General features: G+C 43.6%; 77 protein-coding genes, 6 tRNA genes and 2 pseudogenes (1 of these 85 only partly in view). 56 read left to right on the top strand and 29 right to left on the bottom strand.

What is annotated here, in order from left to right; genetic code table 11:
- Both rtxC and rtxH read right to left on the bottom strand, forming a co-directional pair.
- Positions 1 to 7: the start of an RTX toxin-activating lysine-acyltransferase RtxC gene (gene rtxC / locus NXS07_RS00205; protein ID WP_038183015.1), read on the bottom strand. It extends 455 nt beyond the left edge of the window; 7 of the gene's 462 nt are visible here — the first part of the coding sequence; the start codon lies at positions 5 to 7; its stop codon lies off the left edge, out of view.
- Positions 8 to 48: 41 nt separating this feature from the next.
- Positions 49 to 414 (bottom strand): protein RtxH, encoded by a 366-nt coding sequence (gene rtxH, locus NXS07_RS00210; RefSeq protein ID WP_038191864.1) that lies wholly within the window; start codon positions 412 to 414, stop codon positions 49 to 51.
- A 515-nt stretch (positions 415 to 929) separates the two neighbouring features.
- On the opposite strand from rtxH, the gene NXS07_RS00215 reads away from it, so the two are divergent.
- The 4 genes from NXS07_RS00215 (at position 930) to NXS07_RS00230 (ending at position 7,650) form a co-directional block, all read left to right on the top strand.
- Positions 930 to 3,035 (top strand): peptidase domain-containing ABC transporter, encoded by a 2,106-nt coding sequence (locus NXS07_RS00215; protein WP_308686583.1) that lies wholly within the window; start codon positions 930 to 932, stop codon positions 3,033 to 3,035.
- A complete protein-coding gene (locus NXS07_RS00220; RefSeq protein WP_258085958.1) occupies positions 3,028 to 4,383 on the top strand; it encodes an HlyD family type I secretion periplasmic adaptor subunit in 1,356 nt (451 codons plus the stop codon). Before NXS07_RS00215 ends, NXS07_RS00220 begins: the two co-directional genes overlap by 8 nt.
- Before the next feature lie 2 nt (positions 4,384 to 4,385).
- Complete coding sequence (locus NXS07_RS00225) at positions 4,386 to 6,548, top strand: type I secretion system permease/ATPase (RefSeq protein WP_038206349.1); 2,163 nt, start codon at positions 4,386 to 4,388, stop codon at positions 6,546 to 6,548.
- Positions 6,549 to 6,660: 112 nt separating this feature from the next.
- Positions 6,661 to 7,650 carry a GlxA family transcriptional regulator gene (locus NXS07_RS00230; protein ID WP_038214637.1) on the top strand — a complete coding sequence of 330 codons (990 nt, stop codon included), beginning with the start codon at positions 6,661 to 6,663 and terminating at the stop codon, positions 7,648 to 7,650.
- Positions 7,651 to 7,721: 71 nt separating this feature from the next.
- Here the strand turns inward: NXS07_RS00230 and NXS07_RS00235 are convergent.
- Positions 7,722 to 8,145: pseudogene (locus NXS07_RS00235) on the bottom strand (IS6 family transposase); the annotation flags it as partial.
- A gap of 239 nt (positions 8,146 to 8,384) precedes the next feature.
- Between NXS07_RS00235 and NXS07_RS00240 the strand changes: the two are divergent.
- The 3 genes from NXS07_RS00240 (at position 8,385) to NXS07_RS00250 (ending at position 13,374) form a co-directional block, all read left to right on the top strand.
- The gene (locus NXS07_RS00240) at positions 8,385 to 9,491 is read left to right on the top strand and encodes an efflux RND transporter periplasmic adaptor subunit (RefSeq protein ID WP_238125463.1); all 1,107 of its coding nucleotides are present in this window, start codon (positions 8,385 to 8,387) and stop codon (positions 9,489 to 9,491) included.
- A 1-nt stretch (position 9,492) separates the two neighbouring features.
- Entirely contained in the window at positions 9,493 to 12,576 is a 3,084-nt protein-coding gene (locus NXS07_RS00245; RefSeq protein ID WP_258085959.1) for an efflux RND transporter permease subunit, read from the top strand.
- Between the two features lie 207 nt (positions 12,577 to 12,783).
- A complete protein-coding gene (locus NXS07_RS00250) occupies positions 12,784 to 13,374 on the top strand; it encodes a TetR/AcrR family transcriptional regulator (RefSeq protein WP_038193089.1) in 591 nt (196 codons plus the stop codon).
- A 775-nt stretch (positions 13,375 to 14,149) separates the two neighbouring features.
- On the opposite strand, the gene NXS07_RS00255 is transcribed toward NXS07_RS00250, so the two are convergent.
- Positions 14,150 to 15,349, bottom strand: coding sequence for an RNA-guided endonuclease TnpB family protein (locus NXS07_RS00255; protein ID WP_038222340.1), 1,200 nt, complete (start codon positions 15,347 to 15,349; stop codon positions 14,150 to 14,152).
- Between the two features lie 56 nt (positions 15,350 to 15,405).
- Between NXS07_RS00255 and tnpA the strand changes: the two are divergent.
- The 4 genes and pseudogenes from tnpA to fur form a co-directional block, all read left to right on the top strand.
- Positions 15,406 to 15,654, top strand: a pseudogene (tnpA, locus tag NXS07_RS00260) (IS200/IS605 family transposase); the annotation flags it as partial.
- A gap of 102 nt (positions 15,655 to 15,756) precedes the next feature.
- Positions 15,757 to 16,044 (top strand): LexA regulated protein, encoded by a 288-nt coding sequence (ybfE, locus tag NXS07_RS00265; protein WP_038209193.1) that lies wholly within the window; start codon positions 15,757 to 15,759, stop codon positions 16,042 to 16,044.
- Between the two features lie 173 nt (positions 16,045 to 16,217).
- Positions 16,218 to 16,751, top strand: a complete 534-nt coding sequence (gene fldA, locus NXS07_RS00270) for a flavodoxin FldA (RefSeq protein ID WP_012987661.1) — start codon at positions 16,218 to 16,220, stop codon at positions 16,749 to 16,751.
- Between the two features lie 180 nt (positions 16,752 to 16,931).
- Positions 16,932 to 17,381 (top strand): ferric iron uptake transcriptional regulator, encoded by a 450-nt coding sequence (gene fur, locus NXS07_RS00275; RefSeq protein WP_012987662.1) that lies wholly within the window; start codon positions 16,932 to 16,934, stop codon positions 17,379 to 17,381.
- A 120-nt stretch (positions 17,382 to 17,501) separates the two neighbouring features.
- Here fur and NXS07_RS00280 read toward each other — a convergent pair whose 3' ends face one another.
- The 8 genes from NXS07_RS00280 to nagE all read right to left on the bottom strand — a co-directional run bounded on the left by NXS07_RS00280 (position 17,502) and on the right by nagE (position 30,115).
- Positions 17,502 to 20,183 (bottom strand): beta-N-acetylhexosaminidase, encoded by a 2,682-nt coding sequence (locus NXS07_RS00280; protein WP_038222339.1) that lies wholly within the window; start codon positions 20,181 to 20,183, stop codon positions 17,502 to 17,504.
- Positions 20,184 to 20,552: 369 nt separating this feature from the next.
- Positions 20,553 to 22,220 carry a glutamine--tRNA ligase gene (gene glnS, locus NXS07_RS00285; protein ID WP_038214625.1) on the bottom strand — a complete coding sequence of 556 codons (1,668 nt, stop codon included), beginning with the start codon at positions 22,218 to 22,220 and terminating at the stop codon, positions 20,553 to 20,555.
- Positions 22,221 to 22,457: 237 nt separating this feature from the next.
- Positions 22,458 to 23,687, bottom strand: coding sequence for a DegT/DnrJ/EryC1/StrS family aminotransferase (locus NXS07_RS00290; RefSeq protein WP_038214623.1), 1,230 nt, complete (start codon positions 23,685 to 23,687; stop codon positions 22,458 to 22,460).
- Positions 23,688 to 23,766: 79 nt separating this feature from the next.
- A complete protein-coding gene (locus NXS07_RS00295; protein WP_051862922.1) occupies positions 23,767 to 24,891 on the bottom strand; it encodes an MFS transporter in 1,125 nt (374 codons plus the stop codon).
- Positions 24,892 to 24,979: 88 nt separating this feature from the next.
- Positions 24,980 to 25,627 carry an HAD-IA family hydrolase gene (locus NXS07_RS00300; RefSeq protein WP_038209199.1) on the bottom strand — a complete coding sequence of 216 codons (648 nt, stop codon included), beginning with the start codon at positions 25,625 to 25,627 and terminating at the stop codon, positions 24,980 to 24,982.
- Between the two features lie 159 nt (positions 25,628 to 25,786).
- Positions 25,787 to 26,545, bottom strand: coding sequence for a glycosyltransferase (locus NXS07_RS00305; RefSeq protein ID WP_038209201.1), 759 nt, complete (start codon positions 26,543 to 26,545; stop codon positions 25,787 to 25,789).
- A gap of 23 nt (positions 26,546 to 26,568) precedes the next feature.
- Positions 26,569 to 27,420 (bottom strand): phytanoyl-CoA dioxygenase family protein, encoded by an 852-nt coding sequence (locus NXS07_RS00310; RefSeq protein WP_051862920.1) that lies wholly within the window; start codon positions 27,418 to 27,420, stop codon positions 26,569 to 26,571.
- 667 nt (positions 27,421 to 28,087) lie between these two features.
- Positions 28,088 to 30,115 carry an N-acetylglucosamine-specific PTS transporter subunit IIBC gene (gene nagE, locus NXS07_RS00315; protein ID WP_038214620.1) on the bottom strand — a complete coding sequence of 676 codons (2,028 nt, stop codon included), beginning with the start codon at positions 30,113 to 30,115 and terminating at the stop codon, positions 28,088 to 28,090.
- Positions 30,116 to 30,447: 332 nt separating this feature from the next.
- Here nagE and nagB point away from each other — a divergent pair, with 332 nt between their 5' ends.
- The 10 genes from nagB (at position 30,448) to NXS07_RS00365 (ending at position 36,195) form a co-directional block, all read left to right on the top strand.
- On the top strand, positions 30,448 to 31,254 hold the full coding sequence (nagB, locus tag NXS07_RS00320; protein WP_038214617.1) for a glucosamine-6-phosphate deaminase: 807 nt from the start codon (positions 30,448 to 30,450) through the stop codon (positions 31,252 to 31,254).
- Positions 31,255 to 31,274: 20 nt separating this feature from the next.
- Positions 31,275 to 32,438, top strand: a complete 1,164-nt coding sequence (nagA, locus tag NXS07_RS00325; RefSeq protein WP_258085960.1) for an N-acetylglucosamine-6-phosphate deacetylase — start codon at positions 31,275 to 31,277, stop codon at positions 32,436 to 32,438.
- Positions 32,439 to 32,450: 12 nt separating this feature from the next.
- Entirely contained in the window at positions 32,451 to 33,674 is a 1,224-nt protein-coding gene (nagC, locus tag NXS07_RS00330; RefSeq protein WP_038209213.1) for a DNA-binding transcriptional regulator NagC, read from the top strand.
- Between the two features lie 155 nt (positions 33,675 to 33,829).
- A tRNA-Met gene (locus tag NXS07_RS00335) sits at positions 33,830 to 33,906 on the top strand.
- 5 nt (positions 33,907 to 33,911) lie between these two features.
- Positions 33,912 to 33,996: transfer RNA gene (locus NXS07_RS00340), tRNA-Leu, on the top strand.
- Positions 33,997 to 34,067: 71 nt separating this feature from the next.
- Positions 34,068 to 34,142, top strand: a tRNA-Gln gene (locus NXS07_RS00345).
- Between the two features lie 30 nt (positions 34,143 to 34,172).
- Positions 34,173 to 34,247, top strand: a tRNA-Gln gene (locus NXS07_RS00350).
- 53 nt (positions 34,248 to 34,300) lie between these two features.
- Positions 34,301 to 34,377 (top strand) — tRNA-Met (locus tag NXS07_RS00355).
- 13 nt (positions 34,378 to 34,390) lie between these two features.
- Positions 34,391 to 34,465, top strand: a tRNA-Gln gene (locus tag NXS07_RS00360).
- Positions 34,466 to 34,986: 521 nt separating this feature from the next.
- Complete coding sequence (locus tag NXS07_RS00365) at positions 34,987 to 36,195, top strand: MFS transporter (RefSeq protein ID WP_258085961.1); 1,209 nt, start codon at positions 34,987 to 34,989, stop codon at positions 36,193 to 36,195.
- Positions 36,196 to 36,662: 467 nt separating this feature from the next.
- On the opposite strand, the gene NXS07_RS00370 is transcribed toward NXS07_RS00365, so the two are convergent.
- On the bottom strand, positions 36,663 to 37,028 hold the full coding sequence (locus tag NXS07_RS00370) for a MerR family transcriptional regulator (protein ID WP_038222336.1): 366 nt from the start codon (positions 37,026 to 37,028) through the stop codon (positions 36,663 to 36,665).
- 349 nt (positions 37,029 to 37,377) lie between these two features.
- On the bottom strand, positions 37,378 to 38,565 hold the full coding sequence (ubiF, locus tag NXS07_RS00375) for a 3-demethoxyubiquinol 3-hydroxylase (protein WP_038222417.1): 1,188 nt from the start codon (positions 38,563 to 38,565) through the stop codon (positions 37,378 to 37,380).
- Between the two features lie 203 nt (positions 38,566 to 38,768).
- Between ubiF and miaB the strand changes: the two genes are divergently transcribed.
- The 20 genes from miaB (at position 38,769) to ybeD (ending at position 59,680) form a co-directional block, all read left to right on the top strand.
- Positions 38,769 to 40,199 (top strand): tRNA (N6-isopentenyl adenosine(37)-C2)-methylthiotransferase MiaB, encoded by a 1,431-nt coding sequence (miaB, locus tag NXS07_RS00380; protein WP_038196068.1) that lies wholly within the window; start codon positions 38,769 to 38,771, stop codon positions 40,197 to 40,199.
- A 24-nt stretch (positions 40,200 to 40,223) separates the two neighbouring features.
- On the top strand, positions 40,224 to 41,270 hold the full coding sequence (locus tag NXS07_RS00385; protein ID WP_258085962.1) for a PhoH family protein: 1,047 nt from the start codon (positions 40,224 to 40,226) through the stop codon (positions 41,268 to 41,270).
- A complete protein-coding gene (ybeY, locus tag NXS07_RS00390; protein WP_258085963.1) occupies positions 41,267 to 41,734 on the top strand; it encodes an rRNA maturation RNase YbeY in 468 nt (155 codons plus the stop codon). Before NXS07_RS00385 ends, ybeY begins: the two co-directional genes overlap by 4 nt.
- Positions 41,735 to 41,807: 73 nt before the next feature.
- Positions 41,808 to 42,686, top strand: a complete 879-nt coding sequence (corC, locus tag NXS07_RS00395; RefSeq protein WP_038196074.1) for a CNNM family magnesium/cobalt transport protein CorC — start codon at positions 41,808 to 41,810, stop codon at positions 42,684 to 42,686.
- A 10-nt stretch (positions 42,687 to 42,696) separates the two neighbouring features.
- Entirely contained in the window at positions 42,697 to 44,229 is a 1,533-nt protein-coding gene (gene lnt, locus NXS07_RS00400) for an apolipoprotein N-acyltransferase (protein ID WP_038217531.1), read from the top strand.
- 430 nt (positions 44,230 to 44,659) lie between these two features.
- Positions 44,660 to 45,553, top strand: a complete 894-nt coding sequence (locus tag NXS07_RS00405) for an amino acid ABC transporter substrate-binding protein (protein WP_258085971.1) — start codon at positions 44,660 to 44,662, stop codon at positions 45,551 to 45,553.
- Positions 45,554 to 45,707: 154 nt separating this feature from the next.
- Positions 45,708 to 46,448, top strand: coding sequence for an amino acid ABC transporter permease (locus NXS07_RS00410; RefSeq protein WP_038201223.1), 741 nt, complete (start codon positions 45,708 to 45,710; stop codon positions 46,446 to 46,448).
- Positions 46,449 to 46,452: 4 nt separating this feature from the next.
- Positions 46,453 to 47,127: a glutamate/aspartate ABC transporter permease GltK gene (gene gltK, locus NXS07_RS00415; protein WP_038180119.1), complete on the top strand. Its 675-nt coding sequence runs from the start codon at positions 46,453 to 46,455 to the stop codon at positions 47,125 to 47,127.
- Positions 47,127 to 47,852 (top strand): amino acid ABC transporter ATP-binding protein, encoded by a 726-nt coding sequence (locus NXS07_RS00420; protein ID WP_038196079.1) that lies wholly within the window; start codon positions 47,127 to 47,129, stop codon positions 47,850 to 47,852. The genes gltK and NXS07_RS00420 overlap by 1 nt, the downstream gene beginning before the upstream one ends.
- Positions 47,853 to 48,050: 198 nt before the next feature.
- Positions 48,051 to 50,633, top strand: a complete 2,583-nt coding sequence (gene leuS, locus NXS07_RS00425) for a leucine--tRNA ligase (RefSeq protein WP_038201229.1) — start codon at positions 48,051 to 48,053, stop codon at positions 50,631 to 50,633.
- A gap of 32 nt (positions 50,634 to 50,665) precedes the next feature.
- On the top strand, positions 50,666 to 51,211 hold the full coding sequence (gene lptE / locus NXS07_RS00430) for an LPS assembly lipoprotein LptE (RefSeq protein WP_038180207.1): 546 nt from the start codon (positions 50,666 to 50,668) through the stop codon (positions 51,209 to 51,211).
- Positions 51,208 to 52,248, top strand: a complete 1,041-nt coding sequence (gene holA, locus NXS07_RS00435; protein WP_038222334.1) for a DNA polymerase III subunit delta — start codon at positions 51,208 to 51,210, stop codon at positions 52,246 to 52,248. The genes lptE and holA overlap by 4 nt, the downstream gene beginning before the upstream one ends.
- The gene (nadD, locus tag NXS07_RS00440) at positions 52,232 to 52,912 is read left to right on the top strand and encodes a nicotinate-nucleotide adenylyltransferase (protein ID WP_046337303.1); all 681 of its coding nucleotides are present in this window, start codon (positions 52,232 to 52,234) and stop codon (positions 52,910 to 52,912) included. The genes holA and nadD overlap by 17 nt, the downstream gene beginning before the upstream one ends.
- Before the next feature lie 95 nt (positions 52,913 to 53,007).
- Positions 53,008 to 53,334 (top strand): ribosome silencing factor, encoded by a 327-nt coding sequence (gene rsfS, locus NXS07_RS00445; protein WP_080717446.1) that lies wholly within the window; start codon positions 53,008 to 53,010, stop codon positions 53,332 to 53,334.
- Between the two features lie 2 nt (positions 53,335 to 53,336).
- Entirely contained in the window at positions 53,337 to 53,807 is a 471-nt protein-coding gene (rlmH, locus tag NXS07_RS00450) for a 23S rRNA (pseudouridine(1915)-N(3))-methyltransferase RlmH (RefSeq protein ID WP_038180140.1), read from the top strand.
- 36 nt (positions 53,808 to 53,843) lie between these two features.
- Positions 53,844 to 55,739, top strand: coding sequence for a peptidoglycan DD-transpeptidase MrdA (gene mrdA / locus NXS07_RS00455; protein ID WP_038201235.1), 1,896 nt, complete (start codon positions 53,844 to 53,846; stop codon positions 55,737 to 55,739).
- Between the two features lie 8 nt (positions 55,740 to 55,747).
- On the top strand, positions 55,748 to 56,860 hold the full coding sequence (mrdB, locus tag NXS07_RS00460; protein ID WP_038180146.1) for a peptidoglycan glycosyltransferase MrdB: 1,113 nt from the start codon (positions 55,748 to 55,750) through the stop codon (positions 56,858 to 56,860).
- A gap of 12 nt (positions 56,861 to 56,872) precedes the next feature.
- Complete coding sequence (gene rlpA / locus NXS07_RS00465) at positions 56,873 to 57,916, top strand: endolytic peptidoglycan transglycosylase RlpA (RefSeq protein WP_258085964.1); 1,044 nt, start codon at positions 56,873 to 56,875, stop codon at positions 57,914 to 57,916.
- A 182-nt stretch (positions 57,917 to 58,098) separates the two neighbouring features.
- A complete protein-coding gene (gene dacA / locus NXS07_RS00470) occupies positions 58,099 to 59,307 on the top strand; it encodes a D-alanyl-D-alanine carboxypeptidase DacA (protein WP_038222330.1) in 1,209 nt (402 codons plus the stop codon).
- A 109-nt stretch (positions 59,308 to 59,416) separates the two neighbouring features.
- Positions 59,417 to 59,680 (top strand): DUF493 family protein YbeD, encoded by a 264-nt coding sequence (ybeD, locus tag NXS07_RS00475; protein ID WP_038180156.1) that lies wholly within the window; start codon positions 59,417 to 59,419, stop codon positions 59,678 to 59,680.
- An 87-nt stretch (positions 59,681 to 59,767) separates the two neighbouring features.
- On the opposite strand, the gene NXS07_RS00480 is transcribed toward ybeD, so the two are convergent.
- Together NXS07_RS00480 and NXS07_RS00485 are read right to left on the bottom strand one after the other, a co-directional pair.
- Positions 59,768 to 60,694, bottom strand: coding sequence for a siderophore-interacting protein (locus NXS07_RS00480; RefSeq protein WP_258085965.1), 927 nt, complete (start codon positions 60,692 to 60,694; stop codon positions 59,768 to 59,770).
- 130 nt (positions 60,695 to 60,824) lie between these two features.
- On the bottom strand, positions 60,825 to 62,285 hold the full coding sequence (locus NXS07_RS00485) for a TrkH family potassium uptake protein (RefSeq protein ID WP_038217515.1): 1,461 nt from the start codon (positions 62,283 to 62,285) through the stop codon (positions 60,825 to 60,827).
- A 170-nt stretch (positions 62,286 to 62,455) separates the two neighbouring features.
- On the opposite strand from NXS07_RS00485, the gene lipB reads away from it, so the two are divergent.
- The 3 genes from lipB to crcB all read left to right on the top strand — a co-directional run bounded on the left by lipB (position 62,456) and on the right by crcB (position 64,576).
- Positions 62,456 to 63,103 carry a lipoyl(octanoyl) transferase LipB gene (gene lipB / locus NXS07_RS00490; RefSeq protein ID WP_038192353.1) on the top strand — a complete coding sequence of 216 codons (648 nt, stop codon included), beginning with the start codon at positions 62,456 to 62,458 and terminating at the stop codon, positions 63,101 to 63,103.
- A gap of 117 nt (positions 63,104 to 63,220) precedes the next feature.
- The gene (gene lipA / locus NXS07_RS00495; RefSeq protein ID WP_038201249.1) at positions 63,221 to 64,186 is read left to right on the top strand and encodes a lipoyl synthase; all 966 of its coding nucleotides are present in this window, start codon (positions 63,221 to 63,223) and stop codon (positions 64,184 to 64,186) included.
- A 15-nt stretch (positions 64,187 to 64,201) separates the two neighbouring features.
- On the top strand, positions 64,202 to 64,576 hold the full coding sequence (crcB, locus tag NXS07_RS00500) for a fluoride efflux transporter CrcB (RefSeq protein ID WP_038217513.1): 375 nt from the start codon (positions 64,202 to 64,204) through the stop codon (positions 64,574 to 64,576).
- A gap of 69 nt (positions 64,577 to 64,645) precedes the next feature.
- Here the strand turns inward: crcB and cspE are convergent, their stop codons facing one another.
- Together cspE and NXS07_RS00510 are read right to left on the bottom strand one after the other, a co-directional pair.
- On the bottom strand, positions 64,646 to 64,855 hold the full coding sequence (gene cspE, locus NXS07_RS00505) for a transcription antiterminator/RNA stability regulator CspE (RefSeq protein WP_012989594.1): 210 nt from the start codon (positions 64,853 to 64,855) through the stop codon (positions 64,646 to 64,648).
- 185 nt (positions 64,856 to 65,040) lie between these two features.
- Positions 65,041 to 65,526, bottom strand: coding sequence for a methylated-DNA--[protein]-cysteine S-methyltransferase (locus tag NXS07_RS00510; protein WP_038192339.1), 486 nt, complete (start codon positions 65,524 to 65,526; stop codon positions 65,041 to 65,043).
- A 1,014-nt stretch (positions 65,527 to 66,540) separates the two neighbouring features.
- Here NXS07_RS00510 and proV point away from each other — a divergent pair.
- The 8 genes from proV (at position 66,541) to emrB (ending at position 74,823) form a co-directional block, all read left to right on the top strand.
- Positions 66,541 to 67,743 carry a glycine betaine/L-proline ABC transporter ATP-binding protein ProV gene (gene proV, locus NXS07_RS00515; protein ID WP_038192342.1) on the top strand — a complete coding sequence of 401 codons (1,203 nt, stop codon included), beginning with the start codon at positions 66,541 to 66,543 and terminating at the stop codon, positions 67,741 to 67,743.
- The gene (proW, locus tag NXS07_RS00520; RefSeq protein ID WP_258085966.1) at positions 67,733 to 68,827 is read left to right on the top strand and encodes a glycine betaine/L-proline ABC transporter permease ProW; all 1,095 of its coding nucleotides are present in this window, start codon (positions 67,733 to 67,735) and stop codon (positions 68,825 to 68,827) included. The genes proV and proW overlap by 11 nt, the downstream gene beginning before the upstream one ends.
- A gap of 44 nt (positions 68,828 to 68,871) precedes the next feature.
- Complete coding sequence (gene proX, locus NXS07_RS00525) at positions 68,872 to 69,876, top strand: glycine betaine/L-proline ABC transporter substrate-binding protein ProX (RefSeq protein WP_046338060.1); 1,005 nt, start codon at positions 68,872 to 68,874, stop codon at positions 69,874 to 69,876.
- 191 nt (positions 69,877 to 70,067) lie between these two features.
- Complete coding sequence (locus NXS07_RS00530; RefSeq protein WP_242425213.1) at positions 70,068 to 70,859, top strand: AzlC family ABC transporter permease; 792 nt, start codon at positions 70,068 to 70,070, stop codon at positions 70,857 to 70,859.
- Positions 70,855 to 71,187: an L-valine transporter subunit YgaH gene (ygaH, locus tag NXS07_RS00535; RefSeq protein WP_172664730.1), complete on the top strand. Its 333-nt coding sequence runs from the start codon at positions 70,855 to 70,857 to the stop codon at positions 71,185 to 71,187. Before NXS07_RS00530 ends, ygaH begins: the two co-directional genes overlap by 5 nt.
- 129 nt (positions 71,188 to 71,316) lie before the next feature.
- Positions 71,317 to 71,844 (top strand): transcriptional repressor MprA, encoded by a 528-nt coding sequence (gene mprA / locus NXS07_RS00540; protein ID WP_038201261.1) that lies wholly within the window; start codon positions 71,317 to 71,319, stop codon positions 71,842 to 71,844.
- Between the two features lie 243 nt (positions 71,845 to 72,087).
- Complete coding sequence (emrA, locus tag NXS07_RS00545) at positions 72,088 to 73,266, top strand: multidrug efflux MFS transporter periplasmic adaptor subunit EmrA (protein WP_038201264.1); 1,179 nt, start codon at positions 72,088 to 72,090, stop codon at positions 73,264 to 73,266.
- 15 nt (positions 73,267 to 73,281) lie between these two features.
- Positions 73,282 to 74,823 carry a multidrug efflux MFS transporter permease subunit EmrB gene (emrB, locus tag NXS07_RS00550; RefSeq protein WP_038217508.1) on the top strand — a complete coding sequence of 514 codons (1,542 nt, stop codon included), beginning with the start codon at positions 73,282 to 73,284 and terminating at the stop codon, positions 74,821 to 74,823.
- 110 nt (positions 74,824 to 74,933) lie between these two features.
- Here the strand turns inward: emrB and NXS07_RS00555 are convergent, their stop codons facing one another.
- The 11 genes from NXS07_RS00555 to NXS07_RS00605 form a co-directional block, all read right to left on the bottom strand.
- The gene (locus NXS07_RS00555) at positions 74,934 to 75,581 is read right to left on the bottom strand and encodes a Qnr family pentapeptide repeat protein (protein ID WP_238125488.1); all 648 of its coding nucleotides are present in this window, start codon (positions 75,579 to 75,581) and stop codon (positions 74,934 to 74,936) included.
- A 399-nt stretch (positions 75,582 to 75,980) separates the two neighbouring features.
- Positions 75,981 to 78,389 (bottom strand): GNAT family N-acetyltransferase, encoded by a 2,409-nt coding sequence (locus NXS07_RS00560; protein WP_258085967.1) that lies wholly within the window; start codon positions 78,387 to 78,389, stop codon positions 75,981 to 75,983.
- A complete protein-coding gene (locus tag NXS07_RS00565; RefSeq protein WP_258085968.1) occupies positions 78,389 to 79,708 on the bottom strand; it encodes a lysine N(6)-hydroxylase/L-ornithine N(5)-oxygenase family protein in 1,320 nt (439 codons plus the stop codon). Before NXS07_RS00565 ends, NXS07_RS00560 begins: the two co-directional genes overlap by 1 nt.
- Before the next feature lie 426 nt (positions 79,709 to 80,134).
- Positions 80,135 to 80,902 (bottom strand): siderophore-iron reductase FhuF, encoded by a 768-nt coding sequence (gene fhuF, locus NXS07_RS00570; RefSeq protein WP_038201277.1) that lies wholly within the window; start codon positions 80,900 to 80,902, stop codon positions 80,135 to 80,137.
- Between the two features lie 68 nt (positions 80,903 to 80,970).
- On the bottom strand, positions 80,971 to 81,786 hold the full coding sequence (locus NXS07_RS00575; RefSeq protein WP_258085969.1) for an ABC transporter ATP-binding protein: 816 nt from the start codon (positions 81,784 to 81,786) through the stop codon (positions 80,971 to 80,973).
- Positions 81,786 to 82,832, bottom strand: coding sequence for a FecCD family ABC transporter permease (locus NXS07_RS00580; protein ID WP_038201283.1), 1,047 nt, complete (start codon positions 82,830 to 82,832; stop codon positions 81,786 to 81,788). The genes NXS07_RS00575 and NXS07_RS00580 overlap by 1 nt, the downstream gene beginning before the upstream one ends.
- 3 nt (positions 82,833 to 82,835) lie before the next feature.
- Positions 82,836 to 83,843, bottom strand: a complete 1,008-nt coding sequence (locus NXS07_RS00585) for a FecCD family ABC transporter permease (RefSeq protein WP_172664687.1) — start codon at positions 83,841 to 83,843, stop codon at positions 82,836 to 82,838.
- Positions 83,833 to 84,861, bottom strand: coding sequence for an iron-siderophore ABC transporter substrate-binding protein (locus tag NXS07_RS00590; RefSeq protein ID WP_038222309.1), 1,029 nt, complete (start codon positions 84,859 to 84,861; stop codon positions 83,833 to 83,835). The genes NXS07_RS00585 and NXS07_RS00590 overlap by 11 nt, the downstream gene beginning before the upstream one ends.
- 70 nt (positions 84,862 to 84,931) lie before the next feature.
- Complete coding sequence (locus tag NXS07_RS00595; RefSeq protein ID WP_413743151.1) at positions 84,932 to 87,115, bottom strand: TonB-dependent siderophore receptor; 2,184 nt, start codon at positions 87,113 to 87,115, stop codon at positions 84,932 to 84,934.
- A gap of 112 nt (positions 87,116 to 87,227) precedes the next feature.
- Positions 87,228 to 89,048, bottom strand: coding sequence for an IucA/IucC family protein (locus NXS07_RS00600; protein WP_238098359.1), 1,821 nt, complete (start codon positions 89,046 to 89,048; stop codon positions 87,228 to 87,230).
- Between the two features lie 489 nt (positions 89,049 to 89,537).
- Positions 89,538 to 90,560, bottom strand: a complete 1,023-nt coding sequence (locus NXS07_RS00605; RefSeq protein WP_038201299.1) for a tRNA/rRNA methyltransferase — start codon at positions 90,558 to 90,560, stop codon at positions 89,538 to 89,540.
- Between the two features lie 134 nt (positions 90,561 to 90,694).
- Here NXS07_RS00605 and NXS07_RS00610 point away from each other — a divergent pair, with 134 nt between their 5' ends.
- From NXS07_RS00610 to NXS07_RS00625, 4 genes are all read left to right on the top strand, one after another.
- Positions 90,695 to 91,402: a tRNA-uridine aminocarboxypropyltransferase gene (locus NXS07_RS00610; protein ID WP_038225786.1), complete on the top strand. Its 708-nt coding sequence runs from the start codon at positions 90,695 to 90,697 to the stop codon at positions 91,400 to 91,402.
- A gap of 90 nt (positions 91,403 to 91,492) precedes the next feature.
- Positions 91,493 to 94,135, top strand: a complete 2,643-nt coding sequence (locus NXS07_RS00615) for a bifunctional acetate--CoA ligase family protein/GNAT family N-acetyltransferase (RefSeq protein ID WP_038201302.1) — start codon at positions 91,493 to 91,495, stop codon at positions 94,133 to 94,135.
- A 162-nt stretch (positions 94,136 to 94,297) separates the two neighbouring features.
- The gene (gene pssA / locus NXS07_RS00620; RefSeq protein ID WP_258085970.1) at positions 94,298 to 95,656 is read left to right on the top strand and encodes a CDP-diacylglycerol--serine O-phosphatidyltransferase; all 1,359 of its coding nucleotides are present in this window, start codon (positions 94,298 to 94,300) and stop codon (positions 95,654 to 95,656) included.
- Between the two features lie 119 nt (positions 95,657 to 95,775).
- Positions 95,776 to 96,129 (top strand): YfiM family lipoprotein, encoded by a 354-nt coding sequence (locus NXS07_RS00625; RefSeq protein ID WP_172664688.1) that lies wholly within the window; start codon positions 95,776 to 95,778, stop codon positions 96,127 to 96,129.
- Positions 96,130 to 96,257 lie beyond the last annotated feature (128 nt).

Raw genomic sequence — 96,257 nt, forward strand, 5'->3', positions numbered from 1 at the left:
TCATCATAAGCTAGCAACCATCTGATATGATTTTACTGATACCTGATATTATTTTGATTTTTCCGCGTCGCGGGCTGGGCGTTTTTTAGGCTCAACGGTCTCTGCAACAGCCGTTTCCGGCTCGGCTGGCATTTCACCTTCACTCATTTCAGGTACAGGCAAGAACCCTGCTGCGATCAGCTTATTCATTTCGGCTTCCATCCGAGGGTCTTCAAGCATACTTTTCACCATGGAAACCATATACATAAAGCCGGATGCAGGCATGTGAATCACTTGCTTTAATTGTAATTCCTGATCGTTTTCAGCCAGTATGCCATTTGCCATTCGGTTGGGCTCTTGTCCAACAAAATAAAGAGAGAACACGCCTTTATTATAATTAACACTTGAAATGGTTTGAACGAATTTTTCAGACATATCATTATCCATTAAATAAGTTTAAATTTAATGTTGCAAATATATTAAATTTAAACTTAATGTTACAATTATATTAAATTAAATGATTAAAACCCTATGTCGTTATGGTTTTATTTATCATTAAATCTCATTGTTGCGATCAACTTGAATAGGAAATACCAGACAAAAATAACATGAACACAACATTTGTTAAAAAATTAAGAATGAGTACACGCAGATTTTGAACGCTGCCCAAACTCAAAATGGCAAATAAAATAGGCTATTAGAAACCAAATAATTTATCGACTGCGTGAATAAAAATATATCTATTTACTTTTTAAAATCAACATATAAAAATAAAAATGTCTGTTTAACCACCACATTTTGTCCTAATTACCAACCCTGATATCCTCATTGATAACAGATAATACCTTTTATCGTATTTATTAAGATTATCTTATAAAGAAATACCATACTCTTCTTCTGGTTCTTTCCTTAATTTGGGTTTTGGTTTTTATTAAAATAAATTTACCCCTATGAATGAAATAGAAAAAACAACAATATCATTAATTAAATTAATAATAATGATATCTAATGGCAAGCCCATCGTTATACCCGATAAAAACATAAATAATAATGATGATTATCTTTTTACTTTAAATAAATTAAAGAAAGAACATCATATTTCTATTAAAAATAAACGTTCAATAAATAAGAAATTAAACACGTTATCTTTACCCGCTATTCTGTTCGATGGTAATGGGCATCCCTTTATTTTAGCAAAACATGATGAACAGCGAGTGTTGATTCAAAAACCTAATCAGGAAGCGCCTGAGATATTGGATAAAGAAAACTTTATCCGTTTATGGAGCGGACGCTGGATAAAAATAAAACAAAAAAGTAACCAATTTAATATCCGCTGGTTTATTCCCGAATTTATCCGACAAAGGAAAAATCTGACTGAAATTCTGCTGTTTTCGTTCATTTTGCAGATTTTAGCGTTGATTTCTCCTCTGGTCGTGCAGGTTGTCATGGACAAGGTACTCGTTCATCAGGCGTTATCTACCTTAGATGTGTTGATTTTTGGTCTGGTGGTTGCGAGCCTGATTGAAGTGGTTCTGCGTGGGCTACGCGAATATCAGTATGCCCATACAGCCAATCGCATTGATATCAAACTGGGGTTAAAGCTGGTTCGGCACCTACTTGGTCTGCCTTTGCTGTTTTTCAAATCCCGCCAAGTGGGAGCCATTGTGACGCGGGTACGTGAACTCGAAACCGTACGGGAGTTTTTAACCGGTTCCATGTTCACCCTGTGTATTGATGTCCTGTTCATGTTCGTATTTATTTACGTGATGAGCCTGCTATCCGGCACTCTGACTTTGCTGTTTTTGGCTACCATCCCTTTCTATGGCCTGCTGGCATGGTGGGTCACGCCCAAAATCGAGAAAGCCGTCGAAAAGCAATTCACTCATGCTGCGATCAATACCTCTTTCCTGACCGAAACCGTCGCCGGTGCCGAGACACTGAAAAGCCTTGCAGCGGAACCCCGCTTTATCCGGCGCTGGGATAGCCAGACCGAGAATATGGTGAGTACCAGTTATGATGTGCAGCAATGGGATAACCGCTCCAGCCATCTTGTGATGCTGTTACAAAAAGTCACCAGTGCGGTCATTATCTGGCTTGGTGCCTCCGAAGTACTCTCCCTGCACATGACCATCGGCCAGTTGATCGCATTCAATATGATGGTAAGCCATACCCAGCAACCCCTAGCCAAGTTAGTGCAACTCTGGGGGCAATTTATCCGTTCACGCATTGCCATTGATAAACTGGGGGATATGTTGAACCTGCCGACAGAGCAGCAGTCAGGCAAAGAGCGAGTCTCATTGCAGGGTGCTATTTCATTCTCTGATATCGTATTTCGCTATCAGCCTGATCTCTCCCCAACCATCAACCGTTTTACGCTGGATATTCGGGCAGGAGAAACGCTTGGCGTAGTAGGAACATCCGGTTCTGGAAAAAGTACCCTCGCGCGCCTGTTACTTCGGCTTTATACCCCGGAACATGGCACCATCACACTGGATGGCATTCCATTGCAGGAGTTCAATATTGAATCTCTGAGACAGCAAATAGGCATCGTGTTACAAGAAAATTTTCTGTTTAATAAAACCGTACATGAAAACATTGCCCAATCACGACCCGATGCTCCTTTGTCTGATATTATTGAAGCGGCTAGGCTGGCGGGTGCACACGATTTTATTCTCAAGCTGCCGATGGGGTACGACACCATCATCGCAGAAGGCGGCCAATCCCTCTCCGGTGGGCAGCGACAGCGTCTAGCCATTGCCAGAACCCTGCTGTCTGATCCCACCATTCTGATCCTTGATGAAGCCACCAGCGCACTGGATGATGAGTCACAATCGATTATTCAATCCAATATGGCAGACATTGCGCAGGGCAGAACGGTCATTACCATCGCCCATCGACTCTCCACGGTACGCCAATGCGACCGAATCATTGTGCTGCACCAAGGTCAAATTATTGAACAAGGTAGCCATGAACAACTGCTACAGCAGGGCAAGCAGTATCGAAAACTCTGGCAATTGCAACAGGAACTGAAACAGGAGGTGACTTCCCATGTTTAAGGCCATCTTACTCAAAAAGATTAAAAACCTGCGTACTCCTTCGCCCCATTATGATTTTTTACCCACACATCTGGCCTTGTCACAACGTCCTCCTTCCCCGTTCGCCCGTTATACGGCGATCACCTTGAGTATCGGGGTACTGGTGGTACTGCTATGGGCGTATCTGGGAAAATTGGATGTACAGGCAACCGCCACCGGGCGTCTGATAGCTTCCGGCCGTTCCCAAATCATTCAGGCTTATGAACAGAGCCGTCTGCTCTCTATTCATATTCAAAATGGGCAGCACATTGAAAAAAATGCCCCTCTGCTTACGCTGAATACGCTCGGCGTTAATCAGGACGTTACACGCCTGCTTGAACAACGTGAATATCTGATCGAAGAGAAAATCCGCTATCAGGCACTGCTCGGGAAACATGATCCCGAATCACTGCCTCTCTTTCAGCAGCAGACTCTCTCCCAACAAGAAAAAATCCAGGCGCATTACGAGCACGAAAAACATGAATTCGATGCCATTATCACCAATCTTTACGCTGAAATGAACGTCAATCTCTCTTCTCAAAAAGCCAAAAACGGGGATATTCAGGCTCTGACCAACCTGCGTGAAAATATCAATCAGCGCTTGCAGGCACGAAAAATATTGAGCCAGAAGCAGGTGATTAGCCGAGTGGAATATCTGGAACAGGAAAAAGAATTGCTGGAAACAGAACGGGTGATCGCGCAACAAAAAGCAGAACTAGGCATCTTGATGACCCAATACAAGAGCCTGGAAGAGCGGTTAAAGGGGATCAACACGCAAAAAGAGCGGGAATGGTTTGAGAAAAAAAAGCAGGCAGAGATGCAACTGGGCGTGCTGAAACAAGAGCTTTCAAAAATGCAGGAACGAGAAGCCCTTGAGATCGTGCGTTCCCCTGTGGCAGGTACGGTTCAGCAATTGAGCGTCCATACCCTCGGCGCGGTTTTACAGCCTGCACAGAATTTGATGGTGATTGTACCGGATGACCATGTGCAACTCGCGGAAATCCAAATCCTGAATAAAGATGTCGGGTTTGTCCGCCCCGGCCAGCATGTGACGGTTAAAGTGGATGCCTTCCCTTATACCCGCTATGGCACCATCGAAGGCGAACTGCTCAGTATTTCACGGGATTCCACGACCGATGAGCGCCTGGGTCTGGTTTTTCCAGCGCAAATCAGCCTCAGACAGAACAATATCATCGTTGATGGTGAGCCTGTCGAAATCACCGCCGGGATGTCCATCACCGCAGAAATCAAGACCGACCAACGACGGGTGATTGATTACCTGCTCAGTCCGATTCAGGAATATCAGTCTGAAGCGTTGAGGGAAAAATAATCATGGTTGACGCATTTTCCTTTACGAGTGATGCAGGCACGGAAGATCTCACCAATAATCACGCACTGGATTGTGTCGCCTATCTGGGAACACAATTTCATAAGGTCGCCTCCGTCAGACAATTGCATCATGCGCTGGGTCTGGATTCCCTGACGCTGACAGACTGGCAGCTACGCGAGGCTATCGATGCCATCGGCCTGCACAGCAAATTTGATCGTCTGACAGCCGATACCGCAGCCACGTTGCCTTTACCGGCACTGATTGAATTAGATCAGTGCTGGTGGGTGCTGCTCGAAGTCAGCCCAGACCAGTTTACCGTGCTCAATCCCATCACGGAAAAACAAGAAATACGCCCATTGCACGGCACACAGACGACACCTGAAGAAGCTAAACACAGTGAGTATAAAATCCTGCTGGTGGCAGATAAATTTCTGACCAAACAGCAAGTTAAATTCGGTTTGAGCTGGTTTTATCCTTCGATTTTCAGGCAGAAAAATCAGTTGCGGGATATTTTCCTGTTCGCCATTGTGCTGCAACTTTTTGCGCTGGCATCTCCTTTGCTGTTTGAAAATGTCATCGACAAAGTACTGGTCGGACGCAGCTTATCCAGCCTGCATGTTCTTGGTCTGGCGATGCTGGCGCTAGCCGTAGCAGAACCCTTGTACGGTTTTCTGCGCAATACCGTGTTCGGACATATGGCAAGCCAGATCAACGCGGAACTCTCCGGCAGGCTTTACCGCCATCTGGTGGGATTGCCCCTGCCCTATTTCAAGCAACGCCAAACCGGACAAATTATCGCGCGCGTCAGAGAAATGGCACAAATCCGCCAATTCCTGACCGGCTCCACCCTGATGTTGCTGCTCGACCTGATCTTCATCATCCTGTTCCTTGGCGTCATGTTCCATTATTCCACTCTGCTGACCTGGATCGTAATCAGTTCACTGGCACTCTATTTCCTGCTTTGGATCGCCATCGGGCCTCTCATCCGACGCAAGGTAGAAACCGAATATGAAGCCGATGCCCATGCCACCAGTTTCCTGACGGAATCCGTCATGGGCATCGAAACTATCAAGACCACGGCAACGGAAAAACGCTTTCTGTACCAGTGGCAAAAAGTGTTAAGCCAGCAATTGATCCGACGTTTTTCCGCCCAGAAAAGTGGGCTTGCGGCCGGACAGGGGATCGCTTTGATCCAGAAAGTCGTAGCGGCATTACTGCTATGGTGGGGGGTCAGAAGCGTTCTTAACGGCGAATTATCCCCCGGAGAGTTAATTGCCTTCAATATGCTGGCAGGACACGTCACCCAGCCGATCTTACGGCTGGCGCAAGTCTGGCAGGATTTCCAGCATACTTTGATCGCTTTGCGACGGGTCGGCGATATTCTTGATGAGCCAATGGAGAGTAGCAAACAGGGGCTGGCAGCTTCCCCTGAACTTGCCGGCCAGATTGAGTTCAGGAATATTCGCTTCCGCTATCACACAGATACGCCCGAAGTACTGGCAAATCTGTCACTGACCATCAAAGCGGGCGAATTTATCGGCATAACGGGGCCATCGGGTTCAGGTAAAAGTACCCTGACCCGGTTGTTACAGCGTCTGTATGTGCCGCAGCATGGTCAGGTTCTGGTCGATGGTATGGATTTGGCGATTGCCGATCCCGTATCACTCCGACGTAACATGAGCGTGGTATTGCAGGAAAGCATTCTGTTTTCCGGCAGCATTGCGGACAATATCCGTCTGTGCAAACCCAGTGCCAGCGATGAAGAAGTCTACCGAGCGGCGACCTTGGCGGGTGCAACTGACTTCATCAATGAATTTCCGCATAAATTTGCCCATCCTGTCGGGGAGAAAGGGAGCAACCTTTCCGGCGGGCAACGGCAGCGTATCGCATTGGCAAGAGCCTTGTTGAATGATCCCAAAATCCTGATTCTGGATGAAGCGACTTCCGCGCTGGATTATGAATCTGAGGCAGCCATTATGAGCAATCTGGACGAAATCCGCCGCAACCGGACGGTCATCAGCATTGCCCATCGGCTGAATACGATCCGCCATGCGGATAAAATTTTTGTTTTAGATCAAGGAACAATCGTCGAATCGGGCTCCCATGATGACCTATTGCAACAAAACGGCCTGTATGCACAACTTTGGCATCAACAAACGGAGTGACTATCACGATAGAAAATTCATTGAAGACATGAGGCTTGTTTCGGCTTAAAATTAATTTCGTAACGAAATTAACACAACATAACAAAATGTTCTTAAGGAAGAGAATATAACTATGAAACAATTATCTATCACAGCCCTGGTATTTTCTCACACCTCGGTGACATCGGTTGCTATGCCGATTGAAATACTCACCATCGCCGCCAATGCCATTGGCGGCCCCATTCCCCATGTCCGCATTATCTCGCCAGCAAGCCAGGAAATGAACGGAACCAATAGCCTGTTGACTGAACCCGCCCCGACTTCCCATTCCGATCTCTATCATGGCCAACAACCCGATATTATTCTGGTTGGCTCCCTGGGTTTCCCGGTATGGCAGCCGCAATACTGCTCACCGGAAATAATAGAGTGGCTCAAGGCGATGGATGAAAAGCACATTCCTATCGTTTCAGTCTGCTCAGGCACATTCATCCTTGCCAAAGCCGGGTTACTGAAAACCAGCGCAACAATCCACCCTCATTTTTCCCGCGAATTCAAAGATCTATTTCCCCATATTCCCCTGTATGCCGACAAAAAAATCACCCGTGACAATAACCGTTTCTGCATTTCCAGCGCCTATGGGTGCAGCAAAAGTATGATGAGTATTGTTGAGTTGATTTACGGACAATATGCCAGAGAACAATGTTCACAATTCTTGTTTGGCGAAAATGACCCCAAAATTTCGTCTGATTCCGTCAGTTTTGCCCCTTATCGTCAACATTCAGATTCTCTCATCCACAAACTACAAGATTGGATGCACACCTCACCTTCCGAAATTTTATCCGTAGCCGACTTAGCCAACAAAATCCACCTTTGTGAACGACAAATGAAACGGCGCTTCAAAATCGCCACCGGAAAAACCCCCATCCAGTATATCCAGCAGATACGTCTGTCACAGGCCAAGCACTGGCTGGAAAAATCTCAGAAAACCATCGAAGAAATCAGCCATGAAGTCGGTTACGAAGATACCCGTTATTTCAGGGAGTTATTCAAACGCTGCAATGGTCTGACGCCAAAAGAGTATCGCCAAAAATATCACCATAGTGGAAGTTTTTCTGTGGGCTAGCATTGCATTCCGTAAATAATCAACCCGAGATTCGTTTAAGAAGGGAACTAAAGTGCTTAAGGCACGAGCAAAGTTTTTGCTAAAGAAAACAAAATAGTCACCACAGTCGGTCTGCCGTACTGGCGTATCGCTTTACAGAAAAAGCGTAGAGCCGCCTCGGCATCCCGTCTAGCCGTCAGCAGGAAATCAATGGTCTGCCCGTCGGTATCAACCGACCGGTAAAGGTATTTCCACTGGCCTTTGACTTTAATGTACGTTTCATCCATTCGCCATCGGGAGCCAACCGTCTTTTTGCGTTTCCGGAAAGCCTTACTGAGCAGGGGTACCAGACGTAACACCCAGCGATGTGGCGTGGTCGACGAAGATCCCCCGTTCTGCCCTCATTTCCTCCAGATTGCGTAAGCTCAGTGCGTAGGTCAGATACCCACGGACACATTGGGCAATGATATCGACGGGATAATGGCGGCGTTTGAACGCGTTTCGGATCAGGAACATCACTCTGGACTCATTCAAAAACAGGAGAGCTTACCTGATATTACGTTAATGCGACAGAACCGACAGCTTTGCCGCTATGAAAATGTACACAGTTAAACTCGCTGTTCGTGGTGTCAGTCCCATGGTCTGGCGTAGGCTGAGAATTTCTGCTGATACATCACTGTTGCACGAATTTTTTAGATAGACTAATCTATCTAAAACCTCAACACTAACTTAAGTGATCACTGTAAGGACGAGGAATGGCAAGAAATCTTCTATCTCTTCTTGGCGTTTGTTTTTCCATGTTCATTTTCAGTACAAATGCCCAGTCACCCCAAGAGCAGATGCATGTGTCAACCACGACCATGCAGGCTGTACAGTTCACTCCCTCTGTCAAAATATTGGGATCAGTAGTAGCAAAAAATGAGATTGTGATAAGCCCGGCGCTCCCCCAGCATATCATCACAGAGGTGCTGGTCGAAGAAGGCGACTATGTCAAAAAAGGTGATGTGTTAGCTACATTAGAAACACTGGTTCAAGATGAAAAAGTCAAACAAGCCAAAGCGGAATTGGAAAAAGCGCTGGCTTTGATAAAACAGAATGAAGCGACGAGTAATCAGGCACAGTCCGAACTTAATCGTGCAAAACCGCTGGTAAATACAGGGGTCATTTCTGCCAGTGAATTTGACAAATACAAAATGCAGGCAAATTCATCCTTATCCGCCTTAAATGCGGCAAAAGCAGAATATCGGCAGTTACAGGCACAATTAGAAGGGGAAAAAACCCAGCGGGCGAAAACAACCATATTTGCACCCAAAGAAGGCATTATCAGTGAACGAACTGCGATGGCAGGTATGATAACCGATAACAGTCAACTGTTTAAACTGATCGAAAATAACCTGCACGAATTCTCGGCTGAAGCCTATATTTCTGCTTTAAAACAAATAAACACAGGAATACCTGCGGCTATTTCTCTCACTTCCGGCAGCAAAATAACCGGTAAAGTGAGATATATCTCGCCGAAAATTAATCCCGTTACCCAAATAGGAAAAATAAGAATTGCGCTCGAAAATGTCCCCGCCGATGTCAAACTGGGGGATTTCGGCCATGCCTTATTTCAGCTTAAACCAGAAAAAGTCAATGCCATTCCTTATAGCGCTGTCAATATGGGAAATGAAAATAAACCCAGTGTCTATGTTGTCGGTAAAAACAATGCCGTAGAGAAAAAAGAAATTAATACAGGACGTATTTTTGATAACTGGATTGAGATAAAATCCGGCTTATCGCCAAAAGATAAAATCATTGTTTCTGCATCTCCATTCCTACAAGAAATGGATACTGTTGCCATTATGCCACAGGGAAAATAAGATGAAATATCAGTTATCCGAATGGGCTATCAGAAAACCTATTCCCACGATTGTTATTTTTCTGGCACTCACTGTCGCTGGGTTATTTTCCTTTTTGAAATTACCTATCAATGCAAACCCCGTTATTAATTTTCCGGTTGTGACTGTGACTGTCACACAAAATGGCTCATCGCCTTCCGAATTGGAAAATGCAGTTACACAACCCATAGAACGCGCAGTTTCTGGATTGCCGGGCATTCGACATATTAACTCAACGATAACGGATGGCGTATCCATCACGATTATCGAGTTTGATTTGAAAATTGATCCGCATGTTGCCACAAATGATATCAGGGAACAGATTACACAGATTCGTTCGGAATTACCCCAATCAATAGATGAACCGCTAATAAGCCGTATTGATGTAGAGGGTAGTGCTATCCTGAATTACGCGGTTCAGTCAAAAGATAAGAATTTGACTGAATTATCTTGGTTTGTTGATGACAAATTAAGTAAAAAGTTATTAATGGTGCCAGGCGTTCAGAAAATAACAAGGCTGGGTGGAACCAATAAGGAAATTTTGATTGAACCTGATCCGGTAAAGATGGCTGCATTGAAGATCAGTGTTGCGGATATTAACCAGTTATTACTTCAAAATAACGTCAATATTCCTGGCGGAAAAATGGTCGTCGCAGGACAAGATCATACCATTCGTATTTTAGGTGCAAAAAATGAAATAGATTATTTACGCCAATTAAAACTTCCTTTAGCAAACGATAATTGGATAAAACTGGGCGATATTGCCACGGTCAGAGATTCACATAAAGAAACCATCACCATTGCCCGCTTAAATGATGAACCGGTTGTGGGTTTCGCCGTATTCCGCGCTAAAGGTTCAAGTGATACAGAGGTAGAAAAAGGGGTTGTACGGGCATTACAGGAGACTGGAATAGAGTATCCGGATGTCAATATTAAACTTGTTTCATCAAATGTAAAATATACGGTGGCAAGTTATAATGCAACCATGCAGACACTAATAGAAGGCGCAGTATTAACTGTCATTGTGGTATTTTTCTTTCTCAAAAGCTGGCGAGCGACATTGATTGCAGCCATTGCATTGCCATTATCTATACTACCGGCATTTTTTATCCTACATTTATTTGGTTACACTCTGAATAGTATCACTTTATTAGCATTAACATTGGTGATAGGTATTTTAGTTGATGATGCGATCGTCGAAATAGAGAATATAGAAAAATATATTGAAAGAGGTGAAAGACCTTATATTGCCGCTATCAAAGCTTCAGATGCAATAGGGTTTGCAATAGTCGCGATTACTATTACCATTGTCGCTGTTTTTCTGCCCGTCAGTTTTATTGGTGGTTTTATCGGTAAATATTTTGTCCCCTTCGGCATTACCGTATCAGCGGCAGTATTATCATCATTACTGGTCGCCAGATTGGTGACTCCACTGATGTCCGCCTATCTGCTACAGCCTAAAAAACACCAGAAAACGGATAAAACAGAGACACCGAAATGGATAAAGAAATATCTTTCTATCCTGGAAAAAACATTAAAATTCCGCAAAACAGCGTTGCTGCTAGCCATCGTCTTTCTTTTGGGATCATTAGCCCTGGTAGCACTGTTACCATCAGGTTTTATGCCTAAAGCGGATATCAGTATCACCACAATAGAAGTTGAAGCACCACCCGGAACCCAAGCAGCGCAAAGTGATGAAACGTTGCAGAAGATTATTAAAAAACTGCAAGGCCGCCCAGAAATTATCGATATTTTTTCTGTTGCCGGCGTTGATGGTTCCTCTGGTGAGATTAGCCAGAATAAAAGTAACATTATTATAAATTTAGTACCTACGGGTGAACGTGACTGGTCACAAAAAGAATTTGAGCAATCATTGGTTCCTATCTTAAATGAGATTCCAGATATTCGATATAACTTTGGCAATAGTAGTGGCAGCCGAGATATTTCGATTGTTCTGGCCAGTGAAAACCCAAAAATTTTGTCTCAGACAATAAAACAGTTACGTCAAGAGATGATGCAGTTGGAGGGATTGAAGAATATCCAGCTCTTGCAACCCTTGCCAAGACGGGAAATTATCATAACGCCTAATGTTGATACAGCAGCCAAAGCTGGCGTGACAACCGATGCAATTGGCACTGTGATTAGAACGGCAACAATAGGTGAAATCAATTCCAGAGTCGCTAAGTTTAACTTACCAGATAGGCAAGTCCCGATCCGCGTCTTATTATCCAAAGAAGACAGGGATAATCTGACCGTATTAAATGATCTGTACGTAAATAGCACATCGAACGTCAATGTTCCTGTGAAATCGGTGGCAAATATCTCTTTTGCCTCAGGCCCTGACAAAATAGAACGAATTGCCAGACAGCGTAAAGCGAGTATTGATGCAGATCTTAATGGTATTGCGGTTGGCACAGCGTTTATGCAAATTAATGAATTGCCGACAATGAAAAAATTGCCGCCGGAGGTCAAAAGAGTCGAGTATGGTGAAGTTGAATATATGAATGAAATGTTTGATCGTTTCACGACGACCATCATGCTCAGTATCATGATGGTACTGGCTATTCTTATTATTCTGTTCAAAGATTTTTTACAGCCAATGACGATTTTAATTGCGCTGCCATTTGCTATCGGTGGTGCGATTATCGCATTGCTTATTTATGGTGCCGCCATTGATCTGCCCGTTATTATTGGCATATTAATGTTGATGGGCATAGTCTCAAAAAACTCAATCTTATTGGTTGAATTTATTCTCGAAAAATCCCGCACCGGTATGCCACGAAATGAGGCCATTATTCAGGCAGGCAGAGAGCGTGTCAGGCCTATTATAATGACAACGATTGCCATGATTGCCGGCATGATCCCGCTGGTCATTACCAGCGGCGCGGATGCCAGTTTCCGGGCGCCGATGGCAATCTCGGTTATTGGGGGACTACTCAGTTCAACTTTACTCAGTTTACTGTTTGTACCGGTTATTTACAGTTATATGGATGATTTTAAAAACTTTATTACTCCACACCTTAAGAAATTTACCTCAGTAACGAAAGACGATCTCGATTATCACTGACAGATTATTTTATGTCCGGCGTGTTTTTGTGCAAATTAACAGCCGGACATTAATAATATTTAAGAAATTTTATGGGTGTAATACTCATAAAACTATTTCTGACGATTAAATAAGAAGAATAAACATTTAGTCTGTATAATAACATCCGAACATTAGATAGAGTAATTAATCTAATTTTTTATATCCGATCTTTTGGAGGAATATGTTTTGTCAAAACAGACAGAAAAACAGCGCGCTAAACGCAAACAAATCATTGATGCTGCCATCTCCTGTTTTATAGAGAAAGGATTTCATGCAACATCCACAGCAGAAATCTGCAAGGCAGCAGGCATGAGTCCAGGTAATCTGTTTCACTATTACCCAACCAAAAACGCCATTATTGAAGCTATCGCAGAAGAAGACAGCCATGACTATAACGAAATTTTGCATACCGATGATGATGAAAGCTCGGTTATGGCAACAATAGAAAAGATGATGACAAGCCTGATCCACCTGTATAACCAACCCGATTATGCACGACTCAGCATCGAAATTATCGCTGAAGCTAGCCGTAACCCTACGATTAATAAAATATTTATCGAAAATGAAAAAAAAATCAGGGAACGTTTAGCACTATTAATCCGTAAGGGGATTGAAACAGGGGAAATTGATAAACAGATTAATGCGGAACAGACGGCATCCTGGCTAATGATAACCGCCGGGGGGGCGATAGGGAGAGAGTTGGTAGAACCGAATTTTAAGTGGCTTGAGAGCATGGGTTCTTTTACCTACATGATACGAAAAATTTTTGCATCATAATATCCGTACCTGTTTTCTGATTAAGGCCGGCACCTTAATCAGAAGGCTTCGAAAAATATTGTCATCAATAACACTAACATCAAGTACTTATTGTACCTTCTTCTTTTTTTTAATTTTATGTAGGTGTTTTTCATATTAAAACAAAATAGTTATTCCGGGTGAAATAAGCCAAACTAATTAATTATTTAATTTAAAAGGCTATTTTAGAGATAAATCCTAATCCATCAAATGTTAGGATTAAACACCTAACACAAAAGTTTTAGTTATTCTATTTTTACCAAAGGAATGAGAATTCCTTTTCGAATTTACACAAACTGAAATTCTGGATACTATTCTGATAATGAGCGGCGTAGATAATCAGCAAAGAATTCATATAAATCCCCTTGAGCTGCAATATGTAAAACAAGCTTAATTGCTGGAACACTAGGTACGCCATGTTCGGAGGATAATACATACAAATCATTGGTTAGTGCTCTGAGTGGCAATAGGCTAACCCCTAATCCGTGTTCTACTGCACTTTTTATGTTTTCAAATGAGGAGCTTACGTACGCAAGGAAATACGGTTTATCTACATTCTCCAACGTTTTTATAGCACATTCGCGGATAACACAACCTTCAGAAAAAAAACAAGAGGAATTTCTTGAAATTCATTGAAATATATAGCTTTTGATGCAACCCAGTGCAATGAATCAATGAGTAGGATGTTATTATTATTGGTGTTGGTTGGCTGTCCGGCTATTTCCTTAGTAATGACCATATGTGACTGCTCCCCGCCCTATCGGGCGAGGCTTCCCACTTCACAGGCCGCGGCTTGTCCGTGACAAGTCTGACGCTGGCCTCCATGGGCAGAGACGACGAGACCCGCCGCCTGTAATTCAAATAGGCCTTGCTGCTGGATATTCAACGCCGCATTGATATCTCTGTCATGCTCCGTCTGGCACACTGCACATACCCAGTACCGCTGGCTTAAGGGCATTTCCGATTCTTGGTGACCGCAACAATGGCAGGTTTTCGAACTCGCATACCACGGGTCAAGCCTGACCAGATGTTTCCCCGCTTCTTTGGCTTTGTATTCTAGCTTCGTCACAAAGCTGTGCCAGCCCGCATCAGCAATATGACGAGCCAGTCTGCGGTTTTTGAGCATATGGGTTGTTTTCAGTGTCTCGACTATCACCGCTTGGTTTTCGTCAATGAGTTGTCGGGACAATTTGTGCTGAAAATCCCCACGGGCATTGGCCACTTTTTCATGGCACCGGGCAACAATTAAACGTGCTTTACCCCGATTTTTACTGCCTTTTCGTTTTCGGGAGAGCGCTTTTTGCTTGCGCCGCAGGTTTTTACTGGCACGGATTAAATAGCGGGGATTGGCCTGTTTCCGACCATCAGAACAGATGAGGAAGTGGGTTAACCCAAGGTCACATCCGGTGCTTTTGTCTGCATCGATCACATCAGGAGGAACGGGAGGTTCTTTGCCATCTTTACAGAGAATTGAGGCAAAGTATTTTCCTGTGGGTGTTCGCGATAGGGTAATGCTTTTAACTTCACCGTTGATTTCACGATGGATACGCGCTTCTATCGGAGTCAACTTGGGAATTTTTATTGCCTCATTCAACACCTTCACGCCAACACAGTGATAACTGGATTGTTTTCCGTGTTTGCGCTTAAAGACAGGGAATTTTGCCCGCAACTTTGGATTGAAGAAGTTATCAAAAGCCGTATTTAAATTGATGACCGCCTGCTGTAACGCGATGGAATCATACGCCTTGAGCCACGAGTATTTGCGGGATTTTTTCGCCGTCGCCAGCAACGGCTTAAGATCTTTACGTGGGCTTAAACTCACCCCATCACGTTTGTAGACATGTTTTTTTATGTGCAGAGCCTTATTGTACGCAAAACGAACCGCACCGAACTGGGCATTAAGATATTCAGCCTGTTCGAGTGTGGGGTAAATGCGTACCTTTGTGGCTCTTAACATAGTCAGCGCTCATTGATAGAGTTCAATGATAGTAACAGGCGACAGGAATATTTCAATTGAGTCAGCATAATGAATGGCTCGACGGTTTTCTCCGAAAACGACACAGTGTCAGCAAGCTAGTTGTCCATTTGATATTCACGACAAAGTATCGCCGGACACTTTTTGATGGATGCATGATTGAACAACTACGGGAGGCTTTCACTTCAGCAGCCACAAAGCTCGAATGTGACATTATTGAGATGGACGGTGAGCAAGATCACGTACACCTATTGATTGCTTACCCAACCCACTCCCCCATATCTCTCTCTTCCTGCCAACCATCTCCCCCATCAACCAGTAGCGGCTCGCGCCCAGCTAAGGTATCATTGCCCGCTATACTATTGGCCACGCCCTTTACAATTGAATTTATGGCAAAAGAACAAACTGATCGTACCACACTGGATTTGTTCGCAGATGAACGCAGGCCAGGGCGACCGAAAACGAATCCGCTGTCTAGGGATGAGCAGCTCAGGATCAATAAACGCAACCAGTTGCGCAGAGATAAAGTCAAAGGACTGCGTCGAGTGGAATTGAAGCTCAATGAAGATGCCGTCGATGCTTTAAACCATCTGGCAAAAGAGCGCAATATCAGCCGCAGCGAGCTGATTGAACAAATGTTATCAGCTCAACTGGCAGAAAATCACCTTACTAATTAACGGCTTTCACTCGACAGTATGAAACGACGTTACCACACAAATCTGACAGACTTGTCATTGATGTTTGGTCAAAATAACGCTTTTAATTTTATTAAAACTGACATTTTTCCTGCTGATTTCAGCGTGATGTGTATAGCTCAATACACAATTAAAATAAGAGGTTAACCCATTTTATGGCAATAATAGGTATATTCTTCGGCAGCGATACAGGCAACACAGAGAACATTGCCAAAATGATCCAAAAAAAATTGGGCGGTGCTGATGTTGCTGAAGTCCACGATATTGCCAAAAGCAGCAAAGAAGATATTGAAGCTTTCGATATCCTGCTGCTCGGCATTCCGACCTGGTATTATGGTGAAGCTCAGTGTGACTGGGATGATTTCTTCCCGACACTGGGAGAGATCAATTTCGATGGCAAACTCATCGCTCTGTTCGGCTGTGGCGATCAGGAAGATTACGCAGAGTACTTCTGTGATGGTATGGGTACGATTCGCGATATCATTGAACCTCTCGGTGCCATTATCGTAGGTCACTGGCCAACCGAGGGATATCACTTTGAAGTCTCCAAAGGCATGGCCGACGATAACCATTTTATTGGCCTTGCTATCGATGAAGATCGCCAACCAGAATTGACGGATGAGCGCGTTGAAACTTGGGTACAGCAGATTAAGGCCGAGATGAGCCTGTCAGAAATTCTTGGCGTATAAGGAGCCAAGCTCCTTTTCACGGGATAATTCCTCAATAATGTGTCATGATATCGGGATAGGTGTGGTTTTCATTTAGAATATCCATGCCTATAATCTATAGCGTGAAACAGAATCATGATTCTCTCACGATACCCCCAAGTATCATAAGTTCACCTTACTAAGTTACAGGACTGAATCCGCATGACCGACAACAATAAAGCATTGAAAAATGCTGGACTTAAAGTAACACTTCCACGCCTGAAAATTCTGGAAGTGCTACAGGATCCAGAATGCCATCATGTCAGTGCGGAAGATCTCTACAAAAAACTGATTGATATCGGTGAAGAGATTGGCCTCGCCACTGTCTATCGCGTGTTGAACCAGTTCGATGATGCCGGCATTGTCACACGCCACAATTTTGAAGGCGGTAAGTCGGTTTTTGAACTCACTCAACAGCATCACCATGACCATCTGATTTGCCTTGACTGCGGTAAAGTCATTGAGTTCAGTGATGAGTTTATTGAAGAGCGCCAGAAAGATATCGCTGAACGTTACGGGATCAAGCTGTCAAACCATAGTCTCTACTTGTATGGTCACTGTACTGCTGGTGATTGCCGCAAAGATAGCACGATGCATGATGAAAACTCATGATGAGAAAGCACGACACGATAAGAAGTTATGACAATTATCCACTTCTGTGTCTCATTTAGTCTGAATAAGCTACTGCCGATTAGCTCAAGCTAATCGGCAGGCTGCTTTTTAAAAGAAATATCAGAGCGTGATTTTTACTTCTTCATCTCGGCTAAAACGCTTGCCATCAGTACTGACAGAGCGCACTTTCACATTACTGCTGACATGTGGGCGCTGCCTGTCATCGTAAATCTCCCATGTTTTACCGCCATCCAGCGAATATTGAATCGCTAGCCCCGGCAAGGCGATATTCGCTTCCAACGTCCCGGATACAATCCTTCCCCCAGGTACTGGCAACCGATACGCAATGTTAGCTTTATCCAATTTCGCCAGTTCATGTTGTCCCATCAAATTGGCAAAATCTATCCAGTCATTGTTGAGCGCATTGGTATCAACATAATGTGTTACGCCGCCCTTATATTCCCTGCCCTGCTGATAATTCTGTTCCCAACTCGCCTGGTGCCATGCACGTTCCGCCAACGGCAACAAGCGCGGGTAAATCATGTATTCCATCTGATCATCAGTGCGCATGGTTTCGCTCCATGATTGCCCTGACAGCCCATAAGCCCCCGGCCAATGTTTGTTGCTCTGGGTATTGAAGTGGTTGCCATCGCGATCCACCGATGTTTCAGCGTTTTGTGGCATATTGTTCGGTGCAAAACTGAAAATTTTTGCTTCATCATTGAAGCGAGTTGCCCAATAGTAGCCGCGCTCTTTCGGACTAACTTCATACGGCATATCAAGGTAGACATAATCAGGGCTGGAAACGACCACTCGATAGCCCTTATTCGCCCAATCATTGGCGGAGTCATAGCCTCCCCAATAGAGTGTATCCCAGAAATTCACTGCCACATGCTTGGTGGCGAAATCTTTTGCCGACTTCACATGTTTCAAGCCATCCTGCCATGCCTGCATTGTATCAATACCATGAGTATTGACGATCTTGCTGACTTCAATAGCAAAATGGCTGTCAAGTTCATTAACATCTTTAACAATGCCCTGCGCTATCATTTTCTGGCAAGCCTGAGATTTTGCCCATGGTTTGTCTTCTATTTTCTTGTTGATAATCCCCTTGCCCGGTTCGATTGGACCATCTTTGTCCTGATACCCCGCCCCCAGACGAATGTTTTTCGCTTCATCACCACCAAAATGCCATGTCTTCAACGGCAATTCCGCTTCTTTGTGCATTAAAGCGATTTCGCTGATAATTTTGTCAACAAACCGCTTGGAGGAATCCATGCACGGATTTAAATAACTGCGGCGATCGTAGAGCTGTACTGATGTCGCATTCGTGGTATCAGTCGGGTCAAGCAGGCGATATTCATTGGCCTCCTGCTCTTTCCCCTGCGCCATCAGATTTTTATAACGAGCTTCCATCGACACGACCGCTGCACGAGCGTGAGCAGGGGTATCAATCTCGGGGATCACTTCTATCTGGCGCGCTTTGGCATATTTCAAGATATCAATGTAATCCTGACGACTAAAATAGCCACTTCCCATATTATTGCTATCAGGCCCTGATCCTAATTGCGGCAACAAACATTGAGTTTCACTCAGATCATGACAGCGTTTGCTCCCGACTTCAGTCAGCTCCGGCAGACCGGGGATTTCCAGACGCCAGCCCTCATCATCGCTCAAGTGGAAATGGAATTTGTTCAGTTTATAACTGGACATTTGATCGAGCAGACGCAGGACAGCTTCCTTACTGTGGAAGTTACGCCCAACATCCAAAAATATGCCTCGATATTCGAACCTAGGCGCGTCTTTTGCCGTTAGTGTGGCAATGGTAGGATCACCATTGGCAGGGAGCAGAGATAACAATGATTGCAGGCCATAAAACACACCGGATTGATCAAAAGCGACGATTTGCGTTCCTTGAGTTGTGATATTCAGCGAATAAGCTCCTTGTACTCGCCAGTTGCCCGTAAATTTGTTTGCGTTGATCTGTGCCGCAATCCGATAACCATTATCCGTTAGCTTGATATTGTGAGAGGCAAAGCGTTCTCGAATAACGTCGATTGATGCGTTACTCAACCCACCCAACTCCAGTTTCACACCACGGGATAGGTTCACATCTTGTGAATGGATAGTCAGCATTTTGGGCGTCGGAATAACCTGTCCACGCAGTTTATCCTCGCTGATTTTTACCATCTGCTGGTTTTTTACAAAACGAGTTTCCGGAGTCATCTGGATATTGTTATCTGACGTAGTACGTTTCCACTGATCACCTGTAAAATCAGATAAAAACGCACTCAGATCTTCCGTATCGGTATTCGCCAGTATTTTAGGCATCGCATCACCGGAAGTGGCATACCAGCGTGGCATAAAATCTGTGCTGTAAATCTGCCAGTATTCTCCAAAGATCGGTAACAAGATTTTTTCATTAGCCTTGATACCTGTGAATTTTTCCGTCGGCTCTAGCTTATGTAAGTCACCCGTAATATGCGTGATTTTGTATTGCTCATGATCGATTTTCAGGATCTGGCGAATACTGTGAAAATAGATCGCCCAGTCAGAAGAGTCGATCGCCTGATTGCCATTAGCTAATGTGATATGAACCCGATTACAGGAAGCCCCGTCCGCGCCTAAAATGGCACAATCAGTTCCATGTGCTCCTGCTTGATTATCCTTAATTTTGAAATTCACTTTTAATTGACTAAGCGAATCCACTATCTGCTGTGACGTCATTTCTGCATGAACACAGCCCATTAATCCAACTGTCGTGATGAGTGCTGCCAAGGTACGCAATTTAACGCTTTTCATGAATGACCTCGTCTGAACTTATTATTCTTTTATACCCTGCAACTTCAGATTTATCGGGTATAGCTGGGTAATGCTGCTTCTGTCAGTCAATACCGCGCTATAACAAACGCAGAAACAGCGACGACAGTCCATAAAAGATGCTAATTGGCATAGTTACAGTAAATGTAATATTTTTTCCGCCCAGAAGAACAGGCTATTTTTTGTACCACCAGTTATCAATAGCGAATAACCCTACATAAAATAAGACTATAAGGCAATTTTTAATCTTTAGTCGGGAGAGTCAATTTTCATTACAAATATTTTAAACATAAAAAAAGCGCGATAATAATCGCGCCTTTTTAATGTTTTGGTTATAAAAATTAGCTCTGGTTATTCCTGAGAGATCTTTGTCCAAGTATCACGCAAGCCAACTGTGCGGTTAAATACCAGATGTTCTGCACTGGAGAGGCCGCTATCAGCACAGAAATAACCTTCACGTTCGAACTGATAAGTTCTTTCTGGCTGTGCATTCACCAGCCCTGGCTCGACAAAACCTTTACGCACGACCAACGATTCTGAATTGATAGTGGATAGGAAATCATCTTCCGCCCCTGGGTTTGGCACACTGAACAAACGGTCATACAGATAGAATTCCGCTGGCACGGCATGTACCGCACTCACCCAGTGAATCACACCTTTGACCTTGCGGCCGTCAGCCGGATCTTTGTTCAGTGTCTGCTCATCATAGTGGCAGTAAATGGTAGTGATATTGCCTTCCGCATCTTTTTCAACACGCTCTGCCTTAATCACATAAGCATTACGCAGGCGCACTTCTTTGCCGAGCACCAGACGTTTGTACTGACGGTTAGCTTCTTCGCGGAAATCGGCACGGTCAATATAAACCTCACGGCTGAATGGGACTTCGCGGCTGCCCATTTCTGGCTTGTTAGGATGGTTCGGCATCGTCAGGATCACTTCACCTTCCGGCATATTCTCAATCACCAGTTTAACCGGATCAAGAACCGCCATCGCCCGTGGTGCATTTTCGTTCAGATCATCCCGGATACAGGATTCCAATGCGGCTATTTCGACGTTGTTATCCTGTTTGGTAACACCAATACGGCGGCAGAATTCACGGATAGCCGCAGCGGTATAACCACGGCGGCGCAGGCCGGAAATGGTTGGCATACGTGGATCATCCCAACCATTGACAATATTTTCGGTCACCAATTGGTTGAGTTTACGCTTGGACATCACCGTGTATTCCAGATTCAGGCGAGAAAACTCGTACTGACGCGGATGACAGGCAATCGTAATGTTATCCAATACCCAGTCATACAGGCGACGGTTATCCTGGAACTCCAATGTACATATTGAATGAGTGATCCCTTCCAGCGCATCGGAAATGCAGTGGGTAAAATCGTACATCGGGTAGATGCACCATTTATTGCCGGACTGGTGATGTTCGGCAAATTTGATGCGATAAATCACCGGATCACGCATCACGATGAATGGAGATGCCATATCAATTTTGGCACGCAGACACGCTTTACCTTCAGCAAATTCACCGGCACGCATCTTTTCAAACAGAGCCAGATTTTCTTCCACACTGCGATCACGGTAAGGACTGTTTTTGCCCGGCTCTTTCAGCGTTCCACGGTATTCGCGGATCTGTTCAGGGCTGAGTTCATCAACATAGGCCAGACCTTTATTAATCAATTCAATGGCGTATTGATACAGCATATCGAAATAGTCAGAAGAGTAGCGAATATTGCCACTCCAGTGGAAACCCAGCCACTGTACGTCCGTTTTAATGGATTCAACATATTCGATATCTTCCTTAACCGGGTTTGTATCGTCAAAACGCAGGTTGCATTGCCCCTGATAGTCTTGCGCGATGCCGAAATTCAGGCAGATCGACTTCGCATGGCCGATATGCAGATAGCCGTTAGGTTCAGGCGGGAAACGGGTATGTACGGATGTATGTTTACCGGTTGCCAGATCTTCGTCAATAATCTGACGAATAAAGTTGGTCGGGCGGGCATCTGCCTCACTCATCGTGTTATTCCTCAATGCAAAAAACGCTTCAATATAACCTTCTATATTCTAATAAGCTGAACCGAGAAACAACTCTTTGTTAGTGGGAAAGGGGAGTTCAGAACAAAGTTAATGCGGAAAAGCGGGAAGACAGACTCCTTCCCGCGACAATTGAGAGAAAATCTTACTTTAGTTCAACATTTGTTACGTATTTTTGAGCAACAAAATAAGCTGTTGGTTTAACGCTCATCAATAAAATCAACTCACACGATGACTGTTCAATACGGCGATCAGTTGATCCGCACAATAAACAATATGCTCTTCATCCCAACTAGGGTGCAGATACAGGCTGATTGTTCTCGGCAATAAAGAACGTGCAGTTTCACAGACAACATCACGGTAATTGACAGATTCCGGTGATGTGTATTCTTTCGAATGAAAAGGGAAATTGGCTGAACCAAACCCACGTAGCTCTCTGAATACTTTTTCGCCATAGGCTTCAGGCCACTGGATTTTAAATGCCGGAATACCTATCTTTTTCAAATCACTCAGGATGATTTCAGCCGTACAATCCAGTTTGGCAAGATCAAAAACAATGGGATATAACCAGTACGCATTGCATCTGTCTTCATTATTCAATGGCAGGCCGTGGATCAAGTCGATATCCGCAAATTTTTCATCGTAGATCTTCGCATATCGCTTGCGATTGTTCATATTCCAATCATCAAATCGTTCTAGTTCATTCAGGCCGATAATCGATTGGATTTCAGTCATACGGTAGTTGTAACCAATTCGATTATGCACATGCCATGAAACTTCTTCTAAAGCGAGAAGGTCAAATTTTCTCCGCACATCAAACCCATGATCACGATAAGCCCGGCATTCCCAACCTATTTCAGTATTGTTGGTCACGACCATGCCGCCCTCTCCCCCCGTAGTAAAATGTTTTGACTGGCAGAAGCTAAACGTACCGATATCCCCGATTGTGCCAGCCGATTTTCCTTTATATTTTCCGCCGAGACATTGTGCGCTATCTTCGATCACTTTGAGGTTATGCTGGCGGGCAATCGCCATGATTGGGTCCATATCAGATACGACACCATAAAGATGCACGACAATAATTGCTTTCGTGCGCGGTGTAATCAGTGCTTCTATCTTAGTGGGATCAATGGTGTGCTCTTCTGTCGTATCACAAAAAACAGGAATGGCACCGCATTGTAAAACAGCAAAGGAAGTTGCAATGAAAGTGTAAGAAGGCACGATAACTTCATCGCCGGGGCCAATATTTAATGCGCCAACAGCAATATTTACGGCAGAAGTCCCGGAATTACATGAAATTGCCATTTCTGCGCCAATCCAATGCGCAAATTTATTTTCAAATTCCATGCCTTTTTTTCCAGTCCAGTAATTTACTTGACCAGATAATAGGGGTTCTTGAATATCTTTCAGTGTTTTTTCTGTAAAACTTGGCCATTGTGGGAAATTCATAATTTTACACCTTAATATTTTTAAAATAGATAAAATTAATCCTATAAAATAAATCACATAACTAATCAATCAGATTATTTCAATGTTTCTTTATCAATTTTGTATTTGCTACCATAATTAATGCACCAATAGCTAATATATAAAATGCTGTCTCCAGACCAGAACTCTGGGCAATAAACCCTATTAAAGCTGGCCCAATCATAATTCCAAAATACCCAAATGTGACAATAGAAGCGACAGCATGGCTAGGCAACATGACTTTTTGAGTTCCAGATATTGAACATAAGATTGGAACAATATTTGATGATCCCAACCCAATAAAGAAAAACCCAATCATAGATAGATTGAGAGTTCCTACATTAACAACGATAAGAAATCCAATGAAGATACTGAGTGTACCAGCAAAAAATACTTTCCCCCTTCCTATTTTTGATATAACCCGATCTCCCATGAATCGTCCTATTGTCATCGCTGCTGCAAAGGCAGCATACCCAAATCCACTGAATGAAATATCAATATTACGCTCACTAACTAAAAATACTCCACTCCAGTCAATTACAGAACCTTCAATAATTCCCATTAAAAAACAAAGCAAACTCGCTACAATAATGATTCCCCGAGGAAAAACAATTTTTTTACTATCGCTATCCCCATGATTTTTATGACGACTAATGAGTCCAGAAAAAGAAAACAAAAATAACACAGACAATATAAAGGATATAATTAAGCATGCTGCAAGCGCTGAGAAATTCAAATAAAGTAATATAGATACACCAGCAGCACCAAAGATCCCCCCTAAACTAAAAAATCCATGAAATCCTGACATTAAATTTCTATTTGTATTTTTTTCGACCTCAACCGCCTGAATATTCATTGCAACATCCACTGTACCAATGGATGCACCAAATATAAAAAGCATAAAACCCAGTTGAGTGACATTAGGCGCCAATATTAAAATCGGTAAAGAAACAATAGCAAAAATTCCTGAAGATATAATAACCTTACGACAACCAAATAAAGTGGTAAGAAATCCTGTAATCGGCATCGAAACAATTGAACCGAAACCAAGAAAAAGTAATAAAAAACCTAACTCTCCTGCATCAATATTTAAATCAGCCTTTACCAAGGGTATAAGAGGAGCCCACGCAGCAATTCCCATACCTGCTGCCAAGAAAACAACTCTAGTAGAAATAACATTATTCATTAAGCATCTCAACTATAATATTTTAAATAAAGTAATTACGTTTCAGTTACTTATAAATATTTAACAGTAAATAGTTTCAAATTTACGCTTATAAGTTCATACTGACTCTGAAAGAATTAATTCCCATCTCAGCAATCTTAATTTCATTCCAGTCATTAATTAGACCTATAACTGAATCAAACATTTTTTCTTTTCCACCAATCTGTATGACCTTACACTCTGCTGCTAATGCGCTTTGCACCCCAGCATGAGCATCTTCAAAAACTAAACAATCTTCAGCCGCAATATTCAAACGTTCTGCTGCCATAAGATAGGGATCAGGATAGGGCTTGCCATTCAGCACATCATCAGAACCAATTATGAAGTCTGGTATCTTAAGACCACAAATCGCCATCCTATGATATGCAACTCGTTGGCTGGCAGAAGTGACGACAGACCACGGACAAGTGCCTAAAGACAGCAGAAATTCTTTTGCCCCCGGTAACGCCTTGGCAGTAGCAGAATATTTAATTTCTAAATCATCTAATAACTTAATTTGTTCTTCCACATTCAAATATGGAGCAATGGATAAAATAACATCCTTGGAGCGAACACCATGGCAAATATCTAATACATCTTTGATAGATATGTTGTGCATTTCGCACCATTTAGACCAAACAACTTCAACTTCTGAAAGTGATTGAACTAAAGTGCCATCCATATCAAATAAAATGGCTTTTATGTTAAAAATCTCCATTACTCCTCCAGACTTCATACCAATTAAGGTAATTTATAATTAAGTAAAGAAATGATAAACCAGCAGTAAAAGCTCAATAACGAACTACTTATTTAAACCCTTCATCTTTCAAGTTGCCGCCGCATTGAAACATGAAATTCATTGGGTATATTAATAGACTCAGATAATTTTAGGATCATTGATAATCCAATAAATTTTAATAGAGAAAATTCCTAAAATCATAATACTATAATTAATAAACGTCCTCATAAAACTCCAGTTCTCTCTTGTATCCTCCCAAATAACAGGGAATTGATATAGTTTCTTAGAGAGTCTATTTGTAAGGTAAATAATTTCAGCATCAAATGCATACCCCTTAATCTTTTGCTTAGAAAATACTTCCTTTGCTACATCAGACCTTAACATCTTAAATGGGCACTGAGAATCAGAAACTTTACAGTTTAATAGTAAATTAACAATTTTCAAAAAAAACTTACTGGTTATTTTTCTATATAAATTCGCTTTTGATTTATTCTTTGAGAATCGCTCCCCAATAATTAAATCAACATTAGAAGTTTCAATTTTTTGATAAGCACTAAAAAAATCACTCTCCTTTATTGGAAAATCAATATCAGTATAAAAAATATATCTTCCTTTTGCTAAATCAACGCCTCGCCTTATACTATATCCTTTTCCATAGTTACCACAGTTAGAGACAACCTCAACATCAGGGTACTGTTTTTTTACCTTGATAATATCTATATCATGGAAATTATTTTTATTTGAATCATTAATTATAATGACCTGTACTTTCAATACCTCTTGAATATTCTTAATGCGCTGTATGGTTTTTTCTATAACTAAATAACTTTCATTATACCTAGGAAGAATAATTGAAACATCAATATTATTCACTCCGTGATGCATTATTTTCTCCATAATAACACCTTAAAGACAATATGCTAACTCCCCAACAATAATTCACCCAGCTCTGTTAAATTTATGCTGGATGTACCTTGTTGATTAACTTTTTTAACCGGGAAAAGTTTACCCGTTATAGATGTAGTCGGTAATCCTTGTTTATAAGCAGCAATTCGTTCTGCGATTTGCTGCTCAGTAAGATCAGTCCGTGGAAAACAACAAAAATATTGAGCTAATCTTGGATTATCCGAAATATTAGGTTTATTTCCATGAGGCAGCGCGCCATGAAAGATAACATAATCCCCGGCTTTCAATGGGATAGATACAATTTTCATTCCTGTCGTATCAGGGAATCGGCTATTATATCCTTCCGGTTGTTTCGACAGCCATTCATAGATTACTTTATGAAACCCCGGTACACATTGAAATCCACCAGAATTGCCATCATCGTCAGTTAGGCTCAATAGGCCTTGTATTTTACTCTCTAACGGGCGTTTTGAAACATCAATATCCCAATGAATAAAACCTTCGTATTTCCAATCATCATTAACAGGGGGATTCATATTGACCCTATCAATACTCACCAATAGTTCTTTTATACCAAAAATTCTTTCATATACAGAGTAAATTATTTGACTTTGCCGATTATCCCACAAGGTCTGATGATGATAAAAAGGAATACGCCCCATTTCATCAATTCCTGAGCGAGAACGGATATCGGTGTTATAAAAATTAACGGGATCATTTTTATCCATTTCCAAAAAATAGAATATAGCATCGACTGTTTTCTGGGTTTGCTCTCTACTAACCGCTGATTCTATAACTATATAACCGTTATCATCCCAGCTTTTTAAATACTGCCCCATTTTTTCTTCAGAAAGAAATTCAGACATAATTCCTCCTACCTAATTATTAGATATAAACTAAATGTAATAATATATACTGAAATAGAATTAAATATAGAAAAATATAAGCAACAAGAATCAAACATAAACGCATTAAAAATAAACTACAGCAAGCAATGTGAAATTCAAATAAAAAAATACTTTTTTTAAAAAAAGTTGATGCAAATCACACATTAATGTTAATCAAATAAATAAATTCCAAAATTATATTTATAATAAATTATTCTTAATAGAAAGAATGACAAAAATAAATTAATGAATAATTAAATAAAAAATAAAACAAACAATCACGATAATATATTTAAACTTTTGTTTATCATTTCTATACTCAATGGATTTCGAGTTGCAGCGCGACGGTAAGAGAACGAATCCCCGGGAGCATAGATAACGGTTTGGCTGGGATGAAGGAATACAGCCAACAAAGCTACAATGCAAAAGATAAAGGGATATATAAACAAGGCTCTCACAATGCCGTAGCGTACAGATGTTGGATGTTCAGGTGAAGCTTTAAAAAAGATAAGCCACCACTGAATACCTCACTTTTGAAAAGGAAGATGTTAGTGACGGCTTAATCCACATTCGCTCACACAAAAAAATATCAAATACAAATCCGAGTGATTCTTGAAACTTAAGCGATATGATTACCCTAAATGCATTAAATCACCTGAAATAAATCTGACTCTTTAGCAACAACAGCATCTTGCGCAATCATTCTAATGCCAAAATAATCATCAATATTGCTGATAATCACAGGGCTGATCATTGATTTAGCATGGGCGTTCAAGTAATCAAGATCCAGCTTCAATAGTGGCTCACCCGCTTTAACTTTCACACCTTCTTCAATCAGACGCTCAAACCCTCTGCCATTAAGAGTAACGGTATCAATACCTATATGAACAATGACTTCAACACCATTATCTGCCGCAATACATACTGCATGATTGGTATCGAAAATTTTCACGACCGTACCGTCAATGGGAGCTAAAACAGTGTCCGACGTCGGCTTAATCGCAATACCATCCCCTACCAACTTGCTGGAAAAGGCTTCATCAGGGACATCTTCCAGTTTGACCAATTCCCCTGTAACAGGAGCGATTAAGGTCAAGATTGGAATGCCTGTTTGATGGCTATCTTCCTTTGTCTGAACATCAGACTCAGAGTATTGAGTTTCTGTGATTGCCGCTACCGGGCCTTTTGCCAATACTTCTTTCATGGCACTGGCAATCAACTCTGCGCGGGTTCCAACTATGATTTGGGCGTTCTGTTTATTCAGACGGATAATTCCCGAGGCACCAAGATGTCTGGTCAGTCTATTATTGACCAATCCTGAGTCTTTGACTGATAAACGCAAACGGCTGATACAGGAATCAATCCCTGTCAAATTATCGGATCCCCCTACTGCGGCAATGTACTGACGTGCTTCTTCCTGAATGTTATTTACTATATTCTTTCCTTGTTTTGCCGTATCAACATCATAACCATCGGTTTCATCCGTGGCTGATAATTCACGCCCCGGTGTCATCAGGTTGAATTTTTTGATGGTGAAACGGAATACAACATAGTAAAGGCAGAAGAATACCAAACCTTGTGGGATCAGCATGTACCACTTAACCGCCAGCGGGTTGCGCGAGGAGAGCAACATATCGACGAATCCGGCACTAAAGCCGAAACCTGCAATCCACTCCATTGTGGCCGCGATATAAACAGAAATTCCCGTTAAAATGGCGTGCAAAACATAAAGCACAGGTGCGACAAACATGAAAGAGAATTCAAGTGGCTCAGTCACCCCCGTGAAGAAAGCCGCAATAGCGCCCGCCATCATGATACCAGCAACTTTAGCTTTGTTTTCAGGACGTGCACAGTGGTAAATCGCCAATGCGGCTCCCGGTAATCCAAACATCATAATGGGGAAGAAACCCGCCTGATAACGCCCGGTGATACCCGTAATGGCCGTACCAGCCTCAATCGATTTCTGACCACCGAGGAAGTTAGGAATATCATTGATGCCGGCAACATCAAACCAGAATACTGAGTTAAGTGCATGATGCAGGCCAACGGGTATCAACAGACGGTTAAAGAATGCATAAAGACCCGCCCCTGATGACCCAAGATTCATGATGCTTTCACCAAATGCCACCAGCCAGTCATAAACTACCGGCCAAATGAACATCAGGATAAAAGATACCAAAATCATCAGGAAAGAATTTAAGATAGGTACTAAACGGCGACCACTAAAGAATGACAGCGCCTGTGGTAACTCGACGCTACTGTAGCGGTTGTACAGTTCAGCAGAAAGTACCCCAACCAAAATCCCGACAAACTGGTTATTGATCTTCCCGAATGCCTTTGGTACTTCATCAATCGGCATACTTTTAATCATTGCGATAGACGCGGGAGCACACAGGTTTATGACGACAATAAACCCGATTAAACCTGCCAGTGCAGCAGCGCCATCTTTATCCTTCGACATGCCATAGGCTAACCCAATTGCGAACAACATCCCCATATTGTTAAGGATGGCATTGCCGGATGTGATAAGCAGTGCTGCCAGCGCATTATCAGCGCCCCAACCCGTCGGATCGATCCAGTACCCTATCCCTACTAATATTGCCGCTGCCGGCAATGTGGCAACGGGCACCATCAATGCCCGACCAATACGTTGTAAGTAGCTTAGAATGTTCACTCTTGCCCCCTTGAAGCTCCGTTAATGGAGTCTTTTTGTTAATTCATGATGTGATGACATCACTTATGTATTTCTTGTTAAAACATTTTTTAGTCTAAAAAGATTATTTTGTATCGCAAATTAAATCCTTCTGATATGTGATAAACGTCACCACATTTGATAAATTTTTAATCAATTATCTAGCTGGCACACAAAACTTATTTTATGATTAAAAATATCTTCGAGGTATTAAATGGGTCAAACCCGTCGACAGAACAGGTATGATAGGTGCTTTTGCCCTACGGCTATCCAGTCGCCCCCATAATTAATAACAAATGATTTAAGAGGTAATCATGAGGCTGATCCCCCTAACTAATGCAAGCGATGTCGGACGATGGTCTGCTCACTACATTATTAGTAAAATCAATGCATTCAATCCAACCGCAGAGCATCCTTTCGTGCTTGGCCTACCCACTGGCAGTACTCCACTGACCACCTATAGAGAACTTATTGCTCTGTATCAGGCGGGAAAAGTCAGTTTCAGGCATGTAGTGACATTTAATATGGATGAGTACGTCGGTATTCCTGAAGATCATCCCCAGAGCTACCATACGTTCATGCAGCAAAATTTCTTTGACCACATTGATATTCCAAAAGAAAATATCAATTTACTCAACGGCAATGCAGCAGAGATTGGCGCTGAATGCCTGCGTTATGAAAATAAGATCAAGACTTATGGGAAAATTCATCTGTTCATGGGAGGAGTTGGGAATGATGGTCATATTGCCTTTAATGAACCCGCGTCTTCCCTCTCTTCACGCACTCGTATCAAAACGTTGACCATTGAAACGCGAACCGCAAACTCCCGTTTTTTCAACAATGATGTGGAACAGGTTCCGAAATATGCATTAACGGTCGGTGTAGGAACTTTGATGGATGCCGAAGAAGTCATGATTCTGGCAACAGGAATGAACAAAGCACTGGCCCTGCAAGCTGCAATAGAAGGCAATATCAACCATATGTGGACAGTAAGCTGCCTACAAATGCATCCTAAATCGATTATTGTCTGTGATGAACCCGCAACAATGGAATTGAAAGTGAAGACAGTGAAATATTTTCGCCAGTTAGAGGCGGATATTCTCAGTGAATTCGCTAGTTAGTATTTATTCAGGAGGCCAGAATGTACGCTTTAACAAACTGCATCATCTATACAGGGTATGAGCGACTCGAAAAACATGCCGTGATCATCGCAGATGGGTTGATTCAGCAAGTTTGTCCAGAAAATGAATTACCGAAATCCATCGAAAAGCATGATTTGCACGGTGCAAACCTCTCTCCAGGGTTTATTGACCTGCAAGTCAATGGCTGTGGGGGAGTTCAATTTAATGAGCGACTGGAAGATCTTACAGAAGATACGCTGAATATCATGCAGAAAACCAATCAGCGCTACGGTTGTACCAATTTCCTGCCGACGTTGATCACCAGTCCCGATGAATTGATGATAACGGCAATCGAAGTGATGCGTTCCTATCTGACAAAGCATCCTAATCAGGCGCTGGGGCTGCATCTGGAAGGACCTTATATTAATCCCATAAAAAAAGGGACTCACAATCCAGCCTATATACGCAAGCCAACCTCCGAAATGGTCAACTATCTGTGTATTAATGCCGATGTGATCACTAAAATCACACTCGCTCCTGAAATAGTGGAAAGTAAGTATATTCATCAGTTGACCGAAGCCGGCATTATTGTTTCTGCTGGCCATTCCAACGCAACCTATGAAGAGGCTCGCCACGGCTTCCAGCAGGGTATCTCTTTTTCCACCCACTTATATAACGCCATGCCCGCCATTTCCGGCCGCCAGCCAGGGCTAATCAGTGCCATCTATGATTCTTCCGAGGTCTATGCCGGCATTATCTGTGACGGAATGCATGTTTCATGGCCGAATATCCGCAACTCCAAGCGATTAAAAACCGACAAATTAATCTTAGTGACGGATGCCATCGTCCCTGCTGGCCTTGACCCGAAAACCAATACACTAGAACAATTTACCTTTGCCAATAAAACAATATACTATCGAAATGGCTTATGTGTTGATGAGAATGGCACACTGAGCGGTTCATCAATCACGATGATTGAGAGCGTCAAGAATAGTGTTGAATATGTTGGTATTGCTTTGGATGAAACATTGCGGATGGTGACGCTTTATCCAGCCCGAGCAATCGGTGTTGATAAACGCCTCGGTACGATTGAACCCGGTAAGGTCGCGAATCTGACTGCATTTACTCATGATTTCAACATCTGCAAAACCATCGTTAATGGAAATGAAATCGAACTATCGTGAGTATATCGCCTGATGAGTAATCATAATGCACAGAAGCAAATCGGTAATATTGATCTGGTCAAACAGCTTAATGGCGCCGTGGTCTATCGGCTGATAGACCAACATGGGCCAATATCCCGCATCCAGATTGCAGAAGAAAGCCAGCTTGCTCCCGCCAGCGTAACCAAGATTACTCGTCAGTTACTGGAACGGGGCTTGATAAAAGAAGTCGAGCAGCAGGCTTCCACTGGAGGGCGGCGCGCGATCTCAATCATCACCGAAACTCACCACTTCCATACCATCGGAGTTAGGCTTGGCCGCCATGACGCCACGGTGGCGCTATTTAATATGAGCGGTAAGACGCTAGTGGAACAGCACTATTCAGTTCCAGAGAATACGCAACAGGAAGTCGAAAACCGGATTATCTCCGCCATTGAAGATTTCATCGAGAAAAATCAGCGGCGGCTCCGTGAACTGATCGCGATTTCAGTCATTCTGCCCGGTCTGGTTGATCCCGATGAAGGTGTCATTCGCTATATGCCTCACATCAAGGTGGATAACTGGCCACTGGTCAAAAGCCTCAACAATCATTTCAATATCTCTTGCTTTGTTGGTCATGATATTCGCAGCCTTGCACTGGCTGAACATTACTTCGGGGCAACCCGCAATTGTGAAGACTCACTTCTGGTACGTATTCATCGTGGCACGGGAGCAGGAGTCATCATCAATAAGAATATTCTGCGCAACAAACGTGGCAATCTGGGTGAAATAGGCCACATCCAGATCGAGCCACTTGGCGAACGCTGCCATTGCGGTAATTTTGGCTGTCTGGAAACGATCGTATCCAATTCAGCGATAGAAACCAGAGTTCAACATCAATTACGACAGGGTTTTCCAAGCCAGCTAGCCTTGAATAATTGCAATATCCATGCGATCTGCCTCGCAGCCAATGAAGGTGATCCACTGGCAGTAGAAGTTATCAGACAAGTAGGGCACTATCTTGGCAAAGGGATCTCGATTGCGATTAATTTATTTAATCCCCAGAAAATCGTCATTGCCGGTGATATTACCGAAGCAGAGCAGGTTTTACTCCCGGCAATTCAAAGTTGCATCAATACGCAGGTGTTAAAAGCATTCCGTGAAGATCTTCCGGTGGTAGTTTCTGAGCTAAATCATTGTTCTGCGATTGGTGCATTCGCCTTGACGAAACGTGCGATGCTTAACGGTGTACTGCTGCAACATCTTCTTGGCGGATAATTTCAACCCGCTTTGCCGATAAAATCGGCAAAGCGATTACAAGCCAAACAAACAAACGTTTTTGTGCATAATTCTTTAAAAAAGCAGTTGACGCATCGGTCTGATATACGCATAATGCGCCCCGCACCGCCGATGAAGGCAAAGCGAAAAAAGATGGCTACGTAGCTCAGCTGGTTAGAGCACAGCACTCATAATGCTGGGGTCACAGGTTCGATTCCCGTCGTAGCCACCATATTTGCGGGAGTGGCGAAATTGGTAGACGCACCAGATTTAGGTTCTGGCGCCGCAAGGTGTGCGAGTTCAAGTCTCGCCTCCCGCACCATTTCTTTCATTGGGTTGTACTTAGAATGTTATTTCGAATAACAGTTTAAGTTTTAGTGTGTTGTTTTCAGGTGGGGTATCGCCAAGCGGTAAGGCACCAGGTTTTGATCCTGGCATGCCCTGGTTCGAATCCAGGTACCCCAGCCATATTATTGAAAACAAGTGATGATATTCAGGTGGGGTATCGCCAAGCGGTAAGGCACCAGGTTTTGATCCTGGCATGCCCTGGTTCGAATCCAGGTACCCCAGCCATCATAATGAAGATTTTCACAAACTTTACGATTTGATAATTTTACATCGTAAATGGCTACGTAGCTCAGCTGGTTAGAGCACAGCACTCATAATGCTGGGGTCACAGGTTCGAATCCCGTCGTAGCCACCATTAACAATTCAATTGGGGTATCGCCAAGCGGTAAGGCACCGGATTCTGATTCCGGCATTCCCAGGTTCGAATCCTGGTACCCCAGCCAGATTAATCAATGTGTTACATGAAATAACGTGTTGAAAAAGAATATACAGTAAGAATATTCTTTGATGCAGAAGGCCACCGAAAGGTGGCTTTTTGCTTTCCTTCCATCAAAATACCAACACCTAAAAATCCATTTTAAAGCTCACCAAGCGATTATCTGTTTAAAGGGTAGTCATCTGGCGTTAACCAATTATCTCCTTCTACCGTTGTTTCTATGGCGAATTTTAGGCTCGCCTCTCTACACGCACCGAAAAGAAAAGCAGGAAATTGTGGAAAGGTAGGAATTATCCTCTTTTGTCGGATTTAAAAAGCCAGTCAACGAGTGAATACACGTCTCCCAAAATAACTCAGATTTCAGATTATTGACAACGGCTATCTCTCCATTGACTATGCCCATGGACTCCAAAATAGTGGTGAAAAAATCATTTTCATCACAAACCCCTTGACTCTGACAGTACTGTCAAGGATTTCATGGTGACTTATGATTCATCTGAATAATCGGCGTAAAGGTTGGGGAATTCTATGTCAATTGAAGAGAATGATTGCCAAGGCGCTGTTACTAAGCCAGTTCGTAAAACAAGCTGGTTTTCAATAATTATATTATCGCTGGCAGCAATAATTTTCGTAACAGCTGAGCTCCTTCCTATTGGAGTACTACATGAAATTGGAAATACTTATAATAAATCCGCAGGTAATATAGGGTTGATTGTTGCCGGATATGCTTGGGTAGTAGCATTATCTGCAATAAGCGCCACTTCTTTTTTTATGAAAGTGGAAAAGAAGAAACTTGTTATAGGTATTCTCTTAGCATTCTCAATATCAAATCTGATAGTTTCTTTTGCACCAAATTTATTCTGGCTATATATAGGAAGAGTGATAGGCGCATTCTTTCATGGTGTATTTTGGTCAATTGTAGGCCCTCTTGCAGTAAGGTTAGTTCCTGACAGTGGAAAAGCTAAAGCGACGTCATTAGTGTTTGGTGGTATTGCGATTGCCTCTGTAGCTGTTGTCCCCATAGCAACGTTTGTTTCGCAAAATATTGGTTGGCGATTGTCTTTTATAAGCCTCGCTATTATGGGATTACTCATTACCATTGCAGCACTCTTTTCGATGCCTAAAGTACATCAAGCTGATGCGAGCAAAAAAATAGCTATAAAAGAAATCATTACTCAGCCTTATCTAAGAAGAACATTTCCAGTTACAGCCCTCGCCCTGAGTGGAAATTACTGTGCTTTTACCTATATAAGTCCACTACTGGAGAATAGAGCTGGAATCAGCCACGAACAATTACCATTCTTTCTACTGCTTTTTGGTATGTTTGGAGTAATAGGAAATATAATTTCAGGATTTATAACAGATTCCAGACTGGTTGCTGCTACAAGAGCAATATTAGCCGTCTTAATTATTTCTGTCATTGGTATTGGTTATTTTTCAGAAGGTAATGTCGCCCTGACCTACTCTTTTATTGCTATGTGGGGTATAGGGATCTGTTTGTTAACAGTTACCCTTCAATCTCTTGTTCTTAATTTAGCGACAGACACTGGAGAACGAGCATCTTCAGTCCATGTCGCGATGTTTAATACAGGTATTGGCTCAGGTGCATTTATAGGCGGAATTTTGATAGATAGATTTAACACCGAAACTACAGCTTTGACAGGAGGAATACTATTAACAATCGCATTCGTTATTTTAATTCCTCAAATAAAACTAAATAACAACAGTTCATCTTAATTAAATGAGATTAGGTAATACATCCAATTTATTGATGTGATAAAAATTTCAGCTGAGAAAGAAGCATGGCAAAAAGTTCACCTAAATAAAATCTAGTTCAGTCTTTGCTATAGATTATTAAAATTAGGCCATAATACATCACGAAATAATATTTATTATTTATTATTTATTATTTATTATTTAAACATTGAAATTCATTCAAGATAATTATATCATGATTACGTAATAAACTCTCTTCAATATTTTATAATATCGCTTTTTCATTGAATACTGTTTTTATTGTCCAGTCAATCTATTTAAAAATTAGCAAGGAATGCCAATATAAGAATAGATTTAGCTAGTAAATCTACTACCGACGAAATTATAAAAACCATGACTGGCATGAGAAACACGCCAGTTTTTTACTAAAAAATATAATGTAACAGACCTTTTTTATTTGAGTTTTAAAAAAAGATACTAACATTATGTTATACATTTGTACTAAAAATTGTGACGTCAGATATAAACTGATCTAGCAACGAAAGAGCTCGTGTATTTTTGTTAAGATCCGCTCTAATTTTATCTCTATGTTGCTTTAGGGTTGCAATAATGAGAGGACAAGGAGAGAGTTTGATTGGTTCACTAACAATACATGGCATCAGGACTCTGACTGCATCTAACGTTAAACCTGCTTCTTGAAGGGACTGTATACTTCTTATGGTGATTAAATCCTTTGATGTGAATCTTCTATAACCAGAATTTGTTCTATCAGGCTTAAGTAAACCTTGTTCTTCGTAATAACGTATCATTCTAGCGCTAACTCCAGTTTTACTAGATAACTCCTTTATTTTCATGCCTCACCTCATATCAATTTGACAATATATACCTGTAAATTAACTTTTCTGCAGATTCTGAAAATAAGACTAAGAGCCTATCCCAATAGATATCCTAAAGATGGAACACTTTTCATACGGCGATAGCGACACTACAAAGTATGATATTAGTATCTCCATCGTCAAATCTGACCAATGCAGAGCCAGTTCAAAGGAATCATAGGCTCTTTTCATTAGACTCAACAATAAATTGTGCAATTCCATCATACTCAATACGACCAGAGCCGGACTTCGTAGCCATCCAAGCCCTGTCTCTTCAAAATCACTTTCTATCTCCCAGCACTGATCCGTTTGAATTACTACAGATTAACTACAATCCCAATGCATATTTCAGCGCCAGCTTCTTCATCGCCCCTGAACGTTGTGCCGCCATCAGTACTAAATTCCGCATGGTTTTCAATCCTGGCAAATCATGGCTGAATGCGGTGTGGAAGAGATCCATACCCGCTTGCATCACTAAATTATCCGGCATTCTGCGACGTTGATAACGCATCAATACCGCTTGAGAATCCCACTCTTCCTGTAATTCTTTGGCGTTTATCAGCACTTTAAGCAAAACCTCAACATCTCGATAACCTAAATTCACGCCCTGCCCGGCCAATGGATTAATGGTATGAGCCGCATCGCCAAGCAAGGCCAATCCCTCACGCACATAGTGGCTGGCATGGTGACGAGTAAGAGGAAACGAACCCACAGCAATTGGAGTCACTTTGCCCAAGCGGGAGGGAAATGCCTGAAAAATTTCTCGCTCAAGCTGTACCATCGTCATCGACTGTAGTTGACGAATTCGGGCAGGAGAATCGTACCAGACCAATGAAGCCCACTGATCAAACAGAGGTAAGAAAGCTCTCGGGCCAGAAGGGAAAAACTGCTGCCATGTGGTGTCCTGCTGAGGTTGCTCGGTTTTGACGGTGATCAACATACATGACTGCTGGTATTGCCACCCATTGCTGCCAATGCCTGCCAGTTGTCGAACCTGAGAGCGGGCACCATCTGCACCAATGATCAGACGTGCATTCATTTCCGTGCCATCAGTCAATGTTATTTGCCACATTTGATGTGCATTCTGCCGTTGCATCGATTTCAGGGCGGCCGGGCAAAACAGCGTCAGATTCGGGTAACGTTCAAACTCCTGCCACAGTGCCAATTGCAGGATGCGGTTCTCTACCATATAGCCCAACTCTGTCAGCCCGAGACTTTGGGCATCGAAAGTCACGTTGGAATCATGCTGTTCCCACGTCTCCAATTTCCGGTAAGGCGCACTGCGCATCCGCAAAACATGGTTCCAAACGCCTAATTGTTTCAATAAATCCACGGAAGCGCAGCTAATTGCAGATACGCGAAGATCCGGTTCATTACCTTCATCATAAGGCTGAGGCGGCTGGTGCTCCAGTAATGCGACACGCCAGCCCTCTTGTACGAGTCCCAAAGCCGTCGCTGCACCAACCATACCCGCACCCACGACGACGATATCGAATTTTTGCTGTGGATTATTCATATTCATCACGCCATTAACTTCCTGATTAAAATAGTGTACCGGAATTTTCCCTTTCCGGCTGTGAATATCCGATGTTACAGTCTGGTCACTGGTGCCTCAAATGACTACAATAGCCTGTAATATTATGCTAAATACATTATGTTCAATACACTGCGCTTTTCAGTGTTGATGCAACATTTCACTGGAAATACCGGATACATAAAATGTCGACGATAAAAAAACTGTATATCAAAACTTGGGGCTGTCAGATGAACGAATATGATTCATCCAAGATGGCCGACCTACTGGAAACCACTCACGGTTATCAGTTAACCGATGTCGCCGAAGAAGCAGATATCTTACTCCTGAACACCTGTTCAATCCGTGAAAAAGCCCAAGAAAAAGTCTTCCATCAACTCGGACGCTGGAAGGGTCTAAAAGACAAAAATCCCGAAATTATTATTGGTGTCGGTGGCTGCGTTGCCTCTCAGGAAGGGGATTTCATCCGCCAGCGCGCTCCTAGCGTTGATATTATCTTCGGGCCTCAAACCCTGCATCGCCTGCCTGAAATGATTAATCATGTGAAAGGCACCCACAGCCCAATAGTTGATATCAGCTTCCCTGAGATCGAAAAATTCGACCGAATGCCAGAACCTCGGGCAGAAGGCCCGAGCGCATTCGTCTCCATCATGGAAGGCTGCAATAAGTACTGTACATTCTGTGTCGTTCCTTACACCCGCGGAGAAGAAGTCAGCCGTCCTTGTGATGATATTCTGTTTGAAATTGCCCAGCTTGCGGCACAAGGCGTACGTGACGTTAACCTGCTCGGTCAGAACGTCAACGCCTACCGAGGCGCAACATTCGACGGGGATATCTGCACATTTGCGGAATTACTGCGTCTGGTCGCGGCCATTGATGGTATCGACCGCATTCGCTTCACAACGAGCCATCCAATTGAATTTACTGATGATATTATCGAGGTCTACGAAGACACACCGGAGTTAGTCAGCTATCTGCACCTACCCGTACAGAGTGGCTCTGACCGTATCCTGACCCAGATGAAACGTGCACATACCGCGCTGGAGTACAAAGGCATCATCCGTCGTCTGCGCAAAGCACGTCCTGACATTCTGATCAGTTCTGACTTCATCATCGGTTTCCCTGGTGAGACACAGGATGACTTCGAAAAAACCATGCAACTGATTGCCGATGTGAATTTCGACATGAGTTTCAGCTTCATCTATTCAGCACGTCCGGGAACCCCTGCGGCCGATTTGCCGGATGACGTGAGTGAAGAAGAGAAAAAACAGCGCCTGTATCTGCTCCAGCAGCGTATCAATCAGCAGGCCATGAGCTTCAGCCGTGCAATGGTTGGCAGTACACAGCGTATTCTGGTTGAAGGCACATCCCGCAAAAATATCATGGAGCTTTCCGGCCGTACTGAAAATAACCGCGTGGTTAACTTTGAGGGAACGCCTGACATGATTGGCAAGTTCGTTGATGCCGAAATTGTTGACGTGTATGCCAACTCCCTGCGCGGTAAAATTATCCGTACTGAAGATGAGATGAATTTACGCATCCATGAGTCACCTGAGTCAGTCATCGCCCGTACCCGCAAGGAAGATGAAATCGGCGTTGGCATTTATCAGCCTTAACAGGCCCTAACTTAGAGATAATCAGTGACACAAATAAACTCACAAGTAGCAACACAAGAGATCTTTCTGGAACCCGCAGATAATCAACGTCTTATGAGTCTGTGTGGCCCACTTGATGACAATCTGAAACAACTTGAGCGTCGTCTTGGAGTCGAGATCAGCCGCCGCGACAATCGTTTCAAACTGGTGGGTAAACCACTGTGTGTCAGTGCAGTAGCCGGTATTCTGCGCCATCTTTATGTCGAAACCGCACCTGTCCGCAGCGTGATCCCAGTTCTTGAACCTGAACAGGTTCATCTGGCCATCACAGAAAGCCACGTGCTGGAACAATCGGCAGAAAGTATTCCTGACTATGGCAAGGCTGTGAATATCAAAACCAAACGGGGTGTTGTGAAGCCCCGTACGCCCAATCAAGCACAGTACATTGCCAATATCCTTGATTATGATATTACATTTGGAATTGGGCCCGCAGGGACAGGGAAAACTTATCTGGCCGTTGCCGCCGCCGTTGATTCACTGGAACGTCAGGAAATTCGCCGTATCCTGCTAACCCGTCCAGCGGTTGAAGCGGGTGAAAAGCTGGGATTTCTGCCGGGCGATCTGAGCCAGAAAGTCGATCCTTACTTGCGTCCGCTTTACGATGCCCTGTTTGAAATGTTGGGATTTGAAAAAGTTGAGAAGTTGATCGAAAGAAATGTTATTGAAGTGGCTCCACTGGCCTATATGCGTGGACGTACCCTCAATGATGCCTTTATTATTCTCGACGAAAGCCAGAATACCACCATCGAACAGATGAAGATGTTCTTAACCCGCATTGGCTTCAATTCCAAAGCGGTGATTACCGGTGACGTGACTCAGATTGACTTGCCAAGAGGCCAGAAATCCGGCCTTAGCCACGCAGTAGAAGTCTTGTCTGAAGTTGATGAATTAAGCTTTAATTTCTTCCATAGCGAAGACGTTGTCCGTCATCCTGTGGTCGCCAAAGTCGTTATCGCCTATGAAGCATGGGAATCTGCGGAACAGAAACGGAAACAAGAGCTTAATGATAAACGCAAGCAGGAAGCACAATGAATTCAGTTATATTAGATTTACAAATTGCATGTGAAAATCCAGAAGGGCTTCCTGATGAAGCCCTTGTCCAACGCTGGCTGGAGAGTGTTCTGCCACAATTCCAGGCAGAAAGTGAAGTAACAATCCGTCTGGTCGATGAGGCAGAAAGCCACGATTTAAACCTCACTTATCGCGGGAAAGATAAACCAACCAATGTGTTATCCTTTCCGTTTGAAGCACCGCCTGAAGTGGAATTACCTTTGCTCGGTGATTTAATCATCTGCCGTCAAGTTGTTGAACAAGAAGCAGAGGAACAACAAAAGACAGTTGAAGAACACTGGGCACACATGGTAATTCACGGTTCTCTCCATCTACTTGGATACGACCATATCGAAGACGATGAAGCAGAAGAAATGGAATCTCTGGAAACAGAAATTCTACAAAAAATGGGTTATGCTGATCCCTATTTAGCGGAAAAAGAATAACCGTTAGCATCATTTTTATGCTAAAAATTACGATTTACAATATTAATTAATGGGGAATTTTCATTCAAACGCCATGAGCGACGACCATCCTTCAAATAACGATAGCCCTGGCCCTAAGAAAGGCTTTCTTGCGCTTCTTAATCAACTTTTTCACGGTGAACCGAAAAACCGTCATGATTTGGTTGAACTGATCCGTGATTCTGAACAGAACGATCTGATCGATCCCGATACTCGAGAGATGCTCGAAGGGGTAATGGATATTGCTGACCAACGCGTGCGTGACATTATGATCCCTCGCTCACAAATCGTTACCTTAAAACGAAATCAACCTTTGGACGAATGTCTGGATGTAATTATCGATTCGGCTCACTCACGCTACCCTGTAATCAGCGAAGACAAAGATCACATCGAAGGCATTTTGATGGCAAAAGATCTTCTGCCATTCATGCGCACGAATGCAGAGCCTTTCAGCATTGATAAAGTGCTACGTCAGGCTATTGTGGTGCCAGAGAGTAAACGTGTTGACCGCCTGCTGAAAGAGTTCCGCTCCCAGCGTTACCATATGGCAATTGTAATCGATGAATTCGGTGGTGTTTCCGGTCTGGTCACGATAGAGGACATTCTTGAACTGATTGTGGGCGAAATAGAAGACGAATACGACGATGATGAAGATAACGATATTCGTGCCTTAAGCCGCCATACTTATTCAGTACGGGCATTGGCTCAAATCGAAGATTTCAACGATGTTTTCGGCACCAATTTCAGCGATGAAGAAGTTGATACCATCGGTGGGCTAGTGATGCAGGCATTTGGTCATCTACCTTCCCGGGGTGAATCTATCGACATAAACGGTTATCTTTTCAAAGTAGCAATGGCAGATAGCCGGAAAATCATTCAGGTTCATGTCAAAATACCGGATGATGCTGACGTTCCTGGCCTTGATAAACAATAATAGGATCTGGATGAACAAAGCCTCATTACTGAGTTGCCAGCGGCTGCGCGCCTTGCTGGCACTTTTCTTAGGAGCCAGTGGAACACTGGCTTTTTCACCTTTTGGTTTCTGGCCTGCTGCATTCCTGTCTCTTTTCGGCCTGCAAATTCTGACACTCAACAGAACCACTCGACAGTCTCTCTTTATTGGTTTCTGCTGGGGATTTGGCTTATTTGGCAGTGGTACAAACTGGGTTTATGTCAGCATCGCGAATTTTGGCGGCATGCCCACTGTCGTCAATATCTTTCTGGTTATCCTGCTATCTGCCTATCTCGCTCTTTATCCCACTCTGTTTGCTGGCCTGCTCAACCGTTTTTTTCCGGCCGCCAACGGGATCAGGCTGGTCGTTGTCAGTCCAGCACTATGGCAATTGACTGAATTTCTGCGTGGTTGGGTATTAACTGGGTTTCCATGGCTGCAATTTGGCTACAGCCAGATCGATGGCCCAATGAAAGCTATTGCCCCTATTCTGGGGGTGGAAGGCATCACCTTCCTGATACTAATGATCAGTGGTCTGCTGGTACTTGCCACTATCCGGAAAAAACTTTCACTGGCTATCGCCGCGGTTATTCTGCTGCTGCTGCCGTGGCCAATGAGGTATTATCAGTGGTATACCCTACTGCCGGATAAGTCTGCCGATATCGCACTGGTTCAGGGCAATATTCCCCAAGTCATAAAATGGAATCCCTCAGAACTGGAAAATACGCTGGACATCTATCTGAATAATAGCCGTCCTTTCATCGGTAAAATACCCATCATCATCTGGCCGGAATCTGCCATTACTGCTTACGAAATCACCCAAGGTAGTTTCCTGACCGAACTGGATTCTTTGCTAAGACAGCGTAATACCAGACTGATTACCGGAATTCCTGATGCTCGTCCCACATTGGAAGGCTATAAATTCTATAACAGTATTATCGTGTTGGGAGATAAAACCCCTTACCGATATCCGGCATCGATCCGCTATGATAAACATCATCTCGTTCCGTTCGGTGAATTTGTTCCGCTGGAATCAATATTGCGCCCATTGGCCCCCTTCTTCAATTTGCCAATGTCTTCCTTCAATCGTGGTGATTATATACAGCCACAGCTTTCTGTAGCAGGGCATAACATAACTGCTGCAATCTGCTATGAAATTATTTTGGGCGAGCAAGTACGTGATAATTTCAAGCCCGATACTGAATTTTTGCTGACAATTTCTAATGATGCCTGGTTTGGGCGTTCTATTGGCCCGTGGCAACATTTCCAAATGGCACGAATGCGCTCTCTTGAATTGGGACGCCCATTGCTTAGAGGAACAAATAACGGTATTACTGCGGTTATCAGGCCAGATGGCTCAATACAAGCCAAGCTTCCACAGTTTACCCGTCAAGTGTTGGAAGCTAAGGTTACTCCAGCTAGTGGCAGCACCCCTTATTTTCGCTTTGGTTATTGGCCGATATGGGGATTAGCACTGCTGTTCATTGGTTTCGGATTGATAAGCAGCAACCGCCGCCGAACTTAATTTCCTATTCAGTAGATCCCTCAATAAAAGATCAGGGTATATTATTTATACCCTGATCTTCTCTATGACTCGTTCGCTCCACAGAAAACTCCAACCAAGTCGCATAATTCATTATTTTTACCATACGATTAACCAAATACACTTTATATTATTCTTAACTAAAATCAAAAATAAATATATTGACCTAAAAAACACAAACTGTGAACAGAGTTCAAAATTATTTTCTCTTTAATCGTACATAAGTAAAATTGTTTATTTATAGTGCGAGGCAGGTCGCGAAATAGAAACATTATGGTTTCAAAAAACTAACATTATGAATTACTTTTTTACAGCATATAAACAAAAAGATTCAGGAAATCGTTTCTACAAAAATGTAAACGCCACTATCTGCAAGCAAACCCAATCTTCAAAGAATAACCCGATAAAGGAGCTGTATATGCGTAAGTTGATGTTAACCATGATGTTGCTTAGCGCGGTAGGAGCTGCCCATGCTGAGGAATTAACTGGAACACTGAAAAAAATCAAAGACAATGGGATTATCGTTGTTGGACACAGAGAATCTTCTGTTCCATTTTCTTATTATGATAATCAACAAAACGTTGTCGGCTATGCTCAAGATTATTCCAACTTGATTGTTGATGCCGTCAAGAAAAAGTTGGATATGCCCAACCTACAAGTCAAACTAATCCCGATTACCTCCCAAAACCGCATTCCGTTGCTGCAAAACGGCACTTATGATTTTGAGTGTGGCTCTACCACCAATAACCTTGAGCGCCAAAAACAAGCTGCATTCTCCAACACTATCTTTGTCGTCGGTACTCGTCTGCTGACCAATAAAGATTCAGGAATAAAAGGGTTTGACGATCTGGCCGGGAAACATGTTGTCGTTACTTCTGGTACAACATCTGAAATTCTGCTGAACAAACTCAATGACGAGAAGCAAATGCAGATGCGCATAATCAGTGCCAAAGACCACGGTGATTCATTCCGTACTCTGGAATCAGGCCGTGCTGTCGCTTTCATGATAGATGATGCATTGCTGGCGGGTGAACGCGCAAAAGCGAAAAAACCTGATCAGTGGATCATTGTTGGTAAACCACAATCAGAAGAAGCTTATGGCTGTATGCTGCGCAAAGATGATCCTCAATTCAAGAAATTGATTGATGGCACGATTGTGAAAGTACAGACCTCCGGTGAAGCAGAAAAACTCTTTGATCTCTGGTTTAAACAACCGATTCCACCTAAAAAACTGAATATGAACTTCTCCATGTCAGATGAGATGAAGACCTTATTTAAATCACCAAATGATAAGGCGTTAAATTAAGGAATTAACTAAAAACACTCGATTTTATTGGCACGATGGGGGTGAGGTAGTCGTTCCCTACCTCATTTTTTTAGCCTGTTCTTTTGAGTCAATGATTTACCACTAATAGAACATCTTAGGCGTGACAGCCAACCCCATTTCAGGGAGCACGATTATGTCTGTTGATTGGAATTGGGGCATCTTTCTACAAGCTGCCCCTTTTGGTAATACCACCTATTTGGGGTGGATTATTTCTGGGTTTCAGGTGACGATTGCACTTTCCGTCTGCGCTTGGGTTATTGCGCTCGTTGTTGGATCGTTGTTCGGTATCCTCCGCACCGTTCCGAACAAATTTCTAGCAACGCTAGGCGCTTGTTATGTTGAGCTATTCCGCAACGTTCCTTTGATCGTCCAGTTTTTTATATGGTATCTGGTGGTACCAGAATTCCTGCCCAAAAATTTGAGTAATTGGTTCAAGATGGAACTGGATCCCAATATTCAATTTTTTATTTCCTCGGTAATCTGTCTGGGGCTATTCACTGCCGCCCGTATCTGCGAGCAGGTTCGAGCTGCCATCCAGTCACTGCCACGGGGGCAAAAAGCCGCAGGACAGGCCATGGGCCTGACTCTGCCACAAACCTACCGTTATGTCCTGCTGCCAAACGCCTATCGTATCATTATTCCTCCGATGACCTCAGAGATGCTCAATCTGGTGAAAAACTCTGCTATTGCCTCCACCATCGGGCTGGTGGACATGGCAGCACAGGCAGGCAAATTACTCGATTATTCAGCACATGCTTATGAATCATTTACGGCGATCACGCTAGCTTACGTTGGCATCAATCTGGTGATCATGCTTGCCATGACTCTGCTTGAGAAAAAAGTGCGCTTGCCAGGCAATCTGGGAGGAAGATAGAAAAATGTATCAGTTTGACTGGAGTTCCATTATTCCCAGCTTGCCATTTCTGCTGAATGGATTGGTGATAACCGCCAAAATTACCGTGATAGCCATTATCATTGGCATTGCTTGGGGAACCTTGCTGGCAATGATGCGCCTATCTTCTATCAAAATACTGAGCTGGTTTGCCACCCTGTATGTCAACCTCTTTCGCTCAGTTCCACTGGTGATGGTATTGCTGTGGTTCTACTTAATTGTGCCGAACTTATTACAAAATGTTCTAGGCATATCACCAAAAACCGATATCCGTTTAATTTCTGCAATGGTAGCGTTCTCGCTATTTGAAGCGGCCTACTACTCCGAAATCATTCGGGCAGGTATTCAGAGTATTTCCCGGGGGCAGTCATCTGCTGCGCTGGCGCTGGGTATGACCCACATGCAAAGTATGCGTCTGATTATCCTGCCACAAGCATTCCGCGCAATGATCCCATTACTGTTAACGCAAGGCATTGTATTATTTCAAGATACATCGCTAGTATATGTACTGAGTCTGGCTGATTTTTTCCGTACAGCAACGAATATAGGTGAGCGTGACGGTACTCAGATTGAAATGATTCTGTTTGCCGGCGTTGTTTATTTTGTGATTAGTTTTGCCGCTTCCATGCTGGTTAACTATTTGAAAAAAAGGACTGTTTGATGATTTCCCTGAAAAATGTATCCAAATGGTATGGCCAATTTCAGGTTCTGGCTGACTGCTCGACTGAAGTCAAAAAAGGCGAAGTAGTCGTGGTCTGTGGCCCCTCGGGTTCCGGTAAATCCACACTAATAAAAACGGTTAATGGCCTTGAACCTGTCCAGCAGGGTGAAATTCGGGTAAACAACACGCCAGTTAATGATAAAAGCACCAACCTGGCTCAATTGCGTTCTAAGGTTGGCATGGTGTTCCAGCACTTTGAGCTGTTTCCCCATCTGTCAATCATTGAGAACCTGACACTGGCTCAGGTTAAAGTTTTGAAACGCGATAAAAAAGCCGCTACCGAAAAAGCGTTGAAACTCTTGGAACGAGTCGGGTTGACCAGTCATGCTGATAAGTTTCCTTCCCAGCTTTCTGGTGGTCAGCAACAGCGTGTCGCCATTGCCCGTGCACTCTGTATGGACCCCATCGCCATGCTGTTTGATGAACCCACATCAGCGCTTGATCCTGAAATGATCAATGAAGTACTGGATGTCATGGTTAAGCTGGCTAATGAAGGCATGACCATGATGGTTGTGACCCATGAAATGGGATTTGCCAAAAAAGTGGCTCATCGCGTCATTTTCATGGATGAAGGAAAAATTGTCGAAGACAGCAAAAAAGAAGATTTCTTTGCCAACCCTAAATCAGAACGCGCCCGTGATTTTCTGGCGAAAATTCTACACTGATTTTCTCCCTGTCGGCGGATAACACGACTTCCGCCGACCTTAATCTGCTTCGAAAATAGGTAAATTTCAGCGATCTCACTTTAACAAGTGTTGTTGCCCCTATCCCTTATCAGCTATGCTATGAGGTCTAAGATTTCATAAACAAACTATGCGCGTTACAGGCGCAGCTTTATTACTCACCATAGGATTATCGGTGCCATGCAAGAACAATATCGTCCAGAAGACATAGAGCGACAAGTACAGCTTCACTGGCAAGAGAAGCAAACTTTTAAAGTGACAGAAGACAGCAACAAAGAAAAATACTATTGTCTGTCCATGCTACCTTATCCTTCTGGCCGACTACATATGGGCCACGTCCGTAACTACACCATTGGTGATGTGATTTCCCGTTATCAGCGTATGCTTGGCAAAAACGTCCTGCAACCTATCGGTTGGGATGCATTCGGTCTGCCAGCAGAGGGCGCTGCGGTCAAAAATAATACCGCACCTGCTCCATGGACCTATTCCAATATTGAATACATGAAAGCCCAGCTGAAAACTCTGGGATTCGGTTATGACTGGGATCGTGAAGTCACAACCTGTACGCCAGAATACTACCGCTGGGAACAATGGTTCTTTACCAAACTGTACGAGAAAGGTCTGGTTTATAAAAAAACCTCTGCCGTCAACTGGTGTCCACATGACCTGACCGTTCTGGCTAACGAACAGGTTATTGACGGCTGCTGCTGGCGCTGTGATAGCCAAGTTGAACGCAAAGAGATCCCTCAGTGGTTCATCAAAATCACTGATTACGCTGAAGAACTGCTGAACGATTTGGATAAGCTGGAAGATTGGCCAGAGCAGGTCAAAACTATGCAGCGTAACTGGATTGGTCGTTCAGAAGGTGTCGAAATCACCTTTAATGTGGCTGACAGTCAGGAAACATTGACGGTTTATACGACTCGCCCAGATACATTCATGGGAACGACCTATGTTGCTGTTGCGGCTGGTCATCCTCTGGCAAAACAGGCAGCGGAAAATAATCCTGAACTGGCTGAGTTCATCAACGAATGCCGTAATACCAAAGTTGCCGAAGCTGATATGGCCACTATGGAGAAAAAAGGTGTGCCAACAGGCATGTTCGCAATTCATCCATTGACCAACGAAAAAATTGCCATCTGGGTCGCTAACTTTGTTCTGATGGAATACGGTACAGGCGCAGTGATGGCAGTCCCAGCCCATGATCAGCGCGACTGGGAATTTGCAACCAAGTACAGCCTGCCAATGAAAACCGTCATTCTGGACAACGACGGCAATGTGCCAACTGTTCAGGAAGGCGCAGCTACTGATAAAAATGCACTGGTTAATTCCGGTGAATTCAGTGGACTGAGCAATGAAGAAGGCTTCAATGCTATCGCAGATAAACTGGTCGAGATGGGTGCTGGCAACCGTAAGGTTAACTATCGTCTGCGTGACTGGGGTGTTTCCCGTCAACGTTATTGGGGGGCGCCAATTCCAATGGCGACACTGGAAGATGGTACTGTCGTTCCTGTTCCAGAAGATCAACTGCCCGTTATCCTGCCAGAAGATGTTGTGATGAATGGCATCACCAGCCCAATCAAAGCAGATCCTGAGTGGGCCAAAACGACCATCAATGGTCAACCAGCGCTGCGTGAAACCGATACTTTCGATACTTTCATGGAATCATCATGGTACTACGCACGCTATACCTGCCCAGATTATGACAAAGGTATGCTCGATCCGGCCGCCGCTAACTATTGGCTGCCAGTGGATCAATACATCGGTGGTATTGAACACGCCATCATGCACTTGATGTACTTCCGTTTCTTCCACAAGCTGATGCGTGATTCTGGGATGGTCAATTCTGACGAACCAGCCAAACGCCTGCTGTGCCAAGGTATGGTTCTGGCAGATGCGTTCTATTACACCGGCAACAGCGGCGAAAAAGTCTGGGTATCCCCAGCTGACGCGATTGTTGAGCGTGATGATAAAGGCCGCATCGTGAAGTCGGTGGATCAAGACGGTCATGAGCTGGTCTATACTGGCATGAGCAAAATGTCTAAATCCAAGAATAACGGTATCGATCCACAAATTATGGTCGATAAATACGGCGCTGATACCGTTCGCTTGTTCATGATGTTCGCTGCACCACCAGAACTAACACTGGAATGGCAGGAATCTGGCGTAGAAGGCGCTAACCGCTTCCTGAAACGTGTCTGGCGCCTGGTGTATGAACACAGCAGCAAAGGTACAACCCAGCCGCTGGATATCGCCAGCCTGACGACTGAACAGAAAGATTTGCGTCGTGACTTACATAAAACCCTTGCGAAAGTCACCGATGATATCGGCCGTCGTCAAGCATTCAATACCGCAGTTGCGGCTATCATGGAACTGATGAACAAACTGACTCGTGTCCCACAGGAAACCGAGCAAGATCGCGCTTTAATGCAGGAAGCACTGACTGCGGTTGTACGTATGCTTTCCCCTATCACGCCACACGCTTGTTTCGTGATGTGGAAAGAACTTGGTAATGAAAGCGACATTGACACAGCTGCATGGCCACAGGCTGATGAGCAGGCAATGGTGGATGATACCAAGCTGGTCATCATCCAGATTAACGGTAAAGTTCGTGGTCGCATTACCGTACCCGCAGATGCGACAAAAGAGTATGTCCAAGAGATGGCGGAAAAAGAGTACAGCGTTGCGAAATACCTTGAAGGCGTCAGTATTCGTAAAGTCATCTATGTTCCAGGCAAATTGCTGAATCTGGTCGTCGGCTGATAACAGGAGTCCATATTTTGGTAGGAAATAGTGTGCGGCATGGTATTTTCACGTTGTTTCTGGGGTTAGCGGTGCTGGTCACCGCTGGCTGTGGTTTTCATCTTCGTGGCACAACACAGGTACCAAAAGAACTTCAAACATTACAATTAAGTTCAGGTGATCCCTACGGGCCTCTGGCCAGAGCAGTACGCCAGCAACTTCGCCTGAACGACGTCAAGATTGTTGAACGTGGCGATGCCTCAGTACCGATCCTGAAACTCTTGGGTTCTAATGAGCACAAAGAAACCGCTTCTGTATTTCAGGATGGTAAAGCGGCGGAACGTCAATTAGTACTGTACGTTGATGCTCAAGTGCTCATGCCGAATGGCGGTATCTATCCATTGCGGGCAAGGGTTGATCGTTCTTTCTTCGATAACCCGCTGGAAGCACTGGCAAAGGATGCGGAAAATGAACTGATTCAGCAGGAAATGCGCGAGCAAGCAGCCCACCAGCTTATGCGCCAGTTGCTGACCGTTCACAGTGCAGAACTCTTGAAAACTGAAGAAAAACAGCAAGCAGCGACTGCACAAAAGCAATGATCCGACTCTATCCTGAACAACTCCTTTCGCAGCTCAATGACGGGCTGCGAAACAATTACCTGCTATGGGGCAACGAGCCGTTGCTGTTGCAGGAAAGTCAGGACAGCATCCGCAGAGTGGCTGAACAGCATGGTTTTCTGGAGCATTTCACCTTTTCTTTGGATAACCATACTGAATGGGAAGAAATATTCAGTCTGTGCCAGTCACTCAGCCTGTTTTCCTCTCGCCAGTCACTTACCCTGCTACTTCCGGAAAATGGCCCAAATGCGGCAATGGTAGAACGGCTAACCAAGCTGTCTGGATTGCTGCACGCAGATATCTTATTGATATTACGTGGGCATAAACTCACCAAGGCGCAGGAAAACAGTCCGTGGTTCAAAACACTTGGGCAAAATGGTGTGTACATCAGTTGTCTGACACCTGAACAAAACCGTCTTCCTCAATGGGTGGCACAACGTGCCAGAAGCATGGGGCTATCACTGGAAGATGAAGCTAACCAACTACTATGCTATTGCTATGAGGGAAATTTATTGGCACTGGCTCAGGCACTGGAACGCCTTTCTCTGCTCCATCCCGATAATCGGCTGACGCTTCCCCGTGTCGAAGAAGCTGTCAACGATGCGGCACATTTTGCCCCCTATCACTGGGTTGATGCCCTGCTGGCAGGCAAAATCAAACGGGCGTGGCATATACTGAAACAACTTCGACAAGAAGATACTGAAGCGATCATCCTGCTTCGCACCATACAACGAGAGCTAATGCTGCTGTTAATCCTCAAACGTCAGGATAAGACGACCCCTTTGAAGACACTGTTTGATCAGCACAAAGTCTGGCAAAACCGTCGATCACTGCTGACAACCGCATTACAGCGCTTGTCACAGCAAGATCTGCAATCAGCCATACATTTGCTGACCCAGATGGAACTGTGCGTCAAACAGGATTATGGCCAATCGATTTGGGCTGACCTGGAAACACTTTCCATGCTGTTATGCGGAAAAACATTACCAGAGAGCTTCTTGAATGCTTCATTCCACTGATTCAACAATAGACCCGAGCTCCCCGATTATTCAAGCACTGTTTGGTGGCACATTCGATCCCATTCATTATGGTCACTTGCGCCCTGTGGAGGCATTAGCGAAACAGGTAGGGCTAAAGCAGGTCATTTTACTGCCAAACCATGTTCCACCACATCGTCCACAACCTGAAGCAACCGCCAGTCAACGGTTGGAGATGGTTCGTCTGGCCGTACAGGACAACCCGCTTTTTACCGTCGATACCCGTGAACTGGAACGTCAGACGCCCTCTTATACGATAGAAACGCTGAAATCCTTTCGTCAAGAAGTCGGCGAGCAACGGCCACTGGCATTCATCATCGGACAGGATTCACTGCAATCTATCCATACATGGTATAAATGGGAAGAATTACTGGGTATCTGCCACCTTCTGGTCTGCTCACGTCCGGGTTATCAAAGCCAACTTTCAACCTCAGATATGCAAAAATGGCTTGAACAGCACAAAATTGACACTCCGATATCATTGAGACAAAAGCCACACGGTTGTATTTATCTGGCCGCTACTCCGTTATTAAACATCTCCGCAACTGATATTCGTCAACGCCATCAGCAAGGGCTGAGCTGTGATGATTTACTGCCTCCAGCGATACAAAATTATGTCGATTCACGGGGGCTATATCGACAATAACGAAAACATACTGTGATTTGCCGCTGAGTCGCTTACTTTTACAGAGATTGGCATGCTATTATTCTGCATTATTCAACCAATTTGATGAAATTAAGGTGATCCTTTTGCAAGGCACAGAACTACAAAAATTTGTTATTGATAAACTTGAAGATTCCAAAGCACAGGATATTGTTTCTATAGATGTTCGTGGAAAATCCAGTATTACCGACTGCATGGTTATCTGCACAGGCACATCAACCCGTCATCTGATGTCAGTGGCAGACAATCTGGTTGATGACTGCCGCAAAGCCGGATTTATGCCGCTGGGTGTCGAAGGGCAGGGCATCTCAGACTGGATAGTCGTTGACCTCGGCGAAATAATGATACATGTCATGCAGGAAGACAGCCGTCGCATGTACGAACTGGAAAAACTCTGGAGTTGAGTTTGAAGTTACAATTGGTCGCTGTAGGAACAAAAATGCCGGACTGGGTTCAGACCGGCTTTATCGATTATTTGCACCGTTTTCCCAAGGATATGCCTTTTGAGCTGATTGAAGTCCCTGCAGGGAAACGAGGTAAAAATGCTGACATCAAACGTATTCTTGAAAAAGAAGGCGAACAAATGCTGTCGGCTGTCGGCAAAGGCAATCGCATTGTGACACTGGATATTCCCGGATCTCGTTGGGATACCCCACAGTTAGCACAACAGCTAGAACGCTGGAAACAGGACGGCAGAAATGTCAGTTTGCTTATTGGTGGCCCAGAAGGTCTGGCTCCGGCCTGCAAAGCTGCCGCAGAACAAAGTTGGTCACTTTCTCCACTGACGCTGCCACACCCTCTGGTACGGGTTCTGGTTGCTGAAAGCCTTTATCGGGCGTGGAGTATCACGACTAATCACCCTTACCATCGGGAATAAATTGGGTAATCTATCACCGTGAATTCTGGCAATGGGATGAAGAATAAACGAACCCCTTTTCGCGATCATACGGCTGAATCAGCCCTTTTTATGCGCCGCGCACTCGTGGCGTTCATTGGCATTATCATTTTAACGGGGATTCTGATTGCCAATCTTTATAATCTCCAGATCATTCGCCACGAAGATTACCAGACCCGCTCAAATGGGAACCGCATTAAGCTCGTTCCCATTGCCCCAAGTCGGGGTATTATTTATGACCGTAATGGAACACCATTAGCGACTAACCGCACTATTTACCAATTAGAAATCATTCCACAGAAAATCGATAATCTTGACAAAACGCTGGATGAGTTGCGCTCCATAGTTGACCTGACCGATGAAGATATAGAAAACTTCAAGAAAGAACGTCAACGCGCACGTCGTTTTACCTCCGTTCCTTTGAAAACATCCCTGAACCAAGTACAGGTTGCTCGGTTTTCCGTCAACCAATATCGTTTTCCAGGGCTGGAAATCAAGGGCTATCAGCGTCGCGAGTATCCTTTTGGTTCCGCTCTCACCCACGTGATTGGTTATGTCGCCAAAATCAATGACAAGGACGTAGAACGGCTTGAGAAAGAGGGTATTCTTGCTGACTATGCAGCTACCCATGATATCGGTAAGCTGGGCATTGAGCGTTATTATGAATCAACTCTGCATGGCAAACCCGGCTATGAAGAAGTTGAAGTCAACAACCGTGGCAGGGTGATCCGCCAGTTACATGAACAACCCCCACAGGCAGGTAAAGATATTTATCTGTCGATAGATTTGAATCTGCAAAACTATATTGAACAAATTCTGACAACCAGCCGTGCTGCTGTCGTGGTCACTGATCCTCGTACTGGTGAAGTGTTGGCAATGGTATCGAACCCAAGCTATGACCCCAACCTGTTTGTGGATGGGATTTCCAGTAAGGATTATAAAAATCTGCTCAACGACCCTAACCGTCCGCTAATTAACCGTGCAACCCAAGGGGCTTACCCACCGGCATCAACGGTTAAACCTTTTATTGCTGCTGCGGCACTGAGTAGCGATATCATCACGAAGAATACCACGATATTCGATCCCGGCTGGTGGCAGCTACCCGGCTCAGAAAAACGTTATCGTGACTGGAAACGCTGGGGACACGGTAAACTGAATGTGCATAAATCTATCGTTGAATCGGCAGATACTTTTTTCTATCAATTGTCCTATGATATGGGGATCGATAGGCTTTCCGAATGGATGTCAAGGTTTGGTTATGGTCAATTTACAGGTATTGATTTGAGGGAGGAAACTCCCGGCAACATGCCAACCCGAGAATGGAAAGTGAAACGCTATAAAAAACCGTGGTATCAAGGTGACACCATTTCTGTCGGCATCGGTCAGGGATACTGGACAGCCACCCCTATGCAGATGGTGAAGGCTCTGATGATATTAATCAATGATGGCGAAGTAAAAACGCCACATTTCTTGCTGGGTACTCGCGTGAATGGCGAAATGCATCCTTACCAACCTCCTGTAAATCATTCGATTGGTGATATCCATTCCGGCTACTGGGAAATTGCCAAAGATGGCATGTACGGTGTCGCCAATGCCCCAAACGGCACCGCACGCAGGTTCTTTGCCGGTGCACCCTACAAAGCAGCCGTAAAATCAGGCACCGCACAGGTATTCAGCTATGAAACCTATAATGCAAGCAAACTGGCAGAACATCTGCGTGATCACAAACTAATGATAGCCTTCGCGCCCTATGACAGCCCAACGGTTGCCATTTCTATTATTCTGGAAAACGGCGGCTCAGGACCCGCGGTTGGGACGATAATTCGTCAAATTCTGGATCATATTTTAATCAAGGATAGCGAGCGCATCACTCCCGTTGCGGCTCAGGCCGTAACCGGAACACAAGCTAATTGAGTAACGCCATGACAGACTCTCAGAAAAAGGTTCCTTTCTGGACCAGAGTACATATCGATATCCCACTGCTACTGTGCATTCTGGCATTGTTAGTCTACAGTCTTTTCATTATGTGGAGCGCCAGTGGACAAGACGTTGACATGATGGAGCGTAAAGCCGGACAGGTTATCATGGGGCTGATAGTCATGATCGTCTTGGCTCAAGTCCCGCCACGCATATACGAGAACTGGGCACCTTATCTTTATATTGGATGCGTGTTCCTGCTAATCCTTGTTGATGTTTTTGGGCAAATAAGTAAGGGTGCGCAACGCTGGCTGGATCTGGGCATTGTGCGCTTCCAGCCATCGGAAATTGCTAAAATTGCCGTTCCTTTGATGGTTGCTCGTTTCATGAACCGTGATCTTTGCCCTCCCTCATTGAAAAATACGGGGATTGCACTGATTCTGACATTCTTGCCTACCCTACTGGTCGCCGCACAGCCAGACTTGGGAACCTCTATCCTGATTGCCGCCTCTGGTGTATTCATTCTGTTTCTGGCAGGAATGAACTGGCGGTTAATCACCATTGCCATTTTACTGATTGCCTGTTTTCTTCCAATATTATGGTTCTTTTTGATGCATGACTACCAACGTGCCAGAGTCATGATGCTGCTGGATCCTGAAAGTGATCCACTGGGTAAAGGCTATCACATCATCCAGTCCAAAATCGCCATTGGCTCAGGAGGGGAATTTGGCAAAGGCTGGTTGCAAGGAACACAGTCGCAATTGGAATTTCTACCTGAACGCCATACGGATTTCATTTTCGCTGTTCTCTCTGAAGAGCTGGGGCTGGTGGGTGTTCTTGTCTTGCTGGCTCTCTATCTGCTGCTCATCATACGTGGTTTGGTTATTGCCGCCAGAGCACAAAATACTTTTGGTCGGGTGATGGTGGGTGGTTTAATACTAATTCTATTTGTCTATGTCTTCGTAAATATCGGCATGGTGAGCGGTATCCTGCCTGTAGTCGGCGTTCCCCTGCCGCTGATTAGCTATGGCGGCTCGGCATTAATTGTCTTAATGGCAGGATTCGGCATTATTATGTCAATACATACGCATCGCAAGTTATTGTCCAAAAGCTTATAAGGAAGAGGTTTCATGCGTCAACAATGGCTTATACTCGGCATCGTGGCTGTACTGATATCAGGCTGTACAACAACAGGTAATAAAAGAGAGGACTCCTCCATTCCTCCTGTTCCAACCCGTGAGGTATTGGGTGCAGAACCTCAATATGAGCCTTATCACCCAAGTGCCAACCAAGACTATCAAAGGGATGGGCAATCCTATCGCATCGTGCAGGACTCAGCTAACTTCACCCAGACGGGTTATGCCAGTGGGTTCGGTGAAGAAGCGAATGGAAAACTGACAGCAATTGGTGAACGAGCCAGTCCTTATGCTTTAGCGGCTGCGCACCCCACATTACCTATTCCAAGCTATGTCCGGGTCACTAATTTGAGCAACGGGCGCATGATGATTGTCAGAATTAATGACCGTGGCCCTTACAATAAGCCGGGCAAAATCATTGAATTATCGCGGGCGGCGGCGGAACGCCTGAATCTGATGCCACAAAGCAGAGTCAAACTGGATGGAATTCAAGTTGCACCTGATGGATCAGTTTCTGGCTTGGGGACAGAAGGCGCGACTATCGTCAAACAAAGCTATGCTTTACCTGACAGGCCCAATATTGGCGCACCAGCCATGATGAGCAGCCCATCTGAACAAAATATCGCAGAGCAAAATACTGTGGGGCAACCTGCTGTTGATCAGAATCTGTCTGGGAATACAGAAAATCCGTTTCTCACTTCACCGCCCGTGGGAACACCATCTGCACCAAAGCAATCAGAGACAAAATGGATATTGCAGCCACAGACTAAACCTGTTGCGACTTCCCCCGTGACACCTGAGCCTGCTGCCACATCAACGGGCGGTTTCATGGTACAAGTTGGTGCCATCAGTTCTGAACAGAAAGCCAAAGAGTGGCAACAATCATTAAGCCAGCGCTTTAATGTACAAGGTCGTATTATGCAATTTGGCAATGTCCATCGCGTTCAACTGGGGCCTCTCAGCCGCCAGCAAGCAACGGAACTGCAAAAGAAATTGACTGACCAGATGCATCAATCCTCCTTTATTGTTGCCCCCTGACTAGCCAATCATCTGCTGATATTCGACAATTCCGTCAATATCAGCAGGTGGGTAAAAAAACAACCGGGTAAAAAAGTGTAAACCTTCAACTCACTCAATTTTGTTTAATGTCAGCTTTTTTGTCATTTGTTATTATGTCGCTTATTATCAATCCCTTTCTCACGGATGCTACCTAATCAATCATGAAATACATAGTTACTTCCCGTTTTATTAAAAATGCCACTTTAAGCATCGCTCTGGCTGCCAGCGCTTCTGCATTCGCCAACACGGATGATAATTTCAAAACCATGATCCCCGGCGTTCCCCAAACCGATGCAGAAGCCTATATTCTGATTGATTACAATTCAGGCAAGATATTGGCAGAAAAAAATTCGGATATCCGACGTGATCCCGCCAGTTTGACGAAGATGATGACCAGCTATGTGATTGGTCAAGCCATCAAATCAGGGAAAATCGGTCCAAATGACACTGTTACCGTCGGTAAGGATGCTTGGGCAACGGGCAATCCGGTGTTTAAAGGCTCCTCACTGATGTTTTTGAAACCCGGCGATCAAGTTTCTGTTGCCATGCTATCCCGTGGTATCAACCTGCAATCCGGTAATGATGCCTGTGTCGCAATGGCTGACTATGTGGCAGGCAGTCAAGATGCGTTCGTCAACCTGATGAATAAGTATGTGCAGAATCTAGGGTTGCAAAACACACACTTTGAGACTGTCCATGGCCTAGATGCAGCAGGTCAGTACAGTTCTGCCCATGATATGGCACTGATTGGTCAGGCTCTGATCCGTGATGTACCGGATGAGTATGCAATCTATAAAGAGAAAGAATTTACTTACAACAATATCCATCAACCCAATCGTAACGGGCTGCTATGGGATAAAAGCCTGAATGTGGATGGCATCAAAACCGGCCACACCAGTGGCGCCGGTTATAACCTTGTTTCTTCCGCCACCGAAAGTAATATGCGCCTAATTTCTGTCGTCATGGGCAGCCCAACATTCAAAGGCCGTGAAACCGACAGCAAAAAACTGCTGACTTGGGGCTTCCGCTTCTTCGAAACGGTCTCACCATTGCAGGTGGGTAAAGAATTTGCCTCAGAACCAGTCTGGTTTGGTGATGCTGATAAGGTACAATTGGGCGTCGATAAAAATGTTTACCTGACTATTCCCCGTGGCCGCCTGAAAGATCTGAAAGCCAGCTACGTATTGAACAATACCGAACTACATGCCCCACTCGCCAAAGATCAAGTCGTCGGTACTATCAACTTCCAGCTTGATGGTAAAACCATTGAACAACGTCCATTGGTCGTGATGCAGGAAATCAAAGAAGGGGGTTTCTTCAGCCGTATGATCGATTACATCAAATTGATGTTCCATCATTGGTTTGGTTGATCCCTTGAAAGGTAAGCATTGAACCTTATATTAGTCACTAATTGTTAGAAAATAATCACGCCACGGCAAAAACTACCACGTTGCCGTGGCAAGTAAACTAGGAGTGCCCATGAAAACAAAATTAAATGAACTGCTTGAGTTCCCCTGCTCATTCACTTACAAAGTGATGGGTTTAGCTCGACCTGAGCTGGTGGATCAAGTTATTGAAGTGGTTCAGCGCCATGCGCCGGGCGATTACTCCCCAGTTGTGAAACCAAGCAGCAAAGGCAATTACCACTCGGTTTCCATCACCATCAATGCCACACATATTGAACAGGTTGAAACGCTGTATGAAGAGTTAGGTAATCTGGAGCTGGTGCGAGTGGTTCTGTGATTAAACAGCCACAACGTGATTGATTAAGTATTTAATGCCCCAGTCGGGGCATTTTAAAAGCCGCGATTCATGGTGAAATTCATCAAATCATGCGTGATCATCCTTGGATGAAGATTTCGACCAATACGCCATGAAATTGATTAATGAACGATCTAAATGACGTTCCTGAAGCAAATACTGGCGCAGTTTCTTTACCACAGAGGATTCTGCTGCAATCCAACCGTAAAAACGAGTCTCATTATTTTCACTTGTCGCCCTTTCCCATAATTCACCCTCTGATGTGGTCTTCTCATCCAGAGCTTGTTCTTTGATAAACGCTGATTCTGGAATAGTGACGTGCTGGGGGACTTCCTCTATCAGCCGTTTACCATACTGATACTTTCCTTCAGTATCTCGGGGCAACCAGAACACATCAGCAAATGTGAAATGCTCTACATTGACACAATCCCCTTGCTCAGGAACTTCAAAGAATGCCTGAACATAAGGTGGGTTATCACGCTGAGCTAATTGTTCGAGGATACCCAAAGCGGCTGGCAAGGCAGTCTCATCGGCGATCAGGAGTGTCTGACACATGTGCTCAGGAGGATTCCATTCACACCCTCCCCCGCTATTTTCCATACAGCCATCCAAACCTGCCATCGGAGCAACAATTTGGAGTGTATCCCCCAAGTTTGCATGGGATAACCAATTGGATACCGGACTATTTTTTCCGTGCAGAACAAACTCAACATCCATTTCGTGCTTTTCAATTCGTAACGCTCTCAATGTGTAAGTTCGCATCAATGGACGCTGCTCTTTAGGTATCGCCATGTAATCACGACGCCATTCTTCCCCACCCTCTAACTTTAGTGCAGGGTTATTTTGAACAGGAAATAGTAACTTAATACGCTGATCAGGTGCATATCTTCGCATCCTGTGTACGTCAGGCCCTTGGAAAACACAGCGTAATATGGATGGTGATACCAAGATTCGTTCTTTTAAGAACAGAGTAAAAATAGAGTAGGTTGAAGACATAATATTATATTAACAAAAAGGCTTGTTATCTCTTTATTGATAAAATATTAGTCAACATACTTCAAGGAATATCTTAAATCAATATCATTAATGATGTAGAGAACACAACCAGCTCGTGTTCACTGCCACCTCAAAAACGCCAGAATGCCTTCGAACAGAGGATCAGGATCGGATAAATTTCAAGACGCCCCAATAACATGGCCGCACACATCATCCATTTCGCGACAGCATCAAGATCACCGAAACCTTGCGCGGTTGCGCCATAACCGACTCCCATATTATTGATACAGGCAGCAACGGTAGCAAACGAGGTCACTAAATCATAACCCAACAGATTCAATGCCCAGATAAAGAAACAACTGAAAAAGACATACAAAAAGAAAAACCCCCAGACAGAGCGCAGTACCCTTTCATGAACCGAAGACTGGCCAACTTTAATCGTTGAAATGGCATTCGGATGAACAAGCTGATTAATTTCGCTGATACTCTGCTTTGCCAGGATCAGGAAACGGAGTGCCTTAATACCGCCACATGTCGATCCCACACAGCCCCCAAAGAAACTGACTGCCAACAGCATCAATATCGTGTGGGAAGGCCATTGGGCATAATCTGAAGTCGCCAAGCCATTATCGGTCATCATGGAACTGGTCATGAAAAAACCATGAACGAAAGCTTCCTTCACACCATACATACCCGAGCGATATAACTCCAACCAGATAATGCAAACTACCGCCGCCAGCACCAGCAGAAAAAATTTCAGTTCGGCATTTTTCAACAGTGGTTTTAGGCTTCTGCGTGTCAGTGCAACAAAATAGAGCGTAAAGTTGACTGCCGCCAATACCGAGAAAATGCCCCCCACCATTTCAATAGCTGCACTGTCATAATAACCAAGGCTTTCATTGCGGGTCGAAAATCCACCTAAAGAAACGGTCGAAATTCCATGGCAAACGGCATCAAACCACGACATTCCCGCTACTTTAAAACTCACCGAACATAGAGCCCCCAACAGCAGATAAACCAGCCATAGACTTTTAGCACTGTCGGCAAGGCGAGGGGTCAAGCGCTCTTCTTTAAAAGGGCCAGGCATTTCTGATTGATAGAGTTTTACCCCACCAATACCGAGCAATGGCAGAATCGCAACAGCCAGCACGATAACTCCCAATCCACCAATAAAATTAAGCTGTGCACGATAATAGAGAATAGACTTGGGTAATTCAGACACATCATTCAGTACCGTTGCTCCTGTCGTTGTGATACCCGACACACCTTCAAACACCGCATCCACAAGGTTGATATTCAGGCTTTTATCAAGAACGAAAGGCAAAGCACTGAGCAGCGAAAAGAGCAGCCAGAACAACACGATGATAAGAAATCCATCTTGGGTACTGGGTTGTGCCTTGGTTTTGCGAGTAAAATACCAACCAACGCTTCCGACACTCAATCCAATGAGCAACGTCTCAAAAAAGGCAAACACACTTTTTTCTTTATAAAATAGTGCAACAAAAATAGGCAGCAACATAGAGAGGCTGTAAAGGAGCACCAGAAAACTACAAAGATGCCCCACAATCAGGAGTTGGTTTTTTCTGACCATCTGTTAGCTCAAACAGAGATTAAAGGAGAAATCATCGAAATATATAACCATCATAATATAAAATTTAAATATATTCGTCTAATTAACAATATTATTGCATTAAAGCATTCTCAAACTGGTGGGAATCCTTTTAGGACGTTATACTGGCGGGTAATTTTTGTTAACGAATGATGAAGTTCCCATTGCAACATAACACCGTTATTTTACGCCAGCTGGGTATCCAGCCTTACGGGCCAGTTTCTGATGCTATGCACCAGTTTACTGAGCAGCGTACTGCGGAAACATCCGATGAAATTTGGCTCGTCCAGCACGAAAAAGTGTTTACGCAAGGTCAGGCAGGTAAAGCCGAGCATGTGCTTACGCCAGGTGAGATTCCCGTCATTCAATCCGACAGGGGCGGTCAAGTAACCTATCATGGCCCTGGGCAACAGGTCATGTATGTCTTAGTCGATTTAAAGCGGGCAAAAATTGGTGTGCGCCAGTTGGTGACCGCAATCGAGAATACCGTAATCGAAACCTTGGCTTATTTTGGTGTAGAAGCGCATGCCCGTCCAGATGCGCCGGGTGTCTATGTCCAGAACAACAAAATATGTTCACTTGGGCTGCGTATCCGTAAAGGATGCTCTTTCCACGGTCTGGCACTGAATATTGCAATGGACTTACAGCCATTTTTACGCATTAATCCATGTGGTTATGCGGGAATGCAGATGACTCAACTCAGTCACCTCGCAGCAGAGGTAACGGTTGAAGATGTACAACCTGTTCTGGTGGAAAAATTCTGCCGGATCTTGGGATTTCAACTAATCAATGAAAGATGATATAATTTTTTAACATTTTTCAAAAAAAATTGAATGGATTTATTGATCTGATGGCTCTGACATAGGGATTAGACAATAAATCAAAATCTGAAGAATATAACTGGAACCGGCACGATTATGAGTAAACCAATTCAGATGGAACGCGGTGTCAAATATCGCGACGCAGATAAAATGGCTCTGATCCCTGTAAAAACAGTGGCCACAGAACGTGAAGCACTCTTGCGTAAACCTGAGTGGATGAAAATCAAACTTCCTGCGGATTCCAGCCGCATTCAGGGCATCAAAGCGGCAATGCGCAAAAATGGTTTGCATTCCGTCTGTGAAGAAGCCTCCTGCCCTAACCTGGCCGAGTGCTTTAACCACGGAACAGCCACCTTTATGATCCTTGGTGCGATTTGTACCCGTCGCTGCCCATTCTGTGACGTGGCACATGGTCGCCCGACTGCACCAGATACCAATGAGCCCACCAAGCTCGCGCAAACCATTCAAGATATGGCTCTGCGTTATGTCGTGATCACCTCTGTTGACCGTGATGATCTGCGTGATGGCGGCGCACAGCATTTTGCCGACTGTATCTCTGCCATTCGCGAAAAAAACCCATCAATTAAGATCGAAACACTAGTACCTGATTTCCGTGGCCGCATGGATCGTGCGCTGGAAATTCTGACAGCGACACCACCTGATGTATTTAACCACAATCTGGAAAACGTACCACGGGTATATCGTCAGGTTCGCCCAGGAGCTAACTACGAGTGGTCGTTGAAGCTACTGGAAAAATTCAAGGAAACTCATCCAAATATCCCAACCAAGTCAGGTTTGATGGTGGGATTGGGCGAGACCAACAAAGAAATTTTAGAAGTGATGCGTGATTTACGTCGTCATGGCGTCACCATGCTGACATTAGGCCAATATTTACAGCCAAGCCGCCATCACCTGCCAGTCCAGCGTTATGTCAGCCCTGCTGAATTTGACGAGATGAAAGAAGCCGCACTGGAGATGGGCTTTACCCACGCTGCCTGTGGTCCATTTGTCCGCTCTTCTTACCATGCTGATATGCAGGCCAAAGGTATGGAAGTCAAATAACCTACCGCCACCATCATGATAAATATTATTTTTGCTGTATTTATAGGTGGTGGCTTGGGCAGTGTATTGCGCTGGTTAATTAGCTTCCGCCTGAATAATGCCTCTACTCCTCTTGCCGTTGGTACGCTGACGGCTAACTGCGTTGGGGCATTTATCATTGGGTTGGGATTGGCTTATTTTAATAAGGCCACACACCTTGATCCAGTTTGGAAATTGATGCTAACCACGGGTTTCTGTGGTGGGTTGACAACCTTTTCCACCTTTTCTGTTGAAGTTGTTTATTTGTTACAGGCTGGAAAAATCGGCTGGGCATTGAGCAGTATTCTGGCAAACCTAGTGGGCTCATTATTGATGACAACGTTTGCTTTTGCTCTGATGAATAGGTTCTAAATCAAGTTGTGTTTAAAAACATAAAAAACCCGTTGTAGTAAACGGGTTTTCAAAATACGGGGATAGAAATTAGATTGGGACAACGTTTGCAGCAGATGGACCTTTCGCACCCTCAGTGATTTCAAACTCGACTCTTTGACCTTCAGCCAAAGTTTTGAAACCGTTAGACTGAATGGCGGAAAAGTGTACAAAAACATCTTTGCTACCATCTTCTGGAGTGATAAAACCGAATCCTTTAGATTCATTAAACCACTTAACGTTACCTTTAATTTTTGACATCAAACTTACCTTTAATAAATAAGACACAAACTCTGTGTCACATACAGTACAACAATAATATAGTCTACTGTCTGTAACGTAGATCACGAAATATATAACAAAATGTGAAAAACGCACGTTTTGTTTTATTTCATAAAGTTATTTTATACTTTAGTAGTAATTTCATAAATAAACTAGTATTTTGTTCAACTCTGTTTAGCTTTAATTTTTTTATTCTTTTCATGTTCCAGCAACCATACTTTGATATCCAGCCCACCAGTATAGCCGACTAACTTACCATCATGCCCAATCACTCGATGGCAGGGTACAATCAGGGAAATGGGATTACGTGAGTTTGCCATTCCTACAGCACGGCAATAATTAACGGACCCCAGAGTCAATGCCAATTGTTTATAACTCCACATGTCGCCAAAAGGGATGTTGCAGAGCTGCTGCCAGACTCGCTTCTGGAATTCTGTTCCCTTCATGCTCAAAGGAACCGTGAATGTATGTCGTTTTCCTTTGAAATATTCCTGTAACTCTTTTACACACTGCTTAGTAATCGTGTTTTTAGATTCTAATTCTTTCTTTTCATTAACAAAGTAGATGCTAGTGACTCCTTCATCATCTGCAGTGATATGTACATAAGGTTTAGGAAAACCTTCTGGAGTATTCAGGTAATGATGATACATAAACTACCTCCATTTAATTTATTGTTAATAATTTCTATACTAGCCTAAATCTCTCCTTCATCAATTTGCAATGATGAATTCAGTTACACATCTGACAATTTGATAAAGAAACCATCCCGCCCTCTGACAATAAAAATCAGAGGATTGCCAATCTGATTGAACACCCTATTTTTAATGGGGTTCATTCAAAAAAGATAAAGCCACTATATATAGTGGCTTTTATAAAAAAACACAACATATATTGTATTTATTTCATAAATAGATTATCCGAATATAATACAAAAATGTTAGTTTTTATTATTAGCTACAGCAGTACTCAGAAAGTAATTTTACCAGAAGCGTTATCATTTATGGCAAACACAGTTGTGTTTGGTACAATTTTGCCAGCCTTCTCTACAACGCAAGATCTGTCTGATGAGATATATAAGTAATTACTATACTGTGTCTAATAAATTTCAAGTTGCAGTACGGTAGCAAGTAAAACGAATTCCCAAAGCATAGATATAGATAACGATGTGGATAGAGTAAGTAAAAGTAGTCAACAAAACAGCGACTTGAAAAATGAAGGGAGTAAGTTGTATTGCTTTCACCAAAATTTAGCTTTTTTTCTACATACCCTGATATAAAACCGTTAAAATAAATTAAAATTTCTTATTGATTGAAATATTTTTATTGCATGTAAAATAAAAATACAGATTAATTCAAATTTTCTGTAACACCTAAAAAAATGACACCTAAAAAAACAAAAAAAATAAATATATAACAGAAAGATGAGTCATCAACACTACCTAAAATACGCTTTTAGGATTACATATTTTCTTTCTTAAAAAAGATTAAAAATCAAATTATAGTCACAAACATTACGCCATAATAAATATCCATTTTGATTAATAATTCTAAACAAGGGGTTGTCAACATATTTCAGTGTGCTAGGGTAGATATGTGAAAAAATGATTCGAATGATTCGGAGTAATAAAGAAAATATATCATTAACAAACGGAAAATATTTATTGCATGACAATTAAACTCGAAGTTAAAAATTTATATAAAATATTCGGCGATCATCCAGAACCCGCATTTAAGTTATTAGAATCCGGTCTCAACAAGGAACAGATTTTTGAAAAAACCGGGCTGGCAATTGGAGTGCAAAACGCCAATCTGGCCATTGAAGAAGGCGAAGTGTTTGTCATCATGGGGTTATCCGGTTCAGGTAAATCCACGCTGGTACGCCTTCTCAATCGTCTGATAGAACCCACCAGAGGTCAGGTTCTCATTGATGGAAAAGATATTGCTGCTATTTCAGACATCCAACTGAGGGAGGTTCGCCGCAGTAAAATGAGTATGGTTTTCCAGTCATTTGCACTCATGCCCCATTTAAATGTTCTGGAAAATACCGCGTTTGGGATGGAACTTGCCGGCATTCCCAAAAAAGAGCGTCACTACAAGGCACTTGAAACCTTGAAACAAGTGAATCTGGAAAACTACGCTCTGTCATATCCCGATGAGCTTTCCGGCGGTATGCAACAGCGTATCGGGTTAGCGAGAGCATTAGCCAATGATCCCGATATTCTATTGATGGATGAAGCCTTCTCTGCTCTCGATCCCCTGATCCGTACCGAAATGCAGGACGAAGTACTACGTCTGCAGGGCGAGCACCAGCGCACGATTATATTTATTTCCCATGACTTGGATGAAGCAATGCGCATCGGTGATCGCATTGCAATCATGCAGGGGGGCATCATTGTACAAGTGGGTACACCTGATGAGATCCTGAATAATCCTGTCAATGATTACGTCAAAACGTTCTTCCGAGGTGTAGATATTAGCCATGTATTCTCAGCAAAAGATGTTGCTCGTCGTCGGCAAGAAGCTCTGCTCCATATAGCCACAGGTTTTGGCCCTCGCTCGGCTCTGAAAGTTCTGGATGATGAAGACAGGAGTTATGGATATCTGATCGAAAAAGGCCAGAAATTTATTGGCGTGGTTTCGGTCTGCTCCTTACAAAAAGCGCTGACAGAAAAGCAATCGATTGAATATGCCATTTTGAAAGAACCCGCCGCCGTCTCGGCTGATATGCCGCTGCATGAATTGATATCTATCGTGGCGCAATCCCCCTGTGCTGTTCCTGTTGTGGGTGATAATGACCGTTATTTAGGTGTCATTTCCAAAGGGATCCTGTTACAGGCTTTAGATAAGGAAACACCTAATGAGCAGTAAAACCCCGCAGACAGCATCTGATCAGGCAACCTTCAGTGATCCTTGGATCAATAGCGCCACAGTCGATCCATCATCAAATAATGATTGGCTGGATACTTCCGCAACTGAGATTTCATCAGAACACTTCAATATCATGGCGCCTTTTCAGCATAAACTGATTCCGTTTGATTCATGGGTAACCCACGCTATTGACTGGCTCGTCCTGCATTTCCGGCCTATTTTTCAAGGTGTACGTGTTCCGGTCGATTTTATCTTAAACGGGTTTGAACAGTTTCTGGTTTCCATGCCTGCTCCCGTGACCATTCTAATTTTCGCACTGCTGGCGTGGCAGCTTGCAGGAGCGGGTATAGGGGTCACTTCCTTCATTTCACTGATCCTGATCGGTGCTATTGGCGCATGGTCTGAAGCCATGATAACACTGGCACTGGTGCTCACGGCTCTGCTGTTCTGCATTCTCATTGGCTTACCGCTCGCTATCTGGCTAGCACACAGTGAACGGGTTGCCCGAATTGTCCGCCCCTTGCTGGATGCAATGCAGACAACACCAGCTTTTGTCTACCTCGTTCCTATCGTGATGTTGTTCGGCATCGGTAATGTGCCTGGGGTCATGGTCACGATCATTTTTGCCTTGCCGCCCATTGTTCGCCTGACAATTTTAGGGATCAAACAAGTTCCGGCAGATCTCATTGAGGCAGCCCGATCCTTTGGTGCAAGTCCACGCCAAATGTTGTTCAAAGTTCAGCTTCCCCTTGCCATGCCTACAATTATGGCAGGCGTGAATCAAACATTAATGCTGGCACTCTCCATGGTCGTCATTGCTTCCATGATAGCCGTTGGTGGTTTGGGACAGATGGTACTGCGCGGGATTGGCCGTCTTGATATAGGGCTGGCAGCCGTTGGGGGCGCAGGAATTGTCATTCTTGCCATTATCCTTGATCGACTGACCCAATCTCTGGGGAAAAACAGCCGTGTCAGAGGCGGACTCTGGTATCACTCGGGGCCGATAGGGCTGTTCATCACACTTTTTGCCCGAAAATGGGCACGAAAATCCTCCTGTGACAATAACGTTCAAACCGACAAATAACGGAGAGAGAAACTATGCGTATCATAACTCGGTGTAAAAAGATCATGAATAAGAATACGATCTTGGGATTAACCCTGTCATCATTAGTGAGCATGCCGCTATTTGCCGTTGAACTGCCCGGCAAAGGCATCAGTGTACAACCGCTGCAAAGCACCATCAGCGAAGAAACTTTTCAGACACTGATTGTCTGCAAGGCGTTGGAAAAACTCGGCTATGACATCAAACCCATCAAAGAAGTCGATTATAATGTCGCTTATGCTTCCATTGCCGCTGGTGATGCCACATTCATGGCCGTTAATTGGGTTCCCCTCCATAACGCGCAATACAAAGCCGCAGGTGGTGATAAAAAATTCTATCGCAAAGGAACATATGTTGAAAATGCTGTTCAAGGTTATTTGATCGATAAAAAAACGGCAGAAAAATATCGCATCACCAATATCGCACAATTACAAGATCCCCAACTTGCTAAGTTGTTTGACAGCAATGGAGACGGTAAGGCAGATTTAACCGGTTGTAACCCCGGTTGGGGATGCGAAAAGGCAATTAACAGCCAACTAAAAGCCTATGGATTGGAGAATACCGTCGAACATAATCAAGGAAACTATGCTGCTATGATGGCTGATACGATCGCTCGCTATCGAGAAGGCAAACCTATTTTCTATTACACGTGGACACCTTACTGGATCAGCGATGTACTGAAACCAGGTACGGATGTGATATGGCTACAGGTTCCCTTCTCTGCGCTCAATGATGACGGTGTGGTTGATACCCAATTGCCAAATGGCCGTAACTATGGTTTTCCTCCCAGTACTATGCATATTGTGGCAAACAAGACCTGGGCAGAGAAAAACCCGGCGGCTGCAACACTTTTTGCTGTCATGAAATTGCCAGTTGCTGATATCAACGCACAGAATTTGCGCATGCACAGTAACAAAGTTTCTGATATTGATATTGAACATCATGCTGAAGGTTGGCTCAGAGCACACCAGACAATCGTTGATGAATGGCTTGAGGCTGCCAGAAAGGCGACTGGACAAAAAACAGGCTAACCTTGTACTTCTCAAAAAAAGTTGTAAATTCATTAACGAAAATTTATGACTTTTATCTCCACACTGCTAAAAACCTATAAAAAACACGGGCCTTAATAATATTAATTAAATAATTTATACATTTCATATTTTCACTTTCACCATATTTTGTTAATGTTGTTTCACCTATTAACAAAAAAACAATCAGCTCCATGCCAATACCTGATAAACCTGCGCCCGATACCCCAAAATCTGGGACATCCATACCTGAGCTCCCCATTCCGAACAAAATTTCTTCGTTCTCAGAAGGCATTATTGATAGCTTACCCATTGCCATTGGCTATATTCCCATCGCCTTCGCATTTGGCCTGAGTGCCGTAAAGCTGGGCTTTACTCCCCTCGAAGCCATATTTTTTTCATGTGTCATCTATGCGGGGGCAAGCCAATTTATCATCACCGCTCTGCTTAGTGCAGGTATGTCTCTGTGGGTTTCTGCTTTGACCGTCCTGGCGATGGATATCCGCCATATTCTATATGGCCCAGCTCTGCGTTATCGCATCAAACAAAAATTATCAGAAAAGAAAACTGCGATCTGGGCTTTTGGTCTGACTGATGAGGTTTTTGCCGCAGCGACCGCTAAATTGATTAAAGACCAGCGTAGCTGGAGTGAAAACTGGATGGTCGCGATCGCTATGTGTTCATGGCTATCCTGGGTACTGGGAACCGTAGCAGGCTCCCTGCTGGGGAATGGTTATCTGGACTCATATCCAGCCGTTGAAGCCGCCATGACCTTTATGCTCCCAGCCCTGTTTTTAAGTTTTTTATTGGCATCTGTCAAAAAACAAAATAGCTACTGCGTTACTGCGTCTCTGGCGGGTGCGTTGATAGGTGTCACATGCTTTTCCATCCCGGTTGCCATTCTTGCGGGAATTTTGGGTGGTTGCCTGACAGCACTTCTTCAGTTTCATACCACACAGTTGAATAAGAATAAAACTGATGATTGATAATAGAATACTTCTAATCGGTATTGTTGTAGGGGTAGCCAATTTTTTATTCCGTTATCTACCCTTGCGCTTTGGTGTCAATCGCTCGCCTATGACCAAAGCGGGAAATACTGGGGTTGTACTGGACAGTATTGGTATTGCATCAATTTGTTCGCTCCTTATTGTTTCAGGTATTCCTGAAGTCATACGCGAACATAATAAATTTTTTCCGACTTTGATCGGCTGCCTGACTATCTGTTTACTGTTCTATAAAACACGAAGTATCAGCATTGCCACACTGTCTGGAGCCACTGTTTTTGGATTAACATTCAAGGTATTTATGAATTAGGTATCAATATTAAAAGAAATATGATGATAATAAATAACTACAATTGCTAAATTTAACTTTTAATATAGTATTTGTAGGGTTTTTAACAGAAGTTACTTTACCGGTTGAAACTAATAAGGTATCTAAACAATGGAAAGTTCATTCACTCCCACTGAAGAGTTGCTTAATTGCCGTGTTACACAGCAAAAAGAGTTGAACAAAAGTTTGCCCTATCAAGAGATATTACTCACTCGCTTATCGATGCATGTCCAGGGTAAGATACTGGAAAATCGTAATAACATGCTGAGAGCGCAAGGAATCAATGAAACCTTGTTTATGGCACTGATGATCCTGGATACCAAAGAAAGTCGTAGCATTCAGCCATCAGAACTTAGTGCTGCATTGGGTTCTTCCCGCACAAACGCAACTCGGATTGCTGATGAATTAGAAAAGCAAGGCTGGATAGAAAGAAAAGAGAGCCATAACGATCGTCGTTGCCTCCATCTTCATCTAACAGAGAAAGGTACAAATTTCTTGAATAGTTTACTTCCACCTCAACATGACTGCCTGATTAAACTTTGGTCTGCGCTTGAACAGGAGGAACAAAAACAGTTAGAGAAATTGATGAGAAAATTATTGGCTCGATTGGATAATATCGGGGATTGTTTTAAAAAGTGATTCTATTTGTACCGAACAGTTCGCATCAAGAAAAACGTGTTATGGCAACATGACCTAAAAAATCTTTTCTGCTAGCCTGTATCATCTGATACCTCATATGGCTAACTATTATCCTCAGATAATATTTGAATCCATGTAATTCACCCTTTCCAGTAGTGTAAATGCACACTACTGGAGGTGTGTTCTGTCTACAATGGTTTTAAAAAAACAGCAAGTTAAACAAGAAAAACACGGAGATTCACCATGAATATTAAAGAGGAAATAAAATCCCCGACAGCTACGAGCCGCAATAAGAAAAGACAGCGCCGAAGTATCATCATATTACTGACCTTACTCTTTCTTATCCTTGGTGCCGTTTATACTGTTTATTGGTTCCTCGTTTTACGTCATCATCAGGAAACCGACAATGCCTATGTGACAGGAAATCAGGTACAGGTCATGTCTCAGGTCACTGGCAGCGTGACTACCGTCTATTTTGACAATACCGATTTTGTAAAAAGCGGTAGTGTTCTAGTGCAACTCAATCCCCTTGATGCTGAACTGGTACTGAAAAAAGCCGAAAATGAGTTAGCCACAGCCGTTCGAACCACCCACCAGCGCATACTCGATAATCAACAATATCAAGCCGTCATCAACCTGAAAAAGATTGCTCTCAGCAAGGCACAAAACGATCTAAACCGCAGGGAAATACTTGGTATTAAGGAAGTCATTGGTAAAGAAGAGCTGCAACATACGCGTGAGAGTGTCGCGATTGCCAAAGCTGATCTGGATGTATCAATCGCGCAGTACAACAGTAATCAGGCCACCATTCTGGATACTCCACTGGATAAACAACCTGCGGTAGAAAAAGCCGCTTCAGGGGTTCGTGATGCCTGGCTAGCCTTACAGAGGACTAAAATTGTCAGTCCTGTTGATGGATATGTTTCTCGTCGTAATGTTCAGGTAGGCTCCCGCATTAATTCAGGGACACCTTTGATGGTCATCGTCCCTGCCAGCAATATGTGGATTGAGGCCAATTTCAAGGAAACCCAACTCGCCAACATGCGTATCGGGCAGACAGTAAAAATCATCAGCGATTTTTACAGTGATGGTGTCGTATATACGGGCAAAGTGGCAGGCCTTGATATGGGAACCGGTAGTGCGTTTTCTCTATTACCCGCCCAAAACGCCAGTGGCAACTGGATTAAAGTTGTTCAACGCTTGCCTGTCCGTATTGAGCTTGATCCTGAGCAATTGAAGCAGTATCCCCTGCGCATTGGGTTATCGACAAAAGTCACGGTAGATACAGCAGATACCCGTGAAATGACACTGGCAACCTCTGAACGCCATCACCCCGCTTATCACACGAATGCACTGACGATCGATATGGCTCCTGCCAATAAAATAGTTAATGACGTCATTAATAGTCATTCAAGGAATTAGTCTTAAGGGGACGTTATGGTGACACGAGAACCACTTACAGGCGCTAAACTGGCGCTGCTGACCATTTCCCTTGCAATGGCTACTTTCATGTTGGTTCTGGACTCCACTATTGCCAATGTCGCCATACCGACGATTGCGGGCAATCTGGGGGCATCAAACTCACAGGGAACATGGGTCATTACCTCCTTTGGTGTCGCAAATGCAATATCCATTCCTATTACTGGCTGGTTGGCAAAGCGCATTGGCGAGGTCAAGCTGTTCATTTGGTCTACCGCACTCTTTACTTTCTCCTCATGGCTATGTGGTATCTCCAACAGTTTGGAAGTACTGATTTTATTTCGCGTTATCCAAGGAGTGGTCGCAGGGCCGATAATTCCACTTTGTCAAAGCCTGTTATTGAATAATTACCCTCCTGCCAAACGAAACATGGCACTTGCACTCTGGTCCGTGGTGATCGTTGTTGCGCCGATTTGTGGCCCGATTCTGGGGGGATATATCAGTGATAACTACCACTGGGGATGGATTTTCTTTATTAACATTCCCCTTGGCATCGCCATTATCTTTGTCGCAAGACAAACACTGCGGAATAGAGAAACTAAAACAGAAATCCACGCCATAGATACTGTCGGGTTAGTGCTGTTGGTCCTTGGGATTGGTTGTCTGCAAGTCATGCTTGACCAAGGAAAAGAACTTGATTGGTTCAACTCCACTGAAATTATTGTCCTTACCGTGATCGCCGTTATTTCATTAACCATTCTAATTGTCTGGGAACTCACTGACGATCATCCCATTATCGATCTATCACTGTTTAAAGAGCGTAATTTCACCATTGGTACACTATGCCTCAGCCTTGCCTTCATGTTTTACTTTGGCACGATAGTCTTGCTGCCGCAGCTATTACAGGAAGTCTTCGGTTATACTGCGACATGGGCAGGTTTAGCTGCCGCACCAATCGGATTGATGCCTTTACTGCTCTCACCGCTCATTGGAAAGTATGGCCATAAGATCGACATGCGTTATATCGTGACAGTCAGTTTCATTATTTACACTGTTTGTTTCTATTGGCGGGCGTATACATTTGAGCCAGGCATGAATTTTGCCGCTGTTGCATGGCCTCAATTTTTTCAGGGATTTGCCATGGCTTGCTTCTTCATGCCTCTGACCACGATCACTTTGTCAGGTTTACCACCGGAACGCATGGCGTCAGCTTCCAGCCTGTCCAACTTTATCCGCATATTGTCAGGTTCAATCGGAGCCTCCATTACAACTACGATATGGACACAACGTGAAGCTATGCATCACTCCTACTTTACAGAGCATATCAATCCGTATGATCCGAATTATCAGCAAACATATCAGCAGTTGACACAGTTGGGCATGAATGACCAGCAAATTTCAGCTTATCTGGCAAAGCAGATCACTCATCAAGGGTTAATTATCTCTGCCAATGAAATTTTTTGGCTTGCGGCGGGAATATTTTTGGTTTTGGTGCTACTGGTATGGATGGCAAAACCCCCATTTAGCGCAGGAAGTAAAGATAGCGGAGGCGCACATTAGGGCTATTTATCTTTAATCTATCTGTTTAAGTCTACCTGTTTAAATCGACTACTTATCAACGGGAGTGAATGCTCCCGTTAAATTAAGCTCAGAATTTAATTCATTATCCCTTAAGCCATTACCACAATGCCAATTCGTTCTAACAGTTCTGCGACTTGATAAGACTCTAATTTAACGCCTTTCAAATCAACTTTCCGAATATCAAGCTCACCCAGTGTAGAATTAGTCAGATCACAATAAGTAAAGTCGGCCGCATTCCAGTCAAAAGAGATAAATTCACCACCGGAAAGATCGGAACCACTGAACCTCGCTCCCAAAATATGGGTTTCATGCCAGCGGTTTTCCCATAATTCACATTTTTCAAGAATAACATCAGCAAAGTTTGTGTAGCTTAAGTTACATTTAGTGATATAAGCAGAGCAGAACTGGATGTTGGCACTCACCCTATTCATAAAACTGGCGCCCCGAAAATCGGCTCCTTGAAGCCTACACCCGCGAATCTCTATACCAAGAGCATTAATATACCTGAAGTCTGCCATGGACAAATCACAGTTTTTGAAACTGGCTTCTTTCAGCATAGCGTGTTTGAAATTACAGCCCAGATAATTTGTTGGCTCATAAAACTGGCAATCGATAAACTGGGTATCTCTCAAATCGCTACTCGAAAAGTCGCAATTTAAAAACTTACTGTTTTTAATAATTTCTCCACGAAATTGGTCACGTTCGATTTTCTCTTCATATAATTCAAGCCCTTGCATAATAACTCCAACTGTTGGGGCAGAACTGTTCTTAGCAGCGATTTTGAAGCATTCTTACTGATGTGTCCACCCGATGGTTATAAAAATTCTGTTCATTTAATTATTTATCATAAAATGACATCATAATAAAATAGTATTTTAATAAAATCATCTTATTATATATTAGATAAATTAGCGTATATTTTAATATAATAAATATATTATTAAACCTAGCCACTCTATTTAAAGTAAATTATATCGTAGTTTTTCAATATAGATTATTTAATTAAATACAATTCAGAGATATAACCATATAATAAAACCTCATCATAATTATCTGTCTCTTGAGTCAAACTTATAATCAAGAGACAGTCGTGGCTGATGAGGTTTAAATCGTTTCAGATACAGATAAGTTGATAATTAAACAACATTTACAATGTTCTTAACAAACGGGGCAATTGGATTAGTCAGATTATCAGCAAACTTAAAACTCAGTGCGGGATCAGATAAATCCAGCATTTGTCGATTATTGGCAATTTGCAATCTGTTCAAGCAGCAACGTTTTATTTCTGGCGTAAACAGTTCATAACGCACAAATTGTTGACTAAATTCTGGATGATGAGATTGGTAATCCAGAATGCAATCCGCCACAGCCTGCCAAAATAGTTCTTGCGAATATCCGCCCTGCTCATCAAGAATTGCCGATAAATAGCGGAACACACCATCGAACACATCAGATAAAATGGTCAATGTTTTCATCTCTTCCGGCATACTGACTTTCACTCGGCTGGCCTTTTCTGGCAAATCCGCATCGGGGTTCACGACCAGAATTTCTTCTGCCAGATCTTTCATGAAGATGTATTGCGGAATATGATTCTCCAGCACCATAATGATATTTTCACCATGTGGCATAAACATCAAATCGTAAGCATACAAACAGTGCAGTAATGGTGACAGATAGCAATCCAGATAACGACGTATCCATTCCTGAGTCGGCAGACCTGATACAGATATCAAGGCTGGCAGGAAGGCTTTCCCCTGCTGATCATGATGTAATAATGCAGCCATCGTCATCAGCTTCTGATTTGGTTCAATCAATGGCAGAGGATTTTCCCTCCACAGCATCGCCATCATTTTCTTATAAGGCGTATCACCATGAATGGCCTGCTCATAATAACTGTTTCTAAAACCGATGCTCGCAACTTCCCTCAACAACCGAAAACCGTAGCCCTGTAAAACAGCGTCCTTTTGTACCAAATCAAACAGCCAGTCATTAATACCTGGCGTTGTTGCCATATAATAAGGTGACAACCCACGCATAAATCCCATGTTGAGGATGGATAATGCTACTTTTACGTAATACCGCTGTGGATGGCTGCGATTGAACAGGGTTCGTATCGATTGTTGAGCCTGATATACATCCGTTCCTTGCCCCAAATAGACCAGTTTTCGGTTGGCAAGGTCGTGCGCAAATACGGATGGCAGTTTATTTTGCCACTGCCACGGATGGAATGGCATCAGCAGATATTCTTCTGGATTAAGCCCAAGAAGGATCAGTTGATGGTTAAACTTGGCTATTTCCGCTTCCCCCAGTTCCTGCTCCATCAATTGTTGGTAACTGAGTTGTTCAATGCAGGCAAAGTGAGCTTTACTTTTATGCGCCGCCAACCATACCAAACGCATGTCAGAAGCTGACTCAGGAGTAAATTTCTGGAAATCTTCCGCATCAAAGCCGATACGCCCATTGTTAGCGACGAAGATCGGATGCCCTTCCATCATTTCAGCTTCGATTGTCTGAAAATCAGCATTGACCAACTCTTCTACATCGATACCGTTTCGGTGATATTTGAATGCACTGCTATGCAATGTGCTCGTCAGTTCTTCCAGGTAAGTCGGCATCACGGTATCACTGATACCAAGCTGTTGTTTGAATTCAATGATAAAGCTGATAAAGTCCAGCTCGCACCAGTCACCTGCCTGCATTTTCCGCAACGAGTCAGCATCAATCAACCAGTGATCTAAAGCCAATCGGCGCGCTCTGAAATGATAATTAACTGAGTATTCAGGATTATCCAAACGATAGTGGTGATAACCGTCTTGATCTGCTTTTTCTGTCAATTGTTCAGGGAACAGTAAACATTCATGGGAAAATTCAGAAATGGCTTTCCTCAAATGCAGCCGATTAACCTTCTGCCAAATGGCGGGATGTAAATGGCTGACAAGATAATGAGTCTGGTTAGAAGGTACTGCTAATTTCGCTGATTGTAATGCCATTTGATGTTGCTCCCGAGTACAAAATGCCAACCCTGCGGTTTTGTGGGATAACTGCACAGTTTTGTCGTAAACAAAGCCAGCCCGCAAGTTGAGCCGATGGATTTTTTCATTTCGTATATCCGGCTCGACGACAATTCTGTTCACAGCAGGATTTTTAAAAATAAACGCGATAATTGTCTGGAAAATTCCCCATGTAAATTGACTGATTTTCTGTTCAGATGGCGCAACCAGAATATGCATTCCCATGTCACCCGGACGGGCTGGATAGTATTTTCCTATTTGATCATCCTGCGCCCAATAACACTCCAGCAAAAATACAGGCTGTTCTTGGTAAATTCCGATAAAGACAGAATCAGGCTGGCGATTCAACAGATCTTGATAAAAGGTTTTTACCTGTTGTTCGGTATGACTTTGCATCCCCCAATAATAGGCATATTCCTGATTAACCCAATCGGTAATAGCAGCAATATCCTCTGTCAGATCCAGTGGACGCAATGAAAAGGTGCCCAAATCAGGCAGCGTTTTTTCAAATGAAACAGTAGCAACGGCAGACATCAGAATACTCCTTCACTCGCAACACCAAACTGTTGAAACGCAATACTTTTCTCTATCACATAATGTTCCGTTCCAGTAATTTCCTGAATCAAGCGAGAGTTACGGTAACTGGCCATGCCCAAATCCGGCGTCACAAAACCATGAGTATGAAGCTCGACGTTCTGTACAAAAATTTCGTTTCTGCAATCGATGCTGTAATTACGCTGAACATCATAACGCCCCTGTTTATCCCAGCGGATAAGATGCTGGATACCCTCCATAAAACTTGGGATCTGGTATTGATAACCCGTGGCAAGCACCAATCCCTCTGTTTCCAAAGAAAATGCCGCTTCCTGTTCATGCTGGAATAAATCCAGTATCAATTTCTGTTCTTCTACGACGCCTTGTCTTTCCGCTATAAAATGTACTTGTCGCAATTCGCTGTTGGTATACAACGAAACATCTAATTCCCCACTCAATCGCTTGGTATACATCAAGTCGAAAATTTCATTGATAAGTGAACTGTTAATGCCTTTATAAAGTGACTGTTGCGAACGATTCAATGCTTCACGTTTGTTCTCCGGCAAGCTATAGAAGTAATCCACATATTCTGGTGAAGTCATTTCCAACGTTAGCTTGGTATATTCGAGAGGGAAAAAACGTGGGGAGCGAGTTACCCAATTGAGTTGATAACCATGGGCATCAATATCCTCAAGCAGATCGTAGAAAATCTCCGCTGCACTTTGGCCGCTTCCCAGAACAGTAATCGATTTCTTCTGCTGTAAGGCGGCCTTATTTTCTAAATAATCTCCCGATGTCACCATATGATCAGCAAACGGTCTGCAACATTTTGGAATATAGGACGAAGGCCCGGTTCCCAACACTAATTTTTTGCAGAAAAATTGGTGTTTTTGCCCAGTCAGAGTATCAGCGCAATGCAAGGTATAAAGTGAAGTAGAGGCGTCATAACTGATATTCTCAACCCGCGTATTAAAACGCAAATTAGATAGTTGTTCCGCCGCCCACTGACAATATTGGTTATACTCTTTGCGCATCAGGAAAAAACTTTCCCGAATATAGAACGAGTAAATACGGCCTTTCTGTTTAATATAATTGAGAAAGCTCAAAGGATGGGTAGGAGATGCCAATGTCACTAAATCTGCCATGAACGGCGTTTGCATGGTGGAACTCTCAAGCATCATGCCGGGATGCCAGTTAAAGCCGGCTTTCTGATCAATAAACAGGCTGGTAATCTCTTTTATCGGTTGCACCAGACAAGCCAATCCCAGATTAAATGGGCCGATTCCAATCGCGATAAAATCATAAGTTTTAGTTGTCATAATCACTCCTAATAAATATAAGATGAATTTATAATTTCGATTACCATTTCAGCAATCACCGCTGGCAATATAAGCGGAAATGAATGTAGCTAACATATTTATGATGCTAAAAATAAAAGGAAAATTTATCTTATTTAATATTCTTTTTATCTTGACAATAACATCACTGGTGTTTTAAAAATAACCATCTTTAAAATAATTAAAATCCCATTAATGAGGCGTTTTTCACCAACGGATTGGCAGTTATTTGAGCCTCTTAAGACATTATATATCCTTATTGTTTATATAAATTATCTTAGATAATTTCTCGACATTATTTTTAATAAAAACAAATACCTTTATCAACCAAAAAATTAATAAAGTACGTAATTATCAATAAATGATAATTTTTTATTTTTGTAAAAAAATGAATTTAGCTGATTCTATTTATGCTGTAGATTCAAGAGGACAATCGTGACAATTCCCCACACCCGGCAATTTGTTTCTTTGGCAGCAACTGCGACGCTGTATGATATTATTTTTCAAGATCATCGTACGATAAAGCGGATTATCCCTGCCATCTGGTAGCGTTTGCTCGAAGAAAAGATTCTGTATCAACGATTCATATTGTTCAGTGCTCATTCTTCCCTTGAAATTATCCAAATACCAGTGAATCACATAACCAATATTGTTCCATAATAAGCGGCCATTTATTCCCCGATAAGATTCAATTTTCTCACACACAGGAATAATATGACGATCAAGCAAAGAATGATAACGTTCCAATAGTGATAAAGATTCGTTCAACCACGTTAACTGATAATACACAATATCTGGCCTGCCACTTTCATGAAATTCAATCTGAAAAAGATGATAATCTGTATCTATAGGTTGGGAATATTCCAGCAACATTAGCATCATAGGAGGAATAGTTAAACCAAAATACCATTGTGCCCATAAAGAACAAAGCCCTTTCTGATTTGGTTTCTGTTCATTATTACCATAATATGCATCTTGATAGCGTTTCATCAATAATGAGAATTCTTTTTCGCTCGACCATTGATAAAATTCCATACTATCTGAAGGAATATTCTCCGCATTCACTTTCATTGATGAATTAAAGTGACTGAATGCGCCATCAAATAGTCTAATAATATCTTCAATCTCTATTTTAGATACCCATTCATTGGAAATTTCATTATTTTTATTTATCATTAAAAATTCCCCTATTATATATTTATGTCCTAACCCAAACACACGCTATATAAAAATAGTATTGTTGATTATTTATTCATTTTGTATTTAGGAATAATCAATGGCTTGTCAGATTCAGGATCACGGATAATTCTGCATTCCAAACCAAAAACATCTGCAATACTTTGTTCAGTGACAATCTCTTCAGGTACGCCTTCGGCATAAATTTGACCATTTTTCATCATGATCAAATGTGATGCATAACGCAGCGCCAAATTAATATCATGCAATACCAACACCAGCGTTTTTCCTTGTCTGTGCAGACGCTGACATAAATCGAGTAACTCAATTTGGTGCGTAATATCCAGATAAGTGGTCGGCTCATCCAACAGAATGATCGGAGTTTGCTGTGCCAATGTCATAGCAAACCAAGCGCGCTGGCGCTGACCGCCTGAAAGTTCACTGACCAATTTCTGCGACATCTCATCTAAATCCACCGCCTGCAATGCTTCATTAACCACGCGCTCATCTTCTGCTGACCATTGCCGCAGGAAAGATTGATAGGCATAACGCCCACGGGAAACTAAATCATAAATTGTCAGTGCCTCCGTCACGGTGGCGCCCTGCGTCAGCAGTGATAGCTCGCGCGCCACCGCCTTTGGCTTATAACGATGGATATTGATTCCATCAAGCTGAACTTCACCTCGCTGTGGCTGCATATTTCGACTGATAGCGCGCAACAGTGTTGATTTTCCACACCCGTTAGAGCCAATAATGACACTGAATTCACTATCGTGAATCGCGAGATTCACCCCTTCAATAATGGTTCTTTTACCGTATGCCAGTGAAAGATCATGGGCTTTCAGCCGTGAAGTAACCACTGGGGAATTAGCATCCGATGACATTATCGCGTTCTCCTTAATTCGGCATACAGTAAATACATTAAATAGATACCACCAACCACCGCGGTAATCACTCCTACAGGCAAGCGAGCTACCGTTGGTAATATCAGGGTAATTAAATCAGAAGCCAGCATCAACAAAGCCCCCACCAAGGCAGAGCAAAACAATGCTGCGCCTTTCGCCCGTACCAACCGTCGGGCAATTTGTGGTGCAGACAGCGCAATAAAAGCGACAGGCCCCACGACTAATACCGACATTGTGGCAAAGGTTACGGCCAGCAATATGCTGACAATCCGGATGAAACGGACAGGTACACCAAGGGTATTAGCAATATCATCACCAAAATGGGTATAGTTCAATTGCCTGCCCAGCCAACACAAAAAGGGAATGAAAATCACCATGCCACTGATAAGCCCGACATCCTGCCAGCGTCGGCTGGCAAGGCTGCCACGCAATAGCGAGCTGATCTGCTGAGCCTGCTCAATACGAATATTCGAGATAGCAAAATCGACAAATGCCATGCAAAATGTGGCAACGGCAATCCCCGAAATCACTATTTTGTTAGCCTGCATGTTGCCAACACCCGAACCATTGCCGATATAAACCAGCAATACAGCAAGACAGGCACCCAATAACGCCCCCAAAGGAACCGGCAATATACTTGGCCAGAAAAGCAATGCAACCATGATACCGACAGCCGCTCCTGCATTAATGCCAATGATATCCGGGCTACCAAGTGCATTGCGGGTCGTCAACTGAAAAAGGGAACCGGACAGTGCCAGCGTCATACCTGCACCTATTGCCACCAGCGCTCTGGGTAAGCGGATCTGCAACAGGATAAATTCCTGATAAGGCGTCTCCATCGCCAGAAAAGGATTATCCATGCCTTCTCGGCCTAACGACAAAGCCAGATAAAAGAGCGCCACAAGCAGCAGCAACATTGACAGAGTCACTCTGCTCGTATGCGATGAAGGCGCAATAAAGACGGCATTGCCCAACGTGAAGGTTTTGATTTTTGGCTGCCCTGCCGTGAAATTTATCTGCGCCATGCTCTACTCTGCCATTATTTTCTGTGAACGATTTTTAGCGACCAGATAAAGCAACGGAGCACCCATGCCAGCCGTAATAATACCCACCATGATCTCTTGTGGCGCAATCAGCAACCGGGCCACGACATCTGAGATAAGCAGCAGACAGGGGCCAGCGAACAGGCAGTAAGGTAACAACCAACGAAAATCACTGCCTACCAGTGCACGCATTAAGTGCGGTGCGGCCAGACCAATAAATGAGATTGGGCCGGCCATTGCCGTCGCTGTGGCTGCCAGCATGGTAACCATCACCAGCGATAATATGCGGGTACGGGCAACATTCGCCCCCAGAGAACTGGCAATCCCTTCACCAAAGACCATCACATTCAGAGAAGCACTGAGCGAAAGTGTCACGACCACAGCCACCAGCAAATAAGGGATCAACAAACTGGCTTCGTTCAACGACATTGCACTTAAAGAACCAATTGTCCAGAAACGATAGTTGTCCATGGCCTGTGCATTTATCAGAACGATACCTTGCACCAACGCAAACAGGCAGGCATGGATAGCCGCTCCCGTCAAAACCAAACGTACAGAGTTTGTATTGCGAGGCCCTCCACTCAACAAATAGAACAGCAATGTTGACAGACTTGCACCAATAAAAGCGGTCCAAAAACGCGGCAGTATGTCCAGAGCAGGAATAAAAGAAAAGCAGACTACGGCAGTTGCCGCACCTGCATTGATACCGAGCAGACCGGGATCACCCAGCGGATTGCGTAACAGCCCTTGGGTTACTGTTCCCGCAAGCGCCAGTGCCGCTCCCGCCATTAAACCAATCAGTGTGCGAGGTTCACGGGCATTAATGACCAAATCGTAATAACTGCCTTGATCTCCCAACCAATAATGCTGCCAGATCGCTGACAGCGGCAATGATTTTGAACCCAAACTCAAGCTCGCAACAATGCAAAGACAGGTTAGCAATGCCATTAATACCAAACCCAATATGAGGGCAGTTCGCCGTTTAGCGTTCATTATGTTTTGCTATCTCCTGCTTCAGCAACGGCATAAACCTTGACAACCCCCAACGCAGACTGAGTGGTGAGCCATAGGACATGGACATTACAATTGACTGATCGGTCAACGGAATATATCCCCCTTGGCGAACAGCGCGGATAGAGCTAAACAGAGGCTGTGCTTCCGTATCCTGGCGCTCTTTTTCGCTGGAATACCAAGTCACCAGAATATCCGCACCATTGAGCAAGTCGGCGTTTTCCAAACCGATATTGGCTGAAAAACTACCAAAAGGCGCAGTTAAGGTGTCAGCCAACGGGAGCAAAGACAGGCCAAGATGTACCATCGTATCAACGCGTGGATCATTTTTGACATAGATCGACAAAATGTTCCCTGTCGTTCCCGCCTTAATATAAGCAAATCGATAACGCCCTACATTAGGAACCGTGCTGCCTGCCTGTAACAGCATTGTATCCAGTTCGGCACTGAGTTTTTCTCCCAGTTGTATTTTATCCAATGCATGAGCTACCAGCGCTATCTGCTGCTGTGGTGTCGTCTGCCACGGTTTTTCCGGATAAGCAATCACAGGAACAAAATGGGACAGATGATCGTATTGTTCCTGCGTGATGCCCGATTGCGTTGCCAAAATCAAATCTGGCTTCAGACTGATAATTTTTTCGATATCCAGTTCAGGGTACATCTCGATAATGACTGGCAGTTTTTCGCCACGCCGTTCTATCTCGTCCCTAAACCAAGGCAAATAGCCTTCAGCGTCTCCGCCCCAGCGATGAGATTCAATCCCAATCGGAATGATTCCCAGATCCAGCAAGATATCTTCGCTGCCCGTTCCCAACGCCACAATCCTTTGCGGCGATTGGTTTATTACCGCCGTTCCCAGCGCGGTGGCGATCGTTTTAGGATAGCCAACGGCATCCGTCGGTAAATTTTTTGAGACCGCTGGCTTATCACAGCCTACCAGCAAACTTACCAGCAATATCAACGGCACGGCGACCAGCATTTTGCAACGTGTTAATACCATTACCAGTAACCCTTTACAGCCCGTTGTTGTTCAGATGAATAAAAATACATCGTCGCCGTCCGTGATTTTCTTAAAATTTATAACTCAATGTTGCTTCGACATTACGTGGTGCACCGTAGTAGTACTGGGTATAGCCCCCGAACGAGGTGTAGTACTTCTTGTCAAAGAGGTTATTCAAGTTCACGCTCAGAGAAAGATCCGGTGTAAATTGATAACGTCCCATCAACTTAACTGTGGCAAAGCTGCCTTGCTTATCTTGGCGTTTACCAGTAGGCGTATCAAGCTCCAACCACGTTTTGTCCTGCCAGTTGACACCACCTCCAAGCGTTAAATCGCTCATGACACCCGGCAACGTATACGTTGTGAACAGTTTAAATAACCGACTTGGGTTATCCGTATTGATACGCTTGCCCTTTGGATCAGTCGCACGGAATTGGGTGTAACCCGCATAAATCCGCCAATCATCGGTAATTTGACCACTAACTTCAGCTTCGAAACCACGGGTTTTTACCCCATTGAGCACATAATAAGTTCTGATGTTATCTGGACGTCGTGGAGCAGTGCTATCCCATTCCGTAAAATTATCCTGACGGATATCAAAAATTGCCAATGAGTAATCAAGACCGTTATCCAAAGCAACACCCTTCAGACCCAGTTCATAGTTTTCACCTGTGACTGGTTTAAGGAGTTGGCCATTACGGTTAATTCGACTTTCTGGATCAAAGATTTTGGTATAACTGCCATAAACGGAGAAGTCTGGCGTAATGTTATAAACCAACCCACCATACGGTACAAATTCATCACTGTAGCTGGCATTTTGTGGCACATCGAAATTATCACCACGAGTTTTCCAACTGGTGAGACGGCCACCAAGAATCAATGTTACAGGATCAGCGAGTGAGATTTGAGTGACGGCATAGCCCGCGGTTTGTTCGTTATAGCCATCAGAGCCAGTTGTTCTGTTTTTACCCCACGTTGGTTCAGCATAACCCCATGAAGATTGAGTAAAATCCCCTAAGTAATTACAATTATTTCTTTTTCCTGTTCTTTCTTGATCTTTTTTAACAGAATTTTCCTCACGCATACAGGTGGCGTAATAGTAATCATTCTGGAAATTCTGTTTCTGATAATTCAGACCAAAGCTGGCGTGATGGGTACGCCCAAGCAATCTATAGTCACCGTTTACCTGCAAATCGAAATTACGCTGGCGACGAGTTCCATCAATCAACGTCATGTTGCCCGGATACATTCCCTCATTAGTCACCCGATCAGGAAAACCCGTTGCCCACAATACTTTCTGGTCAAGAGTACCGTGATCATAAGTAAAGGTTCCTTTCACACTCCAGCCATTATCAAATTGGTGTTGCAAACTGGTAAAGGTAGAGAATGAGCGGACTTTAGAAAACGCCCAATCAGGCGCATAACTGTCACTGCGTTTGTAATCGGTTTTACTGCCATCTTTAAAATAAATAGGCAAACCACCAAACATACCGCCACGGGTATGGTTAATCTGATAATCCGCACCGACGGTCAGCAAAGTATTTTCTGTCAGATCCGCTTCAAGAATGCCATAGAAGGGATACTTCTCATGTTTGTCACGATCAATAAAAGAATTGGAACGTTGATAAGCGGTGACAAAACGCCCTCTGACTGTCCCGTCTTCATTTAATGGGCCAGACAGATCAAGGCCAGTCCGCCATTTATCCCAAGAACCACCGCCCAGCGTCATTTCACCTCGGAAATCTTGGGTTGGACGTTTACGGATCACGTTAACCGCTGCTGAAGGTGTGCCTGGCCCCACCATTAGGCCAGCCGCTCCACGCACCACTTCAAGGCGATCAAAAATGGTGGTATCCATCAGGTTATCACCATAATTAAAACGGATATCATAAAAAGTCGGCACGCCATCACGTAGCATGTTTTTAACCGTCATACCTCTTGAAGTGAAAGTAAAACGATCACTGTCAGCCTGGCGGACAGTCATACCGGTAATACTACCAATAGCGCTCTCAACACTGCTCAGATTTTCATCCACCATCCGCTGTTTGGTCATTACGCTAACACTTTGTGGTGTTTCACGGGCAGACATATTCAAACCTGTCGCGGTCACCATTGAGGAGGTGTTGTACATTCCAGTGTCTTCCGTTACACCTTCATGCCCTGGCGCTCCTGCCGTTACGATAATTTTATCGTTTTTACTCTGTGTTTCTTCTGCCATAGCCGTGCTATTTCCCGCCAAAATCAGCGGGATCATGAGAGAAAGCACTTTTTTCTTGGTCAAATGATTCGGTTGCAAAATTGGATTTATCACTCTACTTATCCCATTACCAAATTGATTTGTTATTATTTTTACTTTGACGTACCCATCAGTTATCTGTCTCAACAGTGACAGCGTATTTTTCGCGTAGGGCGTGAAGTGGATTAACTAAAGTTCCGGCAAATTTCAGGTTCTTTTCACGATCATCGAGATCAATCATCTGCTGGTTATTCGCCATTTGCAGGCGATTCAAGCAAGTACGCACAAAATCATGCTTAAACAGATCAAATTTGCGGAATTTTTCTATCTGATTCAGATGTTGTGACTGGTAGTTGTAAACACACTGAGCCACTAACTCCCAAAAGCGCGCTTCTGGCAATGCAAGATGTTTTTGCAACAGAGGGGTCAGATAGCGGAAGAAACAGTCAAAGATATCAAGGAAAATATAATTAATTTTCATTTCATCCTTGATGGTGACATGCAGGAAATCAATCTCTTCAGGGAGTTGGATATCTCCATTCAAAATTGCAATTTCTTCACCAATATCTTTCATTAACATTTTTACCGGTACATTGTTTTCCAATACCAGCATCAGGTTTTCGCCATGTGGCATAAAGACCAGATCATAAGTGAAGAAAGAATGTAGCAGTGGAGAAAAATAGGCATCAAGATAACGCGTTACCCACGCTTCCGCCGATAAACCTGAATCCTTAACCAAGGCAGCAACGACCGCATCACCTTCTCTATCAACATGTAACAATGAAGCCATGGTCATCAGACGCTGAGTTTCTTTCAGAATCGTCATTGGGCTTTCACGCCATAACGCTGACAACATTTTTTTATGCGGATTATCTTTTTTAATTGCTGCTTCAAAGTAATGATTGAAATAGCCTATTGCTGCACGTTCCCGCAATATGGTGAACCCTTTTTCCTGAAAGAAAACATCGGATTCTACTAAATGATTGAGCCACTCATTAATTTGCGGTGTCGTCACCATGCTATGCGGGTCCAACCCACGCATAAACCCCATATTGAGGACTGACAGCGCCGTTTTCACATAATTTTTCTTGGGCTGGCTGATATTGAAAAATGTGCGAATAGATTGCTGGGCAAGGTAGCGATCATGGCCTTCACCAAGATAAACAATTTCTTGGTTGGCAATATCTGCCGCAAAACTGATGGCAATACGGTGCAGCCATTGCCAAGGATGCACAGGCATCAGGTAATAATCTGACAGATTTAATCCCAATGTCTGCATGTGTTGTTCAAAACGGGCTGGCAAATATTTTTCCAGTTCTTCTGCCACCAGCTGTGAATAAGAGAGCGAAGATAATGCAGAAAAAACGGTTTTATTCCGATGCACGGCAATCCAAATTAATGTCACTGGATTTGCGCTTTCTGGTGCATAGTGTAAATAATCATCAGCATCAAAACCAATACGGCCGTTATTAGCAATAAAGACAGGATGCCCTTCAGTCATCGCTGTTTCCACAGCCTGATAATCAGCTTGAGCCAAGTTCTGTGCGGTCAGCCGATTATTTTGATATTTAAAAGCGTAGCCATAAAGCGTGCTGGATATTTCATCAAGATAAATAGGCAGCATCTTCTCAGAAATATCCAACAGTGGATGCAACTCAATAATCAGTTGAATGGCATCAAGAGGCTGCGGTTGGTTATGACTGAATTTCGTTATTGACGCAACATCAATATCCAGATGGTCAAGTTGGTAGGATTGTGCCTTAAAATGGTATTGAAATTGATCAATTTCAATCGAATAAGATTTATCCGTGCTCTGATTTACCGGAAAGATTAATTTCTCATGCAAAAGTTCACGCAATATTTTTGCTACAAGATGCCTATTAGCATGTAACCAGCTTTCTCTAGTTAAATGCGAGGTTTGAGGACTCAATTTAGTGTACAACGGACTCATTTAATAAAACCCTTCATTCATATCCAGCATCATCCCGTTTCCATGCATAAACATGACTGACAGGGTAGATACACCTATATATAAACTTTGGATATTGCTATCCAGCTCTGGGGGGGGTTAATTCTAGCTCACTAAAATTACGATCTTTCTATTTTTTCTTGCATGGATGATAATTAAAATCATTACTATTAACAACCATAAAATGTAAAGACTTTAAATGAAATTTTACTAAAGAATGGGGCAGAAGATAAGTAACGACCAGATTAACCATGTAAATGGCATGGTTTTTTTAGATATACTGTTTAAAATTTTGCAGTTATAAAACGCAATATCTTTATAATTAAAGAACGATATTATAAATTTTATATTTAATTACATCAGTAAAATATTTCATAAAATTTTTAATAGAAATAATTTTAATGAATTAGTGGTAAAATAAAGGCTCTGGTTAAATAACCAGAGCCTTATTAAGGTACTTTAATCTCTGTATCAGGCTTTATTCTGGCGCCACCATTCCGCCAGCATAATACCTGTTGCGACAGAAACGTTCAGGCTTTCTACTCGACCCGTGCCACCAATCGAGAGACGGATATCACCATCTTCCCAGGTACTGTCACTCAAACCATCACTTTCCTGACCCAAGACCAAAACCATTTTTTCCGGAAGATCCGCTTTGGCTAGCGTTGTGCTTCCCTTATGGCTTGAGGTGGTCACAATGGTATAACCTGCACAGCGGAATTGGTTCAACGTCGTTGTGAAACCATCAGCATCAATACCTTTGATGTGCTCCGCCCCACCTTCAGCAGTACGAACAGCCGCACCCGATTCCAGCATCGCCACATCCTGTAATATCACGCCCTGCACGCCAAAATGAGCGCAACTGCGCATAATTGCCCCAAGGTTGTGCGGATTGCCCACATTTTCCAATGCCAGAACACAGTCTTTTGCTGGTGCTTGCTGCAAATAAGTTTCTACATCCAGCCCATTACGCTTTTTAATCAGGAAGCATACGCCACCATGATGCTCAGTGCCTGATGCCTTAACTAACTCTTCATCATCAACCACATGGTAAGCCTTGCGATTTGCCGCCATCCATTTCAAAGCATCACGAAAACGAGGTGTCACTGATTGGACAAACCAAGCTCGGACAATGGCTTCTGGACGGTTCTGGAACATCGCCTGACAGGCATTTTCACCATAGATCCGAGTCTCTTCCAGCCGCTGACGGCGAAGCTGTTCAGGATCAATCTGGCTTTTACCGCTGATACCGCCATGATCAGGCGTCAAGGATTCTTCTACCGGGCGGGAGACTGTTTTCCAAGGAGAACGATCACCTGAATACTCTGGACGTTCATTATCACGACGCCGCCCCCCCTGATCGCGTCCCTTACCAGACGACGGGCGTTTATTGTTATTACGACTGTCATTGTTGCTGCGGCGGTCATTGTTGTCCTCACTACGGACATACATCACTTTGACTTTGCCATTTTTACCACTATAGGAATCGTTCATTCATTTCTCCAACTGCGTTATGGCGCGCAGATTACCCGATGTACGCGCCCGAAGCTACCTCTGGCAACGACAATCCATTAAAATACCCGCTAATTTTTTATCGGCTTTATTCACAAACATGTTTGAGTTCCTAAATGAGAAATAACAACACCGTTTATCAACTTCGCCAACAGCGTCTAGCCCGCTCTACCCGTCCCTTTCAGGCAAGGGGCTGCCGAGTGCAGCGTTGCCTGCATTGTTTATTACCCCAAAAAAGCTGCCTATGTGAAACAATTTCACCAGTAAACGCGACTAGCCGCTTCTGTCTCATCATGTTTGATACTGAGCCAATGAAGCCCAGCAATACGGGAAAGTTGATTGCCGATATTCTGCCCGATACACACGCTTTTCTCTGGTCAAGAACCGAGCCTGATCAACGAATGCTTGAAGCGCTGCGCGACCCAACTCGACAGCCCTATTTGATCTTCCCTGAGAGTTATGCCACACCTCCCCGTACTGTATATCAGCAACTCCCTGATAACCAGAAGGCGCCGCTATTCATTATATTGGATGGCACTTGGCCAGAAGCAAGGAAAATGTTTCGAAAAAGCCCATATTTGGACGATATCCCCCTATTATCTATCAATAATTGCGCCAAAATGGATTATTTACTGCGGATACCATCCAGAAAAGAACAGCATTGTACTGCCGAAGTCGCAGCAGCTGCACTTGAGCTGGCTAATGACCTTGAGGCATCACAAACACTACTCAGCCATTTCAATCATTTTCGTGAACAATATCTGGCTGGGAAACCTCATCGTCAAGAGGAGTCAATCACAGTAATTCTTGACAATCCCCGCTAAAGTGTCTGATGGTGGCTAAAGTTATTCATAGTAATTGTTTAATCAAGGGTGATTGTTTATTGATGTGATAACTAATGAGGAACCCCAGAAATGAGTCAGCGCGGACTGGAAGCATTATTACACCCAAAATCCATCGCAGTGATTGGTGCTTCTGAAAAACCAGAGAAAGCTAGCTCCATGTTGATGCGGAATCTGCTAATGGGGCATTTTACTGGCCCAATTCTTCCTGTGACGCCGAATAAAACAGCTATTCTCGGAGTACTGGCTTATCCCTCTATTGATAAATTACCACTGACGCCGGATTTAGCCGTGATATGCACTCATCACAGCCGTAACCTATCTTTGCTGGAACAATTGGCGCAACGAGGATGCAAAACGGTTATTATTCTCTCCTCACCGCCTTCACAGTTTGCCGAATTGAAACAGTTCAGCCAAAAACATCACATCCGCATGCTGGGACCTAACAGCCTCGGTATTCTGGCTCCATGGATCGGGCTGAATGCCAGTTTTTCCCCTATTCCTATCCTCAAGGGCAAACTGGCTTTCATCTCACAGTCAGCAGCAATATCCAATACCATTCTGGATTGGGCCAACCACCGTAATATTGGTTTTTCCTATTTCATTGCATTGGGCGACAGTGTTGATATCGATATTGACGATCTCCTCGATTTTCTGGCGCGAGACAGCAAAACCAGTGCGATTCTGCTACACCTTGAACATATCAGTGATGCCCGTCGTTTTCTGTCAGCCTCACGCAGCGCTTCGCGCAATAAACCCATTCTGGTTGTAAAAAGCAGCCGCACCCGCAAAGCTCAGGAATTATTGGGAGAACAACAGAATTTCGATGCGGCTTATGACGCTGCGATTCAACGTGCTGGATTGTTGCGGGTACAGGATACGCATGAAATGTTTTCTGCGGTGGAAACATTAAGTTTTATGCGGCCACTGCGCGGGGAACGCCTATTGATCGTCAGTAACGGTTCAGCACCTGCGGCTATGGCGCTGGATGAGCTACTCAGGAGAACCGGCAAACTTGCAGTGTTAGGAGACGAAACTAGCAATAAATTGTCTGCTATTCTCCCCGATACCCTGATCCTGCGTAACCCTCTGGATCTCGGTGATGATTCTTCATCCGAACAATATATTGCCGCACTTAAACTCCTGCTCGATAGCCATGATTATGATGCTTTGTTGTTAATCCATTCACCCTGCGCCATCTCCCATAGTATGAATACTGCAATCAAAGTCATTCAGATTATTAAGGAACATCCACGCGGGAAGTGGCTGACAATCTTTACCAATTGGTGCGGGGAGTATTCTTCTCTGGAAGCGAGGCGTTTATTCAGTGAAGCGGGTATTCCCACCTACCGCACACCAGAAGGTGCGATCACGGCTTTCATGCATATGGTGGAATATCAGCGCAACCAAAAGCAACTCAAAGAAACCCCCGCTATGCCAATCGGCATTACATCAAATACTGCACACGCTCATGAGTGTATCCAGCAAGCCCTTAATAGCGGAAATACGCTATTAGATACCCACGAAGTGCAGCCTATTCTTGAAGCCTACGGCTTAAATACCTTACCGACATGGATCGCATATACCAGCGATGATGCAGTCAATATCGCCGAAAAGATTGGCTATCCGGTCGCATTGAAACTACGTTCCCCCGATATTTCCCATAAATCAGAAGTTCAGGGGGTAATGCTCTATCTGCGCAATTCTGATGAGGTAAAAACCTCAGCACAAGCGATTATTGACCGCGTTAAACAGAACTTCCCCCAGGCCAGAATTCATGGCTTATTGGTGCAGAGCATGGCTAACCGTGCTGGCGCTCAAGAACTGAGGGTAGCCATTGAGCAAGATGAGATATTCGGCCCCTTAATCATGCTTGGAGAAGGGGGTATCGATTGGATTAATGAAACGCAGACTGCTGTCGCCCTGCCTCCCCTGAATATGGCGCTGGCCCGTTATTTGGTGATTCAAGCGATTAAGGGCGGCAAAATAAAATCCGGTGGCTCGCTGCTGCCACTGGATATTCCTGCACTCAGTCAATTATTGGTCAGAGTATCCAATCTTCTGATTGACTGCCCACAGATCTCTCGTATGAACATTCATCCACTGCTGGCATCAGGTAGTGAATTCACTTTATTGGACGTTGCAATGGAATTAACGCCAGTAACAGGTGATCCTCACAATAAACTCGCGATCCGACCTTATCCCAATGAATTGGAAGAAACTATTTATCTCAAAAAAGATTTTGAATGTCTGCTGCGCCCAATCTTGCCGGAAGACGAACCCCTGTTGAAGACATTTATTAGTCAGGTAACAAAAGAAGATCTCTATTACCGCTATTTCAGTGAGATCAGCGAATTCACCCATGATGATCTCGCCAATATGACTCAAATTGATTATGACCGTGAAATGGCATTCGTCGCAATTCGTCATGCAGCAACTACACCAGAAATTATTGGTGTCGCCCGAGCGATGGCCGATCCCGATAATATCGAAGCAGAATTTGCTGTATTAATTCGATCAGATTTGAAGGGTATTACGTTAGGCTATCAGCTCATGACTAAATTGATCCATTATACAAGAGGCCATGGTATCCAGATGCTGACCGCCATTACCATGCCAGAAAACCGTAATATGATTCAACTTGCGAAGAAACTGGGATTTACTATTGATATTCAATTAGAAGACGGCGTTGTCAATCTTGTACTAAGACTTTAATCCTCGCTTTCGTGATAGATTGCACAGACTTAAAGCAATCAACACTTGAGAGTTAATTCATACTCACAATTAACCAAACTAATGGTATTATCGCCAGATCATTTTGATTCATACACCTGATGATGGAACTCCAACCATCCAAACTAAGAGAAAAAACGCACTGTGATGTTGTCTAAATTTAAACGAGCAAAACACCAACAACACCTTGCACAACTGCCTAAATTACCGCAGTCAGTTGCTGACATTAAGACACTTTATCAATCAAAAGTGTTCCGCAGCACCTTACTGGAACACATTGCGAACGCTGAAAAATATATTTATATCGCCGCCTTATATTTAGAAAATGACGACGCAGGGCGAGATATTATGAGTGCTCTGTATGTCGCCAAACAAAAACGCCCTGAGCTGGATATCAAAATTCTCGTTGACTGGCATCGTGCTCAACGTGGCCGTATCGGCGCAGAAGCAGCGGCAACAAATGCAGATTGGTATTGTTCCATGGCCGAAAGCTACCCTGATGCCAACATTTCCGTTCTAGGCGTTCCGGTGAATACCCGCGAAGCACTGGGGGTTTTGCATCTAAAAGGCTTTATCTTTGATGATACGGTAATTTATAGCGGTGCCAGTATTAATGATGTCTATCTGCATCGCCATGAAAAATATCGTTATGACCGTTACCATTTGCTGCATAATGCAAAACTCGCCGCTATTATGAAGCAGTTTATTGATGATAATATTCTTACCGCCGGTGCCGTAAAAAATTTAGCCAGTCACAGTCGCCCTCGTAGTCTTGAAATTAAAAATTTGATTCGACAGTTCCGTGCTTCATTACGCAGTGTTGAATACAGCATTGAGAATCAGGCTTCAAATGAGGAATTGGCAGTCACGCCTCTTGTCGGATTAGGTAAAAAAAATCTGCTGAATAAAACGATATGCCACCTGATCTCCAGTACTGAAAATAAATTGGTCATCTGCACACCTTATTTCAATTTACCGGCGGTTCTGGTGCGCGCAATATCACGATTGCTCCGACAAGGAAAACAGGTTGAGATTATCATTGGAGACAAAACAGCCAATGATTTTTACATTCCACCGGAAGAACCATTTAGGATCATCGGGGCATTACCTTATCTGTATGAAATTAATCTACGTCGTTTTACTAGCCGGCTGCAATACTTTATCGATAGCCAGCAATTAACCATTCGGCTATGGAAAGATTCAGATAATACTTATCACTTAAAAGGGATCTGGGTTGATAACAAATGGCAATTAATTACCGGCAATAATCTCAATCCACGAGCATGGGGACTAGATCTAGAGAATGCTATTCTCATTCACGACCCTTATCAGGAAATGCAAGAACAACGCACGTTAGAGCTGGACTGCATTCGTACTCATACAAAAATTATCAATGATTATCAGGAGCTGGAAAGTATACAGCTCTATCCGGTCAAGGTTCGCAAACTGATACGCCGTTTACGCCGCATCCGAGTCGACCGATTAATTAGCCGCATACTGTAAAATACATAAATAATTATCGGTTCATCAATCCCTTCTCGCTATCGCTAGAGGGGATTTTTTGTATCTTATTTATCAACAAGCTATGATTTACAGAAATATACATCATGGCGTAAATCACAATGATAAAACCCGTCATAAATATAATAAAAAATGTATTGGTAATCTTTCCTCTCCTATTTACAACCGCGTGTTCCAATATGTATCAGGCCAACGATATTTGGACAGGTAAAGATAAAGCTCAACATTTTCTATTTTCTGCAGCTATGGCGGCTGCGGGTAATGCTTATGGGGAACGTCAAAATTGGACACATCGGGAAAGTGCACAGTTTGGCCTACTCCTGTCTATTAGCTTTGGTGCAGCGAAAGAATTTTATGATAGTCGTCCACCAGGAACAGGCTGGAGTTGGCAGGATTTTGTTTATGATGTCGCCGGAGCAATGGCTGGCTATAGTTTGTATCAGTCTTTGAAATGATTTTTATGCTCCAAACGCAAAAAAGCCACCCGGTGGGGTGGCTTCTCTGGCTAAATAGGTGTCTGGCAGTGCCCTACTCTCACATGGGGAGACCCCACACTACCATCGGCGCTACGGCGTTTCACTGC

It is taken from the genome of Xenorhabdus bovienii (assembly GCF_024721015.1).
GTDB classification, from domain to species: domain Bacteria; phylum Pseudomonadota; class Gammaproteobacteria; order Enterobacterales; family Enterobacteriaceae; genus Xenorhabdus; species Xenorhabdus bovienii.

What these genes read in the sequence shown, in the direction of transcription:
- NXS07_RS00280 (WP_038222339.1), bottom strand. Translation starts at nt 20,183, where the DNA reads ATGAAAAGCGTTAAATTGCGTACCTTGGCAGCACTCATCACGACAGTT.
- nagA (WP_258085960.1), top strand. Translation starts at nt 31,275, where the DNA reads ATGTACGCTTTAACAAACTGCATCATCTATACAGGGTATGAGCGACTC.
- mrdB (WP_038180146.1), top strand. Translation starts at nt 55,748, where the DNA reads ATGACAGACTCTCAGAAAAAGGTTCCTTTCTGGACCAGAGTACATATC.
- NXS07_RS00215 (WP_308686583.1), top strand. Translation starts at nt 930, where the DNA reads ATGAATGAAATAGAAAAAACAACAATATCATTAATTAAATTAATAATA.
- lipB (WP_038192353.1), top strand. Translation starts at nt 62,456, where the DNA reads ATGAAGTTCCCATTGCAACATAACACCGTTATTTTACGCCAGCTGGGT.
- miaB (WP_038196068.1), top strand. Translation starts at nt 38,769, where the DNA reads ATGTCGACGATAAAAAAACTGTATATCAAAACTTGGGGCTGTCAGATG.
- NXS07_RS00615 (WP_038201302.1), top strand. Translation starts at nt 91,493, where the DNA reads ATGAGTCAGCGCGGACTGGAAGCATTATTACACCCAAAATCCATCGCA.
- NXS07_RS00485 (WP_038217515.1), bottom strand. Translation starts at nt 62,285, where the DNA reads ATGGTCAGAAAAAACCAACTCCTGATTGTGGGGCATCTTTGTAGTTTT.
- nagC (WP_038209213.1), top strand. Translation starts at nt 32,451, where the DNA reads ATGAGTAATCATAATGCACAGAAGCAAATCGGTAATATTGATCTGGTC.
- NXS07_RS00420 (WP_038196079.1), top strand. Translation starts at nt 47,127, where the DNA reads ATGATTTCCCTGAAAAATGTATCCAAATGGTATGGCCAATTTCAGGTT.
- ybfE (WP_038209193.1), top strand. Translation starts at nt 15,757, where the DNA reads ATGGCAAAAGAACAAACTGATCGTACCACACTGGATTTGTTCGCAGAT.
- NXS07_RS00610 (WP_038225786.1), top strand. Translation starts at nt 90,695, where the DNA reads ATGAGAAATAACAACACCGTTTATCAACTTCGCCAACAGCGTCTAGCC.
- fhuF (WP_038201277.1), bottom strand. Translation starts at nt 80,902, where the DNA reads ATGATAAATAAAAATAATGAAATTTCCAATGAATGGGTATCTAAAATA.
- ybeD (WP_038180156.1), top strand. Translation starts at nt 59,417, where the DNA reads ATGAAAACAAAATTAAATGAACTGCTTGAGTTCCCCTGCTCATTCACT.
- mprA (WP_038201261.1), top strand. Translation starts at nt 71,317, where the DNA reads ATGGAAAGTTCATTCACTCCCACTGAAGAGTTGCTTAATTGCCGTGTT.
- NXS07_RS00240 (WP_238125463.1), top strand. Translation starts at nt 8,385, where the DNA reads ATGGCAAGAAATCTTCTATCTCTTCTTGGCGTTTGTTTTTCCATGTTC.
- NXS07_RS00230 (WP_038214637.1), top strand. Translation starts at nt 6,661, where the DNA reads ATGAAACAATTATCTATCACAGCCCTGGTATTTTCTCACACCTCGGTG.
- NXS07_RS00595 (WP_413743151.1), bottom strand. Translation starts at nt 87,115, where the DNA reads ATGATCCCGCTGATTTTGGCGGGAAATAGCACGGCTATGGCAGAAGAA.
- proW (WP_258085966.1), top strand. Translation starts at nt 67,733, where the DNA reads ATGAGCAGTAAAACCCCGCAGACAGCATCTGATCAGGCAACCTTCAGT.
- corC (WP_038196074.1), top strand. Translation starts at nt 41,808, where the DNA reads ATGAGCGACGACCATCCTTCAAATAACGATAGCCCTGGCCCTAAGAAA.
- glnS (WP_038214625.1), bottom strand. Translation starts at nt 22,220, where the DNA reads ATGAGTGAGGCAGATGCCCGCCCGACCAACTTTATTCGTCAGATTATT.
- NXS07_RS00255 (WP_038222340.1), bottom strand. Translation starts at nt 15,349, where the DNA reads ATGTTAAGAGCCACAAAGGTACGCATTTACCCCACACTCGAACAGGCT.
- emrB (WP_038217508.1), top strand. Translation starts at nt 73,282, where the DNA reads ATGGTGACACGAGAACCACTTACAGGCGCTAAACTGGCGCTGCTGACC.
- emrA (WP_038201264.1), top strand. Translation starts at nt 72,088, where the DNA reads ATGAATATTAAAGAGGAAATAAAATCCCCGACAGCTACGAGCCGCAAT.
- NXS07_RS00580 (WP_038201283.1), bottom strand. Translation starts at nt 82,832, where the DNA reads ATGGCGCAGATAAATTTCACGGCAGGGCAGCCAAAAATCAAAACCTTC.
- cspE (WP_012989594.1), bottom strand. Translation starts at nt 64,855, where the DNA reads ATGTCAAAAATTAAAGGTAACGTTAAGTGGTTTAATGAATCTAAAGGA.
- fldA (WP_012987661.1), top strand. Translation starts at nt 16,218, where the DNA reads ATGGCAATAATAGGTATATTCTTCGGCAGCGATACAGGCAACACAGAG.
- NXS07_RS00300 (WP_038209199.1), bottom strand. Translation starts at nt 25,627, where the DNA reads ATGGAGATTTTTAACATAAAAGCCATTTTATTTGATATGGATGGCACT.
- NXS07_RS00295 (WP_051862922.1), bottom strand. Translation starts at nt 24,891, where the DNA reads ATGAATAATGTTATTTCTACTAGAGTTGTTTTCTTGGCAGCAGGTATG.
- leuS (WP_038201229.1), top strand. Translation starts at nt 48,051, where the DNA reads ATGCAAGAACAATATCGTCCAGAAGACATAGAGCGACAAGTACAGCTT.
- lipA (WP_038201249.1), top strand. Translation starts at nt 63,221, where the DNA reads ATGAGTAAACCAATTCAGATGGAACGCGGTGTCAAATATCGCGACGCA.
- NXS07_RS00555 (WP_238125488.1), bottom strand. Translation starts at nt 75,581, where the DNA reads ATGCAAGGGCTTGAATTATATGAAGAGAAAATCGAACGTGACCAATTT.
- NXS07_RS00365 (WP_258085961.1), top strand. Translation starts at nt 34,987, where the DNA reads ATGTCAATTGAAGAGAATGATTGCCAAGGCGCTGTTACTAAGCCAGTT.
- NXS07_RS00560 (WP_258085967.1), bottom strand. Translation starts at nt 78,389, where the DNA reads ATGTCTGCCGTTGCTACTGTTTCATTTGAAAAAACGCTGCCTGATTTG.
- ybeY (WP_258085963.1), top strand. Translation starts at nt 41,267, where the DNA reads ATGAATTCAGTTATATTAGATTTACAAATTGCATGTGAAAATCCAGAA.
- proX (WP_046338060.1), top strand. Translation starts at nt 68,872, where the DNA reads ATGAATAAGAATACGATCTTGGGATTAACCCTGTCATCATTAGTGAGC.
- NXS07_RS00590 (WP_038222309.1), bottom strand. Translation starts at nt 84,861, where the DNA reads ATGGTATTAACACGTTGCAAAATGCTGGTCGCCGTGCCGTTGATATTG.
- NXS07_RS00565 (WP_258085968.1), bottom strand. Translation starts at nt 79,708, where the DNA reads ATGACAACTAAAACTTATGATTTTATCGCGATTGGAATCGGCCCATTT.
- lnt (WP_038217531.1), top strand. Translation starts at nt 42,697, where the DNA reads ATGAACAAAGCCTCATTACTGAGTTGCCAGCGGCTGCGCGCCTTGCTG.
- NXS07_RS00290 (WP_038214623.1), bottom strand. Translation starts at nt 23,687, where the DNA reads ATGAATTTCCCACAATGGCCAAGTTTTACAGAAAAAACACTGAAAGAT.
- rtxH (WP_038191864.1), bottom strand. Translation starts at nt 414, where the DNA reads ATGTCTGAAAAATTCGTTCAAACCATTTCAAGTGTTAATTATAATAAA.
- crcB (WP_038217513.1), top strand. Translation starts at nt 64,202, where the DNA reads ATGATAAATATTATTTTTGCTGTATTTATAGGTGGTGGCTTGGGCAGT.
- NXS07_RS00585 (WP_172664687.1), bottom strand. Translation starts at nt 83,843, where the DNA reads ATGAACGCTAAACGGCGAACTGCCCTCATATTGGGTTTGGTATTAATG.
- NXS07_RS00480 (WP_258085965.1), bottom strand. Translation starts at nt 60,694, where the DNA reads ATGTCTTCAACCTACTCTATTTTTACTCTGTTCTTAAAAGAACGAATC.
- nagB (WP_038214617.1), top strand. Translation starts at nt 30,448, where the DNA reads ATGAGGCTGATCCCCCTAACTAATGCAAGCGATGTCGGACGATGGTCT.
- NXS07_RS00305 (WP_038209201.1), bottom strand. Translation starts at nt 26,545, where the DNA reads ATGGAGAAAATAATGCATCACGGAGTGAATAATATTGATGTTTCAATT.
- NXS07_RS00370 (WP_038222336.1), bottom strand. Translation starts at nt 37,028, where the DNA reads ATGAAAATAAAGGAGTTATCTAGTAAAACTGGAGTTAGCGCTAGAATG.
- proV (WP_038192342.1), top strand. Translation starts at nt 66,541, where the DNA reads ATGACAATTAAACTCGAAGTTAAAAATTTATATAAAATATTCGGCGAT.
- NXS07_RS00575 (WP_258085969.1), bottom strand. Translation starts at nt 81,786, where the DNA reads ATGTCATCGGATGCTAATTCCCCAGTGGTTACTTCACGGCTGAAAGCC.
- NXS07_RS00605 (WP_038201299.1), bottom strand. Translation starts at nt 90,560, where the DNA reads ATGAACGATTCCTATAGTGGTAAAAATGGCAAAGTCAAAGTGATGTAT.
- nadD (WP_046337303.1), top strand. Translation starts at nt 52,232, where the DNA reads ATGCTTCATTCCACTGATTCAACAATAGACCCGAGCTCCCCGATTATT.
- NXS07_RS00310 (WP_051862920.1), bottom strand. Translation starts at nt 27,420, where the DNA reads ATGTCTGAATTTCTTTCTGAAGAAAAAATGGGGCAGTATTTAAAAAGC.
- NXS07_RS00225 (WP_038206349.1), top strand. Translation starts at nt 4,386, where the DNA reads ATGGTTGACGCATTTTCCTTTACGAGTGATGCAGGCACGGAAGATCTC.
- mrdA (WP_038201235.1), top strand. Translation starts at nt 53,844, where the DNA reads ATGAAGAATAAACGAACCCCTTTTCGCGATCATACGGCTGAATCAGCC.
- fur (WP_012987662.1), top strand. Translation starts at nt 16,932, where the DNA reads ATGACCGACAACAATAAAGCATTGAAAAATGCTGGACTTAAAGTAACA.
- NXS07_RS00600 (WP_238098359.1), bottom strand. Translation starts at nt 89,048, where the DNA reads ATGAGTCCGTTGTACACTAAATTGAGTCCTCAAACCTCGCATTTAACT.
- rlpA (WP_258085964.1), top strand. Translation starts at nt 56,873, where the DNA reads ATGCGTCAACAATGGCTTATACTCGGCATCGTGGCTGTACTGATATCA.
- holA (WP_038222334.1), top strand. Translation starts at nt 51,208, where the DNA reads ATGATCCGACTCTATCCTGAACAACTCCTTTCGCAGCTCAATGACGGG.
- dacA (WP_038222330.1), top strand. Translation starts at nt 58,099, where the DNA reads ATGAAATACATAGTTACTTCCCGTTTTATTAAAAATGCCACTTTAAGC.
- NXS07_RS00220 (WP_258085958.1), top strand. Translation starts at nt 3,028, where the DNA reads ATGTTTAAGGCCATCTTACTCAAAAAGATTAAAAACCTGCGTACTCCT.
- NXS07_RS00245 (WP_258085959.1), top strand. Translation starts at nt 9,493, where the DNA reads ATGAAATATCAGTTATCCGAATGGGCTATCAGAAAACCTATTCCCACG.
- gltK (WP_038180119.1), top strand. Translation starts at nt 46,453, where the DNA reads ATGTATCAGTTTGACTGGAGTTCCATTATTCCCAGCTTGCCATTTCTG.
- NXS07_RS00625 (WP_172664688.1), top strand. Translation starts at nt 95,776, where the DNA reads ATGATAAAACCCGTCATAAATATAATAAAAAATGTATTGGTAATCTTT.
- NXS07_RS00410 (WP_038201223.1), top strand. Translation starts at nt 45,708, where the DNA reads ATGTCTGTTGATTGGAATTGGGGCATCTTTCTACAAGCTGCCCCTTTT.
- NXS07_RS00510 (WP_038192339.1), bottom strand. Translation starts at nt 65,526, where the DNA reads ATGTATCATCATTACCTGAATACTCCAGAAGGTTTTCCTAAACCTTAT.
- ubiF (WP_038222417.1), bottom strand. Translation starts at nt 38,565, where the DNA reads ATGAATAATCCACAGCAAAAATTCGATATCGTCGTCGTGGGTGCGGGT.
- NXS07_RS00530 (WP_242425213.1), top strand. Translation starts at nt 70,068, where the DNA reads ATGCCAATACCTGATAAACCTGCGCCCGATACCCCAAAATCTGGGACA.